Source organism: Thalassospira sp. CH_XMU1458, from assembly GCF_037027205.1.
Taxonomy (GTDB): domain Bacteria; phylum Pseudomonadota; class Alphaproteobacteria; order Rhodospirillales; family Thalassospiraceae; genus Thalassospira; species Thalassospira tepidiphila.
Window position 1 is genome coordinate 1,032,824 of record NZ_JAYMDW010000001.1, and the last position, 115,343, is coordinate 1,148,166.

The following is a 115,343-nucleotide window of genomic DNA, read 5'->3' on the forward strand; positions in this document are numbered from 1 at the left end:
TTATGACGCGGCCAATATCGGGAACCATGAATTTAACTACGGTCTCGATTTCCTCGGTAAATCATTGGCCGGTGCCAACTTCCCCTATGTCAGTGCCAACGTCTTTGTTGATGATGGCGATGACAATCCCGACAACGACAAGCCGTATTTCGAACCCTATGTGCTGCTGGATCGGGAGTTTACCGATAATGACGGCAAGGTGCACAAGGCGAAGGTTGGTGTGATCGGGTTTGTGCCGCCCCAGATCATGCAGTGGGACAAGGCCAATCTGGAAGGCAATGTGATTGCAAAAGACATTGTCGAGATGGCAAAAAAATATGTCCCGGAAATGCGCGAAAAGGGTGCGGATATCGTCATTGCTGTTCCGCATTCCGGCCTGTCGACCATGGCGCGTAATGGCATGGAAGAAAATGCCACCTATTACCTTTCCGAAGTCGATGGCATTGATGCGATCCTGTTTGGCCATGCCCACACTGTGTTCCCGTCTGAGGCCTTTTCCGATCTTGAAGGTGTCGATATTGCCAAAGGCACAATCAACGGCGTTGCGGCAGTGATGCCTGGCTTCTGGGGCAGCCATCTTGGCGTGATTGACCTGACCTTGAATGTCACCGATGACGGCGAATGGAGTGTCACCGACAGTCTGTCTGATGCACGTCCGATCTATCAGCGCGAAGGCCGGACCGTGACGCCGCTGGTTGAAGCCGATCCGGAAATCATTGCCGCGGTCAAGGAAGAGCACGAAGCCACCATTGCCTATATGCGCGAAGGTGTGGGCACCACGTCGGCACCGATCAACAGCTTCTTTGCGCTTGTGGCCGATGATCCTTCGATCCAGATCGTGACCAATGCCCAGAAATGGTATCTCGAAAAGATCCTGAACGGATCGGAATATGATGGCATTCCAATCCTGTCGGCCGGGGCGCCGTTCAAGGCCGGTGGTCGTGGTGGTCCGGACTATTTCACCGACATTCCCGAAGGCAAAATTGCGCTTAAAAATGTCGCGGATCTTTACATCTATCCAAACACCGTGCGCGCAGTATTGCTTGATGGTGATCAGGTGCGTGAATGGCTTGAAATGTCAGCAGGCCAGTTCAATCAGATTGATCCGAACAGCAGCGAAGAACAAGCTCTGATCAACTCGGATTTCCCGACCTATAATTATGATGTGATTGATGGCGTGACCTACGAAATCGATGTCACCAAACCGGCCCGCTATAACAAGGCGGGCGAAGTGATCAATCCCGACAGTCACCGCATCGTCAATCTGAGCTTCGAAGGCAAACCGGTGACAGCAGATCAGAAGTTTGTCGTTGCGACCAACAACTATCGCGCCGGCGGTGGTGGCAATTTCCCGGGCCTTGATGGATCGACGATCATTGTCGAGGCACCAGATGAAAACCGTACGGTGCTTGCCAACTATATCCTGACCGAAAAGGAAATTGATCCGAAGGCGGATGGCAACTGGACCTTTGCCCCAATCGGTGAGGCGTCCGATGTAACGTTTGTTACCAGCCCCAAGGCATCCTCGGCCGTGAACGCACCTGACAATATCAGCTTCGTTGGCGAGGATCAGGAAGGCTTTGCCAAATACGTGCTGCAAACAAGGTAACCAACAGAACCTTGATATCGCCCAACGAAAAAGCCGCCCTGATCAGGCGGCTTTTTTGTATCTCGGTGTCTCTGCAGGCGATTGCCTGGCGCAGAGGGTATTATTTCCGGTTTGCAGCCTGCGGGCCTTTGCCGCCGGGGCCACCTTGCTGTGCAGGGGGATTGTCTTCGCGCGGGTTCTTGCCGTTAAGATAGGCCTGTGCGCAATGTTCGTCGCAATAAGGCTTGCTCGGTACGATTTTCTTGCCGCAGAAATGGAAGTCGTCATCGCCCGGATCGCCAAACGGCCAACGGCACATGCCCGGACCAAGATCAAAGATCGAAATGCCTTTGGTCTGCTGTTTGGGGGCCGGTGCCTTTTTCTGTTCTGCTTCCTCGGCGCGGCGCTGGATCGGGGACGGGCGCTTGGGCAGTCCAAGGCGGTGTGCCTTGCCAACGACGGCATTCTTGCCAACGCCCAGTTCTTCACCGATGCGTGCCGTGGTCCAACCCTGATTCCAGAGCGAGGTCAGCAATTCAATCTTTTCCGGCGTCCAGCTCATTTCGAGTATATTCCGTATTTCTTGGTCTGCCGGTCAGAATATCCGGCGGCAGGTGCTTGTTGTTCGATGTCAAACAGGGATACAGAGGTATCCGCTAATATCGTGTAACGCAAGGGTCTTGGAGATTCGCATCCCGGCCCGTCTGCGCGAACAGGGCAATTTGCATGTTGAAGCCACAATGTAAAGAGGGGATCGCGTTTTGGCAGGGTTTTTCATTGCAGTGACCGTTTTCCTTGCAGGCCACATTATTCCGGGCTTGCTGCGCGAAAGGCTTATAAGACGTATTGGCTACCGCCCCTATATTATTGCATTCTCGATCCTGTCCGTTCTGCTGTTTGGCTGGGTCATTCACGAGGTTTTGGTCGCGGAGTCGTTTTTGCTCTGGGACTATCAAACCTGGCAGGCACAGCTCCTTGTGGTTGTCATGTTGCCTGCCTGTATTTTGTGGGCCTGTGCCATTCTTCAACCCTGTCCGCTGTCAATTGGTCGAAAAGCCGGCTTTGATCCGGCAAAGCCCGGCGTCAATCGGTTTTGCCGTCATCCATTGCTATTGGGCATGATCCTTTGGGGTGCCGGACACACGATCGCCAATGGTGATACTGTCGCCGTTCTGTTCTTTGGCGGCAGCAGCATTTTTGCCCTGATCGGGTTCTGGCGGATGGAAAAAATCCGGCTGCGCGGAATGACGGATGGCGAACAGGCGATCCTTCTGGCAGCAACCCGACGCTTTTCGCTGTCAGGCCTGAAGGGTGCCTTTCGGGGGCGGGATATCCTTGCCGGGATTGTTCTTTATCTCCTGATCCTGGGTGGGCATGGTCATGTGATTGGTGTCGATCCACTTGCAATGGCAGGCTGGTAATAATGTTTTGATCGCAAGGCTTGTCAGCCAAGGTTTTGACAGGGATACTGGGGGTGCGGTGCAGGAAATCTGCACTGGCCCGCTTTGCCGTATAGTATGGCAAAGGGCAGTTTCAAGCGAGGTAACATGACGTCTCCTCAACTTGCGAGCAGTCTGGCCAAATTCGCCGAAATGGAAGGACGTCACCCGCGTCTTCTTCTGGCGACGGCATCCTCCGTCGAAGAAAAACACCACAAACATGTCGCAACCCTGTTTGCCGATGGCGGGTTTGACGTCGATGTGGCGCCCCGCCATTCCGATGCACAATCCATTGCCCTGCAGGTGATTGATTGCGACGCCGATATCCTGCTTCTGATCCGCACGTCCATGACGGCAGAAGATCGGGTCAGTGTTGCTGATCTGATTTCCGCACTCGATGCGCTGGACGCGGAATATGTCAAAGTCGGTATTGTCGGTCATGCCGATGATCCGGCCGCGGGGAATGTCGACTTTGTTTGTGATCTTGAACATCTGCAAACAAGCGACTGCGAGGCACTGATCGACTACATTCTGGCAGTTGAAGAAACCCGCGTCGCACAACATATTTAGAACGTTGCAAAATTTCGCCGTCTTTCGGTGCAATGTTTTCGAAACTCTTTGGGCGCATACTGATTGCACATCAGTTGCACGCGAGGGCGGGATGTTTAATCAAGGGATGATTTGATGGGATTGCTCAAGGAAACGCTGATGCGCGTCTTTGTCGGCAAAAAAGGCCGGGATGCGATTCAGGCTTATAACGACGCGCAATCCCTCCATATGCGTGACAGCGCCACTGCGGAAAAAACAGCCGCTCAGGCGCGTCAGGCACGTCGCATCGAAGACCGCGCCCTTGCCCATCAGGAAGAAGGCATGTCGCTCGAAGAAGCCCGTGCGCTTGCCCTTGCCGAAACCCTGACCGAACAGGCCGACGCCCCGCATACCGAAATCATGAAGGCGCTGAATGCCGCCGATGCCAAGCTTGGCAAAAAGAAAAGCAAGATCGCAACGCCTGAGGACGAACGTCGTCAGGAACTGATCAATGAAGCGGTCAAGGCGCTGCGCAGCAAACAAAGTGACCTTGATCAGCTGGATCCCGATCTGCGCGCCAAGCTGACGGTGATGGCCGTTGGTGCATTGATGGGCGGGCCAAATACGCCGCGTCAGTAAATTTCTATAAGCCTGTAAGAAGATGGCACCACCCGGATCGGGTTGGTGCCATTCTTTTTTGTGGTGTCGGCAAAGGACGGATCAGGGCTCAAGGCTGCGGTGAAGGCCTGTGACGAGTTCGCAATAGGATGGCTCGTTATCCGCCGTGAGATATCCGTGGCGGATCAGAAAGTCGATCACGACTAGGGCGCAATTGAATTTGAAATCAAATCCGGTGCGGACGATTTCGGCCACTTCGGCGATTGGTAAAAGATCAAATTGCGCGACCTCACCATCGGCGCAATGCGGCACAAAATCCTCTGGCAATTCCAGATCGAAATTGACCATCACGTCGGGTTTCAAGCCTTCATCGGTTTCATAAAGATATGAAACAGTACCGATCGCGACGACGTTTTCAGCAAGGTTTGCTGGAATACCGGCCTCTTCGGCGCATTCCTTGATCATGTTTTCGTGGAAACCAAGGCCGGTCGGTTGGCCGCCCGCCACCATGTTATCGAGCATGCCGGGGTAGGTCGGCTTGTCCAGCGCGCGTTTGGCGATCCACATGTGAATGCCATCGGTCTTGCGGACAAAGCCGTTCATATGCACGCCCCACGACCGGCATCCGAAATAAGGCATGGCAAACCGATCCAGCTGGCACAACGGATCGTCGGAAAGCCGATTGCGGATATCAAACTTCTCGCCGTGCAGGTGCTTGATCACGCCTTGTTGGCACAGAGCCTCGGTTGCCTCGATCAGGGTCTGGTTACGCGCATCAATGGTTTTGATGTGCGGGCCAAAACCATATTCGCCGTTCTCGTCACGGATGAAGCTGTCCCCAAGCCCGGTAAGGGCGCTGGCAAATTCTGACCGGAAGGCCCCGACCGGAAGATCGCCAATGCGAAACCGGGCATAGCGCGACAGATTGGCGTTATTGCACGCATGGATATGATCAAGATAGGCCAATTCAGAACTCCTGTCGGGCAGAGGCACTGCCAGTTTTGCAGTGCCGCAACCAAGACAGCCTACGCGCTAAGCGCTGAGTTTGAATAGCCTTTTTCCGATGTCAGAACCGTATTGACGTGAATGATCTGACGCAGGCATCGCGCGATGTGCTCGGCAACTTTGGTTTCAAGTTGCTGAACCTGGATGTCGATCTGAAGTTCCTCGTAACCGCGCAGCCCATTGGCAACCGTCGAATGCCAGCTGGCAGGAACCAGATTACGCTTGGCAAACAGTTCGAGAACGCGCGGCATCACGTCCGGTTCGGCAGCGGCGTGAACGGAAAAACAGTAAACGGATTTGGGGGTATGTGCGTCCATTGCGGACGCAGCAAATGCATGATCAGTCATGACAATGCTCACAGATATTCAGTGCATCAAAAAGGCGAACAGATACGTCCCGGTGTCCTTAGACAACCGGGCTGATAATTCGCGCAATGATGACCGAAAAGACGCTGTGATGTGTCATGGAGCTATTTAAAAGAAGGTCTCTTCAAAACCAGTTGGTTTGCCAGTTGGTTTGAATGGGGACGCTAATGATGAAAGCGAAGCGTAGGTCAGATGACCAGAAGCGATGCGATGACGGCCAGAATGGTACCAGCGAACAGGATTTCCATCGAACGGGCGATCTGCTGTTCACGGGCAATGGCGATTGCAACTGCTTTGCGCTTATTCATCATGTTTACTCCGTCTTATGACAGGTAGTGTCAATGTGCCGGGCTCGGCACACGTCAAATATAGGCAGGCAGATGGCCGAGTTACAAGAGTTGTTGCTCAAAAAACGTCAAAAAACTTTCAACCTCATGGAAAAGGTCACGTTTTCGCTGCCTGTTTTGTCACAAATTGTAATGGGCCTGCCTGTTTGAAACGCATTATGCCTGTTCCGGTTCCATAACAATCAAACGGTTTCAATGCCGCTGTCCCGATTCGCGGTGGTTTCGGGGGATTCCGTCGGATTTACGACATGTGCGTAGTCGCTTATCGGCTTGGGGTATCCGTATTTATACCCCTGCACAGAGCGGCAATCATGATCGTTCAGGAAGCTTGCCTGTTCGTCAGTTTCGACCCCCTCTGCAATCACCTCGAGGTTGAGGTCGCGGCTCAGATTGATCACCGCACGGACGATGGCAATCGCCTGATCGTTGCTGACCAGCTTCTTGATAAAGGACTGGTCGATCTTGATGCGATCCACCGGGAAGTTCTGCAAGGTCGCAAGCGACGAGTAACCGGTGCCGAAATCATCCATGGCAATCCGCACGCCCAGCTTCTTGATATCAGACAGGATCTTCATCGAGCGCGCCGGATTGTGAATAAGCGCTGTCTCGGTGACTTCCAGTTCGAGGCGTTTCGGATCAAGACCGGTTTCGTTCAGGATCTCGGCAACCAGTTCCGGCAGTTCATGTTTCTGCAATTGAACTGCTGACAGATTGACCCCGATACCAAGCGGATTTTTCCAGCGCGCGGCCTCTTTGCAGGCGGTTCTAAGTACCCATTCGCCCAGCGGCACAATCAGGCCGGTTTCCTCGGCAATCGGAATAAACCGTCCGGGCGGGATCGATCCCAGTTCCGGATCGGTCCAGCGCAGCAAGGCTTCAAACGAGTGGATCACCTGATCATTACCATCGGTCTCGCATTGCGGCTGGTAATGAAGTTCAAGCTGGCCATTCTCCATCGCATGACGCAGGTTCGATGAAAGCTGGCGCTTGAAACGGTATTCCTCGTCCATTTCCGACGAATAGAACACAATGTCATTGCCGCCCGATTGTTTGACCCGATACATCGCAAGGTCGGCATGAAAAAGAATGCTTTCGGCGTCATTGCCATCGGTTGGATAATGCGCAATCCCGATACTTGCAGAAAGCTTCGCACGGTGTTCGGCATTGATGAATACCGGGAGCGCGACACAATCAAGGATTTGCTGGGCGGTTTCGCGCGACCGGGCGATAACGTTATCCATATCTGATTGTTCAGGGTGCGACAGCAGGGCGACAAACTCATCACCGCCAACACGCGCGATCACTACATTATCGCTAAACAGCTCGGCAAGGCGTTCACCCAATTCCCGCAGCGCATGGTCGCCGGCAATATGGCCAAAGCTGTCATTGAGTTCCTTGAAGTGGTCGAAATCAATGCACATCACCGTCAACGGAATGCCGGTTTCATCCGATTGCGTCAGTGCCTCGGCCAGTCGGTCATTGAATGTTGACCTGTTCAAAAGCTTGGTCAGGGCGTCACGTTCTGCGAGGAAACGGATATGGTTTTCTGCAGCATACCGTTCGCGCAGATCGCGCAGCCCAAATATCACGGTGGCATCCGATATTTCATCGGCGGGAATTTCGCGACGCACGACCTCGACCGGTATGGCGGTATTATTGCTCCAGGACAGGGTCGTTTCTGCATAACCGACCTTCCCTGATTTGAATTCCGCCGGTGTATCGGAAAGCCACTCTGTCAGGAAATCCTGATCAAGAATGTCTGCGCGGGTAACGCCACCCAGTTTCAGGAAACTGTCATTGGCATCAATCACCCGCCCATTCTGGGTCAGAACGAGCGCCTCGATGGCGGAATCGCCCAGAATGCGCATGCGGTTGCTGACATGATCGCGAAGTTGCCGGTCAACAAGGGCGGTGACAAAACCAATCGCAATCAGCCCGATGGCAACAACGGCGACGCCGACAGCAAGATATTCCTGCGAAATAAGCTGTGCCGGAACAGGGATAGTCGGATCGGGTGTGATCACCAGTGCACCCATCGCGCCGAAATGCATGGTCGCCACTGCGATGGTCAGGTTTGCCTTACCCAGAAGTTTCTGCTGGTCGGTCTGTGCGGTCTTGGCCAGATATAGCGACGCCATGCCGAACAAGGCCCCCATCAGGATGGCGGCAATCACAATATCCATGTGCCAGCTGATAATGCCGGGAACACGGATGGCAGACATGCCGGTGAAATGCATGGCCGAAATACCGAGCCCGACAACAAGGCCGCCGACAAGACGCGACAATACAAGATGCGGCCCACTGATCGAGGCAATCGCAAACCCGATGGTGGTTGTCGCGATCGCAATCGCCAGCGAAATAGCCGTCAGAAGGGGCTCATAGCCAACCGGGACAACCGGGTCATAGGACAGCATTGCAATGAAATGGGTCGCCCAGATGCCACCGCCGGTCACAACCCCGGTCAGGAACAGCCATGCGATTTTCTGACGAAGGCGACCGATGCAGGCGCGTGCGTACAGATTGAATGCGGTATGAATGCCCGCCAGTCCAATCAGAAGGGCAACGAGGACCAGAACGATATCGTGCTGGTGTGCCAGACAGTCATAAATTCTGTACATTCACGTGCCAAATCTAAAATTAATGTAATAGTTTCAATAACTAATACATTTTACTGGTGTAATTTTAAGTCGGCTGGTGTACGTGAAGCAACCCAAATCGGATCTTTCCGGGGCGGGGTCCCTAGCGGATCACGACTTTGCCCTCGCCGATGATGCGCGGGGGATTGTCACCACGGGTAAAGGTGATTTCGCCGTCATAGGTGCCAGCCGGCCATTGGCTTCCGGGGCGGTCCATATTGATAAAGAACCACTTTGCGCGCGGGCCTGCATCGTTGGGCAAATCAATGACAAAGTCGCGATGGCCACCCTTGCCATCAGGTGTCTGCAGGCTCATGCGGATGACATCGCCATCATTGGCGCCAATCAGATAGGCCCAGAAATAAAGTGCCGGGCTTGTGCGGGGCAGTTCCTGATCCTTGCCGTATCCGCGTTTAAGGTCGGATGCGTTCGGGCGCGCCATCGAAAATCCATGGCCATAAAGCGTGATCTCGTTATAGCTAAGCTTTGCGCGTGCAGACGGTGACCAAAGAGCTGCATTTTCGACATTGCATTCGGTGGCACTGCTGGTGCCCATGGCGGTGCCACTGAACGGGTCAACAAGTTCGCCATCCTTGCGCAGGTTGAAATGCAGGTGGGGGAAGGTGGCCTGACCGGAAATGCCGATCCGCCCGATCACCTGACCACGGCTGACGTGATCGCCCTGTTTTACCGCAACCCACCCCCGGCGAAGGTGGCAATACTGGCTTTGCCAGCCATCATCATGATCAATCAGAATGCCGTTGCCGCATTCGATGCCTTCAAGGCTGCTGGTGGCGATACGACCTGAATCAATATCTTCAACCCCGTCTCGCAGGGCAACGACCGTGCCATCCGCGATGGACAGGACCGGAACACCATCAAGCATGGTGGCTTCATCCGGGATTGCGAAATCAGTACCGCGATGGCCGTCATATGTTGTCGTGCCACAGGCATAGTCACGAATTTGCGGACCGGCATCATGATCGACATAGTGAACGATGTCACAACTGCTGCCGGCACAAACGACCGGCAAATCAAACGGCGGGCCATCTGCAAGGGCGAGGCTGCCAAAAGACAGGGTCGCGAACACGGAAAGAAAGAGTGTCCGAATGGATCCTGATCGTTCTGGCATATAGTCCCCCGTTATCGGTTTTTGTCGCCAAGCACTGGCATTTCAGTATGAATCACCTTTCTCTAACATAAAGGTGATGAGATATCGAACTGCAAGATGTTGTTTATACATTGCGATATCCGATATCAGTTCAAGGTGACGCATACGCGCTCCTTATCACACAAGGCAGGATGAAATGGATCAGAGCGGATTATTTCGGCTGGGTATCTTTGCCGCCATTCTGGCGGTCATGGCCTTGTGGGAGGCAGTGGCCCCTTATCGACCCAAGGAAGCCGTGCGCCGCCCGATGCGCTGGCTGACCAATTTTGGTCTGTTGTTGCTGAGTGCCGCCCTTGCACGTTTCACCATCGGGGCTGCGATGATTGCCGCCGCCATCTGGGCGCAGGCCAATGGTTGGGGGATAAATAACCTTTTGGGCATGCCTGCATTATTGTCCGGGCTGGTCACCATCATTGTTCTTGATTGTGCGATCTATTGGCAGCATCGCCTGACCCATATCGTGCCGGTGTTCTGGCGGTTTCACCGGGTGCATCACTGCGATACAGAATTTGATGTCTCGACCGCCGTGCGTTTCCATCCGGTCGAGATCGTCGCATCGGCACTCTACAAATCGACCTTTGTCGTGCTGATCGGGGCTGATCCATGGGCGGTGGTGATTTATGAAAGCATGCTAAGTGGCTTTGCCCTGTTTAATCATGGCAATGTGCATCTGCCCAAAAGCCTTGATCGCGCCTTGCGACTGTTGGTCGTGACACCTGATATGCACCGGGTGCACCATTCAAGTTTGATGAAAGAAACCAACAGCAATTACGGCAATATCCTGTCCGTCTGGGACCGGATATTTGTCAGCTATATCGATCACACCAAGGTCAATGATCACGATATGCAGATCGGCCTGAAGGAATTCCGCGACATGGACAGCCAAAGTTTGCTGGGCGTTTTGTGGATGCCGTTCCGGCGTCGCTGATTACGCTGGTACTACGCCGCGGACCGCCATGGCCGATGCCACAAGCGACCGCCGCCCGTCGGTTTTCCCGCCAAGATACGCCAGACGTGTGGCCTGCTGAATTTCATAGGCCGTGTCGGCATATTGCCGGTTAAAGAAATTGCGGATCAGGCTGTGTGCCCCCATCAGCGACTGCCAATAGTCATCAAAATCGATGAAATCCATGCGCACCGCAAGGGTTGCTGTTTCAATATCGCCCAGTCCCGCATCCGACCAAAGATCATAAAGGTCATCTTCATCCTGATAGGGGACGTCGAAAACCTCTTCGCGCAGTTTTTCGCCCTCGACCCCGACCAGAATGGCCGCGGCATCGAGAAACAGGCGGATAAACGTCAACCCGCCCGCACGGTCCCAGACAGATGCCGCTATTTTTCCGTTCGGTTTGGTGACGCGGACCATCTCGGCAACCGCCTTTTCCGGGTCTTCCAGATCATTGATCAACAACTGCGAGAAGGCAGTATCAAAACTGTTGTTCTCGAACGGCAGCGACAACGCATCCCCGGTTTTCAATTCGATATTTGAAGCTTCTTCGCGCAGGGCGTCTGTAAGGTAGTCGGGGATCAGGTCAATGCCGACAACCCGCGCATCCGGATACCGGTTGGCGGCCGCCAAGGTCAGACTGCCCGTACCACATCCAACATCAACCAACGCCCCACAAGACGGTGCGGCAACAAAATCAAGGAAGCTGCGCGACAGTCGGCGGCTCCATCGACCCATGGCAATTTCATAGGTGTCTGCAATTGTGTTGTTCATCGGGGGCGTTTCCCAAAGGTTTGTTTTTATGGACCCTAGATCATTGATATCACAGGTGGGCATGCCCTGATATGTCCCCGTTTCAGACAATTTCAAGCGCTTATCAAAAAGACATTCGACGAAATAGGCATTGCTCATTTCGAAAAATGCGCAATAAAATTACAAATATTGCATTGCAAAATAATTATAAGCGCGACATCTGCAATGTAAGCGACCGCGCAACAGGCATAGGGTTTCTAGGAAATGGATGAACGCGACGGACTTCATGGGCTGTATTTCGAAGATCTTGAGATCGGGCTGTCGGGCAGCTATGGAAAAACGGTAACCGAAACCGACATCGTAATGTTTGCCGGAATTACCGGTGACACCAATCCGGTGCACCTTAATCAGGATTACGCCGCAACCACGATGTTCGAAGGCCGCATTGCCCATGGCATGCTGTCGGCCGGTTTCATTTCGACGGTCCTTGGCACGCGCCTGCCGGGGCCTGGCACGATTTATCTTTCCCAGAACCTGCAATTCAAGGCACCGGTTCGGATCGGCGATACCGTGACAGCACGTGTGACCGTGCGTGAACTGATCCCGGCCAAGAAACGCGCCATTATGGAAACCAACTGCTATGTCGGGGATCGTTGCGTGATCTCGGGCGAGGCAACCGTGATGGTGCCTTCACGCGCCTGATGCCGGAAAGCCTGCGCTTTTTTGTCGGAAAAGTCTTTACGCTTCGGGCCTGCGCCCTATATAGCTGCCTGCTGGATTTGCCGACAAAAGGTCGGCAGGCATGGAACGCAGCAAAGAGAGACCGGCGCGAATGCGCGTTTTTCGATCTTTTGAGAACCTGACCGATGATGCGCGCGGCGCTGTTGTGGCGATCGGCAATTTCGATGGACTGCATCTGGGGCATCAATCGCTTCTGGATCAGGCCCGCGCAATTGCCCGCGATCTTGGTGCGCCGCTTGCGATCCTGACGTTCGAGCCCCATCCGCGCATGCTGTTTCGCGCCGATGATCCGCCGTTCCGTCTGACCTCGGCCGAGGATCGCGAAACCGCGGCTGGCAGCATTGATATCGACCTGTTCTATGAAGTCGAGTTTAACCGCGACTTTGCCGCTATGACCGCCGAAGAATTCATCGAGCGTGTTCTGGTCACGGGTCTTGGCGCCAAACATGTCGTGGTTGGCTGGGATTTCTGTTTCGGCAAGGGCCGGGCTGGCGATGTCGATTTGCTGCGCGCGATTGGTGAAAAATCCGGTTTTGGCGTTACGGCGGTGACCGCTGTCACCCATGATAACGGGATTGTCTATTCCTCGACTGCGATCCGTCAGGCGCTGCGTGATGGCCGCCCCGAAGACGCCAAGCATCTTTTGGGACGCCCGTGGGAGATCGGCGGGGTTGTCGCCCATGGCGATGCGCGCGGGCGCACCATCGGCTTCCCGACGGCCAATGTTCCGCTTGGCAATCACCTGCGCCCGAAATTCGGGGTTTACGCTGTCGAGCTTGGACTGGTTTCTAAAACCGATGGCAAAACCGTCGAACGCTGGATCCCCGGAGTCGCCAATATTGGTGTGCGGCCAAGCTTTGGCGGCGATGATGATGCCGGGCTTGAAGCGCACCTTTTTGACTTTGATCAGGACATCTATGACCGGCGGGTACGCGTGCGTCTGCACGGCTTTATCCGCGGGGAAAAGAAGTTCGATGGGCTTGATGCCCTGAAAGCCCAGATCGCAGCAGATGTGATCGCTGCCAAGGATATTCTCGGCAAGATTTGAATTTGTTGACGAACCCGCTATGATCCGCGCGCTTTTCGCAAGATCAGCTTTTCGCGAGATCTCCGGGGGTTCGCCCTTTTAATTTGTTCAAGACGACAGGACCGTCACGATGAGTGTCGAATACAAGAAAACCGTTATCCTGCCCAAGACCGATTTCCCGATGCGGGCGGGTTTGCCAAAGATGGAGCCGACCCTGCTCGAGCAGTGGAAGAAAGAGGACCTCTACGGCAAAATTCGCGGTATTTCGGCTGATCGTGAAATGTTTGTCCTGCATGATGGCCCGCCCTATGCCAACGGCCATCTGCATATTGGTCATGCACTGAACAAGATCCTTAAAGACGTCATCACCCGTTCCCAGCAGATGCTGGGCAAGAACGCTGTTTACGTTCCGGGTTGGGACTGCCACGGCCTTCCGATTGAATGGAAGATCGAAGAACAATACCGTGCCAAGGGCAAGAACAAGGACGATGTTCCGATTGCCGAATTCCGCAAGGAATGCCGCGAGTTTGCCCAGAAATGGCTTGATATTCAGCGCGAAGAATTCAAACGCCTTGGCGTGATGGGCGACTGGGACAATCCCTATGTCACCATGGATTACAAGGCAGAGGCATCTATTGCCCGTGAACTTGGCAAGTTCCTGATGAACGGTTCGCTCTATATGGGCTCGAAGCCGGTCATGTGGTCGGTGGTTGAAAAGACCGCCCTTGCCGAGGCTGAAGTCGAATATCACGACCATACATCCAAAACGATCTATGTCCGCTTCCCGGTCACCGAGACCAAGGTTGATCTGCTTAAAGACGCGACCATCGTCATCTGGACCACGACCCCTTGGACCATTCCGGGCAACCGTGCGATTTCATATGGCGAAGACATCGAATATTCCGTCATCGAAGTCACCGAAACCGCCGAGGAAGCCTGGGCCACCGTTGGCGAGAAGATGGCGGTTTGTACCGATCTTCTTGAAGACCTATGCAAAAACGGTCGCGTTACCGGTCACAAGGTTGTCGGCACCTTTAAGGGCGCCGACCTCGAAGGCACGCTCTCGGCCCATCCGTTCCGCGGTCAGGGCTATGACTTTGACGTGCCGCTTCTCGCAGCTGACTATGTCACGACCGATACCGGTACCGGCTTTGTCCATACCGCACCGACCCACGGCCCGGACGATTACCAGACCGGTCTGAAATACGGTCTGGAAGTACCGGAAATGGTCGATGGTGACGGGGCTTATTATCAGACCGTGCCGCTGTTTGCCGGCGAACGCATCTATGATGAAAACGGCAAGGAAGCGGGTGCCAACGAAGCGGTCATCGCCAAACTGATCGAAGTTGGTGCGCTGCTGTCGCGTGGCCGCCTCAAGCACTCCTATCCGTGCTCATGGCGTTCCAAGGCACCGGTGATCTATCGCACCACGCCGCAGTGGTTCATTTCCATGCAGGACAATGACCTGCGTGAAAAGGCGCTCAAGGCGATTGATGAAACCCGCTTTGTGCCAGAAGCCGGTCGTAACCGTCTGCATTCCATGATCGCCAACCGCCCGGACTGGTGCGTATCGCGCCAGCGTGCATGGGGCGTTCCGATCACGGTGTTCATCGAAAAAAGCACCCGCCAGCCGCTGCGTGATCAGGAAGTGCTTGATCGCGTCTACGAAGCCTTCTGCGAAGAAGGTGCTGATGCGTGGTTCACCCGTGATGCACAGTATTTCCTTGGCGACAAATACAACGCCGATGATTTCGAACAGGTTACTGACGTGCTTGACGTCTGGTTTGATTCCGGTTCGACCCATGCCTTCGTGCTCGAAGAACGTCAGGATCTGAAATGGCCAGCCGATCTTTACCTCGAAGGATCGGATCAGCATCGCGGCTGGTTCCACAGCTCATTGCTTGAGTCTTGCGGTACCCGTGGTCGTGCACCGTACGACGCGGTTCTGACCCATGGCTTTGTTCTTGATGGCGAAGGCCGCAAGATGTCGAAATCGCTCGGCAACGTCATTGCGCCGAACGATGTCATCGACAAGCTTGGTGCAGATATCCTGCGTCTGTGGGTGGTGAGCTCGGATTATCATGATGATCTGCGCATCAGCCATGAAATCATTCAGCGCCATTCCGACATCTACCGTCGTCTGCGCAATACCCTGCGCTTCCTGCTCGGCAACCTTGATGGCTTTGACCAGTCCGAAAAGGTTGCAGATAACGAACTGCCGGAACTCGAACGCTGGGTTCTGCATCGTCTGAGCCACCTTGATGACATGGTGCGCAAGACGACCGCGGACTACGATTTCCACTCGATGTTTATCGAGCTGCATAACTTCTGCGCGCTTGATATGTCGGCATTCTATCTTGATATCCGCAAGGACGCGCTTTATTGCGACGCGCCAAGCAGCCTGCGCCGCCGTGCAGCACGGACGGTCATGGATCGCGTGTTTGATTGCCTTGTTCGTTGGTTGGCACCGGTTCTGTGCTTTACCGCCGACGAAGCATGGCGTGCGCGCTATGGTGCCGAAAGCTCGGTTCACTCGGAAACCTTCAACACGGTTTCCGATGGCTGGAAAGACGATGCGCTGGCCGCCAAATGGGCCAAAATCCGCAAGCTTCGCCGTGTTGTCACCGGTGCGCTTGAACTTGAACGTGCCGAAAAACGCATTGGTGCCAGCCTTGATGCCGCACCAAAGGTTTATGCGACCGCTGATTATGTCGAAGCCCTGGCTGGCCTTAATCTTGCCGAAATCGCCATTACATCTGACATCGAACTGATCACGGGTGATGCACCGGACGGTGCCTATACCCTTGATGACGTTGCCGGTGTCGGTGTTGTGCCGGCCTTGGCAGAAGGCGAGAAATGCGAACGTTGCTGGCAGACCCTGCCGGAAGTTGGCAGCCACGCTGAACATAAAACCGTTTGCAACCGCTGTGCGGATGCCGTTGATGAAATGGGAATTGCCGCCGAGTAACGGTGGCGTTCGGGAACGCCCTGCTTTGGTGGCAGGGCACATCCCGGCAAGTCAGAAAGAGTGTTGATGAAACATCGTGCCTTTGTGTTTGGTCTGATCGTCATTGCAATCGTGTTTGGTGTCGACCAGTGGACCAAGGCGCTTGCCATTGATGGTCTGTCTAACCCACTTCGCGTCATCGAAGTGACGCCGTTCATGAACTTTGTTCTGGCCTGGAACCCGGGTGTTTCGTTTGGCCTGTTTCAGGGGCAGGCACCTTGGGTGATGATTGCGGTGACCGCTGCCATCACCATTGGCTTTGGCATCTGGATGTGGCGCACGCGCGATTCCATGCTGCGCTTTGCCCTGGCAATGATCATTGGCGGCGCAATTGGCAACCTCGTTGATCGTCTGCGCCACGGGGCTGTGACCGACTTCATTGATCTGCATGTTGCGGGTTATCACTGGCCGGTATTCAATATTGCCGATAGTGCAATCACGGTTGGTGCGGCGCTACTGTTGATCGATTCCCTTTTTGGCGGTAAAAAATCTACCAGATGAATTTTGGCCGGGCGAACATGGTCCGGTTTTGAAGTGGTAATGAGGCACAAATGGCCCGGAAACTGACGACCAATATTTTCAAAATTGCATTGCTGGGCGGACTTGCGCTTGGCGTTTCCGGTTGTGAATCAACACGTGAAACCTTTGGCCTGAACAAACAGTCGCCTGACGAGTTTGCGGTTGTTTCGCGCGCCCCGCTCAGCCTGCCGCCTGATTTTACCTTGCGTGTTCCTGATCCAGGCGCACCGCGCCCGCAAACCGGTTCGACCACCGATCAGGCGCGTCGTATTCTGGTTGGTGAAGATCCCAACGTTGTAAAACGTGACATCACCGAAGGTACGCGCAGCAAGGGACAGGTTGCCCTTCTTTCGGCATCCGGTGCGCAATATGCCGATCCGGAAATCCGCAACACGGTGGATCGTGAAACCTCGATCTTCATTTCCGAAAGCGAAGGCGTCGTCGACGATCTGCTGTTCTGGCAGGAAAAGCCGGAATTCGGCACCGTCGTGGATCCGGCCGCCGAAGCCAAGCGTATCCGCGATCAGCAGGCATTGGGTGACAATGTTGCCGGTGGTGCCGATACCCCTGTGATCGAACGCAAACAGAAAGGCTGGCTGGAAGACATCTTCTAAGCTTCGCCAGACGATTGGCCGAACACACGACAATTTGATGCATTCAGACAAGGGCGCGATGGTTTCGCGCCCTTGTTCTGTCATATTCGGTTCTTAAGAAATGCCTGTTGAATGCAAGTGCCGCGTTCTGCTGGTCCTGCATTGAAACACACCGTTTGCATAACCATCCTGAATTGGAATGGGACGCCACAATGAGAATTTCTGGAACAATCCGATCAATGACGCGCAGCTCCGTGGCTGTGCTTGCCCTCGTCGCACTGACTCTTGCCCTTGTGCCCGGTTTGTCACGGGCGGCTGTGTTCAGCCCGCAAACTGCCACCCTTGATAACGGCATGCAGGTCGTGCTGGTGGAAAACCACCGTGCACCGGTCGTTACCCATATGGTCTGGTACAAGGTCGGCTCGGCCGACGAGCCCCAAGGTGTCTCGGGCATTGCCCATTTCCTTGAACATCTGATGTTCAAGGGGACCGATAAGATGGTGCCGGGCGACTTTTCAAAGATCGTTGCGCGCAATGGCGGCAATGACAACGCCTTCACCAGCTGGGACTACACGGGATATTTCCAGAACATTGCCCGTGACCGGCTTGATCTGGTCATGGAGATGGAAGCCGACCGCATGACCAATCTGAAGCTTTCAGATGATGTGGTTCTGCCCGAACGCGATGTGATCATCGAAGAACGCCGTTCGCGCATTGATACCAGCCCGGGGGCGCTTCTGGGCGAACAGATGCGCGCATCGCTGTATATGGCGCATCCCTATGGTCGGTCGATCATTGGCTGGCGCCATGAAATGGAAAAACTTTCCACCGAAGACGCACTTGAATTCTATCGCGACTGGTATGCGCCCAATAATGCCATTTTGGTTGTTGCCGGCGACATCACCATGGATGAATTGCTGCCGATGGCGGAAAAATATTACGGCGTCATCCCGCGTGGTAAGGACATGACCCGCAACCGTGTTCAGGAACCGGTTCAGCATGCCCCGCGCAAGGTCACCATGCGTGACCCGCAGGTCGGTCAGGCATCCTGGTCGCGCTATTATCTGGCACCGTCCTACAATACCGATGCGGCTGATGCCGTGCCGCTTGATGTGCTGAGCGAAATCATCGGATCGGGCACCACCAGCCGCTTCTTCAAGGCCCTTGTGGTCGATCAGGAAATCGCCTCAAGCGTTGGCACCTTCTATGATCCGGTGACCGTCGATCTGGCAAGCTTCGGTGTCTATGCCGTTCCGCGCGGTGATGTCGATTTGGCCGATCTTGAAAAGGCGGTCGAGGCCGAAATTGCCAAGGTCGTCGCCGACGGTGTGACGCAGGATGAACTCGATCGCGCCAAGCAGAAGCTGCTTGATAGTGCCGTCTTTGCCCGTGACTCGCTATCTGCCGGTGCACGCGTGCTCGGTCAGTCGCTTGCGGTCGGTTTGACCGTGGATCAGGTCGAAAGCTGGCCGGACCGGATTTCGGGTGTGACGGTGGAACAGGTCAATGACGCCGCCAAACGGGTGTTCGATGCCAAGAAATCTGTCACCGGCTGGCTGATGCCGCCCGAAGGTGGCCCGGTCACGGGCGCTGGTGCGGCCCTTCCGATCACCTCTGGCGAAGGAGTGCACTGATATGAACAAGCTGTTTAAACAGATTGCCGGTGTTGCCTTTGCGACAACGCTTGGTTTTGGCTTTGCGCAACAGGCCAAGGCGGTCGAGGTACAGGAAGTGATTTCGGACGGCGGCATTCGCGCCTGGCTTATCGAAGATCACATGAACCCGCTGATGACCATGGATATCGCCTTTACCGGTGCGGGGGCGGCAACCGATCCGGATGGCAAGCTTGGCTTGGTCAATATGGTATCTGGCCTGATTGATGAAGGCGCTGGCGCGATGGACAGCCAGACCTTCCGCAGTGAAATGGAAAACCGGTCGATCGGTCTTTCCTTTGATGCGGGGCGCGATGACTTTGCCGGATCGCTCACCACGCTAACGCGTGAACGCGAAACGGCGATTGATCTGCTGCGTCTGGCCCTGTCCGAGCCCCGCTTTGATGATGAGGCGGTTGAACGTATCCGTGCACAGGTTGTTTCGGGCCTCAAGCGGGCCGAAACCGATCCGCGCGATATCGCCAGCCGCACATTCTTTGCCTCGATCTTTGGCGATCATCCCTATGGTCGGCCGGTTTCGGGCACGCTTGAAACCGTGGCCGGTTTGAACGCCAATGATTTTCGTGGCTTCGTGCGCCGTGCCTTTGCCAAGGACAACCTGATTGTGGGCGTCGCCGGTGACATCACCGCCGAAGAACTTGGTCCTTTGCTCGACGAGGCCTTTGGCGCGTTGCCCGCGAAAAGCGACCTGCCCAAGATCGCCGATGTTACGCCGACCTATGGCGATATCGACGTAATCGAACAGGACATCCCGCAAAGTCAGGCGATCTGGGGCCAAAAAGGCATCGAACGCCAGGACCCGGATTTCTATGCCGCCTATGTGATGAATTACATCCTTGGCGGTGGCGGCTTCTCATCGCGCCTGACCGAGGAAGTCCGTGAAAAGCGTGGATTGGCTTATGGCGTCTATAGCTACCTCGCCAATCTTGATCATGCCGACATGATGATGGGCGGGGTTGCCACGCGCAATGACGCGATTGGTCAAAGCCTGTCGCTGATCAGCACCGAATGGACCAAGATGAAGCAGGACGGCATCGATCAGGAAGAGCTTGATAATGCCAAGGCCTACCTCACCGGGGCCTTCCCGCTGCGCTTCACCAGCCTCGGCAACCTGTCGGGCATGCTGGTCGGCATGCAAAAGGAAGACCTTGGTATGGACTTCCTTGATCGTCGCAATGACATGGTCAATGCCGTCACGCTTGATGACGTTAACCGAGTTGCTGCCGATCTGATGGACCCGGCCAATGTCACGGTGACCGTGGTTGGCAAGCCGGAAGGTGATCTGGCCTTCTGATCCCAGAACCACATCGGAAAAGTTGCAAAGCGCGGTGAAAGGGATTTCGCCGCGCTTTGCGCTTTGATAGGTTCATCACAACCAAGATAAACATCACGAGCACCGCCTTCATGACCTTGCGCGTCCTGCCACAGAACCTGATCAACCAGATTGCCGCCGGTGAGGTGGTCGAACGTCCTGCGGCTGCGCTTAAGGAACTGGTTGAAAACGCCCTTGATGCCGGGGCGACCAAGGTGGACGTCAATCTGCGCGATGGCGGTCGGACGTTGTTGTCTGTCACTGACGATGGCAAGGGCATGACGCCGGACGAACTGACACTGGCCGTCGAACGCCACGCCACATCCAAGCTGCCCGATGATGATCTGTTTAACATCGGTTTCATGGGCTTTCGCGGCGAGGCCTTGCCATCGATCGGGTCGGTATCACGGATGCGCCTGACCAGCCGTGTGCGCGGCTCTGAAAACGCATGGACACTGGTGGTGGAAGGCGGGGCCAAGGGCGCACCGGAACCAGCCGCCCATCCCTATGGCACACGGGTCGAGGTGCGTGATCTTTTCTATGCCACGCCGGCACGTCTGAAGTTCCTTAAAACCGCGCGGACCGAACAGATGTATGCGCGCGAGATCATGGACCGTCTGGCGATGGCGCGCCCGGATGTCGGCTTTACACTCAGTGGTGATAACAACAAGACGATCCTGAATTACCCGGCCTGCGAAGGCGATCTGTTTGATGCACGTCTTAAACGGCTGGGGGCTGTCATGGGCCGCGAATTTCAGGATAACGCCCTTCAGATCGAGGCAGAGCGTGAAGGCATCCGCCTTACCGGCTATGCCGGGGTGCCGACACTCAACCGTGGCAATGCGCAGATGCAGTTCATGTTTGTCAATGGCCGCCCGGTCAAGGATCGGCTGCTGCAAGGCGCAGTGCGCGGCGCCTATCAGGATTTTCTGGCACGTGATCGCCATCCGTTATTGGCGCTGTTCTTTGAACTTTCTCCACGTGATGTTGACGTCAACGTCCATCCCGGCAAGACGGAGGTCCGGTTCCGTGATCCGGGCATGGTGCGGGGGCTGATTGTCGGCGCACTTAAACATGCGCTGGCCGGGGCGGGGCATCGCGCCTCGACCACGGTGGCAGATATGGCCTTGGGGGCGGTCCGCCGCGAAGGTGAGGGTCCCTCACTTCCGTATGGTGGTGGCGCACGAAGCGGCGGCGGCAGTGGTTTTAACATCGGACACTATCAGCCAAACGTGCCGGGCCATGCGGCGATTGAACGCAATTACGCCGCCCAGGCACCGATGGAAAACCCCGGAAACTATGGCGGCCTGTTTGATCGCGGGCGCGAGTTTGGCGGATCGGGTGGTAGCGCTAACATCGCAGGTGGCGAGGGCGGTTTTGCAGCCGCTGCGGCAGCGGCGCTGTCGGGTGGTTATGATGCCGCCGCACCGTCAGCGCGCATTGATAACATCGCCGATGAAGGTAAGTTTGTTGATCATCCGCTGGGGGCAGCCCGCGGGCAGGTGCATGCCAATTACATCATTGCCCAGACCCGCGACGGTCTGGTGATTGTCGATCAGCACGCCGCGCATGAACGCATTGTCTATGAACGCATGAAGGCCGATCTGGCCGAAAGCGGTGTCAAGCGACAAGGGCTGTTGCTGCCCGAAGTCGTCGAACTGGATGAAGCGTCCGCTGATCGTATTGCCGACCGGGCAGACGAATTCGCCGAACTGGGTCTGGTGATCGAGCCATTTGGTCCCGGCGCGATTGTTGTTCGCGAAGTGCCGGCCATGTTGGGCAAGGTTGATGTCAGCGCGCTGGTGCGCGATATGGCCGATGAAATTGCCGAACTGGGGCAGGGCATGGCGCTAAAAGACCGGCTGATGTATGTCTGTGCGACCATGGCTTGCCATGGATCGGTGCGGTCCGGTCGGAAGCTCAATGCCGATGAAATGAACGCCCTTTTGCGCCAGATGGAAGCCACCCCGCATTCAGGCCAATGCAACCATGGCCGCCCGACCTATGTCGAGCTCAAGCTTAACGACATCGAAAAGATGTTTGGCCGCAGGTAGGAAAACAGATGTCGGCGATCACGCTTCATATCGCGACCCTTGAGGATGCCCCGGCCATCCGTGCCTTGTTTGCGCGGTCCTATGCGACGTTTTTGGCCCATGACTATGCGCCGGACATGCTTGAACGCGCCATGCCGTTTCTCACCTTTGCCAAGCCCGAGTTATTAAGTTCGGGCACCTATTACATCGCCAGGACAGAGGCCGGTGACGTTGTTGGCGCAGGCGGCTGGACGGCGGTTCGGCCCGGAAGCCGGGAAGGTGATGTCCAGCCGGGGCTGGCCCATGTCCGGCATTTCGCCGTCGATCCCGATCACGCGCGCAAGGGCATTGCCAGCATGCTGTTTGATCGCTGCGTAAGCGACGCCAAGGCATCGGAAAATGTTAAGCGCTTTGAATGTTATTCAACCCTGACCGCCAGACGGTTTTATGAATCACGCGGCTTTCGAGTGATCGGTGATTTCGAAGCGCCTTTTGCGCCGGACTTCCGTTTTCCCAGCCTGCATATGGTCTGTGATCTCGACTAATCGCGCAGTTTCAGATCGTGGGGCAGGCGGGTATTGGCGTTGACGCGCGCCCGCTGGATCTGTTCGGCAAACAGGCCGCGCGTGCCACTCAGATCCGCATCGCGGAAATCCGTTCCGGCCAGATTGGTGCCGCTCAGATCACAATTGATCATCTTGAGGCCCCGGAAATTGGCATTCGACAGGTCCGATCCCAAAAATACCGTGTTGCGCATCATCGCCTTGCTAAACCGTGCGCCTGAAAGTCGGCTTGCCGCCAGGTTGGCGTTATCCAGATTGCTTTCACCAAAATCAGCGGCAACCAGATTGCAACGGCGCAAAACCGCATCCTTGCAATTGGCACGATGGAAGCTGGCAAACGGCAATCCACATCGGCTGAGATCAATGCCTTCCAGCTCGGCCTCGCGCAGATCGGCATGTTCGATGGACATCACCGACCCCTCGCGCCCGCCGGTATCCACCCAAAGCTTGTGACTGATCAACGCCGCGTGCAGGTCAATCTCGACGAGTTCCTCGTCTTCTGCCGTGGTGTCATCCTCGGCCTCAATCGGTTCATCGGCGGCATCGGACGGCTTGGCCTCCTCACTGGCAACGGCAGCAGGCAGCACCTCTTTGGCAGATTGCAGGGCCTCTAGGTTCTGTGCACTGGTGCGTTTGTCACGCGCACTCGGAACACCAACAAGCTCGCCGTCGCCAAATGTCTGACCGGCCCCGTTCAGGCGTGGTCGGCTATCGTCGATGTCCAGATTTGTCGTCATACCAATGGCAGGCGACGGTTTGGCGGGCTTTGTTTGCGTTTTCGGCCCGGCACCATCGTTTTCCGGTGTGTCGGAAGTCTCGGTGCTTTTGGGGACTGTTGCCGATGGATTTTTTGGCTTTGCGGTTGGACTGGTGGCACTTGAAGTCGCCATTTTGGCAAGGTCCTGTGGCCGTGCGGGGCCAAAATAGTTTTCCTCCAGCACGAAGCGGCGTGGTTTTTTCAGGACCGTTTCAATGATCTTGGTCAGGCGTTCTGGATCAATCGGCTGACGAAAAACGCCCTCAATCCCGGCGTCGACCGCATCGCGCATGCCCCGGCGATCCAGTTTCGGCGCGCCAAGCAGGATCGGGACGATGCCGCCGTGCGGATTTCCACTTGTGGCGGCGTCACGAATGGCGCGAATGGTCGAAATACCGCGGATGCCATCAAGATAAAGACCGATCAGAACCAGATCCGGCTTAAGCTCCGCAATCAGTTCGAGCGTGCGTTCGCGGTCGTCACAATCAACGAATTTGCCAAAGCCAAAATGCTCAACGGCTGCCCGTGCGGCACTGATGTTCCGTTCGCTGTAATCCGCATACAGGATTGTCTTTTTCTTGTTGGCATGGCTCGCCATGATGGGCGGTATTCCCTTTGCTCACGCGTTTTTTGGATCGAGTCCCGTTGGCAGACTTCTGTCAGGGGCTGTCTGACGGAATGCTGAAAGTACGCCGTGCTTCAGAGTTTGGATTTCTGCTGGCATCACCGGTTTCCGGATTTGCCCCCTCATCAAAGTCTTCTCCACCGTTTGACGGGGCCCTGAATTCGCCGCCTTCTGATGCACTGTTGGCGTCGAAATTGGTCTCGACCATTTCAATGGTTATTTCGACCCGACGGTTGGTCGCCCGCCCCTCGGGGGTATCGTTGGTCGCCAGTGGCCGACTGTCGCCATATCCCTGAATGACCATGCGGCTCGGGTCTGTGCCGTTCTGATCAATCAGAAAATGCAGAACCGACGTCGCACGTGCCGCCGACAGGTCCCAGTTCGATATATAGGGAGACGACGCCGAAACAGGAACGTTATCGGTATGACCGGCGACAAAAATTTCGCCAGCCGTCTGGTTGATCACCGGCGCGACGCGGTTCAGGATGGCGGCAAATTCATCTGTCATGCCGGACGATCCGGATGGAAAGGCCAGTTCGTTGGGGAAACGCATGACAACCTCGCCGTCGATACGCTCCAGCCCCACCTGATCCTGAAGGCCCATGTTATCAAGAACCTTGCCAAGCGTTTCTTCGAGCGCCTCGGCCTTTTCTTCCTTGCTGTCGGTTTCGTTGCTTTCAACTTCCGGGGTCTCGGCCTGCGGGATTTCCGACACCACACGCGGGGTATCGGGTGTTGGCGCCTTAAGCGATTTGCCAACGATGGAGCCATCAAGCTCGATCACCCCTGCAAGCTGATCTTGTTGGGAAAAGCCAAAGGCCGCCTTGACCGAGCCGGCAATCTGTTTGTAGCGGATGACATCCATCTCAGCGAAGGTCAGCAACAGCACAAACAGGACAAGCAGCAACGACATCAGATCGGCGAATGTCGCCATCCAAGCTGGTGCGCCTGCTGCTGGTTTCTTTGCCATCGCCTATGCCCAGTCTGCTGCCTGAATGCGCGCTGCCATCATGATCATGCACCACCATCTTCAGGATCGGCCGGAATGCCACCCGGAAGATAGGGGCCGAGGATTTCCTTCATCACCATCGGGCTCTGGCTGGCCTGGATCTGCACCACCGATTCAATGATCAGCTGTTTGGTGTTTTTCAAGCGATCAACCTTAAGGGCCAGTTTGTCGGCAACCGGAAGCGCGATCAGGTTGGCCAACACTGCGCCATAAAACGTGGTCAGCATGGCAATTGCCATGGCCGGACCAATGGCGTCCGGGTCTGACAGGTTGGCCAGCATCTGCACCAGACCAACCAGCGTCCCGATCATGCCAAATGCTGGTGCCGTGTCACCGATACCTCGGAACATCAGTTCACCGAGTTCGTCATTCTGGATGGATTTTTCCACCTCGCTTGAAATCGAGCTGCGGATCACCTCGCCGCTGTGACCATCCACGCACATGCGGATGCCGCGCGCCATGATTTCATTTTCGACTTCAACACTTTCAAGTCCCAGAAGGCCGTTCTTGCGCACGATGCCGGCAAGCTCAATCGCCTTTTCATAGATCGAAAGCGGGTCTTCCTTGGGGTTCTTGAACGCAATGCCAATACCGATCTTGAGCGACTTGACGACATCACGCATCGGGAATTTGATCAGGGTGGCGGCTGCTGTTCCGCCAAACACCACCATGACGGATGGAAGGTCGACAAAGGAATCAAGGCTGCCACCCATCAAGATGGCGCCAAAAATAACGCCCATCCCGGCGATAATTCCAATAAGTGTCGCTATATCCATGTCGGTTTTAAAATCCGGCCTTAAAACAAGTTCGTCAAACGCATCGGTACCAAGCAGGGCAGGCGACACGTGGCGGGTCGTACACTAATCAGTGGTCTGACAGACACACAGATGAAAATCGTCTGCTTGAAAGGCTGCCAGATGGAAATGAAACGCGGACTACACTCCTGAAATTGGGACTGTGTTACTGGTTTTCCATATGCTTGCAGCAACTTCTTGCCGACAATGACCAAATGCCGCCGATAATCATCGCCGTTCGGCGATGAAGTTACTGCCTTGGTTTAGAAAGGCATATACTTATGGCGTTAAATGTTTGTTGCCAGACTTTCGAACAGCACTCAACCCCGCCCTAAGAATAAGAAAATTCTATTCCTGTGGTGGAGCTCTTTGGTTTTACACCAAGCAAACAGTCCCAAACAGGACCGGAATTCTGACATTTTCTGATGTTTGCAAGGACTTACCGGTCAAACTTGCCGACAAAGTTGGCTCAAACTAGCCCAGTTCGAACGACGAAATCCCGAAAGCCATACCAAGATCAAGCTTCGGTGCCGGCCCCTTATACATGCGGGCCGTCTCGAACTCCGGCACCATGCCATGGGTCGTGGCCAGATCAATTGCCGCCTGATTGGGCTCAGGCACATCGAGATAGACCTTGCCACCCTGATCATCCCGGCTTTGCAAAAGGGCGCCAAACAGGGTTTTTGCATCCTTGGCATTGGGGGCAAATAGCGGGCCGATCTTGTGACCTTCAAGACACGGGCGGATCACGCCATATGCGCGAAGCCCCATCGGGCCCTTAAGGGCAAGGGCCGTGTGTTTGTCGTTGCCAATCCAGCCGCGCAGGAATTCAATCCGGCTTTCCGCGAACAGGTTACAGGTCTGCTCGAACGCATCGACAATGCCAATGTCATCGACCGCAAGTGTGAACAGATCGTCTGGTGTTTCGCCACTGGCCGTGACCACACCGCCGAAACGAATGTTGCGATGGGCAAACTCAAAACCCGATTTGCGGTAATTGTCCTGCTGATCGACAACGCCATCAAGTCCGATGGTCTTGGGAACGCTACCGTCAAGCACCGCCTGCCACAGGCGATAGCCAAGACCCGATCCACGACGATCCGGGCGGCAGATGTAAAATCCGACAAAGCCAAAGTCCGAGCTGTACTGGACTGATGAAATCACTGCCGCCAGTCCCTGTTTGTCAAACGCGCCCCAGAACCCTTCCGGGTCTGTGTTGAAAAATACCTCTGCATCGGCAAGGCCGGGGTTCCAGCCCTCTTTGGCAGCCCATTCAACGGCAACAGGAAACTCGAATGATTTCAGACGGCGGATTTTGTCAGGCATCGCTTTGTTCAGACTTCCAATAAACAGATCAAGGTCGCAATTGCCGCCACTGACAGGGCAAACGCATGTGCCAAACATCTATCACGCACCGCTAAAATCAATGATAATTTTTATTGAGAATGCCTATCATTGTTATTATTACAGACAAACACATCTTGTCCGCGCCCCCTTTATCCGAGAGCCCCATGTCCACATCGCTTCTGACGGCCAAAACGCGTATCGCACTTCCAGACAGTGCCACCCTGATCAAACAGGCCGCCGCGTTCTATCGCGAACATGATTGCGATGTGACAGGGGATGGGGAACAAACGCGGATATCGGTTTCCATCGGCCATATTCAGCTCAGCAGCACGGAAACCGCTCTTGAGGTCGAAGTCGGTGCAAAGACCGAGGTCGATGTCATCCAGATGAAGTCGGCGATTATTTCGATCCTGCAGGGGGCTGCACCCGATGCTGATCTTGACTGCCGCTGGACGGGGGCGGGCAAAAGCAACGGCAAACTGCCTAATTTCTGCGAGCTGACAGTGGGCAAGATCACCGACCTTTCACCGCATATGCGACGCTTGCGCCTTCATGCCTGCGATCTTGATGCCTATGACACGGGCAGCATCCATGTCCGGCTTCTGATCCCGCCACGTGGGCAGCAAAACCCGCAATGGCCGACCCTTGCCGATAACGGTATGCCCGTCTGGCCAAGTGGTGAAAACACCATCGAACAACGCGTCTACACGATCCGCGCAATCGATGCCAAGGCCGGCTGGATCGATGTCGACTTTGTCATGCATGGCGATAATGGCCCTGGATCGGCCTTTGCCATGCATGCCAGCCCCGGGGATGTCGTGGCAATGACCGGCCCGTTGGGATCCGCATTGCCCGAGGCCGACTGGGTTCTGTTGGCCGGCGATGAAACGGCCTTGCCGGCGATTGGGCGTTATTTGGCCGAAATGCCGGGCCATGTAACCGGTCACGCGATTATTGAAGTCGCAAACGGATCAGACGTTATCGCGGTGCCCACCAACAGTCAGATACAGGTTCAATGGCTGTTTCGCGATGATCAACACCCTGTCGACCGCAGCCTGATTCAGGATGCTGTTCGATCCGTGGAAATTCCTGATGCGCATGATCGCGTCTATTGCTGGGCCGGGGTCGAACAGGCTGATTACAAGCCGATCCACACTTATTGGCGCAAGGATTGTGGCCTTGATCGTGATCGCTGTGTTGCAATGACATTCTGGCGCAAGGCCGGGCGTTAAATCCCGGCTCACCGCGAATACCTGTTGAAGGCAACTGCGTGTTCGGAAACTGTCAGGCTTCAGCCTGCTGGCCAACGCGTTTGCGTTGCGGGCCAAACAGGCATGTCAGTATAAGAATCACACCTGACACCGTCGCGATCATGCCCGCGGCACTGACCGCATAAGGCGATCCGAACCAACCCGGACCATACCCCGCCAAAACATAACCCAGAATGGCCGAGATGGTGGCAAATACGACCGACCAGCCGACTTGGCGGGCCAACTGATTGGTCATCAGGCGCGCACTCGCTGGCGGGCAGACAAACATCGCAATCACGATAATTGACCCGACCGCATCAAAGGCCGCGACGGCGGCAACCGCCGTTGCCACCACCAGCGCAAAGCCAAGGAGCCGGGTGCGAATACCAATCGCCCCTGCAAAGGCGGCATCGAAGGTCGAGATTTTCAGTTCTTTCCAGAACAGGAAAATAAACAGGACAATCCCAACCAGAACAACCGCCAAACGCGGTAATTGCGGTGGCAGGGTCGCAAGGGCAGCCGGATCCAAAAGCGATCCCCAGCCTTCGGCATCAAACCAGATCAGGCTTTCGAGATTGCCGAGCAACGCGTGCTGCACATCGATGTGCACAGAACTGGTATCGGTAATTTCGAGGAACAAAACACCAGCGGCAAAGAGCGTGGTGAAAACCAGTCCCATCGCCGCCCCCGGTTCAACCCGTCCAAGGCGCTTGACGATTTCGATCATCACCACGGCAATGATTGCAGCCGCCCCTGCGCCCAGCATCATCGGAACGGCGGTGATGGTGCCGGTCACCAGAAAGGCCGCCACAATACCGGGCAGGACAACGTGACTGATCGCATCACCAATCAGGGCCTGACGGCGGAGCAAAAGGAAATTACCCGGAAGCGCACAGGCAATGGCGGCCAGCGTGCCAATCACAATCGGTGTAAGGCTCAGCTGCACAAACTCCGCGCCAAGGGCTGTGATCAGATCATCGATCATGCCTTTGCTCCCTGGCTGGCTTGCGCGTTCTGGATCATGCGATCAATCTCGGCGATCTGGTCTGGCGTCATCATCCGTTCAATCGGGGTCAGCCCGTCATAGCGTTCAATGGCGGAATCATCGGGCAGCATCCGGCGCGCCATCGCCCAGCGGGCCTCGTCATGGGCAGCTTTTTCTGCGGCAATCCGACCGCGTGCGGTGGCAACGCCGTCTGCGCGGATCATCCCGGCACGGCGCAGGATACGAATGGTCAGCCCGTCATAAATTGGTTCTCGGCGTGCGAGCGACAGCAAGCCTTGCCGGCGATGCACCCGGCGCTGAAACCGCTGATGCCGCAACGCCGATGCCAGTCCGCCACGTAACGGCGAAAACAGAGCAGAGATCATAAAGAACCCGAAGGCCACCAGAACAATGATCGGTCCGGTCGGAAGCGCTGCGTGCGCGGCCGATAATACCGCCCCGACATAACCCGAAAGACCGCCAATGACGGCGGCAATCCCGATCATCTTGCCGACCTGATTGGTCCAAAAGCGCGCCGCCACCGGCGGAATAATCAAAAGCGCGACAATCAGGATAAGGCCGACGATCTTAAGCCCGATCACCGTAACAATCAGGGCAAGCCCCATCATGGCCAAGTCGATATTGCGGACATTAACCCCAGTGGTCGCGGCATATTCCGGATCAAATGCCACCAGCGTCATCGGACGCCGAAGCAGGAAAACAAAGCCTGCCGCCATGGCCCCGGCAACGGCGATGGTGGTGGCCTCTGAAATCAGCATCCCGGCGGTGGAACCCAGCAGGAAGTTTTCAAGCCCGGCCTGACGGCCTGATGACATGGTCTGGATCACGGTCAACAGAACGATGCCAAAGCCGAAAAATACCGACAGCACGGCACCGATGGCGGCATCTTCGGTCAGGCGTGTTTTGCGGGTGATCCATTCGACCATCAAAAGCCCGATGGCCGATGAAATCGCCGATCCCAGAATAAGCCCAGGTAACCAGCGCCCGTCACTGCCAAACGCCACCATGATGATAAAAGCAAGCCCGACACCGGGCAGGGTGGCGTGGCTGATTGCATCGGAAACCAAGGCCCGCTTGCGCAGGAAAATAAACGCACCGGCACTGCCAGCCGAAAGGCCAAGCAAACCCGCACCAATGGCAACAAGCGCGCTGTTGTAACCAGCCTGCAGGAAAAGGGCGCTTATGAAATAATCACCAAATCCCATGTGCGTTACGCCAGATGCAATTCATCGATGTGGGTGGCGGCAAGTCGCCCGCCATAGGTTTCCTGAAGGTTCTCGGCGGTGAACGTCGTCTCGACCGGACCTTCGGCAATGCGCCGGACATTGATCAGCAGAACCCGGTCAAAATATTCGGCCACGGTCGAAAGATCATGATGCACGCAAACCACTGTGCGGCCTTCGGATTTAAGTTCCTTCAGTACTGAAACAATTGCGCGCTCAGTCGCGGCATCGACCCCGGCAAATGGCTCATCAAGCAAATAGAACTCGGCATTCTGCGCCAAGGCGCGCGCCAGGAAAACGCGCTGCTGCTGTCCGCCGGAAAGCTGCCCGATCTGGCGATCTGCAAAATCGGCCATGCCAACCCGTTTCAGGCACTCCATCGCCTGTTCCCGATGGCGCGCCCGCCACAGGCGAAACAGCCCGACCGATCCATAAAGTCCCATCAGGACAACGTCGATGACGCGTGCTGGAAAATCCCAATCGACACTGGCGCGCTGCGGTACATAGGCCACACGGTCACGGGCATCTTCAAACAGCTTGCCGAAAATGCGCACTTCGCCTGAAAGACACGGCACCACACCAAGTGCACCTTTGAGGAAGGTCGACTTGCCGGCACCATTCGGGCCGATGATCGCGGTCATGGAGCCCGCCGGGATCGATGCATCAACGGAAAACACAGCCGGCTTATTGCCATAAGATACCGTAAGGCCGCGCACGGTCAGCGGTGCGTCCTTGGATGCGACGTCCAGTATCTTGCCTGATTCTGCAACCAGTTTGGCGCTGCTCATGGTGTGTATCCTGCGTCGTTTTGCGTCATGCCATCCGGATTAATATGTGAAGCGGTTATGATCCGGCCGCAAGCTTACCCTGAAAACCGTCTTCGGGGGCATCGCCGCCAAGGGCACGGGTGATCAATGTCGCATTGTGATCAATCATGCCGATATAGGTGCCTTCATATGTGCCCGGATCACCCATCGCATCGGAATAAAGCGTACCACCAATGGTAACGTCCTGACCACGGGCAGAAGCCCCTTCGATCAGGGCACGCACATTGCGTTCCGGGACGGAGCTTTCGACAAAGACGGCTGATATCTTGCGCTCGACAATGGTGTCGACCAGTTCCTCTACCCGACGAAGGCCGGCTTCAGACTCTGTTGAGATGCCCTGAATGCCCAGCACATCGAAATCATAGCCACGTCCGAAATAGCTAAACGCATCATGGGCGGTCAACAGCACGCGGCTTTGCTTTGGCACGGTGGCGGTGACGGATGTCATGTAGTCGACCAGTTTTTCGATCTCGGCCACATGGGCATCGGCATTGGCATTATAGGTGGCCTCACCATCGGGATCGGTCGCAATCAGGGCGTCACGCACCGCGTAAACGACGGTTTCCCAGAGCTTCGGATCCATCCAGACATGCGGATCAAACCGGCCTTCATAGTCCGCATGGCTCAGAAGCTTTTCGCGTGCCACGGCTTCGCCAACCGCAACCACGTTGCGCCGTTTGCCAAGATCAAGGAAGAACTCTTCAAGCTGTGCCTCCAGATAAAGGCCATGCCACAAAACAAGATCGGCACGCGCCAGCGCGGCAATATCGCTTCGCGTCTGACGATAGGAATGCGGATCCACACCCGGGCCCATGAGTGCTGTGACCTCCGCCCGATCGCCTGCGACCTGACGCGCGGCATCGGCAATCATCGATGTGGTCGCAACGACATTCAGCGGCTTCGCATTGGCAACACCCGCGGCAACAAACAGCGCAATGGCAAGTGCGGCAAGGTAACGAGCAAAAGGTTGGGCAAAGGGGAAAAACGGCATCAGGGCATCCGAAAGCTAATTGGAATTACTCTGGTAAATGTCCCCTATTTATGTGCGGACTTTTAAAGTTAGTCAAGGCTAAATTGCTATTTGCCAACTTACTTGTTATGAAGGTTTCAGGAGTCTGGATTGGAGAATTCAATGGGCGAAGACACCCAGCTTAACCCGCGTCATAACAAGGCCGAAGTTTTTGCGCGCCTGCGCGACGCGCATGCCCGCGAAGTGACCGAAGACTACGTGGAAATGATCGGCGATCTGATCGCCGAAGAAGGCGAGGCACGCTCTGTCGCCCTTGCCGAGCGCTTCGGCGTAACGGCGGCCACGGTGAATAACACCATCAAACGTCTGGAGCGGGACGGCTATGTCACCTCACGCCCCTACCGCTCGATCTTCCTGACAGAAAAAGGCGAAACCCTCGCCAAAAAGTGTCGCGAACGCCACCAGATCGTCTATAACTTCCTCGTCTCTATTGGGGTCGATCCCAAGGTCGCTGAGTTCGATGCCGAAGGTATCGAGCATCATGTGAGTGAGGAGACTTTGCGGGTGTTTGACTCTCGATTGAAGTAAATAAGCTAATCGTGAATTTTTGTTGCTCCTCCAGTTAAGCCTCAAACATGGTTAGGTTTTTTTGTCCCCAAGCTGATAACATCAGGATTGGCCAAAGCTCGCCTTCAAGGTTTGCGCCTCGCTGATGGTCTTCGAAGCATTTCTCGATTTCAGGCATGTTGAGCCGACTTTGAAGTGCTTCAGGCATCTCTTCAATCTGCTCTGTGGCCCAAGACCTCAAGTTGTCACGCAACCAATCTCTAATTGGTGGATCAAAACCTTGTTTCGGGCGATCAACTAGTTCGGCGGGTACATGGTCATAAAGGATGTCGCGCAGCAGAGCCTTCAATCGACCATCTTGGCCTTCGTTCCACGATTGCGGTAATGACCAGCAGAGTTTCGCAAGATCACGGTTTAGGAACGGGGTGCGTGTCTCAAGCGAGGTGCTCATTGATGCACGATCGACCTTTACCATCAGGTCTTCGGGCAGGTAGCAAAGGCTATCGGCGACCATAAGGCTGTTAGCAATGGGCAAAGTCAAAACTGCTTCTGGCGATAGCGGCCAGATGTCGTCAATCACCATAGTGTCATTAAGATACGCAGGGTTGATCGGAACTCCATGGCGCCAGAAACTGCTGTGATGATGATTATAGACCGACAGTGTTTCTGCGCTGTCGCGTAGCATTTTTGTGTAGCTTCGCCGGGCTTTGACGCTTGGTTTGCCGCGCAGCAGACCCAATGCGTTGTCTATCTGCCTCCAAGGGAAGAAGCTCTTCCGTGAACCTCGCCTGGAACCCTTTCGGGTGTCCCAGCCTGACTTAACAATCGCGTAACGGCCATAGCCAAAGGAAAATTCATCGCCACCGTCGCCGGACAGGGCGACTGTCACATGCTCTCGTGTCTTTCGGCAAAGTAGCAGGGTCGGAATTTGTGATGGATCAGCGAATGGTTCGTCCCAGACCTGTGCAAGTTGTGGAACCATTTTTGCCGCTTCCTCCGCAGATCCACGAACCTCGTGATGGTCGGTTCCCAGATGATCAGCAACCTTTCGGGCATGATCTGCTTCATTGTAGCGCGGATCATCAAATCGTATTGTGTAGCTTCCCACTCGGCCTTGTGAAGCCTTCGAAGCCAATGCGGTTATCAGGGATGAATCGATCCCGCCCGAAAGAAAGCATCCAAGCGGTGTATCAGCAATCAAACGCCTTTTGGTGAGTGTTCCGAGCATCTCGGATAATTGAGCTTTGGCGTCTGCTCGTGAGCCTTGGAAAGGGTTTTCGTAAGCAGTAAGAGCTTCGTGTTCACCATCCCAGTACTGGTGGTGAACGGGTTCATTTCCGGTTTCAACTGACCAGCGAACAAATTCTCCAGCCCGGAGTTTGCGGACGTGCTTCCAGATTGTCCTTGGCGCGGGGATATATCGGTGACGCAGGAAGCTTGCGAGCGCGCCGTCATCGATCTCCCCATTCGGTACACCGAGTGATGGCAGTGCCTTGATTTCCGACGCGAACGCGACCGCACCATCAAACGCAGCGTAATATAACGGCTTCTCGCCAAAAGGATCGCGCGCAAGCGTGAGTGACTTCTGCTTTTTGTCCCAAAGGGCAAATGCGAACATGCCATCAAGTATTGATAGTGTTTTGTCTAATCCCCAATGAGCAATAGCTGCGACAAGCGTTTCGGTGTCAGAGTGCCCGCGCCAATCATGATGTGCTGGGTTTTCAGTTTCGAGGATGCGCCTCAGGTCCATATGGTTGTAGATTTCACCATTGAAGGCGATTACATAACGCCCGCAACCGGACTGCATTGGTTGGCGCCCAGCTTCGCTAAGATCCTGAATGGCAAGTCGTCGAAAAGCCAATCCGATATGACCATCAGCATCAGTCCAGAAACCTTTGTCGTCTGGTCCGCGATGTATGATCGTCTGTCCGGCAGCGTGCAACTGCCCTACAAGCTGGCTCTGATCCATCGCTGTGTTGGCCTTATATAGGCCTGCAAAACCACACATAGTTTCCCGCTATCCCAAGCCTTCGGTCAGGTTTTTGTTGGTTCGGCCCGCTTGTGCCGCCGAATTCGGCGGGCTATAACACTTGCCGTTCGTGCCCGGCCAGATGGCGGGCTCTACCCTTGGCTAATAGTCAGAAAGGTATCCATGCGCAAGGTGATTTACACCGTGATTGTCGGTGGTTATGACGACGTTCGTTCCTTGCCACCCTTCCCTGGCTGGGACTTTGTGCTGCTGACTGACAAGAAGCCATCTCTCTGGAAACGGCTCCTGCGTCGCTCTCGGTGGCAAGTTCGTCTCTTCGATAATCCAGGCCTTGACCTGACGCGGTACTCCCGTTTGCCAAAGCTAAAGCCACACCTCTTTTTTCCAGACTATGACTATTCGGTTTATATAGATGGAAATGCAAGATTTGAACGAGACCCGAGTGAACTTCTTGAAGCTTTGGGGTGGCCGAGCTTTGCCGTTTCCGAGCATCCTTTCCGAAGTAACCTCTATGACGAATTCAGCGAATGTTCTCGTATGGGATATGATGCACCAGATGTTTTCGAAAGGCAGGAGGAAAAGTACCGTGCTGAGGGGCTCTCTGATCCTGCGCCACTCTACGAAAACAACCTGATATTACGTCGGCACAATGAGGCTAAGGTCATGGAGCTAGGTGATCTTTGGTTCGATGAGCTTGGAAAGGAAAGCAAACGTGATCAGCTCTCACTGCCGTATGTTTGCTGGTGCAAAGGGTTTTCTCCCTCTGCGTTTCCACAAAGTATGAAGCGACAGTACTTTCGCACCCGGTCGCACCACCGATCATTTTGGACGCGTATCGGTAAATCAATGCGCAAGCGATTTCAGCGCATGCGACAACCGAGGTATCTAAGCTTTGAGAAATAGAAATGCAGAGTTTGGCGGAGAGGGTGGGATTCGAACCCACGGTACTATTGCTAGTACAACGGTTTTCGAGACCGCCCCGTTCGACCACTCCGGCACCTCTCCGCATGTGTGGTCTTGGCGTTCGAGGCGGTGTTTACCGGGATGAGCGCCAGATTGCAAGAGGGAAATCTCAAATTTCACCGAACTCTTTTGCCTGGGCTTTTGGGGCGCGATGTTTGAACCGGTTTGCAAGTCTGGCAAGCTCGCTCAAATCTGCGGCTTTGGCATGCGATCCCGGGCGGCGTAAAAGGTCACTCTGTGGTTGACTCTTTGGGGCAAAAGCGGTAATTCACCCGTTCTTCGCAGCGGTTCGGTATCTGTTAGCAGCGGCACCGAGCTGCGCGTTTGTGTTTCCAGAATGTTTTTCAGGAACTTTTAGATGTACGCAATCATCAAAACTGGCGGCAAACAGTATAAAGTTGCTGCCAACGACGTTATCAAAGTCGAAAAGATCGCTGCCCAGGCCGGTGACACCGTGAAACTTGAAGAAGTTCTCATGGTTGCTGGCGACGGTGCGCCGAAGGTTGGTGCTCCGTTGGTCAAAGGTGCTTCTGTTACCGCAGAAGTTCTCGAGCAGGCCAAGGGCGACAAGGTGATCGTTTTCAAGAAAAAGCGCCGGCATAACTACCGTCGTAAAAATGGTCATCGCCAGAACCTGACTGTTCTGCGCATCAAGGACATCAAAGCCTGATTTATCAGGTTGAGATGCAGTTTTAGGAGAGTTTCATGGCTCATAAGAAAGCTGGTGGTAGTTCGCGCAACGGTCGTGACTCCGAAGGTCGCCGTCTCGGCGTTAAAAAATTCGGTGGTCAGGCAGTTGTTGCAGGCAACATTCTCGTTCGTCAGCGTGGCACCAAGTTCCATGCCGGTGACAATGTTGGCCTCGCCAAAGACCACACCCTGTTTGCGACTGTGAACGGTTCTGTCCAGTTCAAGTCGGGCTTCAAGGGTCGTACCTACGTAACCGTCGTTCCGGCCGAGGCGTAAGCCTCCCGTCGGCTGCGCGATACGTAGCAAGATTTTCGAGGGAGGAATGAGCAATCATTCCTCCCTTGTTTTATGTGATATAGAATTTCGGACCCCGTCGCTGCGCGTCCCTCGCGCACCGGGGAGCCAATATAAAGTGATAAACGGGTGCGCCCGAAGGACCGGTTATGAAGTTTCTCGATGAAGCCAAGATTTATGTGCGCAGTGGCCGCGGCGGTGCCGGTTCGGTCAGCTTCCGCCGTGAAAAATATATCGAGTATGGCGGGCCGGACGGCGGCGATGGCGGTCGCGGTGGCGACATCATCCTCGAGGCGGTCGAGAACCTCAACACCCTGATCGATTTCCGTTATCAGCAGCACTTCAAGGCTGAAGTCGGCATGCATGGCATGGGCCGGCAGCGTACTGGCCGGTCCGGCAAATCCATCACGATTAAGGTCCCGGTCGGAACACAGGTTCTTGCCGAAGATCGCGAAACCCTGATTGTCGATATGATCGAACCGGGTCAGACCTATCTGCTCTGCCGGGGTGGCGATGGCGGCCGTGGCAACACGCATTTCAAATCCTCCACCAACCAGGCACCGCGTCGTGCCGAAGAAGGCTGGCCGGCAGAGGAAATGTGGGTGTGGCTGCGCCTGAAGCTGATTGCCGATGCCGGCCTTGTTGGTCTGCCGAATGCCGGCAAATCGACCTTCCTTGCCGCATCCTCGCATGCGCGTCCGAAAATTGCCGATTATCCCTTCACCACCCTGCATCCGCAGCTGGGGGTTGTGAATGTCGATGATCACGAATTTGTTCTGGCCGACATTCCCGGCCTGATCGAAGGCGCATCCGAAGGCAAGGGCATCGGTACCCGTTTCCTTGGCCATATCGAACGCTGCGAAGTTCTGGTCCACCTGATCGATTGCGCCGAAGAAGATCCGGTCGCGACCTATAAGACGGTGCGTGAAGAACTTGAAGGCTACGCCGAAGAACTGGTCGAAAAGCCCGAAATCGTTGTCCTGTCCAAGGCTGATCAGCTCCTGCCCGAAATGGTCGAGGAGCAGCGCCAGATCCTTGAAAAGGGTATCGGCAAAAAGGTCTATGTCGTGTCCGGCGTGACCCAGCAGGGGCTCAAGGAAATCCATCGCGAAATCCGCGCCTATATCGAAGGCGAACGTGAACGCCGTGCGAGGGAAGGCCGCGAAGACGAGGGCTTCCAGCCGTGACAAGCAATGCCCTGGCGGATGCAAAGCGCCTGATCATCAAGGTGGGCTCGGCCCTGCTGGTTGATGAAAATACCGGCAAGCTGCGTCGTGCCTGGCTTGAAGCATTGGCTGATGATATCGCCCTTCTGCGCGAACGCGGGGTCGAGGTGATTGTGGTCTCCAGCGGTGCGATCGCCCTAGGCCGTCGTTTGCTCGGCCTTGATCACCGCACGATCAGTCTGGCCGACAAGCAGGCCGCCGCCGCCACCGGCCAAATCAGCCTGTCACAGGTCTGGCAAGAGGCGCTTGGTCGCAATGGCCTGACCATGGCACAGGTGCTGGTCACGCTTGAGGATATGGAAGGCCGTCGTCGCTACCTGAATGCCCGCGGGACGCTCAATGCCCTGCTTGGCCATGGTGCCATTCCGCTGATCAATGAAAACGATACCGTTGCGACCGAGGAAATCCGCTTTGGCGATAATGATCGTCTGGGTGCCAAGGTCGCGCACATGATTTCGGCCGATACGCTGGTTCTGCTTTCTGACATCGATGGTCTTTATACCGCCGATCCGCGCAAGAACCCGGATGCCGAACTGATCCCCGAAGTCCGCGAACTGACGCCCGAGATTTTCAATATGGCCGGTGTTGCGCCGACCATGTACAGCTCCGGCGGCATGGTGACCAAACTTCAGGCCGCTGAAATCGCCATGAAGGCCGGGTGTCGCATGATCATCGCGCGCGGCACCATCTATCATCCGCTCAAAGCCCAGCTTGAAGGCGCCCCCAATACCGTCTTCCTGCCGAGTGAAAGTCCGCTGGCGGCACGTCGTCACTGGATTGCGACCTCGCTTAAGGCGTCAGGGGCCATCATTGTCGATGCCGGGGCGGCCAAGGCCCTGGCGGCGGGCAAGAACCTTCTGGCGGCGGGAATAACCGGCGTCGATGGCCGGTTCAAGCATGGGGATGCTGTGCGGGTGCTCGGGCCTGATGGGGCACAGATTGCGCGCGGCATCACATCCTATGGTGCGGAAGAAACCCGGCTTCTGATGGGCCATGCATCGGCCGACATCGAAGCCACCCTTGGCTTTACGCGCGGCAACGCCATCATTCATTCCGATGATCTGGTGCTGGTCGAGGGCTAGGCGCAAACCCTGCAAAATTCCAGCAGACCCAAAGGGGACGTTCGCGTCCCTTTTTTTTTGCATCTGCGAACCGAGCATAAAAAAGGCTGGCCTCCGGAATACAGAGGACAGCCTTTTTTGCGGTGGCACTATGGTCCGGATATGCGGACTTAAGCAGCCTGATCGGCAAGAGCGCGAGCCATCTGGCTCAGTGCTTCCTGATGCTTCTCGTGCTTGATGCTTGCGAAGTTACGCGCAAGTTCCAGGCACATACGCTGACGCGCATTGAGCTCGGTTTCCTGATTGCCTTCCAGGCCTTCATAGAAATAGCTTACCGGAACGCCTAGGACCTGGGAGATCTCATAAAGGCGACCAGCAGAGATGCGGTTAATGCCGCGCTCGTATTTGTGAGCCTGCTGATAGGTAACGCCAATCAGATCCGCCATTTGCTGCTGGGAAAGGCCCAGCATGATGCGACGTTCGCGGATGCGCTGACCAACATAACGGTCAGTGTCTGTGGCGCGGTTTGCGCGTTTCGGTTCTTCGTTTTGAGCATTCTCAGTCATTTTATAATCCGTTATCAACCGCCAGTTATTATTCCCCACTTCGGATGCTGTCGGGTTCGTTGTTTTTCCCGATATGTCACACCCATCGCGGCACCTTTCAGGCACTGCGATTTTGATGACCTGTACCTGAACATTGGTCAGATAATCATTACAGCTTTCCGCCAGAAGCTAGCTATATAGGTCAATCGAGCTGTCTTTGTCTAGTGCAGAAGGCGAAAAAAAGACGTTCGTTTCTACGCTGTCTGGTTTGTGATGAAGCGCATAGCTGGCATGCGCAGACTGAATGACCGGCGGTTGCAAAAGGTTTTCCTGAGGTAGGATCTGACCCAGAAGCTGGGTCCAGAATGCTGCACTGCCCACAAGATCATGGGGTTGCAGCCACGCGCCACCACCCTGCGCAATTTTTTCCACAGGTGAAAATTGCGTCAGTTGCTCGATCCCGATCCCGGCAGGACCATCGGTTCCACTGCTCGCAGTTTCGGTCCTGCGGGCCGGGAGCATGGAAATCGGTGTAATCGCGGTCATGTGTTTTTCGGTTTATTGGGTCATTGTTGCCTGTGTATTTCGGGACTCCGTGGGTTTTGGTGCGCGGTCATGGCATTCACCCGGCAAAAATTGCCGCCTTTCGGCGGTGCCGGGCGTTCTGAAAGTGTTAACGAAAAATTTATGCAGGATTGGTGCCGGACGGCTTGGGTGTTCGACGGGCATTGTTTGCCGCCCGGCCAAACATCTGATGCGGGCATGAAAAAAGGCGAAGTGCGCTATGGCAGCTTCGCCTTTTTGATCTCAGTGCCCGGGATGCGGGCCGGGTGCCTTATTTGCCGGACTTGCCACCGGCAAGATTGTTAAGCTGCGCCTGCATGGCTTCAAGCTGGCTTTTCAGCTCATCAAGCGAAGCATCGGATTTCGCAGCACCGGGTGCTGTTGGCTTTTTCGGGCCTTCGCCGGTCGGCTCACCATTTTCATCCTGCATGAAGGGCGAGAACATCTTCATCGTCTGTTCAAACAGCGCGATGTTCTGTTTGTTCATTTCCTCGAACTGGCCAAACGGGAACATGCCCTGCATGGTGCCCTGCATATATTCGCGCATCTGTTCCTGATTATGGCCAAAGGCGCGCATTGCCTGTTCAAGGTAGCTCGGCACCAGCCCCTGAAGGCTGTCGCCATAAAAACCGATCAATTGGCGCAGGAAGCTGATCGGCAGAAGGTTCTGCCCCTTGTTTTCTTCCTCGACAATAATCTGGGTAAGGACCGGACGGGTGATGTCTTCACCCGATTTCGCGTCATAGACAACAAAGTCGGTATTGTCTTTGACCATCTGCGAAAGGTGATCAAGCGTCACATAGGAACTGGTCGCCGTGTTATAGAGGCGGCGGTTCGCATATTTCTTGATAACGATGCGGTCCTGATCATCTGATTTCTTGTTGGTCATGGCGTCTTTCCTGCTTCCCTGTTTCCCGGACGTATGTCTGGCGAACCTTCTGGTGGTGTCGTTCCACCTGCTTTGCGCCCCGGCAATTCACATTGTTGCGTTTACGATGTTGCGCAGCATTTTCGATTTTGCATTCGCTCAGAAGACTGTGAGAGTGCCGCGAATTTTCCAATGTGTCCAGTATTCAACGCGAAGTGCAGTGCGAAAAACAACTTTGGATACGGTTTGTTGCGCCACAGCACGGGAATTCGTTTTCCCGCGACCCTCAACCTCCTATAGTGGTCGCCAACAGATATGCGTCGCATCTGAACAATACTGGGAACAATAAGGGTATCGCCGATGGCCAAGGCTACGAACGACCCCGACCAATCACAAACCACAGGGTCTTCGTCATCAGACGCCGATGACGAACGGCTTGACCAACTTGCCCGGCAGTTTCTTGAACTCTGGCGCCAACAGGTCGCCGCAACGGCTGATGGCGCCCATGCCGCCAGTGCCATCGGACGTCTTTACGCATCCCTTGGTGCCGATACCACCCGCATGGGCGAAGGCTTTGAAGCCTGGGGCAAGCTGATCGGTCAAATGGCGATGGGCCAACACCCTGCCGCCGGGCCCGGAAATCCAATCAATAACCCGATGGGCGATGCCATGGCGGCCGCCAACCCGTTGCAGGCGATGATGGATCAGATGGCCAAGGCCGCACGCGAACTGCCGGCATCCCCGTTCGCGGGCATGCCGTTTGCGTCCGATATGTCGGCGATGGCCGGTATGGCCGGGATGACACCCAAACCAGACACGGCAAAAGCCGAACCGGATGCTGCCGGTAATGCGGATGGACAGACATCCGATAAAGACAGCGCGCAGACATCCGCCGCCGATGAAGCCAACAAGACTTCCAAAACCAAACGTGCTGCAAAAAATGCTGCAAAGGGGCAGGGGAAGAATGATCAGTCCGCCAAAACAAAAACCGCTTCCGCCAAAACGCGAAAATCAGAGGCGGGCCGGGCCAAGACCGCTTCCGATGCATCTGGCAGTCGAGATGACGAGCTGGCTCAGCTCGCGCGCCGCATTGCCGATCTTTCTGAAACAATTGCTGCCCTGGAAGCCGGAACTGAAGGATCAGGCGGAAAGTCTTCTGGCTGAGCTTGAGGCCTATCACCCTGATGACGTCGCCCAGGCGCTTGACCGGGTCGCCTTTGATCGCCATGCCGGGTTCCATGACGGGGTGCGCGCCTATCAACGCCATCCCTATCGCCGCCCACGCGATCAGGACCGCAAAGATATCCCGACCGTCTGGGAAGAGGGTTCGACGCGGGTGTATGACTATGGCGCAACTTCTGACAACAAGGCGGCGAAAACCGGCGAAGTCGTCCTGCTTGTGCCGTCGCTGGTCAATCGCGGCTATATCCTTGATCTCAATGAAAAGCGAAGCTTTGCGCGCTATCTCGCCAAATGCGGCTATCGTCCGCTTCTGGTCGAGTGGGGCTATCCCGGCATGGATGAAGCTAACTTTGGCCTGGATGATTATGTCGCTGGCCGTCTGGTCACCATCCTTCAGGATGTCGCCGATATCAATGGCGGGCCGGTGCCGGTGGTGGGCTATTGCATGGGCGGAGTTGTTGCCCTTGCGGCGACACTTCTCGATCCGGCACAGGTCTCAAAGCTTGTCCTGCTGGCAACCCCTTGGGACTTCATGGCCGCCGGTCCCACCCAGTCACGCATTGCTGCGGCCTTTGCGCCCTCTTTACCGCAAATGCTGGCAATCCATGACACGCTTCCGGTCGACGTGCTGCAAAGCCTGTTTGCCAGCCTCGATCCCTTCATGATGGGCGAGAAATTCCGGCGTTTTCAGGCCATGGCAATGGACTCAACCAAGGCGCAGGATTTTGTCGCCCTCGAAGACTGGCTGAATGATGGTGTTCCGCTTCCGCGCCGGGTCGCGGTCGATTGCCTGATCGGCTGGTATGTCGAAAACCGCCCGGCCAAGGGCCAGTGGCAGATTGACGGCATTGATATCAACCCGGCGGACTTGTCGTGCCCGGTGCTGGCCGTGATCCCGGAAAATGACCGCATCGTCCCACCCGAAAGCGCGCAGGCGCTTTTTGATGCCTGCCCCGAAGATCTCCGCACTGAACTTCATCCCTCTGCCGGGCATATCGGCATGATGGTCGGATCACGTGCGGAAAAATCCACCTGGAAGCCGGTGGTTGATTGGCTTGCAGGCTAACCCGAAAGCCCGCTTTTAATCGGGGCTTTCGGTTGCAAGTTGGGCGCGCTCTGGCGCCCAGCGCAGGGTCAGGCGCGCCAGAAGGGCGATGATGATCAGGGTCAGGATCACACGTCCGACAAACAACACCCGGGTGATCCGAGTTAAGTGCAAGTCGGTCAATGTAGGTTCACCGCGCAAAGGATAAATTGTCAGTTTGTATTTCTATTCTTGGGTGTGGATGCTGATTTAACTTTATGGGGGCTACATTGATATTGGTTATTCGTCATTGTTTGGCGTGTATGCAAATGCTAATCGAACAAGCTTTGACTATCAAATTTGCCTGAGTGGGCGCATTTTTTATCTAGCGAAGAAAGTGCAAATTTGTTTACACAAGTGGATGTTAAAAAAATGTATTTTTCTGTATCGCTTGCAAAGTGAATTGTTTTCTCTGCGCATGCACTAATTTGGGCAGGGAGCGAAAATTATGAAGGTAACTATAAAGGAAAAGCTGTGAACGGGAAAATCCTTGTAACTGGTGCAGATGGCTTCATTGGTTCCCATCTCGTGGAGGAGCTTGTTCGTCAAGGTCGCGAAGTTAAAGCTCTTGTCCTATACAATTCGTTTGATAGTTGGGGATGGCTGGATCAGGCGCCACAGGAAATTAAGGATGCAATCGAAGTCGTTTCTGGCGACGTTCGTGATCCGATCTGCGTAAGAAATGCGATGACAGGTTGTGGTGCCGTCATGCATTTGGCGGCCTTGATTGCAATTCCATATTCCTACGTTGCTCCACATTCCTATGTTGACGTGAACGTTGTGGGAACGCTTAACGTCGTCCAGGCGGCTCGAGACTTGGGTGTCGAGAAGATTATGCATACTTCAACCAGTGAAGTGTACGGAACAGCCCAGTTTGTCCCAATTACAGAAGAGCACCCACTGGTTGGGCAATCGCCATATTCAGCGAGCAAAATTGGCGCGGACCAAATTGCCATGTCTTATTGGCGCTCGTTCGAAGTTCCGGTGGCTATTGCCCGACCATTCAATACATACGGCCCCCGTCAATCCGCACGTGCGGTAATTCCGACAGTAATTACACAGATCGCTGGTGGCAAAAAAACAATTGAGCTTGGCGCGCTCAGTCCAACCAGGGACTTCAACTTTGTGAAAGATACCGTTCAAGGAATGATTGCTATTCTTGACGGGAAAGCATCTGTCGGCAAAGTTATCAATATCGGTAGTGGCTATGAAATTTCGGTGGGTGATATGGTTGAGCTGGTTGCCGAAATCATGAATGCAGAAGTGGAAATTATTTCCAAGAATGAACGTATTCGTCCGGAAGCGAGTGAAGTAGAGCGTCTGCTTGCGGATGCCTCAGTAGCCAAATCGTTATTGGATTGGGAGCCCAGAATTGGTGGTCGGGAAGGTTTGAAACAGGGACTTGCCGAGACAATTACGTGGTTTTCATCGCCCGAAAATCTCGCACAGTATCGCATTGGTCAATACACAATTTAACGAGGAGATGCGAGTTTGGACACGTCGTTGACAGCTGCAACGATCCAGAAACTGGTCGGTGCTCTGCGTTCAGTGCTGCCCATTGATCAAGAAGTCTTCCCTTTGCATGAGCCGGAATTTCGGGGGCGGGAATGGGAGTATGTCAAGTCTTGCCTAGACGAAGGGTGGGTTTCTTCCGTTGGTGCTTTTGTTGATCGATTTGAGAATGAGCTAGCGGACAGGTGCGGGGTTCGTCATGCGATAGCAACAGTAAATGGTACAGCTGCACTACATGCTGCTTTCATGGCAACAGGTGTTCGTCCAAATGACGAGGTTTTTGTGCCAGCATTGACATTCGTGGCTACTGCTAATGCCGTTTGCCATGCTGGAGCCGTGCCACACTTCGTCGATTGCGATAAAGATCGTCTTGGCGTAGATGTGCAAAAATTGGCAAGATATCTCGAAGAAATAGCAGTAGCGGATGGCGAGGGATCAAATGGCCCAGTATTCCGAAATCGCCAGACAGGGCGGGTGCTGCGTGCCATTGTGCCAATGCACGTATTTGGTATCCCTATGGATATTGAGGCTTTGGTTGATCTTGCTAGTAAATACAATCTGCTCATTATTGAAGATGCAGCAGAGGCGCTGGGATCTAAATATAAAGAAAGACCAGTCGGATCGTTTGGAAATGCAGCAGCGTTAAGTTTTAACGGTAATAAAATCATCACCACCGGTGGTGGTGGGGCTGTCTTAACAAATAGCGACGAGGTTGCTGAGCGCGCCCGCCATCTTTGCACCACGGCGAAGCGTCCCCATCCGTGGCTGTATGAGCATGATTGTGTTGCCTATAACTATCGGCTCCCGAACATCAATGCGGCTTTGGGGTGTGCTCAGCTGGAACAACTGGACACAAGGATAGAGCTAAAAAGGAAGTTGGCTAAGGCTTATGGAAATATCCTGAAAGATGTTTCTGATATCGATTTGTTGGTGGTTCCAGAGGACTCAGTGTCGAACCACTGGTTAAATGCGATCGTTTTGAAACCAGGGACGTCATTTGAGCAGCGAGATGGAGTTCTGGAAGCTCTTAATAAGGCAGGCCTTTGGTGCCGTCCCGTTTGGAATTTGATGCATACATTGCCAATGTTCACTGAGAACCCCCGAATGGATTTATCATGTGCTGAAGACATGGCAGCTCGTGTCATCAATACGCCCAGTAGTTCTTACTTGGCGGAGGGGAGGGATGACATATAAGCGTAAGATTTGCGTTGTCACTGGGACACGAGCTGAGTACGGAATTCTATCTAATTTAATGAGCCAGATAGCTTGCGATGACGAGTTGGCGCTTCAAACGATAGTTACCGGTTCACACCTTTCGGAAGAGTTTGGTTATACCTATCGGTATATTGAAGAAGATGGTTTTCATATTAATGCGAAGGTTGATATGTCGCTGACTGGCGACACGCCCGTAAGTATCACTAAATCGACAGGGAGGGCGGTCATAGGTTTTGCCGATGCATATGACCTGCTGAAGCCAGATATTGTTGTGCTGTTAGGTGATCGATATGAAATTCTTGCTGCTGCTCAGGCGGCAATGTTGATGAAGATACCTCTGGCGCATATTCATGGAGGCGAAACGACAGAGGGCGCCGTTGACGAGAGTATTCGACACGCAGTGACCAAAATGGCGCACCTTCACTTCACCGCTGCCGAGTCTTATCGGCAGAGGGTAATCCAAATGGGGGAAAATCCGAGAAATGTATTTGCGTTTGGTGCACCTGGATTAGATAACTTCGCGGCAATGGATTTACCTGATCGCACTTCTTTGGAGTTAAGCTTAGGTATTGAGCTAAAGGCTCCCTTATTTCTTGTGACATTTCATCCTGAAACCCTCGCAAATCAAGAGCCTAGTGCCGCAGTTCAGCCTTTGCTAGAAGCTTTAGCCGCTTTCGATGACGCAACCTGTATTATCACTAAAGCGAACGCTGATGCTGGAGGGCGAGCTATAAATGCCGAGTTGGATGCTTTTGCAAAAAAATATCCAGATAGAGTTTTGGTTACCACTTCTCTTGGTCAGGCGCGTTATTTGGGGCTGTTGAAGCTTGTCGATGTGGTAATCGGGAATTCCTCAAGTGGTATTATCGAGGCACCAGCTGCAGGTGTTCCCGCCGTCAATATTGGTGATCGCCAGAAAGGTCGCTTGCGCGCCCCATCTGTTTTAGACTGTGTAAACGTACCTCTAGATATAACGAAGACTATAAATATGTGTATGTCGAGAGATTTCCTCGAATCAGTGTTTTCTTCTGAGAATCCATATGGCCAGCCAGGACAGATTTCAAAAAAAATAAAAGAGATTCTTAAAGGTATTAACCTTGATCATATATTGGTTAAACACTTCTTCGACGTAGACGAAGATAAGGAAAATCAGCGGAAATGAATAAAGTTTATATTATAGCTGAAGCTGGAGTTAATCATAACGGATCACTGCAAATTGCTAAAGATTTGGTTGAAGAAGCAGCCAGAGCCGGGGCAGATGCGGTTAAGTTTCAAACTTTCTTTTCAGAAAATTTGGTTACGAAATCAGCTCCTAAGGCGCGTTACCAAGAACGAAATAGCAAGTCAGACAGTTCTCAGTATGACATGTTAAAAGTCCTAGAGTTAAGTCGAGATGCCCATTTTGAACTTAAAGATTATGCCGAAAACGCGGGGATAGAGTTCTTGTCTACTCCCTTCGGCTTGGAGGAACTCGACTTTCTTGTTCGTGACGTAAAGGTTCAAAAACTTAAAATGTCCTCTGGTGAGATAACAAATGGGATGTTGTTGTTAGAGGCTGCGCGTTCTCAGCTACCTATCATTTTCTCGACAGGCATGAGCACGGTAGAAGAAATCTCCGATGCATTGGGGGTTCTCGCATTCGGATATCTTTCATCTCAGGGCGAAAGTCCCAGGATGGAAGCATTTCGAGCCGCCCGTGAAAGCGAGCGCGGGATAGAAATGTTGGAGAAGAAAGTTACAATTCTACACTGCACAACCCAATATCCAACACCTTTTGATCAAGTCAATTTGCGCGCAATGGGGACGCTAGCCAAGCATTTTGGTTTACCTGTTGGGTACTCGGACCACACTGAAGGAATTATGGCATCAATTGCCGCAGCGGCCAATGGAGCAACTGTTATTGAAAAACACTTTACGTTAGACCGTGGGATGGAAGGACCAGACCACGCCGCATCCATTGAGCCTCATGATTTGCAAAAATTAGTTGCTGGGGTTCGTGATGTCGAACGTTTGATGGGACTGCCAACGAAGGTTTGCAACGATGCCGAAGGCGAAAACTTGAACGTTGTTCGTAAAAGCTTAGTGGTAAAACGTAACATAAGGTCAGGTGAAGAATTTACAGCAGCTGATGTTACTGCCAAGCGGCCCGGTGGAGGGCTTTCGCCTATGGCTATCTGGGATATTCTTGGGCGCAAGTCAAACCGTGATTATCTCGAAGATGAGATGATAGATACTTCAGTATTGGAAGACCAAATTTGATGCAGGATATATCAGAAATTGTTTTAGAGCCTGAAGATGAAGTTAAGCTGGCGATCGCGATTTTAGATCGTCACCCTGCAAGAATTGTCCTCATTGTCAGCCCTGAACACGAACTGTTAGGAACTGTTACTGATGGAGATATTAGACGCGCTATTTTGAATGGTATGCCTTTCGATGCTCCGGTCTCACGGGTGATGAACTCTAAGCCAACTACTGCCAACTTGCTTGATGACAAGGAGCACCTCTTGAGCATGATGGTGAGCAGGGTTTTGAGACACGTTCCTATTTTGGGGCCAAACGGAAAATTGGTTGGGCTTGAAACCCTTGATGGACTTTTGAACCAAGAGAAGATTCCAAATACTGCTGTAATTATGGCTGGTGGTCGAGGAAAGAGACTTCGCCCATTTACGGATTCTGTTCCCAAGCCGATGGTTCATGTCGCAGGTAAGCCCATGCTTGAAATCATACTTGATAGACTTGCTAGTGAAGGGTTTGTCAATATTGTAATATCGCTGAATTACAAAGGTGAAATGATTAAAGAGTATTTTGGTGACGGGCAATTCAAAGGATTAAATATTAGTTATGTTGAAGAGAAAATGCCTTTAGGTACTGCAGGGGCTCTTTCTTTGATAAACCAAGACATTAAGGATCCGTTTTTAGTTATGAATGGCGATGTGTTAACGCAGGTTAACACTCGGAACTTGATAGACTTCCATCACACCCATCCTTGTAAAGCGACCATGTGCGTGCGCGAACACTCTTATGAAGTGCCTTTCGGTGTGGTTAATGTCGATGGATACAAAATTTTACAAATTGAAGAAAAACCAACATCAACCTATTTGGTGAATGCGGGAATTTATCTGCTTGAGCCAGATGTTTTGAATTTTGTGAAGCCAAACCAGTATTTGGATATGCCAACTTTATTTGAAATTATCAGGGAGTCGAATTATCCGACTCACGTCTTTCCTATTCTCGAAGCTTGGAGGGATGTTGGTAGACCAGATGATTTAGAGCTCGCGAATGAAGAGTATTCGGATAAGTAAATTTAAGATCTAAGATTTTTGGAAGTCGTACGAGATGATCTCAAAAAGCAAAAAAAGACTAATTGCGCGCTTGGACGTTAAGGCACCGAACTTAATCAAATCTATAAACTTAGAAGGGCTCAGAAAACTGGGAAACCCGGCTTCATTTGCTGAAGAGTACTATAAGCAAGGCGTTGACGAGATCATCTATATGGATGTTGTCGCGAGTCTTTATCAGAGAAATGGTCTTGGCGATATCGTCCGATCTACAACGGAGAATGTTTTTATTCCTATTACAGTTGGAGGGGGGATTCGCTCTGCTGATGATGTCGGGGAAATGTTGCGATGCGGTGCTGATAAAGTAGCTATCAACACTGCCGCTGTGAGACGACCAGATCTGATTTCTGAACTGGCAAACATTTATGGGTCTCAGTGCATCGTTTTGTCAGTTGAGGCAAAGAAAGTGGGCCCAAGGACATGGGAAGCTTACACGGATAACGGCCGTGAGAAAACAGGTTTGGACGTTGTCGAATGGGCGAAAAAAGCAACGGCCCTTGGTGCAGGCGAAGTTCTTATTACTTCTGTTGATAGAGAAGGTACACGCAAAGGATTTGATATTGAGTTGATCCAGGCAGTTTCCTCCACGGTTGATGTTCCAGTTATCGCTAGCGGAGGGATGGGGGATACAAATGACATGATTGCTGCCTTTGAACTAGGAAAGGCTGAGGCGGTCGCTATGGCTGACGTTCTGCACTACAAACGCATGTCGGTTGAAGATGTGCGCGCTAAAGCGTTGGAAGCTGGTATCCCGGTGAGGAAAATTTGATGACTGAACTCTTAATTGTTAATTATGACGCAGGGAATATTCGAAGCGTTGAGAGAGCCGTTTCTGTTTGCGGAGCAACTCCTGTTTTATCAAGTGATCCAGAAGCAATTTTAAATGCGAGGCTGCTGATTCTGCCTGGAGTCGGTGCTTTTGGGAAATGCATTTCTTCGTTGCGTGGAAAGAAACTTGATCTGCCCGTTTTGGAATATATTAAGAGCGGGAAGCCAATTCTGGGTATTTGCGTGGGTATGCAAATGCTCATGGAAGGTAGTTGCGAGTTTGGTTATCATAAAGGCTTGGGGCTGATCCCAGGAGAAGTTCGGAAAATTCCTGATAAAGGGGGCGATGGCTACCCACATCGCGTGCCTCACGTTACCTGGGAAGGACTAGAACCGAAGAAGCAAGCTTGGGAAGGCACTGTATTGGACGGAATCGTTCCAGGTGCTGACTGTTATTTCATCCACTCGTATGCTGCATATCCTGAGAGAGAACAAGATGTTTTAGCCACATGTTCATACAACGGGGTAGAGCTATGCGCTGCAGTGCGCAAAGAAAATCTATATGGCTTGCAGTTTCACCCTGAAAAGAGCGGCCCTATTGGATTGAAAGTTATTTCAAACTTTATTTCCCTGGGCGATCGCTCTTGCTAAGTTCAAACTCTTCTGAAAACTATGAAAATCCATGTGGAGCAGCCGTGAACAGTAAATCTGTCTATTTAGTTGGAGCGGGCCGTATGGGAAGAGCTCACGCTCAGGCCGCTGTAGACCTAGGGATGTCTTTAAAAGCGATTTGTGACACTAGGAAAGAGGTTCGAGACAACCTTGCTGATGACTTTGGTGTCGCTAAATCGAACTGCTTTTCTGATGCTCAAGAGATGTTTGATTCTTTAGGGGGCGCCGAATTAGTTATTGTTGCGACAACAGCTGATACGCATTGCGAATTGGTTTGTCTCGCTGCAAGCTCATCTTCCAAAGCTGTCCTGTGCGAGAAGCCGATGGCTGTCTCGGTGGAGCAATGTGACAGGATGATTGATGCCTGTGAAAAATCAGGAACTGCTCTTGCAGTGAACCACCAGATGCGCTTTATGCCGCAGTATGCATTGGTGAAGAAGGAGCTCGAGCGTGGTGAATTGGGTCTCCTTGCTTCCATGAATGTTGTTGCAGGGTGTTTCGGACTGGCAATGAATGGATCCCATTACATTGAGGCATTCAATTATTTAACCGGGACATGGCCTTCAAGAGTTTCTGGCCATTTCACAGGTGAGCCATTTCAGAATCCTCGAGGCCCTCGTTACTTTGATCAGGCAGGAGAATTTCTTTTTATTTCTGAAAATGGTCAAAGGTTGAAGTTGAGCATAGGTCATGATCAAGGGCACGGAATGACGTCAATGTATGCGACCCAATTTGGTCACGTATTTGTTGATGAGTTGCAGGGCGAGATGATCGTTACAGCGCGCCTCTTGGAGCATCAAAGTCAACCTATGACCCGATACGGGATGCCATGGGATAGAAAAACAATAGCATTCCCGCAGGCAGATAACGTTGGGCCTACCCGTGAGGTTATGTCAGCGTTGTTGCAAGGGGAGAATTATCCGTCCGGTGGGAACGGAAAGAAAATTGTCGCATCTTTAGCCGCAGCTTACGCTTCTGCACAAAAGAGCTCGGTCCTTGTCAGTATCGGGTCAAACGATAACTCTGATGACCAAGTTTTCCCTTGGGCATAGATTTTTGCAAAAGGTGAGTGTTGATTAATTGCCTTAATCTTAAGTGGGCGCTTGAATAATGTTGAATGGGAAAAGGGTCGTTTCTCTCACTCCTGCTAGAGGGGGAAGTAAGTCGATTCCTTACAAGAATCTTTGTGATCTGGGGGGTAAGCCTCTGCTAGCGTGGCCTGTTGATGTTGCTTTTGCCACGCCCGAAATTGATGAAGTGTTTGTTTCCACAGATGACGAGAAAATCGGTACGGTTGCAGCAGATCTAGGAGCAAAGATTCACTGGCGACCGGACGAACTTGCAACGGATTCTGCTCTTGTGGTCGATGCTGTGCGGCATTTCTTTAGTCAGCAGCAGCAAGAGGGTAAAGCTCCCGACATCATTGTGCTGCTCGAAGCGACATCTCCGTTTCGCACTCCTGAGATGATCTTAAATTGCCTGAGAAGAATGCTAGATGAAGAATTAGATTCAATTGCGACTTTTCATAGTGCGGAGATCAATCCGGAAAGATGTTGGAAGATTGAACAAGGTATCCCAAAGCCTTTCATCGATGGTGCAATTCCATGGAAACCCCGTCAGGAACTTTCCGCCGCTTATCAGCTGAACGGTGCTGTTTACGCTTTCCGAGCCGATAGACTTCCGACAAACGGACCCAATATTCTGTTTGGTAAGATCGGGGCTGAGATTATCTCTAAAGACAAAGTGATAGATATTGATGATAGAAAGGATCTTATAATTGCAAACGCCATACTCGAATCCTAAAGAAGCGCGCAGCCTAAACGACCTTTTGTCATTAAAAGGTCGAGATGCGCTAGTTATCGGTGGTGCTGGTCTTCTTGGTGGTGAGATCTCGTACACTCTTGCAGAGCTTGGTGCTCGGGTAATTGTCGCTAGCCGCGACAAGGGAAAGTGTCAGACATTTGTGAAACAGTTGTCTGAGAGGTTCAAGGGTGATCACCAAGCTTTGGGCGTGGATATTACGGATCGAAATTCAATCCGAAAACTTTGTGAAGAGGCGTCGAAGGTTACAGAGGGCGGACTGGATATCTTGGTCAACACCGGGTGGTCAGGTCGCAAGAATACATTTGAGTCGATTTCGGATGAGGATTGGGATCTGGATATCGAAGTATGCTTGAATGGTGTTTTTCGAACTATTAAATCGGCCGTTCCGCTCCTGTCTCCGAGAAGCGGTGTTATCCTGAATATTGCATCGATGTACGGTCACGTCGCACCAGATTATCGGATGTATGACAGTGAACGTTTCGCAAACCCACCAAGTTACGGGGCGGCTAAAGCTGGGGTTATACAGCTTTCTAAATATTTGGCGAGCTTCTTGGCGCCTCAAGGTATCAGGGTCAATTGTATTAGTCCTGGCCCCTTTCCGTTCGAAAGCACGCAGTTAGAAAACCCGGATTTTATCGAGAGGCTTAAAGCAAAAAATCCCATGGGACGTATCGGTATCCCAATTGATATTAAAGGAGCTGCTGGGCTGCTATGCAGTGACGCTGGTGCCTATATTACGGGGCAGAACATATGTGTTGACGGGGGATGGGCAGTATGGTGATCCGTACTGGCATCATTGGCTTCAGCGAGGGAAACGGTCATCCGTTTTCCTTTTCGGCGATCGTAAACGGCTATGATCGCAAAGCATTTTCTGAGGCCGGATGGCCAGTTATTCTTGATTATCTAAGTCGCCAGCCTGCTGACAGGTTTGGGGTTGGCGACGCGAGAATCTGTTGTGCGTGGACGCAGGATCACTCCTTGACTCAGAAGCTATGCGCAGCTTGCAATATTGAGCGGGCAGTTAAAGCGCCTGAAGAAATGCTGGGGCAAATTGACGCTTTAATTATTGCCAGGGACGATTGGCAGACGCATGCGAAATTTGCAATGCCATTCCTAGAAGCTGGTATCCCTGTCTTCATTGATAAACCTTTGAGTCTGGATATTTCAGAACTGGAGGCCTTCCAGCCATATCTCAAGGCTGGCTTGCTGATGTCAACCTCTGGCCTTCGTTATGCGATCGAACTTGAAGAATATACACAGAATAAGGATAAAATTGGCGATATTCGATTTGTATCTGCGACGGTGGTGAATGACCTTGATAAGTACGGCATTCATATCTTGGATGCTCTCTCTGGACTTGGATTCAGTAAGCCGAGATTTATTTCTCGGGCGGATACCGGCTACGAGTCTTATGATATCCGCTACGACAATGACGTTGCGCTTCGCTTGGATTGCCTCGGAAAGGTTGCTAAGACTTTTCGAATAAACATTTACGGAGAAAACGGAAATTTGCACTTGGAGTTAGCCAATAACTTTATGGCATTCCGGCGAACTCTTGAGCGCTTTTTTAATATGGTTGTCGATCGTAAACCTCCAATAGCACCAGACAGCGTTATCGGTACGATGAATTTGATTCGACTGGCAAAATCGATGCCCCCATCTCAGATGCTTGAGGTCTCCAATGCATAAACACTTTGACCTGACGGGAAAAACTGCACTAGTTACGGGCGGTGGAGGTATTTTAGGCAAGGGGTTTTGCAAGGTACTCGCCGAGTATGGTGCTTCAGTAGTGCTTGTCGATATAACCATTGAGCGAGCTAAAAAGGCCTGTGAGGACATTCTCCAAAATGTTCCAGGCGCTCAGATAATGCCTTTGGCATGTGATGTTGCGGACAAGGATAGTGTGACATCAATGGTAAATTCTGCCGTTAGACAATTTAGCTCTATCGATGTTTTATTGAACAATGCAGCAAGTAAAGCAGACGATCTCAATGCCTTTTTTGCTCCGTTCGAAAGCTATGACCTTGATCTTTGGCGTAAGGTGATGTCGATAAACATCGACGGCGCATTTCTGGTCGCTCAGGCCGTAGGCGCACAAATGGTCAAGCAGGGGAACGGGGGGAGTATAATTAATACGTCCTCAATTTACGGTGTATTGGCGCCTGACCAAAGGATTTATGAAGGCTCTGAATACATGGGGGTGGCAATTAACACACCCGCAGTCTATAGCGCCTCAAAAGCAGCCTTGATAGGTCTTTCTAACTATCTCGCAACATATTGGGCAGAAGCAAACATTCGTGTGAACGTTTTGTCTCCGGGAGGAGTTGAAAGTGGGCAAAACGAGACCTTCAAAAAAAAGTACAGCGCACGCATTCCACTAGGGCGTATGGGTAGGGATGACGAACTGCACGGAGCCATTTTGTTCTTAGCGTCAGACGCTTCAAGCTATTTCACCGGCCAAAATGTGATGGTCGATGGAGGTCTATCGGTTTGGTGATTCGTCGCTCTAAAGGTTGGTGTTTAAGGGTAACTTGGGAAACGTCTGCCTTTTTCTTGCCGTCGCTGAGCATTCGATATTACTAGCTCACAAGACTCTGAGCCGCATTGGAGTCCTTTCCCTCCTCATACAGGTTGAAGGTGGCTTCAAAATCAGTTACTGCAGAGCTAAATTTGTACCTATTGGATAGCTTGCCTAATTTAACTCATCATGACCGTCTGCAACCAGATTAGACTGCCGACATCTGAATGATGTTGTTCTGAGTCGTAGCCAAAGTAAAGCCGCGAGAACGCTGCGGCGACTAATGCCTATATAGGTCGCTATGAAGCCCCAAAAAACTGCCCTTTGTAGCGAAACAGTAACAACAGGATAGCATTATGGAACGCATTCCGTACCCAAAGCCCGTAGATTTGTCGCAATACGCCGCAGATGTTTCAGATGCCAAGCCGTTTTATGGCCTGCCATCTAACGTGAAGTTCTGCAAATCGTGTACGTATAGCAACCAGAAGCCAAACTCCGAAAAGGAGTACAAACATACTAGGGCTTCAAACAAGCCGACTGTTGACTTCGACGATGAAGGTGTGTGCGCCGCTTGCAGAATTGCTGAGAAAAAGAAGAATATTGATTGGGTTGAGCGTGAACAACGGCTCCGTGAACTATGTGACAGATATAGACGGAACGACGGCGGATACGATTGTCTTGTGCCCGGGTCGGGAGGCAAGGATAGTTTTTTTGCTGCTCACAAGCTCAAGTATGAATATGGAATGAACCCACTGACTGTTACTTGGGCCCCCCATATATATACTGATTGGGGCTGGCGAAATTTCCAAGCTTGGATGCATGCAGGGTTCGACAACTATCTTTTCACTCCCAATGGACGTGCTCATAGGCTTCTAACGCGTTTGGCGTTGGAGCAGATGTTCCATCCGTTCCAGCCGTTTATTATGGGACAGATGTACTTCCCCCCTAAAATGGCTGCTCAGCTTGGCATCCCGTTGGTGTTTTATGGCGAGAATCCGACGGAATATGGCAATTCGTCTGCTGCCGATGACAAAGCGACAAAAGACTGGGAATTCTTTTCTAGTCCAGACCAATCCCAAATTTACTTGGCGGGAACCTCCGTTGCTGAGCTCAAAAGCTCATTTGGTCTGAGTGAGCACGATTTGAAGCCATATATGCCACCAAATCCAGAGTTACTGAAGCAGGCAAACGTCGACGTGCACTATCTTGGTTATTACATTCCGTGGCACCCGCAAGAATGTTACTACTACTCTGTCGAGCATGGTGGTTTTGAGGCCGCTCCTGAGCGTTCTGCAGGAACCTACAGCAAATATAGCTCCATTGACGATAAGATTGATGACCTGCACTACTATACTACTTTCATCAAGTTTGGTATTGGGCGCGCAACCTATGATTCTTCGCAAGAAATTAGGAATGGCGAAATTGATAGAGATGAAGCAATTAGTCTAGTGCGTCGATTTGATGGGGAATATTCCGAAAGGTTTGAGAAGGAAAACTTCGATTACCTGAGTATTAGCCCAAAAGATTTTCCTGTAGCATCGAAAATGTTTGAGCACCCGGAAATGAATAGAGAATACTTTGATAGGTTAACTAATACTTTTCGTTCACCACACCTTTGGAAGTTTGAAGGGAATCAATGGCAATTAAGGCGCACTGTTTGTGACGACGCCTAGTGAAAAGCTTAAATATGCAGAACGTGACGAGTAGGGTTACATGTCAAAACTGCTAAAACTTCTAAGGCTAACTTTGTCTCCCGTTGGGCTAGACTTTGTGGCAGCTGAAATATCTGTTCGCTGGGCTCAATTTTTTGGCTTTGTCGTTCTAAGCTTTGTTGCTGCACTTATAGAAATGACAGGGGTGGGGTTGGTGTTCCCGCTCCTAGTCGTTATAGTTGCACCTGACAAAATTGCCAATATTCCGTATCTTCCTCAAGTAGTCGACTTTGTTGGAATTGAATCAGACACTACATTGTCGATAGCTATTATTGGACTGATTGGGCTAGTTTTGCTTGGTAAGAACGCTTATATGCTCATGTTCAATTGGATGCAGATGCGTTCTTTAGCGCAATGGAAGGGAGATCTTTCAAAGAGATTGATGAATATTTATCTCTTCTCTGACTATAGCGTTCACTTAGCCAAGTCTAGTTCAGAAATCATTCGAAATATGGCGTTGACGGCCGCTGTATATGATCAATTTATTGCGCCTTTTATTAATTTACTAGTTAATTTCGCAATATTAATTGGGCTTTGTATTCTACTAACTTTTGTTTTGCCTGTAGAAATGTTGCTTAGCTTGTTGCTAATCGCTTTCGTTTCTTGGGCACTTTACGCTTTCATGAGAGGGCCTTTTAAGAAAATCGGGGCTGAGCTGAACGATCTTTTCAAAGTTCGCCAAAGTATAATGCGTCAGTCTATTGGTATGATTAAAGAAACAAAATTAACTGCAAAAGAAAATTTCTTTTTAGATGCATATGCGAAAGTGGAGTTTAGAAACTTTGGAAGGCAAGCCCATTATAACTTCATGGCAACTATTCCTCCTCTGGTAACAGAGGGAGCGGTTATCGTTGGCATATTGTCGGTCGTGACCTATGTGATGTTTTTTAGCACTCAAGAGCAGCCAGGACTAGCTATTTTGGGTCTCCTTGCGGCGTCGTTTTTTCGCCTGACACCGGTAATAAACCGAATTTTAGGTTCGCTACAATTGATGAACATCAGTAACAATGCAGTGGATATAATTGCTGACGAATTCCATCAGCTTGAGCGAGGAATATTTAAGCCTGTAACTGAGCCTGATCCTTTACCCTTCAAGTCAAAAATTACTTTCAAAGATGTTTCATATTGCTACCCAGAATCACAGGCTTGCGCGGTGGAGAGCGCGGATTTTGAGATCTTCAAGGGAGAAACTATTGGGATTACGGGTGCCTCAGGAGCTGGGAAAAGCACTCTAGTTGCCCTTCTTATGGGTTTGGTTGCGCCCAAAAATGGGACAATTTTGGTTGATGATGTGCCTCTTAGCGAGCAAAAAAACTTGCGTGCTTGGCACAAACATATCGGTTTTGTTCCTCAATCGGTTTTTATTATCGAAGATACGGTGGCTCGTAATGTGGCCTTCGGCGAAGCTTCGGAAGATATTGATGAGCAGAAAGTTTGGGAAGCCCTCGAGATAGCTCAAATGAAGGAATTTGTAAGCACCCTCCCAAATGGGATTCACGAGTTCGTAGGAGAGGATGGTTCCCGTTTTTCCGGTGGGCAAAGACAGCGTTTGGGGATTGCCCGCGTGCTTTATGAGAGACCAGATTTTTTGGTTTTTGATGAAGCGACTTCCGGCTTGGACTCGGCTAATGAAAAGGCATTCAGTGATGCCCTTTGTGAAATCAGGAAAAACTCCACAATCATAATGATTGCTCACCGGCTCAGTACATTACGTGATTGCGATAGGATTATTATGCTTGATAGTGGGCGTATACTGCAGACAGGAACGTTTGAACAACTTTATAATGAGTGTCTACAATTCCGATCCCTTGTTGATCTCTCACAAATGGCTCCTTCGAAGTAGTTGGTGAACATGGAAGAAGAAAACGCGAAAGTTGTCGCAATAATACCGGCTCGCGGGGGCTCAAAGGGAATTCTGCGAAAAAATGTAAGATTACTATTGAACAAACCGCTTGTGGTGTACTCAATTGAGGCAGCTTTGAGTGCTAAAGCAATAGACGCAGTCTATGTGTCTACTGACGACATCGAAATAGCTACTTGCGCTGCAGCTGCTGGGGCCAACGTAATTGAAAGGCCTAGTATACTAGCATCAGATACTGCCCAAAATCACGAAGTAGTTATCCACGCATTGCGGACTTTAGATAGTCAGGGTGTTCACCCAGAAACTGTGGTCTTGTTGCAACCGACATCTCCATTGAGGACAGCGGAAAATATTGACGAATGTATTAGCGCGTATGAAAACGCCAACGGGGCTTCGGCAATGAGCATTTGTGAAGTGGCTGTGCATCCCGGGAAAACGGTTCTCATTGAGAATTCAGAAATTCGCCCGTTTACAACTGACCGGGACATGGAAGCGCGCAGACAAAATATGACTGACGTCTACCAGCAGAATGGCGCTATATATGTAGTAAATGCAGACATTTTTAGAGCTGAACAAAGATTCTATTGTAAACCAAGCGTCCCTTATTTGATGAGTAGAATTGATAGCGTGGATATTGACGACGAATTTGATTTCCAGTTGGCTGAACTAATTTTGAAGGCTCGTAAGGAGGCATATTTTGAGTAATGCAACCTACAGAAATCATCAGCATTACATAGATGAAGGTTGGAGTAATGAGCCGAAGGAGACGTTTAAGTCGCTACTAAACATCCTAAAGAAGCGCATTGGTGAGGATTGTTCTAGTGTTTTGGATGTAGGCTGTGCCGCTGGCGAATTACTTGGATTCTTGTCGACGGAATTTAAAGAGTGTGAACTAGTTGGTGTTGATGTAACTCAGAGCCTTTTAGATGTGGGATCAAGGCTTCTCCCTGAGGCGCAATTTACGCGTGCCTCAGCGCTGGAGTTACCCGCCTCTTTGTTTGAAAAATTTGACCTCGTTACCTCAATAGGCTGTATGTCTATTTTTAATGAGTTAGAAATAAATGCGTACTGGGACAATCTCTATCGAGTTACTAAACCGGGGGGGTTAATTGTCGTCTTATCTCCTCTGAACGAGTTTGGTGTTGACGCGATGATACGTCATCGTAAGCGACCTGATGGTTCTCCGGGTTCTTGGGAGACTGGTTGGAATATATTCAGTAGGGAGACCATTGAAGAATTAGTGGCGGACCTGGGGGCAAGGCTCGAGCTACAGCGTTTCCAGATACCGTTCGATATTCCAAGACGGGAGGATCCAATAAGAACTTGGACAATGCAGACGCAATATCGAGATTTGCAGCTAACCAATGGCCTTAAGATTATGATTGATCACTATTTTATGATCGTACACAAGCCCCAAAAATAAGCTATAGCGGTGCGTCTTCTATCCCGACTACGTGCTTTTGCCCTACGTAAAATTAATGGGTGAACTTTAATTTGCCGGGATAATAGCTACCCGAGAGGTGCTGGGATATACTGTTTGTTGTAGCCTCACGATCGCCTTGGTTTAATTTTTTGGATCGATTGTTGAACATGATGTCTTTTGACGTATTTTGTCACCATCGTACGAAATAGCTAGGTTGCGAAAGCTATGTGGTGAATTACGAAGTGTGTTGGTTGAAAGTGCACAAGTGTGATTCTGCGTTTTAATTCGTTTTTGAGAAGGGGTTCCGTCTACTGTAAACTTCTCGAAGAAGTTGTTTAAAACGGAGTATACATTAAGAACGAGCACATTCTCAATCGTACAAAGCAGAAGCTCTGGGGCGTGATGGAAAACGCCCCAAGCGTGGCTTTGCCAAAATTAACTGAATAAAGTCAAGCATCTGATCTCGGCTTTCCAACAGATAAACTAACGTTAAGGGTTATTTCGAATGGTGCATTCTTTTTCGCTGGGCGGATATGAGCTCAACTCGGAAGATAAGCCACCGGTGTTTTTAGCGGAAATCGGGGGTTTTTTTGGTCAAGATGTTGAGTTGGCTTCAGAAATGGTCCAGCGGATAATTGGCATTGGGCAATCAATCGCTGAACAGCCAATGGTACTAAAAACGGAAATTCTCCACGATGCGGAGATATGTTTGCCTGGTGACACACTTGAAACTTATGCATCTAAAGATGGCCGAGTACAGCAGGAAAACTACAGAGATTTAATAGAGCGTAAGGTACTCTCACTCAACAGCTACGAGAAGATCTTGCGTAATTGTAGTGATGCAGGGGCGCCCTTTATTGTATCTGTTTACGACTTCAAAGGAGCAGACTTTGCGCATGAAATAGGAGCTTGCTCCTTAAAGATAGCCTCAGCAAATTTGGTGCATATTCCACTAATTCGGCACTGCGCTACTAAGGGGCTGCCTCTTGTAATAGATACTGGCCGTGCAACTCTCTTGGAAGTCGAAATGGCGGTCAAAGCGGCGAGGGAGGCCGGATGTAATGACATTGTTGTCGAACACAGTCCCGATGGCCATCCAGCATTGCCAAAAGCGCATAACCTGAGGATACTTCAAACCTACAGGGAGAGGTTCAATCTGCCTGTAGGCCTGTCTGATCATCACACCGGCATTGAAATGCTCTATGCAGCAATAGCTCTCGGAGCTGCTGTTGTCGAAAAGGGGGTGCATGTCGATCCTGATGATCTCGATATTGATATTTCACACACCATGGATCTTGATGATCTGCCAGAAGTCCTGCGTTCGGTACATAATGTTTGGTTATCTCTCGGTAATTTCGAACGAGACATAGGGATTCCGATTGAGGGAGTGATAGGAACTTCACAGCGTCAGTGCCTAGTGGCGGCCAAAGATATGAGTGTTGGCGACCCTATTGATTTCGGTAACGTGCGTTTTGCATTTCCGTGTCGCGGCATCCCAGTTCAAGACTGGGATAGTGTTCGCGGTCGGAAACTCTCGAGAAAAGTGTTGGCTGGGCTGCCGATTCAGTGGGCCGATGTCGCCCAGTAACTTTAGTATTCGCCCACCAGCTTGGGAAGGGCTAGAGCCAGCGATACCAGGTTGGGAGGTCGCTTCCAAAGATATCGCTTTCCAAATAGCAAAAGTTGTTGGTTCCGAAGGGAAGTTCTGGGCAGCAAAGTTTGGTGACGTTGTGTCTGATCGAATGTTTAGGCTCGACGAGCCAGACGGCCGGAAATTCATTTTTAAAATATTAGAAGACAGTGAAGTATGTCAATCAGAAGAGGCAGAAAAAGCCAGCGCGTGGCTCGCTTCTAACAAAGTTCCTGTAGTTGTTGCGTCAGGTCAGTACCGACTGCCGAGTGGCGAAGTCATCGTCAAAATGCCCTATCTTGAGGGGCGTCGTGTTGGGTTAGCTGTAGATGAGCTTTTTGCATTTGGTGTTAGCCTTGCTAAGTTGCATAAGGCTCTAAGGAACGTGCCTCATCGTGAACGTTGGAGGCTTAGGACTGCGCAAAGATTAAAGGCCTTATCAAAAACTCGACAATATATTGTGAGTAGTGGAGTGGAACTAGGCCCCTATCCGCAACGTCTTTTAAACTTAGCGAACGACGCAGAACTTGATTTTGAGAGATCTCAATGGTTCACACAGCCTTTGCATGGGGACGTTAACCCCGGTAACGTGCTGATTTTGAACAACACTCCTGTTTTTATGGATTTTGAAGATACTGCTCATAGCGTTCTTCCTGTTGAATACGAGGTTTTATTTGCAATTGAGCGTTTTGTTTTAGTTCGTGTAGACAACGATTTGGAAGCAAGCCGATTAGGAAAGGCGTTCCTGCATGGATATAGATCTCAAATAAAGACAGAACTACAAAGCGTCTATATTGAACCTGTTCAAGTTCTTAGATCCCTCGCACTTCGATCATTGATGGTTCTTGTCAATGGAGAGCTTTCCGGGTCAAAAGTTTTAGAAAGTGAATGGAAAAAATTCTTCTTTCTTGAGAAAATGTCCCGTTATCGCGCTGAAGTGATTCTAAATATTTTTAAGGACTAATATCTTTGAAATACAAAATACTTCTTACAGCAAGAGATCCTGCAGCAGCTCTTCATCTAATCGAAATAGCTAAGTGTTCTAGGAACTTTGATGACCTTCATATCGATATCGTTACGCAGCAGCCGGCGAGCAGGTATTTTGATGAGGCAGGCTTTCTAACCACCGTAGTGGATCTTCCGCCCGCTAAAGAAATGCCTTCGGTTGAAGGGGAAAATCTACTTCAAAAATCGCGGGATCTGATCGATTCTTTGAAGCCAGACGCTGTTTTGAGTGGATTGTCTACTCCATTTGATGGGGGGCTGGATGAAGCAATTACAGCTGTTTTCAAGGGGCCAAAATTCGTTATGCAAGACTTCTGGGGGGAGGCTAACCAGTTTTTTGGGGCCCGAGCTCAGCTATATTTCGCCCTGGACGATGAGGCTGTGCGTCTAAGCGAAAACCGTCATGGGCTTAATGCTGTCAGTGTGGGGTCCCCTCGGCACTCCGCCTACCAAAGCATGGATATTAATGCGATTAGAGAAAAAGAAAGAAGGCGAATTGGTGCATCCAAAGAAACAACTGTCGTTGGGTTTTATGGGCAGGCATTGCACTGGGTTAAAGGATACAGGAATACTTTGAATGCATGGGTCGATGCAATGATCGCTCAAAAGGGAGAATACAAAGCGCTATACCGACCACATCCCAGAGAAGATAAAGGCGATATACGTTGGACCGTTCAGCGTTTTGCGGATGCTGGGATGCCATGTGTTATCTGCCAGGGGCAAGATGTCGAGCACTCTCTTTTGACGTGTGATGTCGTATGTAGCGCATTTTCAAATTGCACCTATGATGTTGCCTATTTGAACTATTTTTCTGAGGTTCCACTTATCACACCGGTCTCCTTGTTTTTTGATCCAGAGATTATCGATTATTTCCACAAGATGGTTAAACTCGATGAATTTCCGTACTTAAAATCGGGCTTGGTCCTGGCAATTAACGACGTTCGAGACCTATCGAGTGTTTTGGCGTTGGCCGGTTCTAAGCGGGTTAAAGAGAAGTATTGGTCTGCAGCAAAGCACTTGCCAAGTCCTATTAAAGCCCCTGAAATCGTTCTTAATCACATTCATAGTTCTCTTGTAGCAACCAATGCACGCTAAGGTACTCCCCAATCCAAGTCACGAAGAGGTAAACTCGCGATTTATTCGTCTAGACAATAATCCTGTAATTCTTGAGACTTCATTCCGCGGTTGGTGGGCATGGCCGATAGTTAAAGAGAGACTATGGCTATACTGTCTCAACAATTCGGTTGCTATTGAAGGGGGGAGCCGGATAGCGTTCTCGGAGGTTGTCCTTAGAATATCTTCAGGCTTATGGCAGGTTGTCGCCAACTTGTCGTACCCCTCTCATAAGAGTGGCGCTGTATTCTATGAGGCGCGGCCTGTATTATTGCCAAGTGGTCAGAAACTTCACCCTCATCTTGGAAATCTTGAGCGAATAGAACGAAATCGATCATGGATACATTATCGCTTTCCTTGGGGGCGTGCAGGAAAGCGGTTTCCTTTTCCCGGGGAAATTGAAGATTATGGAATTAGTTCGGTAGTTGCGGTTTTTGCGAGTGTCCTCAGAAAAAGAGAGAAGGAACAAAAAATTGCTAAGCTTCTATCCGATGAGCTCTTAAAAGAATTCCCACATCTTGATGTGAACGAGGTATTTAATCTAATTTCTGACCAACTAGCTCGCTTTTGCTGTAGATTTTTATTTACTAGGTGCCTTTTGGCTCGTTCTCGGGTCAGTAAGGTCATCGTCTTAGACGCCGACGGAAAAGTTCCCGAACTTGCTGCCGCAAAATCTTTGGGGATCCATGTAACTGAAATCCAGCACGGCATGTTTAGTACAAGGGAGCCAGACTACTCTTGGAGTAAACGCCACAGGTATGTGCCTTTCATGCGGGCGATCCCAGATTCCCAAGTAGTCTTTGGGGAGGTATGGGCAAGGCAATTACGCCAAGCCGGATACTGGTCACCAGAAAACATCCTTGTCGCGCGAAATCCTCTGATTGAAGAGTATCGGCAACTGTGGTCGCAGCAAAGGAAACTTGAAAAACCGGGTGGCCCTAGACCATTAAAGTTACTATTCCCCACTCAAGGTTACGTCCGGAGAGATGCTATTAGTTTCTGGACGAATGTGCTTGAAGGCATGACAAGTGCACAAAGTAACCTGTTCCATTTAAGTATAAAAATTCACCCGCTTGAGCGGCAAAGCGCGCGAGAATACCGCAAATTAGCCAAGAAATATCCCAGCACTGTTTCGGTTGTGCCTGATGACGTTGAGGCTTTCGATGCAATCATAGCCTCAGATGTAGTTGTTGGATACACTTCATTGATGATGGTTGAAGCAATCGGAATCGGGTTGTCGGTAATTGGGCTGCAAGAGCGTAATAGTGGAATGGGGATTGACGAGACCTTTAGAATGCCAGAGTTGGCGGAATTCGTTGTTCCTTGCTTTGACAAAAGCGAATTTTTCCAAATAGTTGGGAAGTTTAACAAAGAGCTTAATAGCGATGTTTCTGATGTTTCCAATTCATATTTGACTGCTAAAGTCGGTATATATAGCGTTGATGCGCCTTCAGTTGAGGATTTAGTGCTTTGAAGATAAACCATAAGGCCTCTTCAGGCAGGGCTCTTCTTGTTTCTCAGAGACCATCAGACTATGTCGAAATGAGGAGATGCGCTAAAACTTTGAAAAATAAAGGTTGGGAAATTCATTTCCTGTATTTTCATGGGGAAACCGGAAGTGATACTGATATCATTGCTTCCATTAAACAAGAGGAGAATGAAGGTGACTTCTCTCACGTTGAGTTACGCCAAATTGGTATGGGAAGGCGTTCTAAAACAGAAGCATCGTCAGATAGATTATCTAGTTTCACAAGATTATATGATTATCTTCTAGCGCTCTCTAAAAGAATTTTTTTGGGAAAAATAAAGGAGTTTTTGACAAAATATACGACTTTATTGATTCTGTATAATTCGGTTAGAATTGTTTGTTTTTATTTATCTGAAAAAAGAGCGTTGAAGGGGGTCGTCAAAACATCAAGTCCAGATGTTATCATCGTTCCTGAAGATGTAGTTGGGTATATATCTCCGCTAATAATTAAAGCTGGGCATGAGTTAAATATACCGACAGTAATAATTCCATACACGATTGCAAATGAACAAGAGGCATTCAAGAGTTTATGTGGAAATGCGCATTATCATTTGAAAGGAATCTGGAACCGCGCAATGGGAAAACTATTCCCGAATTGGGTTATGAGCCAAGATGGGGTATCTTTGGTAAGAATGCCAGCTCCTTATATTCTGGGGCAGATTCTCACTAAAACCTCTCCGCCAAATCCTTGGATGATGAATTCGGGTTTTGCAAACGTGATCGCGGTCGAAAATTTGGCAATGAAACATTATTATCTGCAGTCCGGAATTCCGAAAAAAAAAATAAGAGTGGTTGGGTCAATTTCGGATGATCATCTGGCACAGTTTAAAAATAATAAAGCACAAGAAGTGAGCAGATTGAAGGGCGACCTGCATATCGAGGGGGATAAGCCTATATTGGTTGTTGGGGGATGCCCTGATCAATCCGGTTGTTGTCCTTCCGGTTTCGAATACAGCGACTTCCACCAGTTCATTGTTCGCTTGGGAACTCTCCTTAAACCTCTCACGAATGTTTATGATGTAATTTTCCGCCCGCACCCCAATAATTTGGAAATGGGAATCGGGCTCGAAAAGTATGGGATTATTGTTACTGAATTTGATACAGCTAGGCTAGTAGCTTTGTCTGATGTTTATTTGGCTTTTGCTTCGGCTACGATCAGGTGGGCCATTGCTTGCGAAGTGCCCGTTGTTAACTATGACCTTTTCCACTACGACTATGACGATTTCAAGGGGGTGCCGGGCGTGCTTACCGTTGCCTCAGAGGATAGTTTCAAGAATGCGCTTGAAAGCCTAAGGCCTAATTGTGACAAGTTTCGGGATCTTCAGCGTGATGCAAAGCTGGCCGCCCATCGTTGGGGGATGCTGGATGGGAAGTCTGCAGATCGAATTGTCGCCCTTATTGAAGAAATGTGCGCATACGAGGACGTTGTTAGAGCTTCTGAGTAATGCGGTGTTAGATAGCTGCTGTTAGTTGTGAGAGGTTAAATGATTAATGTGGCAATAGTCGGCGCAGGGTCGATGGCAAAGGAGCACATTCGGGCTTTTAGTGCTCTGAATGGTGTGCAAGTTACCGGGATCTACAGCAGGACCCGTGCGAAAGCCGAAGCTCTGGCACAAGAGCACAACTTTGGCAATGTCTGCGACAACATTGCGGAGCTAAAGGAAAAAAGTGCTGCACATCTGGTGGTAGTTGCTGTTCCTGAGCTCGCAGCAAATGCTGTCGCTAAGGAGGTCTTCGTTCATGATTGGGCCGTTTTACTAGAGAAACCTGCTGGCTACGACTTGAGTGATGCAGAAGATATAGCTGCTGCGGCAAAAGGGCGAGATAAACCTGTTATGGTCGGGTTTAATCGCAGGTTTTACAGCAGCTTGCAAAATATTCTTCTCGATGTTGAACAACGAAATGAGCACCGCTACGTTCATGTTCAGGATCAACAAAATTACGAAGAGGCTCGCTTGCATGGGCATCCTGAAGAGGTTGTGCAGAAATTTATGTATGCCAATTCTATTCACGTCATTGATATGATGCTTTGCCTATGCAGAGGGAAAGTTACAAATGTTCAGCCTGTTATGCCTTGGAAGGGTGCAGATACTGAAGTGGTTCTGGCTCACATAAACTTTGATAGTGGTGATAGCGCTTTATATGAAGGGATTTGGAAGGGGCCTGGGCCATGGGCTTGTGCTTTGAGTACTCCAAGCCGCCGGTGGGTAATGCAACCACTGGAAAAAGCAGCTTACCAAAATGTGAATGAACGCGTTCAAAATCCCGTGGAAATTGATCCGATTGATGTTGAGTTTAAGGCCGGTTTTTTGCGTCAGGCCGAGGCTGTCATCGCTCGGGTGAGGGGGGAGGAAAGTCACGCGGTTAGCCTTGAAGATAGCCTTCATACGATGCGGCTCATCAACCAGATTTTTGGTGTTTGACAGTTGTTTTCGCGGTTTCGCCCGGTCATCAGCCGAGAAACTATCTCGGGAGCGTGTTGTCTCACTGGTTTTGGAAGGCCTTTTGGATTAGCTGCAGATCTGCAGGGAAGATATTACGTTGCAGACATGGATTTGCATTGTATTTTTCGGTTCGATGCGAAACTCGAATATTTTCAGTGGCTAGACAATGTCGCCGGGTGGTCATCCCCAGTCGAAGTGCTAAATGGTCGGGTGCAATCACACAAGCGTCGAAAACCTTTGGACTTTAATGGCCCGCATTCGATTGCAGTTGCGGCTGATGGTGCGATGTTTGTTACCACATATTATGATCCCGGCGTCATTATGCTCTCTTCGGAGGGGAGCCTCCTTAAAGTATGGGGGAGAGGAGAGGATAATGAGCCTACTTTGGCTGGACCCGCCACCGGGGTTTTAGGTGCAAATGGTCTTCTTTGGGTTACTGAGTATCGCTTGAACGCAGTGTTTGCATATGACACTTATACAATGTCACTGAAAGGCGCACTTGGGGGCGGGAGGCCTGGGTTTAGAGAAAGTGAAGGTTTCATGCCTGGAAGTGGTGCTTGTTTCTTTGATCGGCCGCATATGGCAAGAACTGATCATGAAGGAAACCTGATCGTTGTCGATACATGGAATCACCGGTTGCAGAAATTTAGCCCTGACGGCGAATTTATCGGATGTCTTGGAGGTGAGAAAAAGGGGTGGGTACGTACTGCAAAGTCCGTGGAAGCGTCAAAGAGCCTCGGAGCTTTTTACGCACCTGTATCGATAAGTTTCGATAGCCACGCAAACTTAGTCGTTACCGACTGGGGGAACAGTCGATTGCAGTGGTTCGACGCCGAAGGGCGCTTTGTGGCTGATGATTACAGTCTCCCGCTTGAGAACCCATATGATGCACAAATATTTGATGGTAGATGCGTAGTGGCAAACTCAGCAAAAGGCGAAGTTTACGTAAAGAGTTTACTTTAAATGGATAGTCTAGTAGTTGCCGGTGCTTCTGGTCATGCTCGCGTTATTGCATCTGCGGCACAGAAATCCGGGAAATTTTCCGTCCTTGGATACCTTGACAACAACTTACCTGCAGGACTTCTTGTAGACGGGCTGCCCATTCTCGGTGGAGACGATATACTTACAAATCTCAAGAAAAGTATAGCTGATTTAAAGGTGATTGTGGGGATTGGAGATAACGCTTTACGACAATCGGTCGCAGCTAAGATTAGTATAAAAGACTTTGCAACCGTAGTTCATCCTAATGCTGTTGTGGCCGACGATGTGCAGATTGGCGATGGTTCGTTCGTTGCTGCCTCCGCAACAATAAATGTAGGTGTCCGGATTGGATGTCATGTCATTGTTAATACAAGCTCATCTATTGATCATGACTGCGATATCGCGGATTTTTCCTCGATATCTCCCGGAGCAATACTGACGGGTGGTGTTTCTTTGCGGCGCGGTGCTATGATTGGCGCGGGCGCAGTAATTTCTCCGAATCTAGAGGTAGGCCAACACGCTGTCGTTGGAGCAGGGACAGTTGTAATCCGATCTCTTCCACAGGATACCTGTTGGGTAGGTGTTCCTGCTCGCCAGATCGCTAAATCCCCTAAACAATAAGGTTTGGAAGATGTGTGGAATTGCTGCGCTTATTTCACAAACTGCAAGAAGCCAAGCACATGACTTGGTGAAAATGTGCGATGCGATCGTTCATCGGGGGCCCGACGGTCAAGGTTATGCTTTTTTCAGTCAAGATGGCCGACAGAAACTTACTTGCACTCGCAAAGAGGCACTTCAACTGAAGTCAGAGAGAACAAGAGTCGCTCTAGGACACAGGCGGTTGGCGATTACTGATGTGTCCAGTGCCGCGAGTCAACCAATGAGTTTTGGATCTCAAAGACGATACTGGATCACATTCAATGGCGAGATATATAACTTCAAGGAACTTCGAGCAGAGTTGGAGGTTAAAGGTTACGGATTCACTTCGGACTCTGATACCGAAGTCCTAATCTGCGCCTACGCTGAATGGGGGAATGATTGCCTACGTCATCTTAACGGCATGTTTTCATTTGTTATATTTGACTCGATTTCCGAAACCATCTTCGCTGCTCGTGACCGATATGGGGTCAAGCCTCTGTACTGGTGGCGTCCGGATGCTCAGTCTCTGGCTCTAGCTTCTGAAATAAAACAATTTACCTTTCTATCCAATTGGGCTCCCAAGTTGGAACGCAAGGCTGCATTCGATTATTTGAACTGGGGTTTAACCGACCATACTTCAAAAACCTTGTTTGAAGGTGTTTGGCAATTGCCTGCGGGCCATTACGTTCAATGCAATATTGATGAAATAGCTTCCGCGTTACCAATAAAGCAGTGGTATGAGTTACCTCAAAAGTGTTGGAGGCAGCCTTATAAAGACTCGGTTGTGAATTTTAGAAACGTCTTCGTTAATGCTGTAAAACTTCGGCTAAATGCAGATGTTGAAGTTGGTGCTGCCTTGTCAGGGGGGCTAGATTCCTCATCTATCGTTTGTGTGGCGGATGTGCTTAATCGAGAAAGCGACGCTAAAACAATGCACACGTTCTCAGCCAGAGCTGTCGACAAACGATTTGATGAAGGCGATTTTATTGATTCTGTCTCATCAAAAACATCAACCGTTCAACATATGATTTATCCTGATAATGATGGCTTGCGGCGTGATTTGGACATGCTTATCTGGCACCATGATGAGCCTTTCGGATCGACCAGTGTCTACGCAGAGTGGAGAGTCTTCAAGGAATCAAAAGAGGCGGGGATAAAGGTCGTGCTTGACGGTCATGGTGCTGACGAAACCCTTGCAGGATATAAGAGTAATGTTGGTTTTTTCCTATCCTCCCTTCTCACCAGAGGAAAATTTGGGCAGTTCTTGAAAGAGTTTTCAGCGCAAAGAAAATATCAGAACAAAGCTCTTCTTTTTCTACTTGTCGAGATACTTGATAACCTGGCTCCTAATTGGTTACGGCAATTTGCTAGAAAATTAAGCGGGCGCTCAGTGTCTTGCCCTTCGTGGATCAACACCGAGTTATTGGGAATTATGCCTGTCGATCCGATGCAGAGCCTTCAAAAGCGACAGGAACCAAATCTCTCAGGTTTGTCTCGCGCTCAGTTAACTGCGACCAGCTTGCCGATGCAGTTAAAGTGGGTGGATCGGGACTCTATGGCGCATTCCATAGAAAGTCGGGCACCGTTTATGGATTATCGTCTTATTGAGTTAGTGCTCAGCATGCCGGATGAATATAAGTTTGATGGTGGGGTATCTAAGAGAATTCTGCGCTCCGCAATGAAGCAGTTGCTGCCGGAAAAGGTTCGAAACCGAAAAGATAAGATGGGGTTTGTAACGCCGGAGGAAATTTGGGTGTGTAAGGACAGTCCTGCCGATTTCAAAAGGATGCTCAAAGATGCCGTAGAAAACTCTCAGGGGATACTGAAAGAAGAAGCGTTCAACATTGGCTCGGCGATGATTGATGGTGATCTTCCATACAATTCTAGGCTGTGGAGAATGATTTGCTTTGGGCTGTGGATGAAACGATTTAAAGTTCGGGTATAGAGATGATTACCGTAGTGAACTGGGGGGCAGGAAATATTGGTTCTATAACCAATATGCTAAACTATCTCGGGATCAAGGCAGAGATAGCGACCGACTGGAAACAGATAAAAACTGCCGAAAAGATTATCCTGCCGGGTGTGGGAGCATTCGATCACGGTATGCGAAGCCTAAACGAGCTTTGCTTCACAGAGGCACTAAATGAAGCTGTTCTGGATCGCAAAGTGCCTGTTCTTGGTATCTGCCTCGGAATGCAATTGTTGTGTGATGGTAGCGATGAAGGCGACCTTGCTGGCTTGGGGTGGATTCATGGCAGGGCAAAGCGTTTTGACCTTCAAGATAATGCTCAAAAACTGCGGGTTCCTCATATGGGGTGGAGCGAGTTGAAACTCGTTCGAGGTGGTCGTCTGTTTGATGACACGGCAGATCAAAACAGATTCTATTTTGTGCATTCTTATCATGTCGTCTGTCATAAGGCTGAAGATGTGATAGGGACTGTGTGGCACGGCTCCGACATAACAGCGGTTGTGGAACGAGGAAACATATTTGGCGCACAGTTCCACCCGGAAAAAAGCCATCGTTTCGGCATGAAGCTTTTTGAGAGGTTTTCAGGGCTTGAAGCAGGATGAAAACTAGAGTGATTCCTTGCCTCCTGATCGCTGATGGAGGACTTGTTAAGACAACGGGCTACAAGAGACCATCTTACGTGGGTGATCCGATTAACGCTGTCCGGATATTTAACAGTAAAGAAGTCGATGAATTAATGGTGCTTGATATATCGGCAAGCAAGCAAGGAAGAGCTCCTGACTTTAATGCCATTGGTGAGATCGTAAGCGAGGCATTTATGCCGGTTGCATATGGAGGAGGTATAACAACCGAGAGGCAGGCTGGTGAGTTGCTTGCCCTGGGAGTGGAGAAAGTCGTTCTCAACAGTATTCTTGCCGATGATCCTGGCTTGGTCAGTATTTTGGCTAAGCGCTTCGGGTCGCAAAGTGTTGTCGTTTCAATCGATGTAAAAAAGCAAGGGATTACGAGGCAATATCATGCGATGACCCATGGTGGCACGCGGAAGACCGGGCAAAAGCCGAAGGACTTCGCACAGGAAATGGTTATGCGCGGAGCAGGGGAAATACTTCTGAATGCAATTGATCAAGATGGAACTCTATCGGGATATGATTTGCAGCTGATTAATGAGGTTGCAAGTTGTGTAGACATTCCGATAGTGGCTTGCGGTGGTGCTAGAGATATCGCAGATTTTGAAAAAGCAACGAAAGCTGGCGCATCTGCCGTGGCTGCCGGAAGCTTCTTCATTTATCACGGCCCTCATCGTGCCGTGCTGATATCGTATCCGAACCGTAGTGAACTTGAGAATGTCTTACCGTAATGAATGATCGCACTTTAGACAGCCAAATTTGTTCGAAATGTGTAATGGACACCTCAGATCCCGAAATTTCGTTTGATCAGTTTGGGGTATGTAACCATTGCAAACAGGCAGAGTTGAGCCTGGCACAGGTTAAACTAACACCAGACGAAACTCGGCAGAAGATCGGTCAACTGGTGGATAGAATTCGCAGCTACTCAGCTGATCGGAAATACGATGCAGTTGTAGGTATGTCTGGCGGGGTAGACTCATCTTACGTTGCATTGCTCGCTCATAAACTTGGTTTGAGAGTCTTGGCGGTGCATTTCGACAATGGATGGAATTCCGAAGTTGCTGTGAAGAATATTAAGACCCTAGTCGATGCTTTCGGATTTGACCTCGAAACCTACGTAATTAATTGGCCTGAATTCAGGGATTTACAACGGAGTTTTATCCGTGCCGGTGTCGTCGACATAGAGATGCTCTCCGACCACGCAATTATGGCGTCAATGTTTGATTTAGCTAAGCGTCATAACGTTCGGTATGTTCTTTCGGGCACCAATATTGCCACAGAACACGGTATGCCTAGAACTTGGGTGTGGAACAAGAATGACCTTACGAATATTGAAGACATCCACAGAAAATTTGGCGAAATTAAGCTAACGTCATTTCCTCGTATGGGTTTATTAAAGAGTACAATTCGGCGAAAATTCCACATGGGGTTCGAGTTTGTCGAAATTCTTAATCTAGTTAATTTTCGCAAAGATGCTGCTATGAAAGTTTTGAGTGAGGAAACTGGATGGACATATTATGGAGGAAAACACTACGAATCGATATTTACGAAATTCTACCAAGCGTACATTTTACCGGTCAAATTTAATATTGATAAACGAAAAGTCCATCTGTCAGCTTTAGTTAGAAATGGTGAGCTCACACGAGCGCAAGCGCTGTTGGAGCTCGAAAAACCTTTGTACCAAGAAGATGAACTTCGCAGAGATCAAGCCTACGTCCTTAAAAAGCTTAATCTAAGCCAGGGAGAGTTTGATACTGTCATGGCGGCAGACCCTGTTCCCCACAGTTGCTACCGCACGGATAAGAATATTCGCATTATAATTAAGGATATAGCGGAAAAATTGGGGCTATGACGCAGGTGGCTACCAAAAAATATCGTCTGGCTTATCTCAGTCCTGAGCCTAACAGAGAGGGCCATGCGTCCTATACGCATGTTCACGAAATTGTTCGCCATCTTAGGGATATAGGGTGGCAGGTTGATCTGTTTTGTCCTGATTATGAGCAGAGTAGGTTGCCCGGGGCTTTGTCTCGGGTGGCGGGGATTGCTCGTAGTTTAACGCTTATTATTTTCAGGAGGCAGCCAGACATTTATTACATGCGCTGGCATTTCGCGGCTTGGCCATTGGCGCTTTGGGCTAAAATAGGCGGTGTTCCAACCGTTGTAGAAGTCAACGGCCCAATAGATGATTTGTTTATCGCCTGGCCACATACAAGAAGATTCAAGGCATTCTTCTCTTGGTTGATGAAGAGTCAACTCAATTGGTCGGATGCTGTGGTGGCTGTTACGCCCGGTCTGGTAAGTCTTTCCAAGAAAATCTGCGGAGAAGAGAAGTTTGTCTCGTTAATCCCAAACGGCGCAAATACAGATGTGTTTTCTCCTGAGGCTGCCAAAGAAGTGAACGGTTTAACAGAAATATTGCCTAGAAGGTTTTTGATTTTTTTTGGCACCATGGCTCGTTGGCAGGGTATTCGAACTATCCTAGAAGCAATCGAAGAACCTGCTTGGCCAGCTGGGATGCATGTGGTTTTTGCGGGTGATGGCGAAGATCGTGAATTTGTCGAAATGGCAGCAGAACGTCTAGACCACGTGCACTATTATGGCCGGGTGCCTTATCAGACATTAGCTACAATTGTTGCGCGCGCGACAGGGGCTTTAGTCTGCCCCGAAAACTTGGAGGGACGGGCAGTCACAGGGTTGGCCCCCCTCAAGTTGTTCGAAAGTTTGTCGTCCGGCGTTCCAGTAATTGCTACCAATCAGCCGTTTCAAGCAGAACTCATACGTGAAGAGAATTGCGGCATAGTTATCGAGCCAGGGCAGCCGGAGGTTTTGGCAAATGCCGTGTCGAAGCTCGTCGAGTCAGAAGATCAGCGCCTGAAATGGTCTGAAAATGCGCGGAGAGTAGTTGTTCAAAGCCATTCTTGGCTAGCTAGGGCTAAGGACACAGATAGTGTTCTTCAGGCCGTTCTTTCATTTAAGGCAACGTAAAATAGATACTACAAAAGTAGCATATCTCATCACTATTTCATAAAGATTCTGGGACTTTCTCGATATGAATAAATTCGCGTTAATCGGAGCTGCCGGATATATCGCGCCACGGCACATGAGGGCGATAAAGGAAGTTCAGGGTGAGCTGGTTGCGGCTTTTGATCCTGCAGACAGCGTTGGGGCTATGGACAGTTATTTTCCAGACGCAAGTTTTTTTACGGAGTTTGAGCGCTTTGACCGTCATATTGATGTCCTATCCCGTTCAGGAAACGGTGTGGACTACATGTGTGTTTGTTCGCCGAACTATTTGCACGATGCGCACTCACGCTTCGGTTTGAGATCCGGGGCAGATGTAATATGTGAAAAGCCGTTGGTGCTGAATCCATGGAACCTTGATGGCTTGCAAGAGATGGAGCAGCATACCGGCAGGACGCTTTACACAATTTTGCAGCTCCGACTCCATCCCGCGATTATGGCTCTAAAACAACGCATTGATGCGGCTCCAATCGATAAGATATTTGAAGTCGACCTGACCTACATTACATCGCGCGGTGCTTGGTACTATGTGTCATGGAAAGGAAATGAAGCGAAATCAGGCGGAATTGCTACGAATATTGGGGTGCATTTTTACGATATGCTTTCATTTGTGTTCGGTGAGTTGCAGTGTAATAATGTGCATGTTCGTGAGCCGAGCCATGCAGCAGGATATCTAGAATTCAAACGTGCGCGTGTCCGCTGGTTCCTCTCAGTCGATCGAAATGACCTTCCAACCCAAACCCCAGATGGTCAAACGACCTATCGATCAATCACCGTCGATGGTGATGAAGTTGAGTTCTCTGGTGGGTTTACAGACCTGCATACGCGGAGTTACCAAGATATTCTTAACGGCGGTGGGTTTGGTATAGATCAGGTGCGTCCATCAATTGAGTTGGTATCGTCAATTCGCAGCAAAGCTTTGGAACCGCAAAAAGGCGATATGCATTCCTTTGTTATAGAGCGAAACTAACGTATGGAAGATTCTCGATCTCGTGCCCCAAATTTTGCCTCGGTGACAGTTCATGAAAGTGCCTATGTGGACATGCCTGTTAGAATTGGCAAGGGAACCAAAATCTGGCATTTCTCGCACGTTTTGCAGAATACGGTAATTGGTGAAAACTGCGTTTTAGGTCAGAATGTTGTTGTTGGCCCGGATGTAACCATCGGTAATCAGGTTAAAATCCAGAACAATGTTAGTGTCTATAAGGGCGTGACGCTGGAGGACGACGTTTTTTGTGGTCCTTCATGTGTATTTACAAATGTGAATAATCCAAGGGCTAATATCGAGCGCAAGGATGAGTTTCGCTCGACCTTAGTCAAGCGAGGTGCGAGCATCGGCGCAAATGCTACAATCGTATGCGGTCATACTTTAGGTGAGTATTGTTTCGTCGCTGCAGGATCCGTTGTAGCAACGGACGTTCCTGACTATGCGCTGATGGTTGGAGTTCCAGCCAAACGTGTTGGTTGGGTTAGTCGTGCCGGTATGAAGCTAGATAAAGACCTCGTATGCCCACATGATGGCTCTCAGTATCAGTTAAACGATTGTGGGACGCTGGAATTTGTAGGCGGCAAACCAGAATGAGTATTCCTTTTATTGATTTGCAGGCCCAAAGAAAAGCTTTGGGGCCGCTTCTAGATGAAGCTATTAAGCGTGTGCTAGAACGTGGAGATTTCATTCAGGGAAAGGAGGTTCAAGAGTTCGAAGAAGCTCTTTCCCTTTTTACCGGTGCAGTTCACTCCTTGACATGTGGTAATGGCACTGATGCGCTCACTTTAGTCGGTATGGCCGAGGGCTTGGGCGCCGGAGATGCTGTATTTGTTCCAGCATTTACATTTGTCGCTACTGCTGAAGCATTCAGCGTTCTCGGTGCAACTCCATATCTGATAGATGTTGACCCTATCACGTTCAACTTGTCAGTGGAGAGCCTGAAACAGGGAATTGCTGACTCAAAATTGGCTGGCCTAAAACCTAAGATGGTGGTCGCTGTTGATTTGTTTGGTCAACCGGCTGACTACAACTCAATAAAAGACGTTTCAGAAGAACATGGTCTGATACTAGTTGCTGACGCAGCGCAAGCATTCGGCGCATCGTTATACGGCAAAAGGGTAGGTACTTTGGCCGATTACACTACGTTGAGTTTCTTCCCGGCCAAACCGTTGGGGTGCTACGGCGATGGTGGTGCGATATTAACAGACTTGGATGGCAAGGCTACACTTATCAGATCATTAATGCAGCATGGTAAGGGGGGTGAAAAGTACGATAATGTTAATATCGGTTTAAACAGCCGCCTTGATACGATCCAAGCTGCTATTCTTCTTGAGAAACTCAAAGTATTCGAAGATGAGCTGAGTTCGCGGAACGAAATAGCGAAAAGATACAGTAAAAGTCTTGAAGAATTTGCTGAAACGCCTTCTTTGATAGAAGGTGCAATTTCAAATTGGGCGCAATATACCATCAAATTAGAGCGAAGAGACGAGGTTCAGTCCAAGCTTAAAGAGGTAGGGGTTCCTACTGCTGTTTACTACCCAAAACCACTGAATCAGCAAAACGCATACATGCATTACCCTGTAGTCTCTAGCGGCGTAACCGTGTCAGAAAAACTCGCTAGCCAAGTACTCAGCTTGCCGATGCACGCATACATGCCTGAAAAGACCCAGCAGCAGATTATAGAGCACGTTATTGATGCCATAACCCAATAAATACCCTGGGTACTAACTTCGCGACAAATCGATTTGGGTTTGTCCCTTGGTAGCAACAAGTTGGGTGGTGCTTCGTCTTTATGCGCCCTGAAATCTAAGTTCTGTAGAACTCATTTAACTGAGCTCTCCGTGGCAAGTTGGGCGCGCTCCGGCGCCCAGCGCAGGGTCAGGCGCGCCAGAAGGGCGATGATGATCAGGGTCAGGATCACCCGCCCGACCAGAACCACCCAGATATCGGCCCCAAGCGCCAGCATGATCGCCGTATCCTCGATCAGGGAATGCGACAGCGACAACCAGCTGAGTGATAGGAAAAGCGTCCTTGGCGGATAGTTGTTCTTGCGCGCCTCATCAATGATCAGCGCCCCGCCATAGGTAATGCCAAGTAGCACACCAATGGTGGTTACCGGTGCTACGTCGCGTGAAATGCCCGATATACGCAGGACCGGCATCATCGCCTGTGTGATGCGCGCCGTGACCCCGGTTTTCTCGAGCAGATCAAGCAGGATCAGCAATCCGACAATCACGCCAAAGGTCACCAGAAGCGATTTGAACATTTGGATCGACCAGTCGATCCAACCGGCCAGTCCACTGGCGGCAGTCGTGGTTTCACTCCCCGCCATCCAGGAAAAATCAACCGGCTCGGAAAGCCATCCGGTGATATCACTCACCCAGGTCACCAGTGCGGCATATCCGATTGCGGCACCGACGCGAAGGGCGGTGGTCGCCCAAAAACTTGCCCCGGCCCGTTTGACAATCGCCTGTTCGACCGGCAGGCCGTGGGCAAACAGCATCATCGCACACAGCGCACTCAGCTGTGCGGCGGTCATATCAAGGTGTGCTGCCAGCCCGACAAACGCACCGACCGCGCCATACATGCTGACCAAAACGCAGGTCGCCCAGATCAGCCCGGCCTCCGGCGGCAGTCCGATCAGCGCCATCACCGGTGCCAGCCAATTGGATACCAGTTCAACCGCCCCGAATTCCTCGGCAATGCGGACAACCACCATCACGGGCAACATCACCTTGATCAGGGTGATGAACAGTTTCTGGCTGCGGTTGATCAGGTCAAAGGCATAGCGATGCATGGGGCGGCAATCCGGTTAGGTATTGAGGGTTTTAATGCTGGTGGTAGGCGCATGTAAGGTCGTTCAAGGCCGCGATCATGCCACGGGTTTTTGATTTTTGTGCAGCGTATTTGCGCATCTTCGTGCAATATGGAAGCGTTATTAAGCTGATTGGCGCGGTGGAGTTGCGTGATATGCCCGAACTGGATCAGATCGATACCAAAATCCTGCGCCAGTTGCAGGAAAACGCCGATATCCCCAATGCGGAATTGGCTGACCGGATCGGCTTGTCGCCGTCGGCCTGTTTGCGGCGCGTGGCCAAGCTGCGTCAATCAGGTGTGATCCGCAAAACCGTCGCGGTGATCGACCCGGCACAGGTCGGACGTCCGCTGGGGGCGGTGATCAATCTTGAATTCCATCGTCACGGCAATCAGTTCCGCCCAGACTTCATCCGCAAGGTCCGCAAACTTGATGCCGTACGCCAATGCCATGTCGTCACCGGCGAAGTCACCGGGGTGATGATTTTGCAGATGCGTGACATGGCGGAATATACCGCCCTTTGCGAAACGCTTTTTGATGCCGACGACAACATCGTCTGGTACCGCACCTATATCATCACCGAAACGCTGAAGGATGAATTCGGACCGGCGATCTAGCTTTCATGTGAATGTCAGTGGTCGATATGATCAAGATCATGGACGCGCCCACCGGTTCGCGATAGTTTTTGGCTTATGAACAAGCTGCTCCATATCTTCATGACACTGTGTTTGCTGAGCGCCTCGGTCGCGGGCATGACACATATATCTGCTTCCGCCTCGGCAATGCCGATCGCAGGGGCCAGCATGTCTCATGGAACCATGGAACAGATGATGGCCGATTGCGATGATTGCGCGGCCTCGCCACAGGTGGCCGATGCCTGCGATATCATCTGTGCTGTCCCGGCCGTGATTGCGCGTAAGGAACCGCTGGCAAACCTCCTTTCGGTCAAACAGCTTCATATCCTGCCCGTGGCCCATCGCGCCGCTGGCATTACGCAACGCCCGGAAATCGCCCCGCCACGCCTTCTTTCCTGACCCGACCCGGTACTTGGCGGCATTGCCCCACAGACCGGCCAAGTGCGCGCGCCCCAATAACGGTGCTGCGCGCCAACCATTCCGGCATGTGCAATGCCGGGAAACTGTCATCTGTCAGGAAAGTCATCCTCATGAAGAACCTTTCCACTTTGCGCCCGTCACGGCGCCGTTTCTTGCAATCGCTGGGTGCCGGTGGCGTCACCGCCGCGGCCCTGTCTGCCGGTTTGCCAGCCATGATTCCGGGCATCGGGCGCGGCATGGCCCACGCCGCCGAGACAGGGGGCGTCCAGCAAGTGACCGCCGCACCCGCCACTGCCCGCCTTCTTCCCGGGGGTGCTGTGCCAACACCGGTATGGGCATTTAACGGCACGGTGCCGGGCTCGCTTCTGCGCGTCAAACAGGGCGAAGACGTCCATGTCCGCTTTGAAAATCAGCTTGCGGAGCCAAGCAGCATCCACTGGCACGGGGTACGTGTTCCCAATGCCATGGATGGGGTACCGGGCCTGACCCAAAAGCCGGTCGCCCCAGGCGACACATTCGATTACCGCTTTAACGCCCGGGATGCCGGAACCTATTGGTATCATCCGCATATCAATTCACCGACCCAGCTTGCCCGTGGCCTCTATGGTGCCCTGATCGTCGAGGAGGCCGAACCGGTCAGCGTCGATCGGGAATTTGTCTGGCTGATCGATGACTGGCGTCTTGGGGAAGATGGCGAAATCGATCCGGTGTTTAACGCCGGGCATGATGTTGGTCATGCCGGGCGTCTGGGCGGGCTTGTCACCATCAATGGTGTGGCAAATCCCGATATTTCGGTACGCCCCGGCGAACGGATCAGGGTGCGCATGATCAACACGGCCAATGCGCGTGTCTTTGCCATCGATTTTGCAGGTTTGTCTCCGCATTTGATTGCCCTTGATGGTCATCCGGTCACACCGCATGTGCCAGACCTGCCGGTCTTTTTGTTTGCACCCGGCATGCGGGCTGATTTTATTGTTGATGTCCCGCCTGATGCCAGTGGCCAGTTTTCCCTGATCGACCGTTTTTATGACGGGCTTGAAAACCCGTTGGCAAACCTCCGGGTCGCGGGGGATCCGGTGCGTGGCGACGTTGCGCAAACCAGCATGACCTTGCCCGATAACCCGTTGCCCGAACCTGATCTGCAAAATGCCCGGCGCGAACAGCTGCTTTATACTGGCGGCATGATGGGCGGTGGTGTGCTGCGTCATCTTGTTGAAACCGCCAAAATTGATGCCGGCTTCCTTGGTGAAGTGCGCGGCATGGCGCAATCGATGATGGGGATGATGACCGGCGGTGGCATCTGGATGGTCAATGGCCGCGATCCCGAACGCGATGATCTCGGCCCGCTATTTTCACTCGGCCGCGGGGAAAGCTGTGTCGTGACCGTCACCAATGCCACGGCCTGGTATCACCCGATCCACTTGCATGGTCATGCCTTCCGGGTGCTTTCACGCGACGGGCAACCAACTCGCTATCAGGAATGGCAGGATACCGTCCTTCTTGCCCCGGCAGAACAGGCCGAAATCGCCTTTGTTGCCGACAATCCCGGCGACTGGATGCTTCATTGTCACATTCTCGAACACAAATTCGGCGGCATGTCCGGCTTCATCCGGACCGCCTGACCGCCGCAAAGCTGCAATCGAAAAACGACAGGATCAAAACCATGAAACGTTTCTTTGCATTTATGCTGACCCTTGGCCTGGCAACGATGAGTTTGTCCGGCCACAGCCACGCCAATCCCTTGCAGGCAAAAGTCTACAAGGATCCCAATTGCGGCTGCTGTGCGATCTATGCCGATTATCTTGTTGCGCGGGACTATGAAGTCGAAGTGATCGAAAGCGATCAGGTTGTTCAGATGTCACGCATGATGGGAATTCCCGAAGAAATGCAGGGCTGCCACCTGACCATGATCGAAGGCTATGCCATTTCCGGTCATGTCCCGTTTGAAACCATCGACCGCATTTTAACAGAACGCCCAGAGGCCAAGGCATATACCCTGCCGGGCATGCCGATGGGCTCCCCCGGTATGGGTGGGGTCAAGAATGCCCCGTTCGAAGTCTATCAGATCAAGGACAACACCGCCGAGATCTACGACGTCCGCTAACCGCCTGTAAGGCCCGGCTCCGGTAATGGGGCCGGGCCTTATAAGTCGAAATTATGCGTGACATTGCCCTTAAAGTTGCGCACAGGGCTTGCGATCTCGCCGCTATAGGCACACACTCTATGTATCGCCTGCTGGGAGTCCTTTGGAGCTCCTCGCTTGCAAGTTGTACATATTCGACTGACCCGAAAGTGGTAGGTATCAGCGCTTGGAAATTTGCTGCGGCGCGGTAAGATTGAGGCAGGATCTGAGCAAGGCTCGTAACGACCTTCGCCCGATCTTTGGAAACGTAATCAGGATTAATCGGAGGATCTCATGACCGACGTCGTAATTGTGGGTGCCGCACGGACACCAATCGGCGCATTCAGTGGCACGCTGGCCAATACACCGGCGCATGATCTGGGTGCTATTGCCATCAAGGCTGCACTCGAACGCGCAGGTGTCGAAGGCGATGCTGTTGACGAAGTGATCCTTGGTCAGGTCCTGACAGGTGGTCAGGGTCAGAACCCGGCACGCCAGGCCGCCATCGGTGCAGGCATTTCTGATCGTACAACCGCGTTTCTGATCAACCAGGTTTGCGGTTCGGGCCTGCGCACGGTTGCCCTTGCTGCCCAGCAGATCATGACGGGGGATGCCAACATCGTCGTCGCCGGTGGTCAGGAAAACATGTCGCTTTCAACCCATGTTGCGCATCTGCGCGCCGGGCACAAAATGGGCGATGTAAAATTCATCGACAGCATGATCAAGGACGGCCTGTGGTGTGCGTTCAACGGCTATCACATGGGCAACACCGCTGAAAACATTGCCAAGAAATGGGGCATCTCGCGCGAAGAGCAGGATGAATTCGCCGCCGCCTCGCAGAACAAGGCTGAGGCCGCCCAGAAAGCCGGTCGCTTCAATGATGAAATCGCGCCTGTGACCATCGCGCATCGCAAGGGTGAAACCATCTTTGATGCCGATGAATATCCGCGTCACGGTGCCACCGTCGACGGCATGGCCAAACTCCGCCCGGCCTTCGATAAGGAAGGCACAGTGACGGCTGGTAACGCATCGGGCATCAATGACGGGGCGGCCGCCCTTGTCGTCATGTCGGCGGCTGAGGCATCCAAGCGTGGCCTGACCCCGCTTGCGACGATCAAAAGCTGGGCGACGGCGGGTGTTGATCCGGCGATCATGGGGTCCGGCCCGATCCCGGCTTCGAAAAAGGCGCTTGAAAAGGCAGGCTGGTCGGCAGCCGACCTTGACCTGATCGAAGCCAACGAAGCCTTTGCCGCCCAGGCGATTGCGGTTAACCGCGACATGGGCTGGGATACCGACAAGGTCAACGTCAATGGCGGTGCGATTGCACTTGGCCATCCGATCGGCGCATCCGGCGCCCGTGTGTTCACCACATTGCTGCACGAAATGCAGAAACGCGATGCCAAAAAAGGTCTGGCGACGCTCTGCATTGGTGGCGGTATGGGGGTTGCGCTTTGCGTTGAACGCTAAGCGACCTTTTGCCGGAAAATAACATATGCGGGGCGTCCTCTTGATGGGGATGCCCCGTTTGCATTGATGCAGAATTTGCTGCAGTGCGACGAAAGACTAAGCGCTTTTGTAGAATTCGAGGATGGAGAAGTAATAAAGTTACGTATATAACGCAATTTATGGATTAAAGTTACGCAAGTCGTAGAAGGGCAAGCTACGGAATTCGCGATGATGACACGTTTGATGAACGAAGTTTAGGGAGGCGACCATGACAAAAACAGCACTGGTAACCGGTGGAACACGCGGAATCGGCAGGGCAATCAGTCTGTCACTCAAGGACGCGGGCTACACCGTTGTGGCGAACTATGCTGGCAATGACGAGGCCGCCAAGGCCTTCTCTGAGGAAACCGGCATTGCGACCTATAAATGGAGCGTCGCGGACGCCGATGCGTGTGCCGCGGGCATCGCCAAGGTCGAAGCCGAAGTCGGCCCGATTGATATTCTGATCAACAATGCCGGCATCACCCGTGACGGTTTCATGCACAAGATGGAGACCGAGCACTGGAACGCGGTGATCGACACCAACCTGAGCTCGCTCTTTTACATGACCAAACCGGTCCTTGAAGGCATGCGTGCACGCGGCTTTGGCCGTGTCGTCAATATTTCCTCTATCAACGGGCAGGCCGGTCAGTTGGGCCAGACCAACTACTCCGCCGCCAAGGCAGGCGTGCACGGCTTTACCAAGGCACTCGCTCAGGAAGTCGCGCGTAAAGGCATTACGGTCAACACCATCGCACCGGGCTATATCAATACCGACATGGTGGCCGCCGTTCCGGAAAAGGTCCTTGAAGGCATCATTTCCAAAATCCCGGTTGGACGATTGGGCGAAGCAGACGAAATCGCTCAGGCGATCCTCTATCTCTGCGGCCCGAATTCCGGCTTCATCACCGGCTCCTGTCTGTCAATCAATGGCGGTCAGCATATGTTCTGATGCTGTGCTGATCCGGCAAGCATCACCGATCAAGCAAAGCGCCCTGCAGGAATGCGGGGCGTTTTCTTTTAGACATGTACCGTGATGGATCAGGAAGGGCGCACGCGAATATCGGCAATGCCGGTCCCGCGTATCACGGTCTGCGCATTGGGAAGATCGTTGCTGGTGGCTTTGTGGGTGGCGGTGGCGTCGTCAAAGCCAAAGCTGCGCCAACGCGCGATCAACCGGGCACGCAGTGTGTCTTCCGGCACATCAAGATAGATCGACAGATCAAATAGGCCGTGAAGTTGGTTCCACGGGGATTGATCGAGAAGCAGGTAATTGCCCTCGACCAGAATGGTCTTGTGATCAGGCGTAATCATCCGGGCTGAGCCACGCGATATTTCAAGTGTGCGATCAAACAACGGGACGTAAACGTCATCGTTTGGCGTGTCACGCAGGGCCATCAAGGTGCGCTTGAGCCCGCCAACATCAAAGGTTTCCGGCGCGCCCTTGCGGGCCAGAAGGCCGCGGTCTTCCAGAATGCCATTGTCGAAGTGAAACCCGTCCATTGGCACCACAGCAGCCCCGGCTTTATCACCCCCCAGATGGTGATAAAGCCGGTCGGACAAGGTTGACTTGCCCGAGGCTGGTGCGCCGACAATGGCAACAAGAATGCGGCCCTTGTCGGTGTGCTTGGCGCGAATGGCGTCTGCCAACGCGTCGAGATCAGGTGTCATGAAACTATGGTTCTCATATCCGGGGTGCGATGTTTTATGCGGCGTCTTCTGCCGGTGGCTCCTTGGCCCCGGTCATGAAGGCAACCGCGTCTGACATGCTGTAATCATCGGGTTTGATGGTGCAAAGACGTTTGCCCAAGCGATGCACATGGATGCGATCGGCGACCTCGAATACATGCGGCATGTTATGCGAAATCAGCACAATCGGCATGCCGCGCGCCTTCACATCGGCAATCAAATCAAGCACGCGACGGCTTTCCTTAACGCCCAATGCCGCAGTCGGTTCATCCATGATCACCACGCGCGATCCGAATGCCGCCGCACGGGCAACCGCAACCCCCTGGCGCTGCCCACCTGAAAGGGTTTCAACCGCCTGATTGATGTTCTGAATGGTCATCAGACCAAGATCGGTCAGCTTCTCACGCGCCAGACGCTGCATTTCCTTATGGTCCAGCGCCCCGAAATACTTGCCCATGATGCCCTTCTTGCGAAGCTCGCGGCCCATGAACATGTTGTCAGCAATCGAAAGTGCCGGCGAAAGTGCAAGGTTCTGATACACCGTTTCAATTCCGGCTTCGCGGGCCTCCATCGGCGATGTGAACTGGATCGGCTTGCCATCAAGCTCGATACTGCCTTCATCAATGGTGACAGCCCCCGAAAGCGCCTTGATCAAGGATGATTTGCCCGCCCCGTTATCGCCGATCACGGCAAGAACCTCGCCGGGATAAAGATCAAAATCGGCATAGTTAAGGGCGGTGACACGTCCATATCGTTTGACGATGCCGCGTGCCTTCAGAACAGGTTGCACAGATTGGGAAGTGTTGCTCATGACGACACCTTTCTGATCCACTGGTCAATGGCGACAGCAATAATGGTCAGCCAGCCGATGGCAAAGACCTGCCAAAGAACATCCACCCCCGCAAGGCGAAGGCCGGAATTAAACACGCCAACAATCAACGCCCCGATCAACGGGCCAATGATCGATCCGCGCCCACCAAAAAGCGAGATACCCCCGATGACAACAGCCGTAATCGATTGCAGGTTGGCTTCCTGAAAACTCTGTGGCGAAACCGATCCAACACGTCCGATCGATGCCCAGGCGCCAATCGCACAAACAAGGCCCGCAAGGCAATAAACCGTAATCAGGGTGCGGTTGGTGCGAATGCCCGAAAGTTCGGCCGCTTCCTTGTCATCGCCGATGGCATAAACATGCCGCCCCCAACTGGTGTGGTTCAGGATGTACCAAAGCACCGCAAAGATCACGAGCATCAGGATCGACCCATAGGTGATCCGAGCCCCGCCAAGCGCGATGCTTTCGCCAAAGAACTTCAAAAGCGGGGCGATTTCATCAAGTGTCTGGCTGCGGATTGATTGTGCGCCCGAAAGCCAAAGGTTAAGCGCAAAGAAAATATTCCAGGTACCGAGCGTCACGATAAACGGCGGCAACTTGATCCGGGTCACCAGGAACCCGTTCAGCCCCCCGGCACAGATCCCGCCGATACAGCCAATGATAATGGCAATCGGGGCTGGAATGCCGATGGTGACGGCAAGCTGGCCCATAATGACCGACATCAGAACCATGATCGCACCGACCGAAAGATCGATACCGGCGGTCAGGATCACAAGGCTTTGCGCCGCGGCGAGAATGCCGATGATCGATACCTGCTGCATGATCAGCGACAGGTTAAAGGGCGAAAAGAATTTACTGCCGGCGACAAAGCCGAAAATGATGATCGAAAATATCAGAACAATCACCGGCACCATGGTCGGGTTGCCATGCAAAAAATGCTGCACGTTGCCGAAAAGACTGCGGTGTTTATGTTCGAATTGCGCGACGTTGCGGTCGCTGGACTCAAGCGCGTGCTCGAATTCCTGTTTCTGGCGCGACGATTTGGGTGTCTCGCTCATCGTTTCCTCCGGACCTGGTCGAAAACAGGATCAGGCATCCCTGATCCGTTCGCTGTCTTCCTCCCGGCTCTTGTGGCGGGTTCGGATGACATACCAAGTGTAAAGCAAAGTGGGACAAGGAGGGCAGGGGATAATGCTGCCCTCCTTCGAAGCAGGTCAGGATAAACCCCGGATTAACCCCAGCAGCGATCCATGCCCTCGGCAACGTCAATCGACGGAACGCCGTCAACCGGCTGATCGGTCACAAGGTTGACACCCGTGTTATAGAAGTTAAGGCCCTGGCTGTTCTGCGGCTTTTCACCGCTATCAGCCCATGCCTTGATCGCTTCGATACCCTTGGACGCCATCAGCAACGGATACTGCTGCGAGGTTGCACCAATCACGCCATCCTTGACGTTGGCAACACCCGGGCAACCGCCATCGACCGACACGATCAGAACGCCGTCTTCCATGCCGAACGATTTCAGTGCCTCATAGGCACCGGCAGCGGCCGGTTCGTTGATGGTGTAAACCACATTAATCTCGGAATCGCGCTGCATCAGGTTTTCCATCGCAGTACGGCCGCCTTCTTCGTTGCCGTTGGTCACGTCATGGCCAACGATCCGGTCGTCATCCTCGTCCCCGATCTTGTTGGGGTCCTTGATGTCGATCCCGAAACCTTTCAGGAAGCCCTGATCGCGCAGCACATCAACCGACGGCGCACTCGGCGTCAGGTCAAGCAGGGCGATCTTGGCGTCCGCCGCCTTGTCACCAAGCTTGGCCGCGGCCCACTGACCGATCAGTTCACCGGCCTTGAAGTTGTCGGTGGCAAAGGTTGCATCGGCCGCATCAATCGGCTCAAGCGGCGTGTCGAGTGCGATCACGATCAAGCCAGCGTCGCGTGCTTTTTTCACGACCGGTACAATTGCCTTGGTGTCGGATGCGGTCAGAAGGATGCCCTTTGCACCTGATGCAATGCACGATTCGATGGCCTGAACCTGTGTTTCATGGTCGCCATCAATCTTGCCGGCATAGGTCGACAGATTGATGCCAAGTTCTTCGGCCTTGGCAGATGCACCTTCCTTCATTTTCACGAAGAACGGGTTGATGTCGGTTTTGGTGATCAGGCAGGCGCCGATTTCGTCGGCTTTTGCGGCGTTCGGAGCCGCAGTCATACCCAGTGCAAGCGCACCAAGGGCGGCGCCAAGAAGTGCTTTCTTCATTTGTTTCCTCCCAGGACTGAACCTGAATATTTGGCCATTTTGGCCTGATTTTGCTGTTTTCCAACAGATCGTGACGCACATTTTTGTCGCGGGTCTTCAATCTGTATGGCCTTACGACACACCAAACCGGCGATCCTGTCAATTAATAAATCCGATTGATTTATTAATTATTCCTGTCACTCTGGTCGATACTCAGGTTACCTAATGCCCGAGTGGGAGGAATATATGACTGACAGCATCTCTGCGAACCCGGACAATATCGGGGCGGATGATCGCAACGCGCGTCCCTTGCATCCGGGCGGGGGCGCAAACCAGTTGCGCGTGCGCGCCTATAACGAACGGCTTGTTTTGTCGCTCGTGCGCCGTAACGCCGGTCTTTCAAAGGCCGAAATTGCAAGGCTTTCCGGGCTGTCGGCCCAAACCGTTTCCGTCATCATGCGCGCCCTTGAAAAGGATGGGCTTTTGATGCGCGGCACACCGGTGCGCGGCAATGTTGGCAAGCCAAAAGTACCCATGGCGCTTAATCCCGACGGGGTTTATTCCTTTGGGCTCAAGATCGGGCGGCGCAGCACGGAATTGATCCTGATGGATTTCGTCGGATCGGTGCGGGCAACCAAACGCGAAGCGTATAAATATCCCACCCCCGATGGCATTCGCCGGTTCGTTCGTGACGCGGTCGATGACATCCTGACCGGCCTTGATCGCAACCAGATTGACCGTATTGCCGGGGTCGGTATCGCTGCCCCGTTTGAGCTTTGGAACTGGGTCGATGAGGTCGGCGCCCCGGTCGAAGACATGAATGCCTGGCGCGAGGTTGATCTGGTCGACGCAATCGCCGCCATCGTGCCGTTCCCGGTTTTTCAGCAAAATGACGCGACTGCCGCCTGCGGGGCGGAGCTTGTCTTTGGCCTTGGTCCGAACTATTCCGATTTCGCCTATTTCTTTATTGGGTCGTTTATTGGCGGCGGGGTTGTTCTTAATCAGGCGCTTTATGCCGGGCGGACGGGCAATGCAGGCGCCTTTGGCTCCATGCCGGTCTCCTCGCGCAGCGGCCATCCCAGCCAGTTGATTGATCAGGCCTCGATCTTTGTGCTTGAACAGATGCTGACCCGCGAAGGCGGCGATCCGGCGATGCTGTGGCGCGATCCCGATTACTGGCATGGTCTTGGCAAGACGCTTGATATCTGGATCGAACACACCGCGCGCAGTCTGGCGATTGCCATCACCTCGGTCTGCTCGGTGATTGATTTCGAAGCCGTCATTGTCGATGGCGGCTTCCCGGCCGATGTCTGTGAACGGGTGGTTGCCGCAACCCGTGCCGCGATTTCCGAGCTCGATCTGCAAGGCATCGAACGCCCCCGCATCGAACAGGGGCGGGTGGGCAGTGCCGCACGCGCCATCGGTGCGGCAAGTCTGCCCTTGTTCTCGCGCTATCTGCTTGATCAGAACGTTTTGTTCAAACAGATGGCCTGATCCAACATCAGCTTAGAAATTGTCTTTGCGTTTGCGGATCTCGGTAAAGATCGCAACCGGGCTTTCGCCACTCATCCCCAGTGCCGCGGCGACCGACGGCTCATCGGCGCGCAGGAACGGATTGGTCGCAAGCTCGACATCCAGACGCGATGGAATGGTCGGAAGGTTGCGTGCGCGAAGCCCGTCAATATCCTGGCACCGTGCGATCAGGATGGCGTTGTCGGGCTCGATCGTTTTGGCGAATTTCGCATTGGCCTGGGTATATTCATGGCCGCAATAGACTTGTGTGCTCGCCGGAAGGCCCCGGAATTTCTGCAAGGAATGCCACATCTGTTCGGGTGTACCTTCAAACAGGCGGCCACAGCCAAGTGCAAACAGGCTGTCGCCGGAAAACAGCGCGGTGATCGCCGGGAAGTAAAACGCGATATGCCCGCTGGTGTGGCCCGGCACATCAAACACCCGTCCTTCCAGATCGCCAATCAGAACCTGATCACCCTCGGCACAGGTTTCATCCATGTCGGGAATACGTGCGGTTTCGGCCGTCGGGCCCAGCAATTTCGCACCGTATTTCTCGATCAATTCAGCATTGCCGCCGATATGGTCGTGGTGGTGATGGGTGTTGATCACCAGATCAAGGTTCCAGTCACGCTCTTCAAGGGCGGCAATCACAGGGGCCGCTTCGCCCGGATCAACGATGGCGGTGACTTCGCTGCGGTGGCAGCGCACAAGATAGGTGTAATTGTCTGAAAGACAGGGAATAACGATCACTTCGCCCGCAGCCATGGCGTACCTCAAAACTATGAATTCCGATTTGAACCAAGACTAGCAGCAACCACTGTCTTGAAACAATCACGCAAAAACATTCCCGTGCCGGACCGGGGATGATAGGCTGATCGCATGCGTCAGGATGTCGTTGATCTTCACCGTTTTTATGCCAGCAGTATCGGGCAAGCCGCCCGGCGTCTGATCCGCAGGCGTTTGCGCGTCATGTGGTCGGATGTCCGGGGCATGCGCGTCCTTGGTTTTGGCTATGCCACGCCCTATTTGCGCCCGTTTATTGGCGAGGCGGAGCGTGTCATGGCCTTCATGCCAGCCCAGCAGGGCTGCGTTCATTGGCCAGCGGGCGAAGACAACCGTGTGGCGCTGACCGAAGAAACCATGTTGCCGCTGCCTGACAGTTCGGTGGATCGCATTTTGGTCGTGCATCTGGTCGAACATACGGACTCGATGCGTCGCCTGATGCGCGAATGCTGGCGCGTGCTGACGCCTAATGGCCGGATTGTCGTGGTAACACCCAACCGAAGCTCGCTCTGGTCATGGTCGGAAAAAACGCCTTTTGGCTATGGCCATCCCCATAGCGTCTCACAGCTGCAAAACCTGCTGCGTGAAAACATGTTCCTACCGATCCAGCACAGCCGCGCACTTTTCATGCCGCCGACCAACATGCGGCTTTTGCTGCGCTGGTCGCAGGTGTTCGAAAATATCGGATCGCGGCTGTTCAAGGCCTTTGCCGGTGTTTCGATTGTCGAAGCCGGTAAACAGCTTTACGCCAGCTCCGGCACGCCACAGCGCAAACGCCGTCTGGTGCATATCCCGGTGACGGTCCCGCCGCTGCGCCCGGCCGATGGCAATCAACAACACCTTGTGTCGCACGGCGAGACCGATGAGTGTCAAAACAGCCCGTCGGACGAAGACAAACCAACACAGGCCTCAACCTCAGACCAGTAAGTCCGCAAAATCACGGCAGGTTTTGTTACATGATGATAATTGACAGGCACGCCATGATTGCCTGCATAATAACATCATGTCATTGAAATCTGTTTTGCGAAACACAGTCAGGTTTACCGGACGCGCGCTGTTTGGCGGTGCGCTGCTTCTGCCATTGCACGCCGTCGCAGAGCCGGTGCAAAACAGCAACGTGCCCCGCACCATCACGCTGTACGCCGAAGACAGCAACGCACCCTATGCGTTTCTCGATGGGGTGAGCCCCGAAGGCATTTATGTCCGCATCCTGCAGGAAGCATTTGATCGTCTGCCGGGCTATCAGCTCGATATTGTCAATGTGCCGTTTCGCCGCGGGATGGAGCTGCTTAAGGATGGCAAGATCATGGGGTTCTTTCCGCCTTACGCGCGCGGGGATCGCGACTGGATCGAACGCTATTCCATCCCGATCCTGCGCGAAACCGTCGTGGCAATCTGCAGCAAGGATTACGCACAAAGCAACGATCTGAAGCGCTTCCCCGATGATTTCAAAGGGGCGCGTTTTGCCAATAATGCTGGCTATCGTCTGGCCGGGCCTGAATTCTTTGACATGGTCGAGGCGGGCGACATTACCCTTGAAGAAGCCAACACCACCGCAAGCAACCTGCGTTTCCTGATGGCCGGTCGCGTTGATTGTTATGTCAATGAACGCATGGCCATTCTGGCCGGGATGCGCGAACTGGCCGTCGACAAGGCAGTCGCCCGCCTGTTTAACGAGGCCGCGATCATCGGGTACGAATTTGGCTACGTTGCCTATGGCCCGGACCCGGAGGGCAAATGGCCCTATCGCGACCAGTTTGCCGGCGCCCTAGATCGCGTGCTCAGTGACATGCTCGCAAGCGGCGAGATCGACCGGCTGGTTGTTTCCTATTTCTCTTATTGATATCGCCCGCAATAGGCTTCCGCGTGTTTGAGCAGCACACAAAAAAACAGGCCACCGAATGTCGGTGGCCTGTTTCAATATCGGGCAGATCAGGACGTCTTAGTGTTCGACGTCGCGCCAGATCTTGCGTTTGACCGCATACAGCATTGCCGTCAGAACCAGCAGGAACAGGATCACTTTCATCCCAAGCGCCTTGCGGGCTTCAAGTTCCGGCTGTGCCGTCCAGTTCAGGAAGGCCGTCACATCACGTGCATGCTGTTCCATGGTCATCGGGGTGCCATCCGTGTACTCGACCGCTTCATCATAAAGCGGCGGTGCCATGGAGATCTGATGACCCGGGAAGTAGTGGTTGTAATACTTTCCGTCTGCAAGGTCGAAGCCCTCTGGTGCTTCTTCCTCATAGCCGGTCAGAAGGCCGAACACATAGTCCGGGCCACCCACACGGGCTTTGGTCATCAGCGAAAGATCCGGCGGAATGGCGCCGCCGTTTGATGCGGCCGCCGCCTTTTCGTTCGGGAACGGAGACGGGAAGTAATCCGAAGCAAGACCCGGACGGGTGAACATGTCACCATCGTCATTCGGACCGTCTTCGATGTCATACTCGGCTGCAATCGCCTTGATCTGGTCTTCGTTGAACCCAATGCCTTCAAGGTTACGGAAGGCAATGAAGCGCAGGCTGTGACAGCCGGCACAGATGTTCTTGTAGACCTGGAAGCCACGCTGCAGCTGGGCACGGTCATACGTTCCAAACAGACCCTGCCAGCTCCAATCCTGTGCCTCGGGCACCGGCGCGTCGCCGGCAGCCTTGGCTGCACCACCAGTGAATGCGGTTACCGCGAAGGCGGCAGCAATTGCGGTCAGTGCGAACTTACGCATTTGCACCCTCCTTCAAAACAGATTCGCTGATGCTTGCAGGAAGCGGCTTGGTTCGTTCCATTTTTCCAACCAACGGCATGACCACAAGGAAGTGTGCGAAGTAATACAGCGTCGAAAGCTGACCCATCACGATGACTTTCAGACCCGGAATACCCAGGAAGTAGTCATCCGGCGCCTTCGCCCCGCAATAGCCGAGGATGAAGGTGTCGATCACAAACAGCCAGAAGAACCATTTGTAAACCGGACGGAATTTCGAGCTGCGCACCTTGGAGGTATCAAGCCACGGAATAACGAACAGGATCACGATCGAGGCAAACATCGCCAGCACGCCAAGCAGTTTTGCCGGGATGCCAAAGATGGTGAAGTCGATCGAACGCAGGATCGCATAGAACGGCAGGAAGTACCATTCCGGCACGATGTGCGGCGGTGTGACCAGCGGGTTCGCCGGGATGTAGTTATCCGGGTGGCCCAGGAAGTCAGGTGCAAAGAACACAAACACCGAGAAGAAGATCAGGAACACGCCCATGCCGTACAGATCCTTGATCGTGTAGTACGGATGGAACGGAATGGCATCAGCCGGGGTCTTGATCTCAACACCGGTCGGGTTGTTCGAGCGCACGGTATGCAGTGCCCAGACATGCAGGACAACAAGGCCCAGAATGACGAACGGCATCAGATAGTGCAGCGAGAAGAACCGGTTCAGCGTCGGGTTATCAACCGAGAAACCACCCCAAAGCCAGGTCACCAGCGGATCACCGATGATCGGGAAGGCAGAGAACAGGTTGGTAATAACCGTTGCACCCCAGAAGGACATCTGGCCCCACGGCAGGACATAGCCCATGAACGCGGTTGCCATCATCGCAAGCAGGATCAGGATACCGATCCACCACAACATCTCGCGCGGTGCTTTGTATGACCCGTAATACAGGCCACGGAAAATGTGAATGAACACAACGATGAAGAACATCGATGCGCCGTTCATATGGATATAGCGGATCAGCCAGCCATAGTTCACATCACGCATGATGCGCTCGACCGACTCAAAGGCCATATCGGTATGGGGGGTGTAGTTCATCACCAGGAAAATACCGGTGAGGATCATCGTCACCAGAACAAAACCAGCCAGGGAACCGAAGTTCCACATATAGGACAGGTTTTTCGGGGTCGGATATTCGTATGCAGAGTGGTGCAACATGGAGATGACCGGAAGACGGTCGTCAACCCACTTGACCACTTTGTTGTTCCACTGAGGTGCGCTCATAAACCTGCTCCTTACCCGATCCGGACCGACGTGTCGGTCAGGAATTCATATTCCGGAACGACAAGGTTCAACGGCGCGGGGCCGCGGCGGATACGGCCCGACGTATCATAGTGCGAGCCATGGCATGGGCAGTACCAGCCATCATAGTCACCACGGGTTTCGCCTGTGGCTGTGCCCATCGGAATGCAGCCCAGATGGGTGCAGACGCCGACGACGACCAGCCACTCTTTCTTTTCGACACGCGCATCGTCGGTCTGCGGATCGACGAGTTCGTTCAATGCGACGTCTTCGGCCTCATTGATTTCGCGTTCGGTACGATGGCGGATGAAGACAGGTTTGCCTCGCCACATGACCTTAATTGCCTGACCAACCGGGATGTTGGCCAGATTAACCTCAACCGAGGCAAGTGCGAGAACGTCCTTGGACGGGTTCATGCTGTCCACGAACGGCAACAACGCGCAACCAACGCCGACGGCGCCAACTGCTGTGGTCGCCAAGGTCAGGAAATCCCTGCGGTTCTCGTCCGGCTGGTGTTCGCCGGAGGAATGCACCGTTTGCGACATAATTAATCCCTCTTTCTGCCCCCAAAACAGGCATGCGGAATGCCAAACCAAGACTTAGGGCATTCATGTTTACATTCCATTGATGAAAATCAAACAATCTTGCCGCTAAAAGCCCTTAGGCCTGTTTGACGGTCCGTATACTAACAAAAATTCGGTTTGTTAAGGAGAACTTGGAGTTGCAAATTGTTTGCATTCAACAAGATCATTGGGTTTTGCGCTGCACAATTCGGTAAAACATAGCGTAATTGCGGGTATCGCGCCCTTTGTGCGCCAAGGACTTGTGGCTTTAGTTCTTCATATTCCAAAAAAGTCTAATAGCGGCGTTAACGGGTAATTATATGTCGCTGATGAACTGATTCGACATTTGTTCACCAACGATTCTAAAAGAAGCCATGAGAATTTGTTTATTCGAACCCGACATCCCGCAAAACACCGGCACCATCCTGCGCATGGCGGCCTGTTTTGGTCTGCCGGTCGATATCATCGAGCCGTGCGGCTTTCTTCTGACGTCCGGTGCGCTTAAGCGCGCCGGGATGGATTATCTCGAAAAGGCCGATTATATACGCCATGCCGACTGGCGCGCCTTTGTCGAAGCCCGCCAGGACGGAACCGTGCCAGGGCGTCTGGTGTTGCTGACGACCAAGGGGGCCGAACCCTATTGCGATTTTGAATTTCGCGCCGATGATATCCTGATGCTGGGTTCCGAAAGCAAAGGGGTACCCGATAGCGTCCATGACTATGTCGATGCCCGCGTCGTCATTCCCATGAAGCCGCAAATGCGCTCGCTAAATGTCGCCATGGCAACCGCAATGACATTGGGCGAAGCGCTCCGACAGACCGACGGCTTTCCTGCAAGCCGACCGAGTGAAAGAACCAAGTGAGTAACGCAATGACGGACGCTAAGAGTTCTGCAAAACAGGCAATGAAAACGAGCACCGACCATAAGGTCGACGATGCCGTGATTGCCAAACGCAAACAGATCGCCCGGGACTGGTTCCGCCAATTGCGTGATGACATTTGCGCCAGTTACGAGGCGCTTGAAGACAGCTACGAAGGACCGCTTTCTGATCGTGCACCGGGACGTTTCGAACGCACCGTATGGGAGCGCGGCGAAAATGAAGGCGGCGGCGAAATGTCGGTCATGAAGGGCCGGGTGTTTGAAAAGGTCGGGGTCAATATCTCGGTCGTGCATGGCGAATTTTCCGAAAAATTTCGCAAGGAAATCCCGGGTGCCGATGAAAACCCCAACTTCTGGGCGGCGGGCATTTCACTGGTCGCCCATCCATGCTCGCCCCATGTTCCGGCCGTGCACATGAACACGCGCCACATCGTCACCACCAAGGCATGGTTTGGCGGTGGTGCCGATCTGACCCCGGTTTTCCCGCAGGAAAAAGACACCGCTGATTTCCATGGGGCGCTTAAATCCGCCTGCGATGCCCATGGCGATGACTATTACGACCGGTTCAAAAAGTGGTGCGATGAATATTTCTGGCTGCCACACCGGAATGAGCCGCGCGGCGTTGGCGGGATTTTCTATGATTATCTGGATGCCGACTGGGATGCCGATTTCGCCTTCACCCAGGATGTCGGGCGTGCTTTCCGCGATATCTATCCCGAACTGGTCAAGCGCCACTACAACAAGCCCTGGACCGATGACGAACGCCGCGCCCAACTGATCAAGCGCGGCCGTTATGTCGAGTTCAACCTGCTCCATGATCGCGGCACGCGCTTTGGCCTGATGACCGGCGGCAACACCGAAGCCATCCTGATGTCGCTCCCGCCCGAAGCAAACTGGCCGTAACGCCTTACGCCGTCATCCCCGCGCAGGCGGGGATCTCGTGTTGCTTGCTTCGACCGCGCTATCGAATTCTATCGGCCAATCGCGTCATAAGGTCCATGCGCTCATGGAAAATCGCCACGACCAGTGCGGGCGCATTTTCGCGCGGAAGACAAAAGACGTAATGTTGCGCGCAGCGCACCATCCGAAGGTTCGGGAAAAGTTCGCTCATGTCGTGGAATGAACCACGCCCGGCGACAAGATCATCAATGCCCTTTTCCAGCGTGGCGACATAGCGCCGCACTTGTGCTGGGCCCCACTCCTTGTTGGTATATCGAATGATCCCGCGCAGATCGGCTTCTGCCTCTGCGCTAAGGGTATACCCCCTCACGCAGGTTTCTCGCTCAGCTCTTCCTCAAGAATTTCAGAGATATTTTTGGACGAAACGTTCCCCGCAACCCCATCTTCGATGCGGCTTTCGAGTAAGGTTTTCAGCTCCATCCATGCCTTGTCGGCATTGGCATCGTCCGGGAATAGCCGTTCGAGCGCGTATTGCTTGATGGTCTTGCCCTGCAAGGCGGCCGTCGCCTTCAGGCTTTGATGCTGCTGGTCGGTGATGTCGATCGTCAAGCGGCTCATAGGGCAATCTCCCAACAAATGTACAAACCCACATTACCACATATGTGGGTTTGTTGCTATGGCCTGATCCTGTTCATTAAATGGATGTTTTTCCTGCGGTGTCTGCCATTATTTGCCACGCGCAGCAAAAATCCGCCCGATGGCATTAAGCAATATTTGGGCGGCCAGAATGGCGGTTGTCCCGGTGTGGTCGTAATCCGGCGCGACTTCGACCAGATCAATGCCAACGATATCGCCGCGCTTGGCAAGGCCTGCGATGATTTCCAGCACGTCATAATACAGGAACCCGCCATGGCTGGGCGTGCCGGTACCCGGCGCAATCGACGGATCAAACCCGTCAATATCAATCGTCAGGTAATACCGCTTCCCGGCCGGAATGCGTTCCAGAACGCCTTCGACGCCAAGCTTGCGAACTTGGCGTACGGACAGGATGTCGGACCCTCGCGCGCGGGCATAGTCATAGCCCTCCTTGGCGGTGGAGGACACATTGCGAATGCCAAGTTGGGTCATGCCCGTGACCCACGGCTTTTCAATTGCCCGGCGCATCGGGTTGCCATGGCCATTGCGCACCCCGTGGCGTTCATCAACGAAATCGAGATGGGCGTCAAACTGCACCACATGCACCGGTTCCTGATCGGAAAAGGCATTGATGCAGGGAATGTTGATCGAATGATCGCCGCCCAGAATCACGGGCAGGGCGTTTGCTGCCAAAATCTTGCGCACGCCAAACTCGATATTGGCGTGGCTGTTGATCGTGTCAGTGTGAATGATATCAGCATCGCCAATATCGACCATCCGGACCCCTTCAAGATAGGTCACGTCATCTTCATGGTCATAGGCCCCGGCATGGCCAAAGGCGAAAAGTGTCGATGCCTCTCGAATGCCACGCGGCCCAAACCGCGCACCGGACCGCCACTGGGTGCCGAAATCAAACGGCGCGCCAAGGATGGCAACATCGGCATCAATCGCATCCCAGTTCTCGACATAGGGGCTTTTGGAAAAGGTCGAAATCCCCACAAAGGGCAGGTTCAACCGCCCGCTGTTATAGCCATGCTCAGACATGAAAAATCCCCTGTCGAAAGTGGTGCGCGCAAACCATTACTCTAGGGGACGGACCGCCTGCGATACAGAAAAACAATTGAGGTGCTTGGCGGCAATCAGGTCTCGTTGATCAACCAATCAAGCAGCGTGGTGGTGGTATTGCTGACAGATGCACCCGGCACCACCCAGTATCCGCGATCGGCGCGCGCCACTTCGCGACCAACCGCAACGAGGCTGCCCTGTTCCAGGTGATGATCCACCAATCCGCGCCAGCCCAGTGCCACCCCCTGTTCGGCAAGGGCAGCCTGAATGACAAAGCCATAGGTATTAAGCCCAAGATCGCCCTGGGCCGGTTTGCGGGTAATCCCGTGATCGGCAAGCCAGCTTTCCCACGTCAGCCAGCGTGACTTTCCGGCGACTTCGAGATGCAAAAGCGGGGCACGGGCAAACTTGGCCGGATCGTCAAACGGACCATAGCGTTCAAGAAAGCCCGGTGTGCAAACCGGCACCACCCTTTCCGGGATCAGAAGCTGTGCGGTATCGGGGAAATCGTCCGCCGCCCCGAACAGCATGGCGGCATCGGTTTCGCGCGCCATCGCATCATCAAGACCCTGGGATGCGATAATATGGACTTCGGCCTCGGGATGCAGGCGGCGGAAATCGGTCACGCGTGGCATCAGCCAGAAGGCGGCAAAGCCGAAATCGGTAAAGATCCGCACCGCATGATCCTGTGTGGTGCGTCGTGTATCCCGCGTTGCCTTGTCGATGCTCTCGACACTGGTTTTCACCGCCTCAAACAGGATTTCGCCCGCATCTGTCAATCGACTGCCGCCTTGGGATCGATGCAGCAATGAAACGCCCAACTGATCCTCGACCCGCTTGATCTGATAGGTCACCGCAGGCTGGCTCAAGCCCAGCTCATTGGCGGCCCGTGTCAGGCTGCCAAGCCGCCCGACCGCTTCAAAAATTCTCAGCCAGCCAATGTCGAGGGGTCTTTGCATTATAAAAATTCTTTATGGAAGTGATTAAAAAACACCGGGTTTCTTTGAAAGTTGATTTATGGATTTAATGTCGGTCACGCGATCAAGGTCAAGCGGATTAACGACAAGACCCGATAAAAGACACCCGGAAAGGGGCAGGAGTTTTGCGCTTGCTTTGTCTCGCACCAAACGACCCAGGGGTGCTTTTGTCGTCAATGCTGCCATCTCGGTGATCGGCGGATTGCACCCTGTGAAGGAGTGCATAATAAATGACGTCCCCGAATATCCTGATCCTGATGGCCGACCAGCTCAACGGGACCCTGTTCCCCGATGGTCCTGCGGATTTCCTGCATACACCGCATTTGCGCAAGCTTGCTGAGCGCTCGGCGCGTTTCCGCAATTGCTATACAGGCTCGCCGCTTTGCGCGCCGGGACGTGCATCCTTCATGGCCGGTCAGTTGCCCAATCGCACCCGGGTCTATGACAACGCCGCAGAATTTTCATCAGACATTCCGACCTATGCCCATCACTTGCGCCGCGCAGGATATTACACCTGCCTGTCGGGCAAGATGCATTTCGTCGGCCCCGATCAGTTGCATGGTTTTGAAGAACGCCTGACCACCGATATCTACCCGGCTGATTTCGGCTGGACCCCGGATTACCGCAAACCCGGCGAACGGATTGACTGGTGGTATCATAATCTGGGCTCTGTCACCGGTGCCGGTGTGGCCGAGATTTCCAACCAGATGGAATATGATGACGAGGTTGCCTATAACGCGACGCATAAGATTTATGACCTGTCACGCGGTCATGATGAACGCCCGTGGTGCCTGACGGTCAGCTTTACCCATCCGCATGACCCGTATGTCGCGCGCAAGAAATTCTGGGATCTGTATGAAGATTGCTCGGAACTCGAACCCGAAGTCGCACCGTTTGATTTCGAGGGTCAGGACCCGCATTCCCAGCGTCTGATGAAGGCCAGTGACTACACCGCCTTTGACATCAAAAAGGAAGATGTCAGACGCTCCCGTCAGGCCTATTTCGCCAACATCTCCTATATCGATGACAAGGTCGGGCAGATCATGGAGGTGCTTGAAACCACCCGTCAGCTCGACAACACCATCATCATCTTTGTCTCTGATCATGGCGATATGCTGGGCGAACGCGGCCTGTGGTTTAAAATGAGCTTCTTTGAAGGCTCGGCCCGTGTGCCGCTGATGATGGCCGGGCCAAACATCACGCCGGGCCTTTATACCGATCCGGTTTCAAGCCTTGATGTCACCCCGACCGTGGCCGATCTCGCCGGCATTTCGATGGATGAAGTCGCCCCTTGGACCGACGGCATGTCGTTGTGTGGCATGCTGGCGGGTAAAGCACGTACCGAACCGGTCCTGATGGAATATGCCGCCGAAGGGTCCTATGCCCCGCTGGTCTGTATCCGCGAAGGCAAATGGAAATACACCTATTGCACGCTTGATCCCGAACAGCTGTTTGACCTTGAAGCCGATCCCAGGGAACTCACCAACCTTGCAACCGATCCGGCCTGCGCCGACCAGCTTGAGGCATTCCGGGCCCAGCGGGCCGCGCGCTGGAATCTGGAGGCATTTGATTCCGCGGTCCGCGAAAGTCAGGCACGTCGCTGGATCGTCTATGAGGCGCTGCGCAACGGCTCCTACTTCCCGTGGGATTACCAGCCGCTGCAAAAGGCGTCCGAACGCTACATGCGCAATCACATGGATCTGAACGAACTCGAAGATAAACAGCGCTTCCCGCGAGGGGAGTAAGAAGCAGCGTCGGCCAGCCATGTGGGACGGCGGGCCGGCGCTGCCTCAACTCGTTCGTCGAAATAGCTGAAGAACCGAACATCTGAATACCTGAAGTGCCGACCAGAAAGTGCCTAATCAAAGCCGCCTTGCAGTTCGGCTCGGGTACGGACCGCATGTTTGATCAGGGGCATAAACAACGAAAAGTTGGGTACCCGAAACAGTGAGGTAATCATGGACGACAAAATGAAGGTGGGGCCACTCGGGCCCTTCCCGCGGGTCAGCAAACCGGTCTTTTCCGTCTCGGCAATCCTGATCGTCGGGTTCATCATATTCGGGGCGGTGTTTACGGAAACCGCGGGCGCGCTGTTTGCCGCAGCACAGTCCGCCATCGCAAACTATTTTGGCTGGTTCCTGATCATCGTTGCCAATCTGGCCGTGGTGGTCAGTCTTTATCTTGCCATTGGCCCTTATGGGCGAGTGCGTTTGGGACGTCAGACCGACAAGCCCGAATATGGTCTGTTTTCATGGACAGCGATGCTGTTTAGTGCCGGTATCGGCATCGGCTTGCTGTATTGGGGCGTGGCCGAACCGCTTTATCACTATTTCGCACCACCCATGGCCGAACCCGAAACCATCGAGGCCGCCGAACAGGCAATGATGATTTCTTTCCTGCATTGGGGCATCCATGGCTGGGCGCTTTATTGCATTGTCGGCCTGTCGCTAGCCTATTTCCATTACCGCAAGGGCCTGCCGCTTTCGATCCGCTCGGCACTGTATCCGATCATTGGCGAACGGATTTATGGCACCTGGGGCCACGTGGTCGATATTCTGGCCGTGTTTGGCACCATGTTTGGCATTGTCACGACCCTTGGTCTTGGCGTCATGCAAATCAGTTCCGGTCTGAATTCGCTGTTTGGCATTCCCGATACGCTGCCGGTTCAGATCGTATTGATTGCCATCATCACCGTGTTTGCGACCATTTCGGTCATGGCGGGTCTTGATGGCGGCATCAAACGCATCAGTAACCTCAACATTCAGCTCAGCTTTGTGTTGCTCGGTTTTGTTCTGATCTTCGGCCCGACGCTTTTCGTCTTCGACAGCTTTGTTGAAAACGTTGGCAACTATATCAGCAATCTGGTTGTCATCAGCTTCTGGAGCGAAGCCTACACCGACAGCAACTGGCAGGCTGGCTGGACGATCTTCTATTGGGCCTGGTGGGTATCGTGGTCGCCGTTTGTAGGCATCTTTATTGCCCGCATTTCGCGGGGCCGTACGGTGCGTGAATTCACCCTTGGTGTGCTGTTCATTCCGGTCGTTATCCTGTTCTTCTGGTTTACCGCCTTTGGCGGGGCTGCGATCCATATGGAAATGATCGGCAATCCCGGCTTGATCGAGGCCACCAAGGCCAGTTACGGCAGTGCGATCTTCAAGCTGCTTGAATTCATGCCGCTGACCAAATTTGTCACCACCGTTGTCATCGTCATGATCGTCATCTGGTTTGTGACCTCGTCTGACAGTGGCTCGTTTGTCATCGATATGCTGACCGCCGGTGGTGATGCCGATCCGCCCCGTATTCAGCGCCTGTTCTGGGCCACGACCGAAGGCGTGATTGCTGCGGTCCTTCTGATCGCAGGCGGGCTTTCTGCCCTGCAAGCCGCGGCTGTTGTGGCGGGCTTCCCGTTTGCCGCAGTCATTCTGGTGATGATGTATGGCTTGTTGCGTGGCCTTGGGCGCGATTCCCTTGTGCTCTATCGCTACAAGCAATGGTACGAGACCGAGCATGAGGCAGAACACAACCTGCCAAATGCCTATGTCGACGAAACCGAACTCCCCGATGTTCACCCGGGGCCGTCAATCACCGCACCACGGCATGCTGAATAGCGACGCCAAATTGGTACGGTGATACACAAATACAAAACGGACGGATGGCCTGTGCCATCCGTCCGTTGCCTTGAGGGTGTTGAGATCATCTTGGTCGGTCTTATGCCGCACGCTGGTGGTGCGTGCCTTCACTGACTTCCTCGACGATTTTGCTGACAAAGGCATCAAGGTCCTGCGGTGAACGCGACGTCACAATGCCGTCTTCGCAGACCACAGCCTCATCGCGCCACAGCGCACCGGCATTGAGCATATCGGTCTTTATTGATGCAAATGACGTTGCATGACGATCACGCAGCGCCCCGGCCTCGATCAGAAGCCACGGGCCATGGCAAATGGCGGCAACCGGTTTGCCCGATGCGACAAACTCGCGCACCAGACTGACAGACGCTTCGTCATTGCGCAGCAGGTCCGGGTTGATCTGCCCGCCGGGGATGACCAGCGCATCATAGTCTTTGATATCGACATCTTTGACTTCGACATCGACATCAACCGTGTCGCCCCAATCGCTTTTATCCCAGCTCTTGATCGGATCAGGTTTGGGCGATGCGATTTTGACGTCGGCCCCGTGGGTTGACAATTTTTCAAGCGGAACACGCAGTTCAGACCGTTCATAGCCATCGGTGGCAAGAATCAAGATCTTTGCGGTATCAATCGCAGGCATAATGTCGCTCCTTTCATTGGTGACACCTTACCAACGGCTGCGATGTTTTTTCGTTCCGGATTTCAATGTGATCATTTTGTGGCACGGGCGCAAAGGTGCTGTGAAACACCGAATTGCCTCTGACGCACTTTTCCTAATTGTATGAGGATTTATATTCCGCCTTGTCACTGGTCTGTCTGGCTGCGGCTAAAAGGGCGGCAATCCCGCTTATCCGTCTGAAAAACAGGCGACTTGTAATCCTCATACTTTAAAGAAATACGGCGTGTTTGCTGCCGGGTGGGGGGGGGCTTAGTTTGACGGGACGGTTTTATGGTGCGCGACCTGGTCTTCTGTCGGGTTCAGGATGCGCCAGTCGCGGACCTGTTCATTGATGATGCCGCTATTTGTCAGGCACTGATGAATGAACCCGTTGGCGTGCAGTGCATCGATCCCGCTATTGAGCGCCGCAACGATCTTTTCGGCATTCGGCAATGCGTGCGAAATCATGAAATGCTGGCTGGCGGGCAGGACCACCTTGACGCCGGGCATCGGGTATAACCGTATCCCGTCACTGCTGCGCACCATGCCGGGCCCGCTGGAAAATTCCAGCAAGGTAAAGTCGGCCCGACCGGCATTGATCAGCGCATAGATTTGCTGCTTGGTGGCGGCACTGGTCAGGCTTGCAGGGGCCAGACTTTCAAGCACTTCCCAATCCAGTCGCCAGGTGCGAATGGACACCGCACTCATGTGATGCACATCGGAAACCGGCGTATCACTGCTAAGTGCGAAGGTGTCCTGACTGACGTAAATACCTTTCTCCACCTCGCCCCGGCGCAGAATCGGCAGTGATTTCAAGACTTCAGGATCCGCATCAATATTAAAATCCCAGTCCGATTTGATATCGGCAAAGCCTTCGCTGACCATCTTGCGGCTGCGTTCGGAATTGGGCGATGGCACGACCTGTACCCGGGCGGCAAGCCCCCCTGCATTCAGCGCTTCCTGCAAGATGGAATACATCACCAGCGACGCACTGTCGGGGCGATCGGCAAGGCAGGACCGGCAGTCCGGATTGCTGTCATTCTGGCAGGAAAAAACCGTATCAAACTCGCTTTCGCGCACCGGAAAGCGGATGTCGATGGTTTCCGTGGCGTTTGCGCTGTTGCTGCCAGAATCAGCAAACGTGCAAAGCATAGCAATCAGGGCAACAAGAATGCCGATTCTGGTTCTGTCTGCTGGCCTGTTGGCACCAGTCTGGGGGCTCATGCGGTGGTCCGGTCACGATGTTTTGGTGGTGATTGCCACAATGTGAGGACGCGCACACCCGATTACATCCTTTGCCGACTAAAATTTTGTCATGCGACAAAATTCAATAAAAAACACCCCGGTGTGAAACATCCGGGGTGTTTTTCAAAAAATGTGAATAATCGATCTGATTATTCAAAAAAATCATTCAGCGGCAACAGCCGTATTTTCACCGCGCACCAGCGCCATATAGTCTTCCATCATGGTCTTGCAGACCTGACCCGGGGTGAAGGTATATTGCCCGATTTCCGCCACCGGCGTCACTTCGGCCGCGGTGCCGGTCAGGAAGCATTCTTCAAAGCCTTCCATTTCCTCAGGCATGATCGCGCGTTCAATCACCTCATAGCCACGCGCCTTGGCAAGGCCAATGACAGTGCGCCGCGTAATGCCATCCAGGAAACAATCAGGCTTCGGCGTATGGATCTGACCATCCTTGATAAAGAACACATTGGCACCGGTCGCCTCGGCAACCTGACCACGGTAATCAAGCATCAGGGCATCGGCATAGCCTTTGCGCTCTGCCTCGTGCTTGGACAGGGTGCAGATCATGTAAAGACCGGCAGCCTTGGCATTGGTTGGCGCGGTATTCGGTGCCGGGCGGGCCCATTTCGACAGGTCCAGACGAATGCCTTTCAGGCGTTCTTCCGGCTTGAAATAGCTTGGCCATTCCCAGCAGGCGATGGCGACATTGATGCGCGTGGTCTGGGCCGAAACGCCCATCATCTCGCTGCCGCGCCAGGCGATACGGCGGATATAGCCATCGGTAATGTCGTTGGCCGCCAGCGTTTCGATGACAGCGTCATCGAGTTCGGCAGCACTATAGGGGATTTTCATGTCCAGGATTTCGCCGGACTTGATCAGGCGTTCACCATGCTCGGCCAGCTTGAAAACCTTGCCGTTATAGGAGCGTTCGCCCTCAAAAACCGCACTCCCGTAATGGACAGCGTGGCTCAGCACATGCAGAGTGCTTTCACGCCATGGTTTAAGTTCACCATTATACCAGATATAACCATCACGGTTATCAAAGGTCGGAGCTGTCATTTGCCAAATTCCATTTCAAGAACGTTCCTGGACGTAACTTTATGTCCTTATTTGTCTGGTCGGGGTAACATTCATAGATTAATGTGTCAATATAACTGACATAACGGATAAGCATGGCAGATATCTCTACACGCAAGGTCAACCCTCTTTTCCTGAGGGAAGAAGAGCTTAGACAAGGCATTGAATTGCTGTTCTATGCCTACCGTGATTTCACCGAAGTCGCGGATCAGATGCTTGCGCAATATAATTTTGGTCGCGCCCACCATCGGGTCATCTATTTCGTCAGCCGCAACCCCGGTATTACGGTCAGTGACCTGTTGTCGATTCTCAAGATCACCAAGCAGTCCTTGTCGCGCGTGCTGGGCCAGTTAGTGCGTGAAGGCTTCATCGAACAAAAGACCGGTGTGCAGGACCGGCGCCAGCGTTTGCTGACCCTGACTGAAAAGGGTGAGGCGCTGGAGCGCGAATTGACCGAACAGCAGCGCGCCCTGATTGCAGCGGCCTATCGCGAGGCCGGGGCAGAATCGGTCGAGGGATTCCGCAAGGTCATGATGGGCATGATGGACGAAAAGGACCGCAAACGGTTCGAGGATGATGGCCCCGGTGGCCTGCGCCGCCGTGCCGGATGAGGCGGGTGCGAGATCTGTCATAATTTTGACGTCGTCATGCTTACGCTTTTGAAAGAATTTGCAGCCAAATTGTTCTCCAGCGATCCTGAACCCAGGGAAATCCGATGACCGGTGCTGATCAGCCACATGTTCTTGTGGTCGATGATGATGACCGTTTGCGTGACCTTCTTACCCGCTATCTGGGCGAGAACGGCTTTAACGTATCTGCCGCACGAGATGCGGCGAATGCGCGTGCCAGCCTGTCGGGATTGCAGTTTGATCTGATCGTTCTTGACGTTCTGATGCCCGGCGAAAAGGGCGTTGATCTGGCGCGCAGCCTGCGGGACGCCGGATCAAAGGTTCCGATCCTTCTACTTACCGCACTGTCCGAGACAGAAGACCGCATCGCAGGTCTTGAAGCCGGGGTGGATGATTATCTGGCCAAGCCGTTTGAACCGCGCGAACTGGTGCTTCGTATCGAGGCAATCCTGCGTCGCTATGGCGAGCTGCCCGAACCGGAAGACTCAGGATCGCCAGACCCATCCGACAACACGGCATCCTTTGGCGCGTTCCGGTTTGATATGACACGCATGATCCTGCAACGCGGGGACGAGCATATCTATCTTACGACGGCTGAGCAGGCCTTGCTGACAGCGCTGGTGAAGCGGCGGGGTCAGACCACATCGCGTGAGCAACTTCAGGGCATGATCAGCGGCAATGCCATTGATCCTAGCGCGTCACGCAGCATTGATGTGCAGGTCACCCGCCTTAGGCGCAAATTCGAAGAAGACCCCAAGCAACCAAGATACTTGCAGACAGTACGTGGTCAGGGCTATGTCCTGTATACGGATTGAGGAACGCAAAATGAGCGACCATGAAAACGGACAGGGATAAGCAGCGTGGGTAGCGAACAGAACGGACGGATCAAGTCGTTGATGCCGACGGGGCTTTTGGGCCGGTCGCTTCTGATCCTGATGACGCCGATGCTGCTTTTGCAGATTGTTACGGTGCTGATCTTCTTTGAACGGCATTGGGACACAGTTGCCCGCCAACTCAGCCGGGGGCTTGCCGGGGATGTTGTTTTCGTGATCGACTATCTGGGCCAGTATCCTGATCCGGAGCATTACGAGTGGATTCAGAACACGGCACGTGCACGCATGGAGCTCGACCTGTTTTTCGAGCGTGACGCGATCCTTGAACGTCAGATTACGGAACCGCCCTTTGGTTTGGTGTCCGAGGAATTGTATGTCGCCCTGGATGAACGCCTGCAGCGACCGTTCTTCTTTGACCTTGACCTTGATGACCGCAAACTTGAAATCCGCGTACAGCTAAAAGACGGGGTGATGTCGATCATCGCCCCGCGCAAGCGCCTGTATAATTCGACCACCTATATCTTCTTTATGTGGATCGCGGGGTCTGCCTTGATCCTGTATGGGGTGGCGGTGATCTTCATGCGCAATCAGGTCCGCCCGATCCGTCGTCTGGCAAAGGCCGCCGATCAGTTCGGGCGCGGGGTTGATGTGGATAACTTCAAGCCCGAAGGCGCGGCCGAGGTGCGTATGGCGGCGACGTCGTTTATGTCGATGCGTGATCGCATCGGGCGGCATTTGTCGCAACGAACAGCCCTGCTTGCCGGGGTGTCGCATGATTTGCGCACGCCCTTGACCCGTATGAAGCTTGAACTGGCCATGCAGCAGAGCTCGCCCGGTGTTGATGCCCTGAAACAGGATGTCATCGATATGGAGCGCATGGTCGATGCCTATCTGGCCTTTGCACGCGGCGAAGAGGGTGAAAAGGCGGTTCTGACCGATATTGGCAAGCTTCTGACCGATCAGGTTGGCGAGGCGTTGCGTGACGGGCAGCAGATTGATCTTCATATCGAAGACAGCCTTGAGATGGAGCTGCGCCCGCAATCGATGAAACGTTGCATTGCAAACATCATGTCCAATGCCGGGCGGTATGCGACAAACCTGTCGGTGCGTGCCGGGCGTCGGGGGCAGGATTACGAGATTGTCTTTGACGATGATGGTCCCGGCATTCCGGCCGACAAACGCGAAGAGGTCTTCAAGCCGTTTTACCGTCTTGAAGAGTCGCGCAATCAGGCGACCGGCGGGGTTGGCCTTGGCATGACCATCGCACGTGATTCCGCACGTGGTCACGGTGGCGAGGTTCTGCTTGAAGATGCGCCGGGCGGTGGGCTTCGCGTGCGGTTGGTTCTGCCGATCGGGCATTAAGGTCTGAGTATTAAATTGCAAAAGCCCCGCCATTGAACGGCGGGGCTTTTTGTTTGAGCGGTGCGGGTGATCAAAAGAAGGTCGCGATTTCCGAGAGGTCCTTTTTCTCGGTTGCATGGACCGGGATGGTGGCATCTGGTGCCGGGTAGCCGGTGACCAGCAGGATGTAGGGCTTGTTATGATCCGGGCGACCGCAGATATCGGTCAGGAAGCTCATCGGGTTTGGCGTGTGGGTCAGGGTGGCAAGGCCAGCGCGGTGCAGGGCGGCAATCAGGAAGCCCGTGGCGATGGAGACGGATTCCGGCACGTAATAGTTTTTGCGAAGTTTGCCGTCGGCAGATGTGCTTTTGCGTTCACCAAAAATGCAGATCAGCCACGGGGCGGTTTCCAGAAACGGTTTGGCGTCATCTGTGCCCAGCGGTTTGAGGGCATCGAGCCATTCTTCGCCAGCGCGTCCTTCATAAAAAGCGCGTTCTTCTTCCTCTGCCGCCAGACGGATTTTGCGTTTCATCGCCGCATCGCCGATCACCGAGAAATGCCACGGTTGATGGTTTGCCCCGTTTGGTGCGGTGCCCGCAGCACGGATGCAGGTTTCAATAATGTCGCGCGGCACCGGGCGGTCAGAGAAATCGCGCACGGTATGGCGGGTTTTGATGTCGTCGTAAAATTCTTGCGCGCGGGTGCGCATTTCTTCCACGTCATATTCCTGATAGTCGGGCAGTGGAATGGGAATGAAATCTGTGGTCAGAGGCTTGTTTGACGACATGGCGCTTCCTGATTGTTTTTGTTTATGGATATAGCCTGATCTTATGAAGCGTTGATCTGTGCGACAAGGCCAAACGCCAATAGACACACAGACGTGAGAGACGAACAATTACCTACCAACATCGCCCGCATTCATTGCGATGTGTCATTGCATGAAGTGGCAGGCGGGCTTATCAAATCATACAGAGATTGGTTGGCGTGGAACCAACTCGTTCCAGGGGCGGGTGGAGCGCAAAAGGGTATTTCACACTAAATATACATAAAATTATGTAATTCACAAAAAATGACAATAAATTTTGATTGTTTGCTTGCGATATACGCTTGATTGATGTTAAATCTCGGCAACTTGGCATGGAATGCGTGCCGGGATATATACTCCGTGTTTCCCGCCACGGTTCCACACTCAGACAGACGAAACGGATTGATGTAGCGTTATGGCCAGCAATTTAAACGAAGAAACCGTCACCTATGTCCACCACTGGACTGACACTCTCTTCACGTTCAAGACCACCCGTGATCCGGGCTTCCGATTCATCAATGGTCAGTTCGCCATGATCGGCCTCGAAGTTGATGGCAAGCCGCTTTTGCGCGCCTATTCGATGGTCAGTGCGAATTATGATGAAGAACTTGAATTCTTCTCGATCAAGGTGCCGAACGGTCCGCTGACATCACGTTTGCAGCACATCAAGGTTGGCGACAAGATCCTGGTCGGGCGCAAGCCGACCGGAACCCTGATCCATGACAACCTTTTGCCGGGCAAGAACCTGTGGCTGTTGTCGACCGGTACGGGCCTTGCACCGTTCATGAGCGTGATCCGTGATTATGAGACCTATGAGCGCTATGAGAAGGTGATCCTGGTGCATGGTTGCCGCGAAGTCCGCGAGCTGGCCTATCAGGAATTCATTCACAGCGAACTGCCGAACAACGAATTCTTCGGTGAAGATGTTCAGAACAAGCTTCTGTATTATCCGACCGTCACCCGTGAAGAGTTCAAGCATCAGGGCCGTATCACAGAACTGATGGAATCGGGCAAACTTTACGACGACCTTGGTCTGGAAAAGCCGACACTTGAAAACGACCGTTTCATGCTGTGTGGCAACCCGCAGATGATTGCCGATACCCGCAAGATGCTTCTTGAGTGGGGTGGCAAGGAAGGCAACATGAACGAACCGGGCCACTTCGTCATCGAAAAGGCGTTCGTCGAGAAATAAGTATCCAGCCACATTTTGGCCGAAAGATCAGAAGGCAGCATCCGTCGGGTGCTGCCTTTTTTGTTTGGGCGAAATCCGGGGATTATACCGGGTTGTATACGTAGGTATATATACCTCCCCAAATGGGGATGTCTGGAATTTTCGCAGTCGCGTAATTTGAGCTCATGAAGCGTCAGGTTTGGAAACTTGTTCAATGTCCTGGTGCGGTGTCAATGGAGACAGAAATGGGCTTTTTCAGTATTTTCAAACGTTCCGGTTCCCAGAGTGCTGCCATGACTTTGGATGCGCTTGAGCAATCACTTGCGGTCATTGAATTTGATCTGCAGGGCAAGATCCTGCGCGCGAACAAGAATTTCCTTGATGTTATGGGTTATGAGCTTTCCGAGATCGTCGGAAAGCATCACGCAATGTTCGTGCCCGAGGAAATTCGCAAGAGTCCGGATTACGATGCCTTTTGGTCTGATTTGCGCAAGGGGTTCTTCAAAAGTGCCGCATTCCCGCGCATTACCAAAACCGGCGGACGTGTCTGGATCGAGGCAACCTATAACCCGGTGCGCGACAGCAAGGGCAATGTTACCAAGATTGTGAAATTTGCATCTGACATCACCAAGCGTCAGGAAACCATGGCAGATTTCGAAGGCAAGGTGAATGCGATTAATCGCAGCCAGGCCGTGATCGAGTTTGACCTGAATGGCTATGTCCTTGATGCCAATGACAACTTCCTGTCCGTGATGGGCTATCAGCTATCAGAAATTGTCGGTAAACATCATCGCATGTTTGTTGATCCTGATTATGCAAATAGCCGTGACTACGTCGATTTCTGGCGCGAACTCGCCAAAGGTAACTTTACCTCGCAGCAATTCAAACGATTTGCCAAGGGTGGCAAGGAAATCTGGATCGAGGCATCCTATAACCCGATCTTTGATGCCGACGGCGTGCCGTACAAGGTGGTGAAATATGCCAGCGACATCACAGAACAGGTCAAACTTCTGACAGACCTGAAACAGATGATCGACAGCAACTTTGGCGACATTGACCAGAGCCTGGGTGAGCTGGAACAGCGTTCCACGGTCGCGCATTCAAGCTGTGAAGAAACATCTTCGAATGTGCAAACAGTTGCTGCGGCGGCTGAAGAGCTTGCTGCATCTATTGCCGAGATTTCTCGCAGTATGGCAGAGGCGCGCGCATCAACCGATCAGGTGTTTGAAAAATCCATCGCCGCAGGCGCATCAACTGAAAAAATGAGCGAAGTCGTTACGGCGATGAGCAGCATCATTGATGTCATTCAAGGTATTGCAGGGCAGATCAATTTGCTGGCACTCAACGCGACGATTGAATCCGCCCGTGCTGGCGAAGCAGGCAAAGGCTTTGCGGTTGTCGCCAATGAAGTCAAAAACCTGGCCAATCAGGTTGCCAAGGCCACCGAGCAGATTACTGGCGAGATCGAAGGTGTCCAGAACATTGCTGGCGAAGTCGCCGGCGTGCTGGGTTCCATCCGGACCGAAGTTGAAGATGTGCTGAACAATGTCACCACGATTTCCTCGGCCGTCGAGGAACAGAGCGCTGTGACCCAGCAGGTTTCAAGCAACATGCAAAGCATGGCAAATTCTGTTGAGCAGTTCGCAAGCAGCGTGAACTTTATCCGCGATGCGTCCTCGATCGTGTCGGGCAGTGTCGGGCGGACCCGAGAAGCAGCACTGGTGCTTGCGCGCTAAGAGCCTCAAGCCCAAAGCTCAGACCATTTTGAACAAAAGAGGCAGGATGCTTTTGCATTCTGCCTCTTTTTGTTTGTGTGCATTGCTATGAAATTTATACCAAAATATATACATAGGTATGTTCACCCTCCCCAAATGGGGATGTCGTATCGGTCATGGCCGGGCGATAGTCGGCACATCAAATGAACCCGTTTAGCGTAGTTGCGATATGCCGGAGTTGTCCATGAATTCACTGACATCCATAACTGTTGAAACCGCCGATGAGTTCGATGACGTTTTCGGCTTGATTGACGCATCGTTTTCTGTTGCGGAGCTGGACCTGACGGGCAATGTCATCAGTGTAAATGACAATTTCCTTGCATTGACCGGATATGACGAAGAAGAGGTTCTCGGCCGACATCATTCGATGTTTTTGTCGGACGATGTGGTTGAGGCGGCCGAGTACGGTCTGTGTTGGGTTGATTTGCGGGCCGGTAAATCCAAAAGTGTCATATTGCCGTGGATCACCAAGACCGGGGAGCGCAAGTGGGTTGAAGAAACCGTCGGTCCGGTGAAAGATCGCAATGGCAAGGTCATCCGCATTGTCCGGCTTGGCGTTGATGTCACTTGGCGTCATGACAGTTTGGCCGACCTGCAAGGCAAAGTGGATGCGATTGAACATAGTCAGGCCGTGATTGAGTTCGACACCAAGGGCAACATCCTCACAGCCAATTACAATTTCCTCGTCGCCATGGGTTACGGCCTGTCGGAAGTGGCAGGCAAACATCACAGCATGTTTGTTGATCCCGAATATGCCGCGAGTGCCGAGTACCGTGCATTCTGGCGAGCGCTGGCAAAGGGCAAAAACAGGGCCTGCCAGTTCAAGCGTTTTGGCAAGGACGGTCGCGAGGTCTGGTTTGAAGCAAGCTATAGCCCAGTTTACGGGGCCGACGGGAAAGTGTGCAAGATCGTCAAACTTGCCAGCGATATTACCGAACAGGTCACGTCACTGGCTAATTTGAAATCGACACTTGAAGCCGGTTTCGACGAAATTGATCAGACCGTTGGCAAGCTTGACCAGCTTTACGAGGATGTTGCGGCGTCATGGCGTCAGGCGCATGCGCATCTGGAAGTCAGTGCGATGGTTACCGGACGGCTTGTCAGCAGTGTGGATGAAACAGCCCAACGCATGACCGAGCTGCGATCGGTTGCCGATCACGCATTCGATCATGCAATCGAAAGTGACGGGGCGATTGCATCGATTGAAAAGGCAATTGATGTATTGCGCGACTGCGCACGCGATGATCCCGCCATTATTGAGCAGGTCGAAGTTTTGGAAAAATGCGTCGGTGAAACGGCACGTGTTTCGACAGCTGTCCGGGGGGATCTAAAGGCGATGCTCAGTCGGGTGGCGGTGGTGTCACTGGCTGTTTCACAGCAAGCTGAAATCACCCATCAGGTCAGCAGCGAGATGCGCGGCGTACAGACTTCCCTTGAGACATCCCAGCGTTCGTTCAACGACATGATCAAGGCCTCAGAAGATATTCCCCTGATTGTTGGTCGAACGCGTGAAGCATCAGGCATTTTGGCACGCTAACCCTGCCGGGAGCGTGACACGAGCGGGAAAAGGGCGGGTATCGCAATGACGATATCCGTCCTTTTCTTTTGTGGTTAAAACAGGCGCGACCCGTTTGGCACATCCTGATCCGGGCGGATCAGAACGATACCCTTATCGTCATCCCCGTCCGGAAAACCAAGACAGAGGAATTCCGACATGAAGGGGCCGACCTGTTTTTTGGGGAAATTGACAACACCGGCGACCTGACGGCCGATCAGCTTTTCGGGTGTGTAGTGTTTGGTGATCTGGGCAGATGTTTTCTTTGTCCCGATCTCGGGCCCGAAATCGACCCAGAGCTTCAGCGCTGGGCGGCGGGCCTCGGGAAATTCCTGGGCGTCGATCACGGTGCCGACCCGGATATCGACTTTCAGGAAATCATCAAAACTGATTTCAGTGCTCATAGCTGTCTCCTTATTTTGGAGTCAGCTTAGTAAGATCGAATGTTTCTGGTAAGCCCAAACCATCAACGCGATATGAATTCCGGAGTTTGAGCAAAAACGCGTGATTGGGGACAGGGGCCACAAAAGAAAAATGGCAGGACCATAAGGCCCTGCCATCAAGTAGATTACGGGAATTTA

Annotated in this window: 111 protein-coding genes and 1 tRNA gene (1 of these 112 cut by a window edge); 74 read left to right on the top strand and 38 right to left on the bottom strand. The window is 52.6% G+C overall.

From position 1 onward, the window contains the following. Window positions 1-1,609, top strand: partial view of a bifunctional 2',3'-cyclic-nucleotide 2'-phosphodiesterase/3'-nucleotidase gene (locus WBY09_RS04670; RefSeq protein WP_197145944.1) — the 3' portion only. The gene continues 353 nt to the left of window position 1, outside the view; only the last 1,609 of its 1,962 coding nucleotides appear in the window; its start codon lies off the left edge, out of view; the stop codon is at window positions 1,607-1,609. 100 nt (window positions 1,610-1,709) lie between these two features. Here the strand turns inward: WBY09_RS04670 and WBY09_RS04675 are convergent, their stop codons facing one another. Continuing rightward, on the bottom strand, window positions 1,710-2,150 hold the full coding sequence (locus WBY09_RS04675; RefSeq protein WP_063088632.1) for a GcrA family cell cycle regulator: 441 nt from the start codon (window positions 2,148-2,150) through the stop codon (window positions 1,710-1,712). A 199-nt stretch (window positions 2,151-2,349) separates the two neighbouring features. Here WBY09_RS04675 and WBY09_RS04680 point away from each other — a divergent pair, with 199 nt between their 5' ends. The 3 genes from WBY09_RS04680 (at window position 2,350) to WBY09_RS04690 (ending at window position 4,194) form a co-directional block, all read left to right on the top strand. After that, window positions 2,350-3,009, top strand: a complete 660-nt coding sequence (locus WBY09_RS04680; protein ID WP_197145942.1) for an NnrU family protein — start codon at window positions 2,350-2,352, stop codon at window positions 3,007-3,009. 126 nt (window positions 3,010-3,135) lie between these two features. Next, window positions 3,136-3,597, top strand: coding sequence for a hypothetical protein (locus WBY09_RS04685; RefSeq protein WP_064780015.1), 462 nt, complete (start codon window positions 3,136-3,138; stop codon window positions 3,595-3,597). A 114-nt stretch (window positions 3,598-3,711) separates the two neighbouring features. Then, window positions 3,712-4,194: a hypothetical protein gene (locus tag WBY09_RS04690; protein ID WP_063088634.1), complete on the top strand. Its 483-nt coding sequence runs from the start codon at window positions 3,712-3,714 to the stop codon at window positions 4,192-4,194. 81 nt (window positions 4,195-4,275) lie between these two features. Here WBY09_RS04690 and WBY09_RS04695 read toward each other — a convergent pair whose 3' ends face one another. The 4 genes from WBY09_RS04695 to WBY09_RS04710 all read right to left on the bottom strand — a co-directional run bounded on the left by WBY09_RS04695 (window position 4,276) and on the right by WBY09_RS04710 (window position 9,658). Beyond that, window positions 4,276-5,139 (bottom strand): NUDIX hydrolase, encoded by an 864-nt coding sequence (locus tag WBY09_RS04695; protein ID WP_197145940.1) that lies wholly within the window; start codon window positions 5,137-5,139, stop codon window positions 4,276-4,278. Window positions 5,140-5,198: 59 nt separating this feature from the next. Next, window positions 5,199-5,525, bottom strand: coding sequence for a hypothetical protein (locus WBY09_RS04700; RefSeq protein ID WP_063088636.1), 327 nt, complete (start codon window positions 5,523-5,525; stop codon window positions 5,199-5,201). 547 nt (window positions 5,526-6,072) lie between these two features. Beyond that, window positions 6,073-8,508 carry a bifunctional diguanylate cyclase/phosphodiesterase gene (locus WBY09_RS04705; RefSeq protein WP_197145938.1) on the bottom strand — a complete coding sequence of 812 codons (2,436 nt, stop codon included), beginning with the start codon at window positions 8,506-8,508 and terminating at the stop codon, window positions 6,073-6,075. A 121-nt stretch (window positions 8,509-8,629) separates the two neighbouring features. Continuing rightward, window positions 8,630-9,658 (bottom strand): M23 family metallopeptidase, encoded by a 1,029-nt coding sequence (locus WBY09_RS04710; RefSeq protein ID WP_336232117.1) that lies wholly within the window; start codon window positions 9,656-9,658, stop codon window positions 8,630-8,632. 175 nt (window positions 9,659-9,833) lie between these two features. Between WBY09_RS04710 and WBY09_RS04715 the strand changes: the two genes are divergently transcribed. Further along, window positions 9,834-10,625, top strand: a complete 792-nt coding sequence (locus tag WBY09_RS04715; protein ID WP_336232118.1) for a sterol desaturase family protein — start codon at window positions 9,834-9,836, stop codon at window positions 10,623-10,625. Here the strand turns inward: WBY09_RS04715 and WBY09_RS04720 are convergent, their stop codons facing one another. Next, window positions 10,626-11,417 (bottom strand): class I SAM-dependent methyltransferase, encoded by a 792-nt coding sequence (locus tag WBY09_RS04720; protein WP_197145932.1) that lies wholly within the window; start codon window positions 11,415-11,417, stop codon window positions 10,626-10,628. It lies immediately after the preceding gene. Window positions 11,418-11,660: 243 nt separating this feature from the next. Between WBY09_RS04720 and WBY09_RS04725 the strand changes: the two genes are divergently transcribed. From WBY09_RS04725 to WBY09_RS04765, 9 genes are all read left to right on the top strand, one after another. Next, window positions 11,661-12,098, top strand: coding sequence for a MaoC family dehydratase (locus WBY09_RS04725; protein ID WP_063088640.1), 438 nt, complete (start codon window positions 11,661-11,663; stop codon window positions 12,096-12,098). 130 nt (window positions 12,099-12,228) lie between these two features. Next, a complete protein-coding gene (locus WBY09_RS04730) occupies window positions 12,229-13,185 on the top strand; it encodes a bifunctional riboflavin kinase/FAD synthetase (protein ID WP_064787435.1) in 957 nt (318 codons plus the stop codon). Between the two features lie 109 nt (window positions 13,186-13,294). Beyond that, window positions 13,295-16,132: an isoleucine--tRNA ligase gene (gene ileS, locus WBY09_RS04735; RefSeq protein WP_197145930.1), complete on the top strand. Its 2,838-nt coding sequence runs from the start codon at window positions 13,295-13,297 to the stop codon at window positions 16,130-16,132. Window positions 16,133-16,198: 66 nt separating this feature from the next. Next, entirely contained in the window at window positions 16,199-16,672 is a 474-nt protein-coding gene (gene lspA / locus WBY09_RS04740) for a signal peptidase II (protein WP_064787433.1), read from the top strand. A gap of 50 nt (window positions 16,673-16,722) precedes the next feature. Beyond that, a complete protein-coding gene (locus tag WBY09_RS04745) occupies window positions 16,723-17,304 on the top strand; it encodes a DUF3035 domain-containing protein (RefSeq protein WP_063088643.1) in 582 nt (193 codons plus the stop codon). A gap of 218 nt (window positions 17,305-17,522) precedes the next feature. After that, window positions 17,523-18,917 (top strand): M16 family metallopeptidase, encoded by a 1,395-nt coding sequence (locus WBY09_RS04750; protein ID WP_245227681.1) that lies wholly within the window; start codon window positions 17,523-17,525, stop codon window positions 18,915-18,917. A gap of 1 nt (window position 18,918) precedes the next feature. Beyond that, a complete protein-coding gene (locus WBY09_RS04755) occupies window positions 18,919-20,250 on the top strand; it encodes a M16 family metallopeptidase (RefSeq protein ID WP_064779774.1) in 1,332 nt (443 codons plus the stop codon). A gap of 110 nt (window positions 20,251-20,360) precedes the next feature. After that, complete coding sequence (gene mutL, locus WBY09_RS04760) at window positions 20,361-22,322, top strand: DNA mismatch repair endonuclease MutL (RefSeq protein ID WP_336232121.1); 1,962 nt, start codon at window positions 20,361-20,363, stop codon at window positions 22,320-22,322. A gap of 8 nt (window positions 22,323-22,330) precedes the next feature. Continuing rightward, window positions 22,331-22,846 carry a GNAT family N-acetyltransferase gene (locus WBY09_RS04765; protein WP_286792934.1) on the top strand — a complete coding sequence of 172 codons (516 nt, stop codon included), beginning with the start codon at window positions 22,331-22,333 and terminating at the stop codon, window positions 22,844-22,846. Here WBY09_RS04765 and WBY09_RS04770 read toward each other — a convergent pair. The 4 genes from WBY09_RS04770 to WBY09_RS04785 all read right to left on the bottom strand — a co-directional run bounded on the left by WBY09_RS04770 (window position 22,843) and on the right by WBY09_RS04785 (window position 27,375). Beyond that, window positions 22,843-24,219: a pentapeptide repeat-containing protein gene (locus tag WBY09_RS04770; RefSeq protein WP_064779772.1), complete on the bottom strand. Its 1,377-nt coding sequence runs from the start codon at window positions 24,217-24,219 to the stop codon at window positions 22,843-22,845. The genes WBY09_RS04765 and WBY09_RS04770 overlap by 4 nt on opposite strands. Window positions 24,220-24,280: 61 nt before the next feature. Next, a complete protein-coding gene (locus WBY09_RS04775) occupies window positions 24,281-25,216 on the bottom strand; it encodes an OmpA family protein (protein ID WP_083996945.1) in 936 nt (311 codons plus the stop codon). A gap of 44 nt (window positions 25,217-25,260) precedes the next feature. After that, complete coding sequence (locus WBY09_RS04780) at window positions 25,261-26,100, bottom strand: motility protein A (protein WP_083996944.1); 840 nt, start codon at window positions 26,098-26,100, stop codon at window positions 25,261-25,263. Between the two features lie 423 nt (window positions 26,101-26,523). Continuing rightward, entirely contained in the window at window positions 26,524-27,375 is an 852-nt protein-coding gene (locus WBY09_RS04785) for a GNAT family N-acetyltransferase (protein WP_286792935.1), read from the bottom strand. 185 nt (window positions 27,376-27,560) lie between these two features. Here WBY09_RS04785 and WBY09_RS04790 point away from each other — a divergent pair, with 185 nt between their 5' ends. Further along, the gene (locus WBY09_RS04790; protein ID WP_286792936.1) at window positions 27,561-28,628 is read left to right on the top strand and encodes a siderophore-interacting protein; all 1,068 of its coding nucleotides are present in this window, start codon (window positions 27,561-27,563) and stop codon (window positions 28,626-28,628) included. Between the two features lie 52 nt (window positions 28,629-28,680). On the opposite strand, the gene WBY09_RS04795 is transcribed toward WBY09_RS04790, so the two are convergent. The 4 genes from WBY09_RS04795 to WBY09_RS04810 are packed head-to-tail and all read right to left on the bottom strand — an operon-like array spanning window position 28,681 to window position 32,693. Continuing rightward, entirely contained in the window at window positions 28,681-29,631 is a 951-nt protein-coding gene (locus WBY09_RS04795; RefSeq protein WP_197145912.1) for a metal ABC transporter permease, read from the bottom strand. After that, window positions 29,628-30,857 (bottom strand): metal ABC transporter permease, encoded by a 1,230-nt coding sequence (locus WBY09_RS04800; protein ID WP_197145910.1) that lies wholly within the window; start codon window positions 30,855-30,857, stop codon window positions 29,628-29,630. Before WBY09_RS04800 ends, WBY09_RS04795 begins: the two co-directional genes overlap by 4 nt. Before the next feature lie 5 nt (window positions 30,858-30,862). Further along, a complete protein-coding gene (locus tag WBY09_RS04805; RefSeq protein WP_252723977.1) occupies window positions 30,863-31,663 on the bottom strand; it encodes a metal ABC transporter ATP-binding protein in 801 nt (266 codons plus the stop codon). A 55-nt stretch (window positions 31,664-31,718) separates the two neighbouring features. Next, window positions 31,719-32,693 carry a metal ABC transporter solute-binding protein, Zn/Mn family gene (locus WBY09_RS04810; protein ID WP_197145908.1) on the bottom strand — a complete coding sequence of 325 codons (975 nt, stop codon included), beginning with the start codon at window positions 32,691-32,693 and terminating at the stop codon, window positions 31,719-31,721. Between the two features lie 141 nt (window positions 32,694-32,834). Here WBY09_RS04810 and mntR point away from each other — a divergent pair, with 141 nt between their 5' ends. Then, window positions 32,835-33,260, top strand: coding sequence for a manganese-binding transcriptional regulator MntR (gene mntR / locus WBY09_RS04815; protein WP_197145900.1), 426 nt, complete (start codon window positions 32,835-32,837; stop codon window positions 33,258-33,260). A gap of 34 nt (window positions 33,261-33,294) precedes the next feature. Here mntR and asnB (WBY09_RS04820) read toward each other — a convergent pair whose 3' ends face one another. Then, window positions 33,295-35,247: an asparagine synthase (glutamine-hydrolyzing) gene (gene asnB / locus WBY09_RS04820; protein ID WP_336232122.1), complete on the bottom strand. Its 1,953-nt coding sequence runs from the start codon at window positions 35,245-35,247 to the stop codon at window positions 33,295-33,297. 144 nt (window positions 35,248-35,391) lie between these two features. Between asnB (WBY09_RS04820) and WBY09_RS04825 the strand changes: the two genes are divergently transcribed. Then, window positions 35,392-36,132 carry a glycosyltransferase domain-containing protein gene (locus tag WBY09_RS04825; protein ID WP_197145898.1) on the top strand — a complete coding sequence of 247 codons (741 nt, stop codon included), beginning with the start codon at window positions 35,392-35,394 and terminating at the stop codon, window positions 36,130-36,132. A 12-nt stretch (window positions 36,133-36,144) separates the two neighbouring features. Here the strand turns inward: WBY09_RS04825 and WBY09_RS04830 are convergent. Next, window positions 36,145-36,234: transfer RNA gene (locus tag WBY09_RS04830), tRNA-Ser, on the bottom strand. 316 nt (window positions 36,235-36,550) lie between these two features. Here WBY09_RS04830 and rplU point away from each other — a divergent pair. The 4 genes from rplU (at window position 36,551) to proB (ending at window position 39,484) form a co-directional block, all read left to right on the top strand. Then, window positions 36,551-36,862: a 50S ribosomal protein L21 gene (gene rplU, locus WBY09_RS04835; RefSeq protein ID WP_008889408.1), complete on the top strand. Its 312-nt coding sequence runs from the start codon at window positions 36,551-36,553 to the stop codon at window positions 36,860-36,862. Window positions 36,863-36,897: 35 nt separating this feature from the next. Beyond that, window positions 36,898-37,158: a 50S ribosomal protein L27 gene (gene rpmA / locus WBY09_RS04840; RefSeq protein ID WP_008889409.1), complete on the top strand. Its 261-nt coding sequence runs from the start codon at window positions 36,898-36,900 to the stop codon at window positions 37,156-37,158. A 167-nt stretch (window positions 37,159-37,325) separates the two neighbouring features. Next, on the top strand, window positions 37,326-38,363 hold the full coding sequence (gene obgE, locus WBY09_RS04845; RefSeq protein WP_286792937.1) for a GTPase ObgE: 1,038 nt from the start codon (window positions 37,326-37,328) through the stop codon (window positions 38,361-38,363). Further along, a complete protein-coding gene (gene proB / locus WBY09_RS04850) occupies window positions 38,360-39,484 on the top strand; it encodes a glutamate 5-kinase (RefSeq protein ID WP_064779763.1) in 1,125 nt (374 codons plus the stop codon). Before obgE ends, proB begins: the two co-directional genes overlap by 4 nt. Before the next feature lie 149 nt (window positions 39,485-39,633). Here the strand turns inward: proB and WBY09_RS04855 are convergent, their stop codons facing one another. From WBY09_RS04855 to phaR, 3 genes are all read right to left on the bottom strand, one after another. Beyond that, window positions 39,634-40,029 (bottom strand): helix-turn-helix domain-containing protein, encoded by a 396-nt coding sequence (locus WBY09_RS04855; protein ID WP_062956477.1) that lies wholly within the window; start codon window positions 40,027-40,029, stop codon window positions 39,634-39,636. A 168-nt stretch (window positions 40,030-40,197) separates the two neighbouring features. Continuing rightward, window positions 40,198-40,554 carry a hypothetical protein gene (locus WBY09_RS04860; protein ID WP_008889413.1) on the bottom strand — a complete coding sequence of 119 codons (357 nt, stop codon included), beginning with the start codon at window positions 40,552-40,554 and terminating at the stop codon, window positions 40,198-40,200. Between the two features lie 289 nt (window positions 40,555-40,843). Then, window positions 40,844-41,461 carry a polyhydroxyalkanoate synthesis repressor PhaR gene (phaR, locus tag WBY09_RS04865; protein WP_008889414.1) on the bottom strand — a complete coding sequence of 206 codons (618 nt, stop codon included), beginning with the start codon at window positions 41,459-41,461 and terminating at the stop codon, window positions 40,844-40,846. 339 nt (window positions 41,462-41,800) lie between these two features. On the opposite strand from phaR, the gene WBY09_RS04870 reads away from it, so the two are divergent. Beyond that, window positions 41,801-42,604, top strand: a complete 804-nt coding sequence (locus WBY09_RS04870; protein WP_286791714.1) for a hypothetical protein — start codon at window positions 41,801-41,803, stop codon at window positions 42,602-42,604. Beyond that, window positions 42,501-43,688 (top strand): alpha/beta fold hydrolase, encoded by a 1,188-nt coding sequence (locus tag WBY09_RS04875; RefSeq protein ID WP_081579273.1) that lies wholly within the window; start codon window positions 42,501-42,503, stop codon window positions 43,686-43,688. Before WBY09_RS04870 ends, WBY09_RS04875 begins: the two co-directional genes overlap by 104 nt. 15 nt (window positions 43,689-43,703) lie before the next feature. On the opposite strand, the gene WBY09_RS04880 is transcribed toward WBY09_RS04875, so the two are convergent. Further along, entirely contained in the window at window positions 43,704-43,850 is a 147-nt protein-coding gene (locus tag WBY09_RS04880) for a hypothetical protein (protein ID WP_157097693.1), read from the bottom strand. A gap of 330 nt (window positions 43,851-44,180) precedes the next feature. On the opposite strand from WBY09_RS04880, the gene WBY09_RS04885 reads away from it, so the two are divergent. The 32 genes from WBY09_RS04885 to WBY09_RS05040 all read left to right on the top strand — a co-directional run bounded on the left by WBY09_RS04885 (window position 44,181) and on the right by WBY09_RS05040 (window position 78,205). Beyond that, window positions 44,181-45,182: an NAD-dependent 4,6-dehydratase LegB gene (locus WBY09_RS04885; RefSeq protein WP_064779759.1), complete on the top strand. Its 1,002-nt coding sequence runs from the start codon at window positions 44,181-44,183 to the stop codon at window positions 45,180-45,182. A 15-nt stretch (window positions 45,183-45,197) separates the two neighbouring features. Continuing rightward, window positions 45,198-46,412: a LegC family aminotransferase gene (locus WBY09_RS04890; protein WP_197145886.1), complete on the top strand. Its 1,215-nt coding sequence runs from the start codon at window positions 45,198-45,200 to the stop codon at window positions 46,410-46,412. Beyond that, window positions 46,402-47,595, top strand: coding sequence for a UDP-N-acetylglucosamine 2-epimerase (gene neuC / locus WBY09_RS04895; protein WP_064779758.1), 1,194 nt, complete (start codon window positions 46,402-46,404; stop codon window positions 47,593-47,595). The genes WBY09_RS04890 and neuC overlap by 11 nt, the downstream gene beginning before the upstream one ends. Next, window positions 47,592-48,692: an N-acetylneuraminate synthase gene (gene neuB / locus WBY09_RS04900; protein WP_064779757.1), complete on the top strand. Its 1,101-nt coding sequence runs from the start codon at window positions 47,592-47,594 to the stop codon at window positions 48,690-48,692. Before neuC ends, neuB begins: the two co-directional genes overlap by 4 nt. Then, window positions 48,692-49,735 carry a nucleotidyltransferase family protein gene (locus WBY09_RS04905; RefSeq protein WP_064779756.1) on the top strand — a complete coding sequence of 348 codons (1,044 nt, stop codon included), beginning with the start codon at window positions 48,692-48,694 and terminating at the stop codon, window positions 49,733-49,735. The genes neuB and WBY09_RS04905 overlap by 1 nt, the downstream gene beginning before the upstream one ends. Window positions 49,736-49,769: 34 nt before the next feature. Continuing rightward, a complete protein-coding gene (gene hisF, locus WBY09_RS04910; protein WP_064779755.1) occupies window positions 49,770-50,540 on the top strand; it encodes an imidazole glycerol phosphate synthase subunit HisF in 771 nt (256 codons plus the stop codon). Beyond that, window positions 50,540-51,190, top strand: coding sequence for an imidazole glycerol phosphate synthase subunit HisH (gene hisH, locus WBY09_RS04915; protein ID WP_083996942.1), 651 nt, complete (start codon window positions 50,540-50,542; stop codon window positions 51,188-51,190). The genes hisF and hisH (WBY09_RS04915) overlap by 1 nt, the downstream gene beginning before the upstream one ends. After that, entirely contained in the window at window positions 51,184-52,263 is a 1,080-nt protein-coding gene (locus WBY09_RS04920) for a Gfo/Idh/MocA family protein (protein WP_157097692.1), read from the top strand. The genes hisH (WBY09_RS04915) and WBY09_RS04920 overlap by 7 nt, the downstream gene beginning before the upstream one ends. Before the next feature lie 58 nt (window positions 52,264-52,321). Beyond that, the gene (locus WBY09_RS04925) at window positions 52,322-53,014 is read left to right on the top strand and encodes an acylneuraminate cytidylyltransferase family protein (RefSeq protein ID WP_064779752.1); all 693 of its coding nucleotides are present in this window, start codon (window positions 52,322-52,324) and stop codon (window positions 53,012-53,014) included. Further along, window positions 52,989-53,816, top strand: coding sequence for an SDR family NAD(P)-dependent oxidoreductase (locus WBY09_RS04930; RefSeq protein ID WP_197145884.1), 828 nt, complete (start codon window positions 52,989-52,991; stop codon window positions 53,814-53,816). Before WBY09_RS04925 ends, WBY09_RS04930 begins: the two co-directional genes overlap by 26 nt. After that, entirely contained in the window at window positions 53,810-54,724 is a 915-nt protein-coding gene (locus tag WBY09_RS04935) for a Gfo/Idh/MocA family oxidoreductase (RefSeq protein WP_167351184.1), read from the top strand. Before WBY09_RS04930 ends, WBY09_RS04935 begins: the two co-directional genes overlap by 7 nt. Further along, window positions 54,717-55,532: an SDR family oxidoreductase gene (locus tag WBY09_RS04940; protein ID WP_197145882.1), complete on the top strand. Its 816-nt coding sequence runs from the start codon at window positions 54,717-54,719 to the stop codon at window positions 55,530-55,532. Before WBY09_RS04935 ends, WBY09_RS04940 begins: the two co-directional genes overlap by 8 nt. Window positions 55,533-55,909: 377 nt before the next feature. Then, entirely contained in the window at window positions 55,910-57,226 is a 1,317-nt protein-coding gene (locus WBY09_RS04945) for an N-acetyl sugar amidotransferase (RefSeq protein ID WP_197145880.1), read from the top strand. A 40-nt stretch (window positions 57,227-57,266) separates the two neighbouring features. After that, entirely contained in the window at window positions 57,267-59,108 is a 1,842-nt protein-coding gene (locus WBY09_RS04950; RefSeq protein WP_197145872.1) for an ABC transporter ATP-binding protein, read from the top strand. A 9-nt stretch (window positions 59,109-59,117) separates the two neighbouring features. Next, a complete protein-coding gene (locus tag WBY09_RS04955) occupies window positions 59,118-59,831 on the top strand; it encodes an acylneuraminate cytidylyltransferase family protein (RefSeq protein WP_064779746.1) in 714 nt (237 codons plus the stop codon). Continuing rightward, on the top strand, window positions 59,824-60,549 hold the full coding sequence (locus WBY09_RS04960; RefSeq protein WP_167351183.1) for a class I SAM-dependent methyltransferase: 726 nt from the start codon (window positions 59,824-59,826) through the stop codon (window positions 60,547-60,549). The genes WBY09_RS04955 and WBY09_RS04960 overlap by 8 nt, the downstream gene beginning before the upstream one ends. Window positions 60,550-61,054: 505 nt before the next feature. Beyond that, the gene (locus WBY09_RS04965) at window positions 61,055-62,137 is read left to right on the top strand and encodes an N-acetylneuraminate synthase family protein (protein ID WP_064779744.1); all 1,083 of its coding nucleotides are present in this window, start codon (window positions 61,055-61,057) and stop codon (window positions 62,135-62,137) included. Beyond that, on the top strand, window positions 62,124-63,143 hold the full coding sequence (locus tag WBY09_RS04970) for a phosphotransferase (RefSeq protein ID WP_064779743.1): 1,020 nt from the start codon (window positions 62,124-62,126) through the stop codon (window positions 63,141-63,143). The genes WBY09_RS04965 and WBY09_RS04970 overlap by 14 nt, the downstream gene beginning before the upstream one ends. 5 nt (window positions 63,144-63,148) lie before the next feature. Then, on the top strand, window positions 63,149-64,279 hold the full coding sequence (locus tag WBY09_RS04975; protein WP_064779742.1) for a hypothetical protein: 1,131 nt from the start codon (window positions 63,149-63,151) through the stop codon (window positions 64,277-64,279). 289 nt (window positions 64,280-64,568) lie between these two features. Continuing rightward, window positions 64,569-65,771 carry a hypothetical protein gene (locus WBY09_RS04980; RefSeq protein WP_167351182.1) on the top strand — a complete coding sequence of 401 codons (1,203 nt, stop codon included), beginning with the start codon at window positions 64,569-64,571 and terminating at the stop codon, window positions 65,769-65,771. Window positions 65,772-65,860: 89 nt separating this feature from the next. Further along, a complete protein-coding gene (locus tag WBY09_RS04985; RefSeq protein WP_197145868.1) occupies window positions 65,861-67,270 on the top strand; it encodes a hypothetical protein in 1,410 nt (469 codons plus the stop codon). Between the two features lie 39 nt (window positions 67,271-67,309). Then, window positions 67,310-68,248 carry a Gfo/Idh/MocA family protein gene (locus WBY09_RS04990; protein WP_209272103.1) on the top strand — a complete coding sequence of 313 codons (939 nt, stop codon included), beginning with the start codon at window positions 67,310-67,312 and terminating at the stop codon, window positions 68,246-68,248. A gap of 126 nt (window positions 68,249-68,374) precedes the next feature. Next, window positions 68,375-69,232, top strand: a complete 858-nt coding sequence (locus WBY09_RS04995) for an NHL repeat-containing protein (protein WP_286791713.1) — start codon at window positions 68,375-68,377, stop codon at window positions 69,230-69,232. Continuing rightward, a complete protein-coding gene (locus WBY09_RS05000; RefSeq protein WP_336232128.1) occupies window positions 69,233-69,871 on the top strand; it encodes an acetyltransferase in 639 nt (212 codons plus the stop codon). A gap of 10 nt (window positions 69,872-69,881) precedes the next feature. Then, a complete protein-coding gene (gene asnB, locus WBY09_RS05005) occupies window positions 69,882-71,834 on the top strand; it encodes an asparagine synthase (glutamine-hydrolyzing) (protein ID WP_064779737.1) in 1,953 nt (650 codons plus the stop codon). A 2-nt stretch (window positions 71,835-71,836) separates the two neighbouring features. Beyond that, on the top strand, window positions 71,837-72,460 hold the full coding sequence (gene hisH / locus WBY09_RS05010; RefSeq protein ID WP_064779736.1) for an imidazole glycerol phosphate synthase subunit HisH: 624 nt from the start codon (window positions 71,837-71,839) through the stop codon (window positions 72,458-72,460). Then, on the top strand, window positions 72,457-73,215 hold the full coding sequence (locus WBY09_RS05015) for an AglZ/HisF2 family acetamidino modification protein (RefSeq protein WP_064779735.1): 759 nt from the start codon (window positions 72,457-72,459) through the stop codon (window positions 73,213-73,215). The genes hisH (WBY09_RS05010) and WBY09_RS05015 overlap by 4 nt, the downstream gene beginning before the upstream one ends. Then, the gene (locus WBY09_RS05020; RefSeq protein ID WP_064779734.1) at window positions 73,215-74,336 is read left to right on the top strand and encodes an N-acetyl sugar amidotransferase; all 1,122 of its coding nucleotides are present in this window, start codon (window positions 73,215-73,217) and stop codon (window positions 74,334-74,336) included. The genes WBY09_RS05015 and WBY09_RS05020 overlap by 1 nt, the downstream gene beginning before the upstream one ends. Beyond that, window positions 74,333-75,469: a glycosyltransferase family 4 protein gene (locus WBY09_RS05025; RefSeq protein ID WP_064779733.1), complete on the top strand. Its 1,137-nt coding sequence runs from the start codon at window positions 74,333-74,335 to the stop codon at window positions 75,467-75,469. The genes WBY09_RS05020 and WBY09_RS05025 overlap by 4 nt, the downstream gene beginning before the upstream one ends. A 64-nt stretch (window positions 75,470-75,533) precedes the next feature. Continuing rightward, on the top strand, window positions 75,534-76,475 hold the full coding sequence (locus tag WBY09_RS05030; protein WP_064779732.1) for a Gfo/Idh/MocA family oxidoreductase: 942 nt from the start codon (window positions 75,534-75,536) through the stop codon (window positions 76,473-76,475). A 3-nt stretch (window positions 76,476-76,478) separates the two neighbouring features. Next, window positions 76,479-77,087, top strand: coding sequence for an acyltransferase (locus WBY09_RS05035; RefSeq protein ID WP_064779731.1), 609 nt, complete (start codon window positions 76,479-76,481; stop codon window positions 77,085-77,087). After that, entirely contained in the window at window positions 77,084-78,205 is a 1,122-nt protein-coding gene (locus WBY09_RS05040) for a DegT/DnrJ/EryC1/StrS family aminotransferase (RefSeq protein ID WP_197145861.1), read from the top strand. The genes WBY09_RS05035 and WBY09_RS05040 overlap by 4 nt, the downstream gene beginning before the upstream one ends. A 110-nt stretch (window positions 78,206-78,315) precedes the next feature. Here WBY09_RS05040 and WBY09_RS05045 read toward each other — a convergent pair whose 3' ends face one another. Continuing rightward, the gene (locus tag WBY09_RS05045; protein WP_197145859.1) at window positions 78,316-79,290 is read right to left on the bottom strand and encodes a nucleoside recognition domain-containing protein; all 975 of its coding nucleotides are present in this window, start codon (window positions 79,288-79,290) and stop codon (window positions 78,316-78,318) included. A gap of 173 nt (window positions 79,291-79,463) precedes the next feature. On the opposite strand from WBY09_RS05045, the gene WBY09_RS05050 reads away from it, so the two are divergent. The 6 genes from WBY09_RS05050 (at window position 79,464) to phbB (ending at window position 84,922) form a co-directional block, all read left to right on the top strand. Beyond that, complete coding sequence (locus WBY09_RS05050; protein ID WP_197145857.1) at window positions 79,464-79,925, top strand: Lrp/AsnC family transcriptional regulator; 462 nt, start codon at window positions 79,464-79,466, stop codon at window positions 79,923-79,925. A 186-nt stretch (window positions 79,926-80,111) separates the two neighbouring features. After that, window positions 80,112-80,342 carry a hypothetical protein gene (locus WBY09_RS05055; RefSeq protein ID WP_147419458.1) on the top strand — a complete coding sequence of 77 codons (231 nt, stop codon included), beginning with the start codon at window positions 80,112-80,114 and terminating at the stop codon, window positions 80,340-80,342. A gap of 131 nt (window positions 80,343-80,473) precedes the next feature. Continuing rightward, window positions 80,474-81,985, top strand: coding sequence for a multicopper oxidase family protein (locus tag WBY09_RS05060; protein WP_197145855.1), 1,512 nt, complete (start codon window positions 80,474-80,476; stop codon window positions 81,983-81,985). Between the two features lie 41 nt (window positions 81,986-82,026). Continuing rightward, window positions 82,027-82,467, top strand: coding sequence for a DUF411 domain-containing protein (locus WBY09_RS05065; RefSeq protein ID WP_336232130.1), 441 nt, complete (start codon window positions 82,027-82,029; stop codon window positions 82,465-82,467). Window positions 82,468-82,779: 312 nt separating this feature from the next. Next, on the top strand, window positions 82,780-83,952 hold the full coding sequence (locus WBY09_RS05070) for an acetyl-CoA C-acetyltransferase (RefSeq protein WP_120224322.1): 1,173 nt from the start codon (window positions 82,780-82,782) through the stop codon (window positions 83,950-83,952). Window positions 83,953-84,199: 247 nt separating this feature from the next. Next, window positions 84,200-84,922 carry an acetoacetyl-CoA reductase gene (gene phbB / locus WBY09_RS05075; protein WP_336232131.1) on the top strand — a complete coding sequence of 241 codons (723 nt, stop codon included), beginning with the start codon at window positions 84,200-84,202 and terminating at the stop codon, window positions 84,920-84,922. A gap of 89 nt (window positions 84,923-85,011) precedes the next feature. On the opposite strand, the gene WBY09_RS05080 is transcribed toward phbB, so the two are convergent. From WBY09_RS05080 to WBY09_RS05095, 4 genes are all read right to left on the bottom strand, one after another. Next, window positions 85,012-85,641: a nucleoside triphosphate hydrolase gene (locus WBY09_RS05080; RefSeq protein WP_336232132.1), complete on the bottom strand. Its 630-nt coding sequence runs from the start codon at window positions 85,639-85,641 to the stop codon at window positions 85,012-85,014. Window positions 85,642-85,675: 34 nt separating this feature from the next. Beyond that, a complete protein-coding gene (locus tag WBY09_RS05085) occupies window positions 85,676-86,470 on the bottom strand; it encodes an ATP-binding cassette domain-containing protein (protein ID WP_064787394.1) in 795 nt (264 codons plus the stop codon). Further along, window positions 86,467-87,549 (bottom strand): ABC transporter permease, encoded by a 1,083-nt coding sequence (locus WBY09_RS05090; RefSeq protein WP_063088694.1) that lies wholly within the window; start codon window positions 87,547-87,549, stop codon window positions 86,467-86,469. The genes WBY09_RS05085 and WBY09_RS05090 overlap by 4 nt, the downstream gene beginning before the upstream one ends. 173 nt (window positions 87,550-87,722) lie before the next feature. Continuing rightward, complete coding sequence (locus tag WBY09_RS05095) at window positions 87,723-88,751, bottom strand: sugar ABC transporter substrate-binding protein (RefSeq protein ID WP_336232133.1); 1,029 nt, start codon at window positions 88,749-88,751, stop codon at window positions 87,723-87,725. 225 nt (window positions 88,752-88,976) lie between these two features. Here WBY09_RS05095 and WBY09_RS05100 point away from each other — a divergent pair, with 225 nt between their 5' ends. After that, window positions 88,977-90,224, top strand: coding sequence for an ROK family transcriptional regulator (locus WBY09_RS05100; protein ID WP_336232134.1), 1,248 nt, complete (start codon window positions 88,977-88,979; stop codon window positions 90,222-90,224). A gap of 12 nt (window positions 90,225-90,236) precedes the next feature. On the opposite strand, the gene gloB is transcribed toward WBY09_RS05100, so the two are convergent. Next, window positions 90,237-91,007, bottom strand: coding sequence for a hydroxyacylglutathione hydrolase (gloB, locus tag WBY09_RS05105; RefSeq protein WP_336232135.1), 771 nt, complete (start codon window positions 91,005-91,007; stop codon window positions 90,237-90,239). 114 nt (window positions 91,008-91,121) lie between these two features. Here gloB and WBY09_RS05110 point away from each other — a divergent pair, with 114 nt between their 5' ends. Together WBY09_RS05110 and WBY09_RS05115 are read left to right on the top strand one after the other, a co-directional pair. Further along, window positions 91,122-91,952, top strand: a complete 831-nt coding sequence (locus tag WBY09_RS05110; protein ID WP_336232136.1) for a class I SAM-dependent methyltransferase — start codon at window positions 91,122-91,124, stop codon at window positions 91,950-91,952. A gap of 76 nt (window positions 91,953-92,028) precedes the next feature. Beyond that, complete coding sequence (locus tag WBY09_RS05115; protein ID WP_336232138.1) at window positions 92,029-92,868, top strand: substrate-binding periplasmic protein; 840 nt, start codon at window positions 92,029-92,031, stop codon at window positions 92,866-92,868. A 99-nt stretch (window positions 92,869-92,967) separates the two neighbouring features. Here WBY09_RS05115 and WBY09_RS05120 read toward each other — a convergent pair whose 3' ends face one another. Genes WBY09_RS05120 through petA form a run of 3 tightly spaced genes read right to left on the bottom strand, consistent with a single transcriptional unit; the run spans window position 92,968 to window position 95,568 of the window. Beyond that, entirely contained in the window at window positions 92,968-93,744 is a 777-nt protein-coding gene (locus WBY09_RS05120) for a cytochrome c1 (RefSeq protein WP_336232139.1), read from the bottom strand. Next, window positions 93,737-95,005, bottom strand: coding sequence for a cytochrome b (locus WBY09_RS05125; protein WP_063088700.1), 1,269 nt, complete (start codon window positions 95,003-95,005; stop codon window positions 93,737-93,739). The genes WBY09_RS05120 and WBY09_RS05125 overlap by 8 nt, the downstream gene beginning before the upstream one ends. Window positions 95,006-95,016: 11 nt before the next feature. After that, a complete protein-coding gene (gene petA, locus WBY09_RS05130) occupies window positions 95,017-95,568 on the bottom strand; it encodes a ubiquinol-cytochrome c reductase iron-sulfur subunit (RefSeq protein WP_008889443.1) in 552 nt (183 codons plus the stop codon). Between the two features lie 392 nt (window positions 95,569-95,960). Between petA and WBY09_RS05135 the strand changes: the two genes are divergently transcribed. Further along, window positions 95,961-96,449, top strand: coding sequence for a tRNA (cytidine(34)-2'-O)-methyltransferase (locus WBY09_RS05135; protein WP_336232140.1), 489 nt, complete (start codon window positions 95,961-95,963; stop codon window positions 96,447-96,449). 41 nt (window positions 96,450-96,490) lie between these two features. Continuing rightward, window positions 96,491-97,369 carry an oxygen-dependent coproporphyrinogen oxidase gene (hemF, locus tag WBY09_RS05140; RefSeq protein ID WP_336232141.1) on the top strand — a complete coding sequence of 293 codons (879 nt, stop codon included), beginning with the start codon at window positions 96,491-96,493 and terminating at the stop codon, window positions 97,367-97,369. A 58-nt stretch (window positions 97,370-97,427) separates the two neighbouring features. On the opposite strand, the gene WBY09_RS05145 is transcribed toward hemF, so the two are convergent. From WBY09_RS05145 to WBY09_RS05160, 4 genes are all read right to left on the bottom strand, one after another. After that, the gene (locus tag WBY09_RS05145; RefSeq protein ID WP_336232142.1) at window positions 97,428-97,736 is read right to left on the bottom strand and encodes a type II toxin-antitoxin system RelE/ParE family toxin; all 309 of its coding nucleotides are present in this window, start codon (window positions 97,734-97,736) and stop codon (window positions 97,428-97,430) included. Further along, window positions 97,733-97,984 (bottom strand): antitoxin, encoded by a 252-nt coding sequence (locus tag WBY09_RS05150; protein WP_336232143.1) that lies wholly within the window; start codon window positions 97,982-97,984, stop codon window positions 97,733-97,735. Before WBY09_RS05150 ends, WBY09_RS05145 begins: the two co-directional genes overlap by 4 nt. A 108-nt stretch (window positions 97,985-98,092) precedes the next feature. After that, window positions 98,093-99,046 carry an agmatinase gene (gene speB / locus WBY09_RS05155; RefSeq protein ID WP_336232144.1) on the bottom strand — a complete coding sequence of 318 codons (954 nt, stop codon included), beginning with the start codon at window positions 99,044-99,046 and terminating at the stop codon, window positions 98,093-98,095. A gap of 95 nt (window positions 99,047-99,141) precedes the next feature. Then, on the bottom strand, window positions 99,142-100,026 hold the full coding sequence (locus WBY09_RS05160) for a choline sulfate utilization transcriptional regulator (RefSeq protein WP_336232145.1): 885 nt from the start codon (window positions 100,024-100,026) through the stop codon (window positions 99,142-99,144). 248 nt (window positions 100,027-100,274) lie between these two features. Between WBY09_RS05160 and betC the strand changes: the two genes are divergently transcribed. Then, on the top strand, window positions 100,275-101,789 hold the full coding sequence (gene betC / locus WBY09_RS05165) for a choline-sulfatase (RefSeq protein ID WP_336232146.1): 1,515 nt from the start codon (window positions 100,275-100,277) through the stop codon (window positions 101,787-101,789). A 213-nt stretch (window positions 101,790-102,002) separates the two neighbouring features. Beyond that, entirely contained in the window at window positions 102,003-103,652 is a 1,650-nt protein-coding gene (locus WBY09_RS05170; protein ID WP_336232148.1) for a BCCT family transporter, read from the top strand. Window positions 103,653-103,752: 100 nt separating this feature from the next. On the opposite strand, the gene WBY09_RS05175 is transcribed toward WBY09_RS05170, so the two are convergent. The 3 genes from WBY09_RS05175 to WBY09_RS05185 all read right to left on the bottom strand — a co-directional run bounded on the left by WBY09_RS05175 (window position 103,753) and on the right by WBY09_RS05185 (window position 106,635). Continuing rightward, on the bottom strand, window positions 103,753-104,313 hold the full coding sequence (locus tag WBY09_RS05175) for a type 1 glutamine amidotransferase domain-containing protein (protein WP_336232149.1): 561 nt from the start codon (window positions 104,311-104,313) through the stop codon (window positions 103,753-103,755). Window positions 104,314-104,601: 288 nt separating this feature from the next. Then, window positions 104,602-105,555, bottom strand: a complete 954-nt coding sequence (locus tag WBY09_RS05180; protein ID WP_336232150.1) for a hypothetical protein — start codon at window positions 105,553-105,555, stop codon at window positions 104,602-104,604. 183 nt (window positions 105,556-105,738) lie between these two features. Beyond that, window positions 105,739-106,635, bottom strand: coding sequence for a branched-chain amino acid aminotransferase (locus WBY09_RS05185; protein ID WP_008889455.1), 897 nt, complete (start codon window positions 106,633-106,635; stop codon window positions 105,739-105,741). A 113-nt stretch (window positions 106,636-106,748) separates the two neighbouring features. On the opposite strand from WBY09_RS05185, the gene WBY09_RS05190 reads away from it, so the two are divergent. The 3 genes from WBY09_RS05190 to WBY09_RS05200 all read left to right on the top strand — a co-directional run bounded on the left by WBY09_RS05190 (window position 106,749) and on the right by WBY09_RS05200 (window position 109,477). Then, window positions 106,749-107,264: a MarR family winged helix-turn-helix transcriptional regulator gene (locus WBY09_RS05190; protein WP_008889456.1), complete on the top strand. Its 516-nt coding sequence runs from the start codon at window positions 106,749-106,751 to the stop codon at window positions 107,262-107,264. Between the two features lie 104 nt (window positions 107,265-107,368). Then, a complete protein-coding gene (locus WBY09_RS05195; RefSeq protein ID WP_336232151.1) occupies window positions 107,369-108,097 on the top strand; it encodes a response regulator in 729 nt (242 codons plus the stop codon). 45 nt (window positions 108,098-108,142) lie between these two features. Continuing rightward, window positions 108,143-109,477 (top strand): ATP-binding protein, encoded by a 1,335-nt coding sequence (locus WBY09_RS05200; protein WP_336232152.1) that lies wholly within the window; start codon window positions 108,143-108,145, stop codon window positions 109,475-109,477. A 70-nt stretch (window positions 109,478-109,547) separates the two neighbouring features. Here WBY09_RS05200 and WBY09_RS05205 read toward each other — a convergent pair whose 3' ends face one another. After that, window positions 109,548-110,243: a nitroreductase family protein gene (locus tag WBY09_RS05205; protein WP_336232153.1), complete on the bottom strand. Its 696-nt coding sequence runs from the start codon at window positions 110,241-110,243 to the stop codon at window positions 109,548-109,550. A 433-nt stretch (window positions 110,244-110,676) separates the two neighbouring features. On the opposite strand from WBY09_RS05205, the gene WBY09_RS05210 reads away from it, so the two are divergent. From WBY09_RS05210 to WBY09_RS05220, 3 genes are all read left to right on the top strand, one after another. Next, window positions 110,677-111,453: a ferredoxin--NADP reductase gene (locus tag WBY09_RS05210; protein WP_063088712.1), complete on the top strand. Its 777-nt coding sequence runs from the start codon at window positions 110,677-110,679 to the stop codon at window positions 111,451-111,453. 224 nt (window positions 111,454-111,677) lie between these two features. Further along, window positions 111,678-113,168 carry a methyl-accepting chemotaxis protein gene (locus WBY09_RS05215; RefSeq protein ID WP_336232154.1) on the top strand — a complete coding sequence of 497 codons (1,491 nt, stop codon included), beginning with the start codon at window positions 111,678-111,680 and terminating at the stop codon, window positions 113,166-113,168. A gap of 223 nt (window positions 113,169-113,391) precedes the next feature. Beyond that, window positions 113,392-114,744, top strand: a complete 1,353-nt coding sequence (locus WBY09_RS05220; protein WP_336232155.1) for a PAS domain S-box protein — start codon at window positions 113,392-113,394, stop codon at window positions 114,742-114,744. A gap of 74 nt (window positions 114,745-114,818) precedes the next feature. Here the strand turns inward: WBY09_RS05220 and WBY09_RS05225 are convergent, their stop codons facing one another. Continuing rightward, window positions 114,819-115,166 carry a tRNA-binding protein gene (locus WBY09_RS05225; RefSeq protein WP_063088715.1) on the bottom strand — a complete coding sequence of 116 codons (348 nt, stop codon included), beginning with the start codon at window positions 115,164-115,166 and terminating at the stop codon, window positions 114,819-114,821. Window positions 115,167-115,343 lie beyond the last annotated feature (177 nt).

Coding starts and splice junctions, on each gene's coding strand:
- WBY09_RS04675 (WP_063088632.1), bottom strand. CDS start 2,150: ATGAGCTGGACGCCGGAAAAGATTGAATTGCTGACCTCGCTCTGGAAT.
- WBY09_RS04685 (WP_064780015.1), top strand. CDS start 3,136: ATGACGTCTCCTCAACTTGCGAGCAGTCTGGCCAAATTCGCCGAAATG.
- WBY09_RS04690 (WP_063088634.1), top strand. CDS start 3,712: ATGGGATTGCTCAAGGAAACGCTGATGCGCGTCTTTGTCGGCAAAAAA.
- WBY09_RS04700 (WP_063088636.1), bottom strand. CDS start 5,525: ATGACTGATCATGCATTTGCTGCGTCCGCAATGGACGCACATACCCCC.
- WBY09_RS04705 (WP_197145938.1), bottom strand. CDS start 8,508: ATGTACAGAATTTATGACTGTCTGGCACACCAGCACGATATCGTTCTG.
- WBY09_RS04710 (WP_336232117.1), bottom strand. CDS start 9,658: ATGCCAGAACGATCAGGATCCATTCGGACACTCTTTCTTTCCGTGTTC.
- WBY09_RS04715 (WP_336232118.1), top strand. CDS start 9,834: ATGGATCAGAGCGGATTATTTCGGCTGGGTATCTTTGCCGCCATTCTG.
- WBY09_RS04720 (WP_197145932.1), bottom strand. CDS start 11,417: ATGAACAACACAATTGCAGACACCTATGAAATTGCCATGGGTCGATGG.
- WBY09_RS04725 (WP_063088640.1), top strand. CDS start 11,661: ATGGATGAACGCGACGGACTTCATGGGCTGTATTTCGAAGATCTTGAG.
- WBY09_RS04730 (WP_064787435.1), top strand. CDS start 12,229: ATGCGCGTTTTTCGATCTTTTGAGAACCTGACCGATGATGCGCGCGGC.
- ileS (WP_197145930.1), top strand. CDS start 13,295: ATGAGTGTCGAATACAAGAAAACCGTTATCCTGCCCAAGACCGATTTC.
- lspA (WP_064787433.1), top strand. CDS start 16,199: ATGAAACATCGTGCCTTTGTGTTTGGTCTGATCGTCATTGCAATCGTG.
- WBY09_RS04745 (WP_063088643.1), top strand. CDS start 16,723: ATGGCCCGGAAACTGACGACCAATATTTTCAAAATTGCATTGCTGGGC.
- WBY09_RS04750 (WP_245227681.1), top strand. CDS start 17,523: ATGACGCGCAGCTCCGTGGCTGTGCTTGCCCTCGTCGCACTGACTCTT.
- WBY09_RS04755 (WP_064779774.1), top strand. CDS start 18,919: ATGAACAAGCTGTTTAAACAGATTGCCGGTGTTGCCTTTGCGACAACG.
- mutL (WP_336232121.1), top strand. CDS start 20,361: ATGACCTTGCGCGTCCTGCCACAGAACCTGATCAACCAGATTGCCGCC.
- WBY09_RS04765 (WP_286792934.1), top strand. CDS start 22,331: ATGTCGGCGATCACGCTTCATATCGCGACCCTTGAGGATGCCCCGGCC.
- WBY09_RS04770 (WP_064779772.1), bottom strand. CDS start 24,219: ATGGCGAGCCATGCCAACAAGAAAAAGACAATCCTGTATGCGGATTAC.
- WBY09_RS04775 (WP_083996945.1), bottom strand. CDS start 25,216: ATGGCAAAGAAACCAGCAGCAGGCGCACCAGCTTGGATGGCGACATTC.
- WBY09_RS04785 (WP_286792935.1), bottom strand. CDS start 27,375: ATGCCTGACAAAATCCGCCGTCTGAAATCATTCGAGTTTCCTGTTGCC.
- WBY09_RS04790 (WP_286792936.1), top strand. CDS start 27,561: ATGTCCACATCGCTTCTGACGGCCAAAACGCGTATCGCACTTCCAGAC.
- WBY09_RS04795 (WP_197145912.1), bottom strand. CDS start 29,631: ATGATCGATGATCTGATCACAGCCCTTGGCGCGGAGTTTGTGCAGCTG.
- WBY09_RS04800 (WP_197145910.1), bottom strand. CDS start 30,857: ATGGGATTTGGTGATTATTTCATAAGCGCCCTTTTCCTGCAGGCTGGT.
- WBY09_RS04805 (WP_252723977.1), bottom strand. CDS start 31,663: ATGAGCAGCGCCAAACTGGTTGCAGAATCAGGCAAGATACTGGACGTC.
- WBY09_RS04810 (WP_197145908.1), bottom strand. CDS start 32,693: ATGCCGTTTTTCCCCTTTGCCCAACCTTTTGCTCGTTACCTTGCCGCA.
- mntR (WP_197145900.1), top strand. CDS start 32,835: ATGGGCGAAGACACCCAGCTTAACCCGCGTCATAACAAGGCCGAAGTT.
- asnB (WP_336232122.1), bottom strand. CDS start 35,247: ATGTGTGGTTTTGCAGGCCTATATAAGGCCAACACAGCGATGGATCAG.
- WBY09_RS04825 (WP_197145898.1), top strand. CDS start 35,392: ATGCGCAAGGTGATTTACACCGTGATTGTCGGTGGTTATGACGACGTT.
- rplU (WP_008889408.1), top strand. CDS start 36,551: ATGTACGCAATCATCAAAACTGGCGGCAAACAGTATAAAGTTGCTGCC.
- rpmA (WP_008889409.1), top strand. CDS start 36,898: ATGGCTCATAAGAAAGCTGGTGGTAGTTCGCGCAACGGTCGTGACTCC.
- obgE (WP_286792937.1), top strand. CDS start 37,326: ATGAAGTTTCTCGATGAAGCCAAGATTTATGTGCGCAGTGGCCGCGGC.
- WBY09_RS04855 (WP_062956477.1), bottom strand. CDS start 40,029: ATGACTGAGAATGCTCAAAACGAAGAACCGAAACGCGCAAACCGCGCC.
- WBY09_RS04860 (WP_008889413.1), bottom strand. CDS start 40,554: ATGACCGCGATTACACCGATTTCCATGCTCCCGGCCCGCAGGACCGAA.
- phaR (WP_008889414.1), bottom strand. CDS start 41,461: ATGACCAACAAGAAATCAGATGATCAGGACCGCATCGTTATCAAGAAA.
- WBY09_RS04870 (WP_286791714.1), top strand. CDS start 41,801: ATGGCCAAGGCTACGAACGACCCCGACCAATCACAAACCACAGGGTCT.
- WBY09_RS04875 (WP_081579273.1), top strand. CDS start 42,501: ATGACGAGCTGGCTCAGCTCGCGCGCCGCATTGCCGATCTTTCTGAAA.
- neuC (WP_064779758.1), top strand. CDS start 46,402: ATGACATATAAGCGTAAGATTTGCGTTGTCACTGGGACACGAGCTGAG.
- neuB (WP_064779757.1), top strand. CDS start 47,592: ATGAATAAAGTTTATATTATAGCTGAAGCTGGAGTTAATCATAACGGA.
- WBY09_RS04905 (WP_064779756.1), top strand. CDS start 48,692: ATGCAGGATATATCAGAAATTGTTTTAGAGCCTGAAGATGAAGTTAAG.
- hisF (WP_064779755.1), top strand. CDS start 49,770: ATGATCTCAAAAAGCAAAAAAAGACTAATTGCGCGCTTGGACGTTAAG.
- hisH (WP_083996942.1), top strand. CDS start 50,540: ATGACTGAACTCTTAATTGTTAATTATGACGCAGGGAATATTCGAAGC.
- WBY09_RS04925 (WP_064779752.1), top strand. CDS start 52,322: ATGTTGAATGGGAAAAGGGTCGTTTCTCTCACTCCTGCTAGAGGGGGA.
- WBY09_RS04935 (WP_167351184.1), top strand. CDS start 53,810: ATGGTGATCCGTACTGGCATCATTGGCTTCAGCGAGGGAAACGGTCAT.
- WBY09_RS04940 (WP_197145882.1), top strand. CDS start 54,717: ATGCATAAACACTTTGACCTGACGGGAAAAACTGCACTAGTTACGGGC.
- WBY09_RS04945 (WP_197145880.1), top strand. CDS start 55,910: ATGGAACGCATTCCGTACCCAAAGCCCGTAGATTTGTCGCAATACGCC.
- WBY09_RS04950 (WP_197145872.1), top strand. CDS start 57,267: ATGTCAAAACTGCTAAAACTTCTAAGGCTAACTTTGTCTCCCGTTGGG.
- WBY09_RS04955 (WP_064779746.1), top strand. CDS start 59,118: ATGGAAGAAGAAAACGCGAAAGTTGTCGCAATAATACCGGCTCGCGGG.
- WBY09_RS04965 (WP_064779744.1), top strand. CDS start 61,055: ATGGTGCATTCTTTTTCGCTGGGCGGATATGAGCTCAACTCGGAAGAT.
- WBY09_RS04970 (WP_064779743.1), top strand. CDS start 62,124: ATGTCGCCCAGTAACTTTAGTATTCGCCCACCAGCTTGGGAAGGGCTA.
- WBY09_RS04990 (WP_209272103.1), top strand. CDS start 67,310: ATGATTAATGTGGCAATAGTCGGCGCAGGGTCGATGGCAAAGGAGCAC.
- WBY09_RS04995 (WP_286791713.1), top strand. CDS start 68,375: ATGGATTTGCATTGTATTTTTCGGTTCGATGCGAAACTCGAATATTTT.
- WBY09_RS05000 (WP_336232128.1), top strand. CDS start 69,233: ATGGATAGTCTAGTAGTTGCCGGTGCTTCTGGTCATGCTCGCGTTATT.
- asnB (WP_064779737.1), top strand. CDS start 69,882: ATGTGTGGAATTGCTGCGCTTATTTCACAAACTGCAAGAAGCCAAGCA.
- hisH (WP_064779736.1), top strand. CDS start 71,837: ATGATTACCGTAGTGAACTGGGGGGCAGGAAATATTGGTTCTATAACC.
- WBY09_RS05015 (WP_064779735.1), top strand. CDS start 72,457: ATGAAAACTAGAGTGATTCCTTGCCTCCTGATCGCTGATGGAGGACTT.
- WBY09_RS05020 (WP_064779734.1), top strand. CDS start 73,215: ATGAATGATCGCACTTTAGACAGCCAAATTTGTTCGAAATGTGTAATG.
- WBY09_RS05025 (WP_064779733.1), top strand. CDS start 74,333: ATGACGCAGGTGGCTACCAAAAAATATCGTCTGGCTTATCTCAGTCCT.
- WBY09_RS05030 (WP_064779732.1), top strand. CDS start 75,534: ATGAATAAATTCGCGTTAATCGGAGCTGCCGGATATATCGCGCCACGG.
- WBY09_RS05035 (WP_064779731.1), top strand. CDS start 76,479: ATGGAAGATTCTCGATCTCGTGCCCCAAATTTTGCCTCGGTGACAGTT.
- WBY09_RS05040 (WP_197145861.1), top strand. CDS start 77,084: ATGAGTATTCCTTTTATTGATTTGCAGGCCCAAAGAAAAGCTTTGGGG.
- WBY09_RS05045 (WP_197145859.1), bottom strand. CDS start 79,290: ATGCATCGCTATGCCTTTGACCTGATCAACCGCAGCCAGAAACTGTTC.
- WBY09_RS05050 (WP_197145857.1), top strand. CDS start 79,464: ATGCCCGAACTGGATCAGATCGATACCAAAATCCTGCGCCAGTTGCAG.
- WBY09_RS05055 (WP_147419458.1), top strand. CDS start 80,112: ATGTCTCATGGAACCATGGAACAGATGATGGCCGATTGCGATGATTGC.
- WBY09_RS05060 (WP_197145855.1), top strand. CDS start 80,474: ATGAAGAACCTTTCCACTTTGCGCCCGTCACGGCGCCGTTTCTTGCAA.
- WBY09_RS05065 (WP_336232130.1), top strand. CDS start 82,027: ATGAAACGTTTCTTTGCATTTATGCTGACCCTTGGCCTGGCAACGATG.
- WBY09_RS05070 (WP_120224322.1), top strand. CDS start 82,780: ATGACCGACGTCGTAATTGTGGGTGCCGCACGGACACCAATCGGCGCA.
- phbB (WP_336232131.1), top strand. CDS start 84,200: ATGACAAAAACAGCACTGGTAACCGGTGGAACACGCGGAATCGGCAGG.
- WBY09_RS05080 (WP_336232132.1), bottom strand. CDS start 85,641: ATGACACCTGATCTCGACGCGTTGGCAGACGCCATTCGCGCCAAGCAC.
- WBY09_RS05085 (WP_064787394.1), bottom strand. CDS start 86,470: ATGAGCAACACTTCCCAATCTGTGCAACCTGTTCTGAAGGCACGCGGC.
- WBY09_RS05090 (WP_063088694.1), bottom strand. CDS start 87,549: ATGAGCGAGACACCCAAATCGTCGCGCCAGAAACAGGAATTCGAGCAC.
- WBY09_RS05095 (WP_336232133.1), bottom strand. CDS start 88,751: ATGAAGAAAGCACTTCTTGGCGCCGCCCTTGGTGCGCTTGCACTGGGT.
- WBY09_RS05100 (WP_336232134.1), top strand. CDS start 88,977: ATGACTGACAGCATCTCTGCGAACCCGGACAATATCGGGGCGGATGAT.
- gloB (WP_336232135.1), bottom strand. CDS start 91,007: ATGGCTGCGGGCGAAGTGATCGTTATTCCCTGTCTTTCAGACAATTAC.
- WBY09_RS05110 (WP_336232136.1), top strand. CDS start 91,122: ATGCGTCAGGATGTCGTTGATCTTCACCGTTTTTATGCCAGCAGTATC.
- WBY09_RS05115 (WP_336232138.1), top strand. CDS start 92,029: ATGTCATTGAAATCTGTTTTGCGAAACACAGTCAGGTTTACCGGACGC.
- WBY09_RS05120 (WP_336232139.1), bottom strand. CDS start 93,744: ATGCGTAAGTTCGCACTGACCGCAATTGCTGCCGCCTTCGCGGTAACC.
- WBY09_RS05125 (WP_063088700.1), bottom strand. CDS start 95,005: ATGAGCGCACCTCAGTGGAACAACAAAGTGGTCAAGTGGGTTGACGAC.
- petA (WP_008889443.1), bottom strand. CDS start 95,568: ATGTCGCAAACGGTGCATTCCTCCGGCGAACACCAGCCGGACGAGAAC.
- WBY09_RS05135 (WP_336232140.1), top strand. CDS start 95,961: ATGAGAATTTGTTTATTCGAACCCGACATCCCGCAAAACACCGGCACC.
- hemF (WP_336232141.1), top strand. CDS start 96,491: ATGAAAACGAGCACCGACCATAAGGTCGACGATGCCGTGATTGCCAAA.
- WBY09_RS05150 (WP_336232143.1), bottom strand. CDS start 97,984: ATGAGCCGCTTGACGATCGACATCACCGACCAGCAGCATCAAAGCCTG.
- speB (WP_336232144.1), bottom strand. CDS start 99,046: ATGTCTGAGCATGGCTATAACAGCGGGCGGTTGAACCTGCCCTTTGTG.
- WBY09_RS05160 (WP_336232145.1), bottom strand. CDS start 100,026: ATGCAAAGACCCCTCGACATTGGCTGGCTGAGAATTTTTGAAGCGGTC.
- betC (WP_336232146.1), top strand. CDS start 100,275: ATGACGTCCCCGAATATCCTGATCCTGATGGCCGACCAGCTCAACGGG.
- WBY09_RS05170 (WP_336232148.1), top strand. CDS start 102,003: ATGGACGACAAAATGAAGGTGGGGCCACTCGGGCCCTTCCCGCGGGTC.
- WBY09_RS05175 (WP_336232149.1), bottom strand. CDS start 104,313: ATGCCTGCGATTGATACCGCAAAGATCTTGATTCTTGCCACCGATGGC.
- WBY09_RS05180 (WP_336232150.1), bottom strand. CDS start 105,555: ATGAGCCCCCAGACTGGTGCCAACAGGCCAGCAGACAGAACCAGAATC.
- WBY09_RS05185 (WP_008889455.1), bottom strand. CDS start 106,635: ATGACAGCTCCGACCTTTGATAACCGTGATGGTTATATCTGGTATAAT.
- WBY09_RS05190 (WP_008889456.1), top strand. CDS start 106,749: ATGGCAGATATCTCTACACGCAAGGTCAACCCTCTTTTCCTGAGGGAA.
- WBY09_RS05195 (WP_336232151.1), top strand. CDS start 107,369: ATGACCGGTGCTGATCAGCCACATGTTCTTGTGGTCGATGATGATGAC.
- WBY09_RS05205 (WP_336232153.1), bottom strand. CDS start 110,243: ATGTCGTCAAACAAGCCTCTGACCACAGATTTCATTCCCATTCCACTG.
- WBY09_RS05210 (WP_063088712.1), top strand. CDS start 110,677: ATGGCCAGCAATTTAAACGAAGAAACCGTCACCTATGTCCACCACTGG.
- WBY09_RS05215 (WP_336232154.1), top strand. CDS start 111,678: ATGGGCTTTTTCAGTATTTTCAAACGTTCCGGTTCCCAGAGTGCTGCC.
- WBY09_RS05220 (WP_336232155.1), top strand. CDS start 113,392: ATGAATTCACTGACATCCATAACTGTTGAAACCGCCGATGAGTTCGAT.
- WBY09_RS05225 (WP_063088715.1), bottom strand. CDS start 115,166: ATGAGCACTGAAATCAGTTTTGATGATTTCCTGAAAGTCGATATCCGG.